Raw genomic sequence first — 115343 nt, forward strand, 5'->3', positions numbered from 1 at the left:
TGCGCTGGCCCTCAGTATTGTGACCACGCTGGTCAGCCTGCTGATTCCATTATTAACGAAGCAGCTTGTCGACGGATTTTCCATGTCAAACCTGTCAGGCACGCAAATCGGGCTGATCGCGCTTGTTTTTTTCGTACAGGCCGGTTTAAGCGCCTATGCCACCTATGCGCTTAACTATAATGGACAAAAAATCATTTCCGGGCTGCGGGATTTATTATGGAAGAAATTAATTAAGCTCCCTGTCCCTTATTTCGATACAAACGCTTCCGGAGAAACCGTCAGCCGCGTGACGAATGATACGATGGTGGTCAAAGAATTGATCACAACCCATATCAGCGGGTTTATTACAGGCATCATTTCAGTCATTGGATCTCTGACAATCTTGTTTATTATGAATTGGAAGCTGACACTGCTTGTATTAGTTGTCGTTCCGCTTGCCGCTCTAATCCTAATCCCGATTGGCCGGAAGATGTTCACCATTTCTCGGGAAACGCAAGATGAAACAGCCCGTTTTACCGGCCTGCTGAATCAAATCCTTCCGGAAATCAGACTCGTCAAGGCTTCAAATGCGGAGGTTGTCGAATATGGCGCGGGAAACTGGGGATTTCTTCATTATTTAAACTGGGAGTTCGTGAAGCCAAGGTTCAGTCGCTTGTCAGTCCGCTTATCTCACTTGTATTAATGGCAGCACTTGTGGCAGTCATCGGATACGGGGGCATGCAGGTCTCATCAGGCGAGCTCACTGCCGGAGCGCTCGTGGCCTTTATTTTATATTTGTTTCAAATTATTATGCCGATGGGCCAGATCACAACGTTTTTTACACAGCTGCAAAAATCAATCGGCGCAACCGAACGGATGATTGAGATTTTGTCAGAAGAAGAGAAGATACTGTCACAGGAAAACAAATCGAAAACGCGCATTTGCCTATCCAGCTTGATCGTGTGTCTTTTGGATATAAGCCTGATCAGCTGATTTTGAAAGAGATCAGCGCCGTCATTGAAGCAGGGAAAGTAACAGCGATTGTCGGTCCGAGTGGCGGAGGAAAAACAACATTGTTTAAGCTGCTTGAACGTTTTTATTCACCGACTGCAGGGATCATTCGGCTGGGGAAGAGCCGGTTGACACTTACTCGCTTGAATCGTGGCGGGAGCATATCGGGTATGTATCACAGGAAAGCCCGTTAATGTCAGGAACGATTAGAGAAAACATTTGCTACGGGTTAGAACGTGATGTAACGGACGCTGAGATCGAAAAGGCCGCGGAGATGGCATACGCGCTCAATTTCATAAAGGAGCTTCCGAATCAGCTTGATACGGAGGTAGGCGAACGCGGCATTATGCTGTCAGGCGGACAAAGGCAAAGAATCGCGATTGCGAGAGCGCTTCTCCGAGATCCGAGCATTCTCATGCTTGATGAAGCGACCTCAAGCCTTGACAGCCAATCTGAAAAATCAGTCCAGCAGGCGCTCGAGGTGCTGATGGAGGGCCGCACAACGATTGTCATCGCTCACCGCCTCTCTACTGTTGTAGACGCGGACCAGCTGCTGTTTGTTGAAAAAGGAGAAATTACCGGACGGGGAACCCATCATGAATTAATGGCTTCGCATGATCTATATAAAGATTTTGCTGAACAGCAGCTCAAAATGAACGCGGATTTAGAAAACAAAGCCGGGTAAATTTTGGTCGAATCAGCCAGCAAAAAAACGGGGGGATTTTCCCAATCCTTCCTTTTGAACTATTGAGGGGCTGACGATTTATGGTATACTACTGACGGTAATATTGTATAAAAACGGAGGGTAGTTGTGGGAAAACACACTTCTGAACATAAAAATCACGCACAAATTGTCCAGCTGCTTCAAGATGGACAATATTTTTTTCATAAAGGCTTGAAAGCGTATAAAGAGCGCAATCTGAAACGGGCAAGCAAACTGATTCAACGCGCGGTTCATTTGGAGCCGGAGGATTCAGAGATGCTTTCGCAGCTTGCGGTCATTTATTCAGAAATGGGCCAATATCAAGAGTCGAACGATCTTCTTGATTATATTATGGCAAATCTGGAGACCGAAATGCCGGAGTGCCATTACTTTAAAGCGAATAATTTTGCCCATCTGGGACTCTTTCAAGAAGCTTATAAAGAAGCGGCCGCTTATTCAGATGCGATCCGGACGGGGAATTCGCTGAAGAAAACGATAGTCTGCTTGAATTGCTAGATTTAGGAGACGGCGGGCCTGAGGATTCTCTGTATGATCAGGATGAATTGCTGGTGAAACAGGATCGGGCAAAGTCCCTCTTGGAAAGCGGCCAGCTTGCTGAAGCTGTGGCGGCGCTTGAGGAAATCACAGCTGAATCCGGAGCTTTGGTCAGCATACAACAATCTGGCGCTCGCCTATTTCTATTCAGGCAACATCGTTAAAGCAAAGGAAACCGCTTATCAAGTGCTCAGTCATAATGAAGGAAATCTTCATGCCTTATGCAATCTTCTCGTTTTCTACTATTATGAAAGAGAAGACGAAAAAGTGGCGGAATTGAGTGACCGGCTTTCTAATGTGTATCCGATGCTATTGGAACAGCGATACAAACTTGGAGCTACTTTGGCGCTGTCGGCCGCTATGAGCTCGGATATAAATGGCTCAAGTCATTATATAAAAGCGGTTTTGAAGGCGATGACACATTCTTTTACTGGCTCTCGTGCTCCGCTTATTTTACAGGGCATACTGAATTCGCCGAGACGATCTGGAGAAAAGTCGAGTCGCAATATCCCGGAGAAGACCGCCCGGCTCCCTGGGTTGAACGGAGGGAAGCACTCCCTTCATCGGTAGAGCAGCGTCTCGCAGCCTATTATATCAGCAGCACAAAGGGAGAAACGGAGCATCTTGAAGCGGTGATACACTCGAAGAGAATCACCGCTCCTTTCGAAAATCATTTTGTAAGGCTGCTCTTGAATGGAGAATCGGCGGCTGCTGATGTATCAGAGGATGCGCTTTTCGCTTATCAAACCGTCAAATTATTGGAGCAAGCTGAAAAAGAAGAAATGAAAACAGAGGTCATGAGCTGCTGGGTGTTCCATGTCATTCAGCAAATCCGGGCTGCCGTTCCATTGAAAAATGAGAAGGGCTGGGCAGCTGCGATTTGTTATATTTGGAAAGAAGCTCACGGAAAACATGATACGAAAAAAGACACAGCGGCCCGATTTGGCATCTCTCCGGCAACGCTGACGAAATATATGAAATATATTGATGATATTCTAGAATAGAATATTTTGAAGAGTCGATTTGTATAATCGACTCTTTTTTTATTTGATAGATTATAGTAATAGAATAATATCGACAGTTTTTTTAGGTGTTTAAGAAAAATGACAAACGATGAATGACTTGACATCTGTTTGAAACACAAATGTAATAAAATTTATCGCTAATTTGTCGAAACTTGATGGTATAATGATTCTCGTACATAAGGAATTAGTGTTTTTTACATATGATGTGAAATAAACGCTATACAGCCAGAATAAGAGATACACAGAAACATTAACCATAAACAACCATCATTCCTCGTAGAGTATGAGGAACGAAACTTGATGTTTAAAATACGATTCCACATGAGAACAGGTTCACAGTAAAGGGGAGATATTAAAAGTGAGAAAGAGTTTATTGACACTTGGTTTGGCTTCCGTCATCGGGACAAGCAGTTTTTTGATCCCATTTACAAGTAAAACTGCATCGGCGGAAACATTAGATGAAAAGAAACAAAATATCGAAAGCAAGCAATCTGAGGTTGCTTCCAGCATAGAAGCGAAGGAAAAAGAATTAACTGCGCTTCAGGAAAATCAATCAAAGATTGAAAAAGAACTAAAAGACATTAACGATAAGGCGCTTAATACAAGCAACGAGATCGAAGATAAAAAAGAAGAAAACGCTAAAACAAAGAAGAAATCAAAAAGCTGAAAAAAGAGATTAAAGAAACAGAAGCCCGTATTGAAAAGCGTAACGAAATCCTGAAAAAACGCGTTCGTTCTTTACAGGAAAGCGGCGGATCTCAAGGATACATAGATGTCCTTTTAGGGTCAACAAGCTTTGGTGACTTTATCTCTCGCGCGACTGCGGTTTCATCAATTGTTGATGCAGACAAAGATTTAATCAAGCAGCAAGAGCAGGATAAAGCGAAACTTGAAGATTCTGAAGCGGATTTGAATAATAAGCTGAAAGAAGTTCAAGCTGCATTGGCTAAATTAGAAACCATGCAAAAAGAGCTTGATAAACAGCTTGATGAAAAAGACAAGCTATTCGAAGAAGCAAAAGCAAGCCAGAAGAAAACGGCTGACGCGATTTCTGAATTAAAATCAGAAGCGTCTGAGCTTGCGAACCAAAAAGCAGATACCGAAGCAGAACAAGCACGCATCAAAAAAGAACAAGAAGCTGCGGCTGCTTTGATCAAAAAGCAGGAAGAAGCGCAAAAAGCATCTGATGAGACACAAACAGCTACAACTGAAACAGCAAGCTCATCTCATGATGATTCTTCAAACAACAATTCTTCTAAGAGTTCATCAAACAGTTCGTCTAACAGCTCATCTTCTAAGAAGAGAAGCAGCTCAAACAGCAATTCAGGCGGCACTGTCATCAGTAACTCAGGCGGAATTGAAGGCGCGATCAGCGTTGGTTCAAGCATTGTCGGAAGATCACCGTACAAATTTGGCGGCGGACGCTCTCAGTCTGATATCAACAACCGTATTTTGACTGCTCATCATTCGTACGCTGGGCATACGCTTCTGCAGGTGTCAACCTTGGACCTGTCGGCGGAACAACAACTGATACGTTAGTTGCTAGAGGACAGCTGTCAGCGCGTCTGAAATGAAGCGCGGAGACTTAGTTTTCTTGACACATACAAAACAAACGGTCACGTTGGAATTTACTTAGGAAACGGTACTTTCCTAAACGATAATTCATCTCACGGTGTATCTATTGACTCAATGAGCAACGTTTACTGGAAAAAGGCATTTAAAGGCGTTGTAAGACGTGTTGTTCAATAATAAATAAGACAAGGGCCTTCTTGAACAGAAGGCTCTTTCTTTATTAATACATATACCCTTTTAAAAAACATTTAATCATGATCAGAAAAAAATGAGCAAAAAAAATAGCGTATCACCCTGAGATTTTATAGGATATGGGTAAGGTATACGTTAGATGGGGACTCTTATCATATAAAGAAGCGCCCCAACTTGAAAAAGACGTGTTAAGGAGTGGATAGTGTGTCAGAAGAAAAAGTATATGACGTGATTATTATCGGCGCGGGTCCTGCTGGGATGACGGCCGCTGTATACACATCAAGAGCAAATTTATCGACATTAATGATTGAAAGAGGAATTCCAGGCGGGCAAATGGCCAATACGGAAGATGTAGAAAACTATCCTGGATTCGAAAGCATTCTCGGACCTGAGCTTTCTAACAAAATGTTCGAACACGCGAAAAAATTCGGCGCTGAATACGCTTATGGCGATATTAAAGAAGTGGTTGACGGAAAAGAGTACAAAGTGGTAAAAGCCGGTTCTAAAGAATATAAAGCGCGTGCAGTGATCATTGCCGCAGGTGCGGAATATAAGAAAATTGGCGTGCCTGGCGAAAAAGAATTGGGCGGCCGCGGCGTGTCTTATTGTGCGGTATGTGACGGCGCTTTCTTTAAAGGCAAAGAGCTTGTCGTTGTCGGCGGCGGAGATTCCGCTGTGGAAGAAGGCGTGTATCTGACACGTTTCGCTTCAAAAGTAACGATTGTTCACAGACGTGACAAACTCCGTGCGCAAAGCATTCTTCAAGCGAGAGCATTTGATAATGAAAAAGTTGACTTCCTTTGGAATAAAACCGTGAAGGAAATTCATGAGGAAAACGGCAAAGTCGGCAGCGTAACGCTTGTTGATACAGTAAACGGTGAAGAAAGTGAATTCAAAACAGACGGCGTATTCATTTACATCGGCATGCTTCCTCTGTCTAAACCGTTTGAAAATCTGGGCATTACGAATGAAGAGGGCTACATCGAAACAAACGACCGCATGGAAACAAAGGTTGAAGGGATTTTCGCTGCCGGAGACATTCGCGAAAAATCACTGCGCCAAATCGTAACGGCTACAGGAGACGGAAGTATTGCGGCACAAAGCGTACAGCATTATGTCGAAGAGCTCCAAGAAACGCTGAAAACTTTAAAATAAAAGGCTGTCATACGAGTTTCACATTACGTTACTGGGTTTTAATTCCGCTGTAACAGTTGTGTAATGCTTTTCGGTTATGATTAATAACGTAATTGACCCCCTTTTTATAATGAATACACTTTTTTGGCACGGATTCTCCAGTTATCCGTGTCCTTTTTTTGTCCAAAAATAAAAGGCGGTTGCCTATTCCATAAAAATCACCTGAATTCATGAATGAATATGCTGTAAAATAAGAAAAGATTGTCAATGTCTCTTCATTGTGGGAGGCATCTTGAAGCGGTATAATAAAGAGACGATGACAGGACGAGAAGGTTAGGTGAACGTACTTGCAAAGAGTGACAAATTGTGTGCTTCAGACGGATGACAAGGTCCTTCTGCTGCAAAAGCCGAGACGCGGCTGGTGGGTCGCGCCGGGAGGCAAGATGGAGAGCGGGGAATCAGTCAGAGATTCCGTCATCAGAGAGTACAGAGAAGAGACAGGTATCTATATCATAAACCCTCAGTTAAAAGGCGTTTTTACCTTTATCATTAAAGAAGGTGACCAGATTGTCTCTGAGTGGATGATGTTTACGTTTGTCGCTGATTCATATACCGGACAAAATGTATCCGAATCAGAGGAAGGCAAATTGCAGTGGCACAATATTGAGGAGATTCAAAACTTGCCTATGGCCCCGGGAGACGGCCATTCTTGATTTTATGATGAAGGGCCAAGGGCTGCTGCACGGCACCTTTACGTATACACCGGACTTCAAGCTGCTCAGTTATCGTTTAGATCCGCAGCATATCAAGTAAAAAGTAGTCAGGGGGAGAAAGATGAGCGTTAGTGAATCACATGATATTCAGCTAGTCATTATAACCGGAATGTCGGGAGCGGGAAAAACGGTCGCCATTCAAAGCTTTGAAGACCTCGGCTATTTCTGCGTCGATAATCTTCCCCTTCATTGCTTCCGAAATTTTTAGAGCTGATGAAGGAATCAAATTCGAAAATGAGCAAGGTTGCGCTCGTGATGGATTTGCGCGGCCGTGAATTTTTTGACCGGCTGATTGAGGCGCTGGATGAGATGGCGGAAAATCCGTGGATTACTCCTCGTATTTTATTTTTAGATGCAAAGGATTCCATCTCGTCACGAGATATAAAGAAACGAGACGTTCGCATCCGCTGGCATCGACTGGCCTGCCGCTTGAGGGCATTGGCTGGAACGGGAGCTGCTTGAGGAATTAAAAGGCCGCTCTCAAATCATTTATGATACGTCAACATGAAGCCGCGTGATTTACGTGAAAAAATCGTACAGCACTTTGCGTCAAACCAAGGAGAAACATTTACCGTGAATGTCATGTCATTTGGTTTTAAATACGGTATCCCGATTGACGCAGACCTCGTCTTTGATGTCAGATTTTTGCCGAATCCTTACTATATTGAAAGCATGCGTCCGCTGACTGGCAAGGATAAAGAGGTTTCTCTTACGTCATGAAGTGGAATGAAACGCAGAAGTTCAATGAAAAATTGATCGATCTGCTGAGCTTTATGCTGCCTTCATATAAAAGAGAAGGAAAAAGCCAGGTTGTCATTGCGATCGGCTGCACAGGGGGCCAGCACCGCTCTGTGACACTTGCCGAACATTTAGCTGATTATTTCAAGAAGGATTACTATTCTCATGTTACTCACCGGGACATTGAAAAGAGAAGCCGGAAATAAGATGGAACAAAAACCGAAAATCGCAATCTTTGGCGGCGGTACGGGTCTTTCTGTATTGCTCCGGGGCTTGAAGCATAAACCAGTTGACATTACGGCCATTGTGACAGTTGCCGATGATGGAGGAAGCTCCGGGCGTCTGCGCAATGAACTGAAAATTCCGCCACCCGGAGACATCAGAAACGTGCTTGCCGCTTATCCGATGTCGAGCCGCTTGTGAAGATCTCTTTCAGCACCGCTTCAATAAGGGGAATGACTTAACAGGCCATTCTCTCGGGAATTTGATTTGGCAGCGATGACGAATATAACCGGTGATTTTTTCACGCTGTCACAGAAATGAGCAAGGTGCTGAATGTAAGAGGAAAGGTTTTGCCAGCTGCTAATGCCAGTGTCGTTCTGCATGCAGAGATGGAAGACGGCCGCGTGGTCTCAGGCGAGTCCACGATCCCGGCGTACGGACAGCGCATTAAGCGTGTGTTTCTTACGCCGGAACATATTGATCCGCTGCCGGAAACGATAGAGGTAATCAGGGAAGCGGATTTGATTATTATCGGCCCGGGTAGCCTCTATACAAGCATTCTTCCCAATTTGCTCGTTCCAAAAATCGGGGAAGAAGTCATAAAGGCGCCGGCGAAAAAAGTATACATTTGCAACGTGATGACTCAGCCCGGCGAAACGCTCCATTACACCGCTGCTGATCATGTAAAAGCGCTCAATCAGCATATGGGCTGCGATTTCATTGATACGATATTAGTGAACAGTGAAGACATTCCTGACGAAATCAAACGTAAGTACGAAATGGAATCGGCGCGCCCTGTTGATTTTGATATCGAAGAGCTAAAAGCGCTAGGGCTGGAAGTCATCAGAGATCAAATCGTAACGCATAAAAATGACGTAATTCGTCACGATACACATAAAGTGGCCTCTCTTCTTGTCGATTTACTAAAAGAATGAAGCCTTGAAATGAGGTGGCTATATGTCATTTGCATCAGAAACAAAAAAGAATTAACGAATTTGGAAGTGAAAGACTGCTGCATTAACGCAGAGCTGTCTGCGCTTATCCGGATGAACGGAGCATTATCCTTTACAAACCGCCATCTCGTACTTGATGTTCAAACTGAAAATGCGGCGATTGCCCGCCGCATCTATACATTGCTGAAAAAACAATATATGTGTCGGTCGAGCTGCTGGTCAGAAAGAAAATGCGGCTGAAGAAGAATAACGTCTATATTGTGCGTTTTTCGGAAAATGCCAAAACAATTTTAGAGGATTTAAAAATACTCGGGGAGAATTTTGTGTTTGAACGAAGTATTTCGGAAGAGCTGGTCAAAAAGAGATGCTGCAAACGTTCTTATATGAGAGGGGCATTTTTGGCGGGAGGTTCGGTCAATAATCCGGAAACCTCCTCGTATCATTTAGAAATCTTCTCTCTTTATAAGGAGCATAACGATTCATTATGCGACCTGTTAAATGAGTTTCAGTTAAACAGCAAAACGCTCGAACGGAAAAAAGGCTATATCACTTATTTAAAAGAGGCTGAAAAGATTACCGAATTTCTGAACGTCATCGGTGCCCACAATTCGCTGCTGCGATTTGAGGATGTCAGAATCGTCAGGGATATGAGAAATTCGGTCAATCGCCTCGTGAATTGTGAAACAGCCAACTTAAACAAAACGATCGGCGCTTCGCTCAGGCAGGTGGAAAATATCAAATACATCGATGAAAGAATCGGCTTGGATGCGCTTCCTGAAAAGCTTCGGGAAATCGCGCAGCTGCGGATTGATTATCAAGAAGTGACGCTGAAAGAACTAGGGGAAATGGTAACAAGCGGGAAAATCAGCAAATCAGGGATCAATCACAGGCTGAGAAAACTTGACGAAATCGCAGAACAGCTGCGGACAGGGCAAACCGTCACTTTAAAATAACCGTAAAGAAAAGGGGAGATCTTATGGTTCAACAGAAAGTGGAAGTTCGATTAAAGACAGGACTGCAGGCGCGTCCTGCTGCTTTGTTTGTACAAGAGGCAAACCGGTTTACGTCAGATGTGTTTCTTGAGAAGGATGGGAAAAAAGTAAATGCAAAAAGCATCATGGGGCTGATGAGCCTTGCGGTAAGCACAGGCACTGAGGTTACCTTGATTGCCCAGGGAGAAGACGAACAAGAGGCGCTGGAAAAGCTGGCTGCTTATGTTCAAGAAGAAGTTTAGGTGATAAAAATGAGTGATTTTTTAAAAGACTGTTTTCAGAAAATCGGCTGGGAGAAAGACCATGTCAGCTTCGGCGATCTCCCCCTTTTTCTCGAAGCAATGGCATACCGTTTTCCATTTGAAAACCGTGCCGTACTCGCAAAAGAGAATTATAAGGTAACAAAAGAAGAGCTGTTGCGCCGTCTGGTCAAAGAACAACGGGGCGGCCTGTGCTACGATTTAAATGGTTTGCTTTATTTTGTCCTGCGTGAGGCCGGGTTTCATGTGAAGCTCATTCGGGAACGGTTTATGCAGGAAAACAAGAAGAGTGGGCATTAGACGGGACGCATGCTGCTGTATGGCTGTCTGCGGAAAAAGGCGAGTACATCGTTGATATCGGCTTCGGCATCAACCTGGCGCTCCAGCCGATACCGCTTTCTGGAGAAACGGTACAATCACCTGTCGGGTCATTTCGAATCAAAGAAGAAGAAACAGAAAAGGGCAGCCATGTTCTATTGATGGACAAGGGAGACGGCTGGCAAATCGGTTACGCTTTTACCCTTGATGAGAGCGATGCCGGTGATTTAGATGACATGAAGGACATGATTCACTCTCATGAAAAATCTCCTTTAACAAATCACCGCTCGCTTCAAAGCTGACACCAAACGGACGGATGGTCATGACAGACCGCCATTTCACGATTCATGAAAACGGCGGTGAAGGCCAAAAACGTGACATCGGCCCTTCAGCGTTTGAAGAGAAATTAAATACTTATTTTTTGTAACGTGAAAAGCTTGCAGCATGTCTGCAAGCTTTTTCTTATGAACATGTATGATTACTACATCAAATGCATCATCTGGAACATATAGTTTTCCCTTTTCATATTGATAAGGAATTTGATGCTCTTTAAAGCACTCTTTTTCGTATTCAGTTAGTGTATCCCCAATTTCTATGTATTTTCCGGTATAGCTGGGCTGACATGCTGAAAGAATTGACGTTATTGTCAGAAGCAGCATAATTTTCTTCATGACGACACCTGCTTAACAGCAAATTTTTCCTTTTCATTCTATCATAACGTATGGAAAAAGACCATTTGCGATTCTGCCACATGCTATAATGAATTTGGAATCTTCTAGAAAAGTCATCGCGACATACATGTAAGGGGGATAAACGTGTATCGGATTTTGCTTGTGGAAGATGATGACCGGATTGCTTCTTTGCTGGGCGGACATCTTCAAAAATACGGATATGAAGTGAAAATAGCTGAACAGCTGAATGATATAAAATATGAATTTATAGAAATGAAACCGGATCTTGTCCTGCTTGATATCAATCTTCCTTTTTTTGACGGGTTTTATTGGTGCAGGCAAATCCGTACCATTTCCAATGCGCCGATTATCTTTATATCGGCACGAACCGATGAGATGAACCAGGTCATGGCGATAGAAAATGGGGGGGATGATTATATCACGAAACCATTCCATCTAGAGGTAGTGTTGGCCAAGATCAAAAGCGTCCTCCGCCGCACGTATGGTGAATACTCGCCTTCTTTGTCACAGGAATCAAGAATAGTGGAGGTTGGCGGGCTCACGATTTATCCTGATCAGAATGAGGCGGAGTGGAACAGCACCCGCATTTTGTTTTCACAAAAAGAATTCCAGCTCTTATCCATTTTCGTGAAAAAACATAAAAAAATCGTCTCCCGTGATGAATTATTGGAGGCGTTATGGGATGATGTTGATTTTGTCGATGATAATACGTTAACGGTCAATGTCAATCGGCTGCGGAGAAAACTGGAAATGCCGGACTGAAAAATTGCATTACAACGATCAGGGGACAAGGCTATCAATTTCAAGTCAATCGGAAGGGTGAACCGGAGTGTTAAAGACTTATCTCATTGACCGCTTAGCCATTATTTTATTTTCATTATTAGGGATAGGGACCGCCATGCTGATTGCGTATTTAAGCATCATAGAGAGCGGCGCAGAGCCTCCCGCAGAAAATATGATGTACATATGGATTTTGCCCGGTGTTCTTTTAGCCGCCGGTTTTGCCGCTGATTATGTTCGGCAGTTTTCCTTTCTCACTTATGTCAAAAAGCTTGCGGAACAAGCGTCTTCTTCGAATGACATCGGCCAGTCTTTGAAAGCCCGAAAGCCAAGAACTCGAGAGCAGGCGCTTTGGACGAACATGATCAACGCACTCGGTCGGCAATACGAAGGCAGGCTCTCACACTATACGAATCAGCAAAAACAGCATTATACCTTCACCAATCAATGGGTTCACCATATGAAAACACCGGTTTCTGTCATTTCCTTAATGATTCAAGAAGGAAAAAACGGGACCGCTTCTTCTTTTCCAACGTTTTTAGAGGAGCTGGAAGATGAAAATGAGAGATTTCGCCATGGGCTTGATATGATGCTGCAGACGGCCCGGCTGGAGGAATTTGCGTTTGATGTAAGGCCGCAAACTTTCGATTTAAATGAGCTTGTCCGTTCACTTATTAACCAGGAAAAACGGCAGTTTATCAAACGGCGCCTTTTCCCAACATTACATGTGCCGCCAAACCCGGTTCAGATTTCGAGCGACCAAAAATGGCTTTCTTTTGTTGTCGGGCAGATCCTTTATAATGCCTTGAAATATTCAAGGCAAGGGGTGGGAGACCATATTACAATCCGGATAGAAACAGTGGGCCATGAAACGCGCCTGTCGGTTGCTGATGAAGGCATTGGCATACCGCCGCAGGATCTGCCGCGGATTTTTGACGCGTTTTTTACCGGGGAAAACGGAAGAAGCATGAAAGAGGCAACGGGAATGGGTCTTTATTTAGCAAAACAAGTGTGCAGCCGGCTTGGCCATCAGCTGTATGCAGAATCAGAACAAGGGACGGGCACTGTGATGACCATCGTGTTTTCAAGTGACACCCTAGTGAATGTGACAGCTTTGTAAGATTGGAGAGCGGAATTGCAAGAAAGTTCGATGGGAGGCTGCCGACTTCCTTTTTATAATAAAGAAAAAGGAGGAGCAGAACATGAATGTGCTACAAACAACGAACCTGTCGAAAACGTACTATTCAAATAAAGGAACAATATCGTATCAAGCGCTCAGCGACTTTGATCTTAGCGTGGCGAAAGGAGAATTTGTCGGAATTATGGGGCCGTCGGGAAGCGGAAAAACCACGCTTCTGAATGTGCTGGCTACCATTGATAAGCCGACCCAGGGTGAGATGATGATTAACGGCATTCAGCCGAAAACGTTAAAGGATCAGGAGCTGGCTCTGTTTCGCAGAAGAGAACTCGGCTTTGTCTTTCAGGACTTTAATCTGCTTGATACGCTGACCGTTCGGGAAAATATCCTGCTGCCGCTCGCACTGGATAAGGTAAAGCTGAGAGAAATGGAAGCCCGTTTGGATGAATTGGCTGATGCATTGCAAATCAAGCATATTCTCGACCATCGGACTTATGAGGTGTCGGGCGGGCAGCAGCAGCGCGCAGCATGTGCCAGAGCCATTATACACAATCCGGCGCTCATTCTAGCCGATGAGCCGACTGGCAACCTTGATTCAAAATCGGCAAAGCAAGTGATGAACACACTGGCTCAGCTGAATGAAGAAAAGGAAGCGACGATTCTACTGGTCACACATGATGCAACAGCGGCGAGCTTCTGTAAACGGATTGTCTTTATTAAGGATGGCCGTTTCTTTTCAGAGATTCACAGAGGAACAAATCAGCAGGTGTTTTATCAAAGTATATTGGATACCTTGAGCGTGTTGGGAGGCGATTTTCATGAATTTGAGAACCATCGCCCGTAAAAACATACTTGGGAACCTGCAGCGATATGTCGCCTATTTTTTAAGCTGTGTGTTTGCCGTTTCGGTGTTTTTTATCTTCACATCTTTCATTTTTCATCCGGATGTCAATGAAGACAATATATATGGCGGAAGCCTTGTCAAAACGTGCTTGAGCGCGGCTCTTGTCGTCATCATTGTGTTTTGTATATTTTTTATCTCCTATTCGAATTCGGCGTTTTTGCAGGCGAGAAAGAAAGAGTTTGGGCTGCTGACACTGTTCGGAACATCAAAACAGCAGCTCCGCAAGATGATTTATTATGAGCAGTCTCTGATCTCTCTTGCGGCGATTGCTGCTGGCATTGGAGCGGGGCTGTTATGTTCAAAGCTGTTTTTCATGATCATGACATGGATGCTCAGCGTGAAGGTTCCGATATCGTTTGTCATTGTGCCGAAAGCGTTTGTGATGACGGCTGCGGGCTTTCTCATCCTGTTTCAGGCATTGCTCATTTTTTCGCTGGCACGGATTCGAAAGCTTGAAATCATTGAGTTGATGAAATCGGCCCAAAAGCCGAAAAGCTTGCCGGCCTATTCGAAATGGCTCACTGTGCTGTCCTTGTTATGTCTCGCTGGCGGTTATTATCTGTCTGCCACTGCTAATGCGATTGATATGGTATTTCGTGTTTTTCCGATTTTGATTCTCGTGTTAATCGGGACGTATTTCTTTTTTACACAAAGCGGTGTTGCATTTTTCCGCATGCTGTACAGAAAAAAACACAGTTTCTATAAAGGCACGAATATCATTGTCCGTTCCAATATGATCTTTCGGCTGAAGGATCACGCCCGCATGTTGTTTTTAACGTCTGTCATAACAGCGGTCATACTTACAGCTACAGGTGTCATCTATATGTTTTATGCAGATTTGCAAAGGCAGGAGGAGCAAAGCATTCCTCAGGCTGTTGCATGGGTGGAAAAAGACGCTTCCCATTTTCAGGTGATGGAGCCTGCAAGAGCGGAGAGCACACTGAGAAAAGCGGGTGCTAAAATCAAGTATAAAGTAAATGCGACAGGGATTCCTGTCACTTTTCAATCAGACCTGCCGTATAAAAACAAGAAAACGGAAGCGAAAGCCTTGCTGATTTCAGAGAAAATCTATAATCAAGTCGCAAAGGAAAAAGGTTTCCCTGTTATTCATTTGCAAGAAAATGAAGCGTTTATCAATGTTCCGTTTCAGATGATGGTGAAAGATACATTTGGAGAAGGGGAAACAGCAGCATTTCAGATGAAGTCAGGAAAAACACTTTCCTATGTCATGAAAAAGCAGCAAAACAAAGGGATATTGATGTCAGTCGGTGGAGTCAGCCGTTTATTGGTCGTCAGCGAAAAGAGCTTTGCCAGCCTGTCACAGGATGTGCCGCTGAAGCAGCAGATGCGAGTAGTCGGTTACGAGCTTGAGCATTGGCAGGAGACGGTGGATGTCTCTAAAAAACTTGAAAACATGGTGCCGAAAGAACATGTATCTGATTTTCAAACACGTGCCCCCAGTTATCAGATTGTAAAGCAGGCCGTGGCATTAACGCTGTTTATAGGAATGTTTGTCAGTGTGCTGTTTTTTGTCGTGCAAGGAAGCATGCTGTATTTGCGGATGTTTACGGAAATAGAGGATACGAGGGTACAGGTGTTGGCATTAAAGAGGATAGGAATTACGGACAAAGAGATTCATGCCATTCTAGGAAAACAAATGGGGTTTTTGTTCTTCATCCCATTTATTGCGGGTACCATTCATGCAGGATTTGCGTATGCGGCGTTAAGCAATATGCTGTCTTCAAACTTATTTCTGGAGGCCGTACTGGTCATCTTCGTTTATTTTGTGTTTCAGGCGGTATATTATCTTGTCACCCGCCACATCTATAAGCGTGCCGTTCTGCAGCATATTCCATTTTAACACCCGGTCTGTATCAGACCGGATGTTTTTTTATTATTGAAATTCTTTTGTGAGATGTTTCGGTGTTTGCCCTTGGAGGGCTGCGATCATGTTTCGGCAGCCTGTTTGCACATGTTGAAGCGCACTTTTGCTGTTGCGGAACCGATATGAGGAAGCAGCGTGACGTTATCTAGCTGTAAGAGCGGATTATCTTGTGTGACAGGCTCTTTGTCGTATACATCTAGGCCGGCTCCCCTAATCCAGCCTTCCTGAAGGGCGCGAATCAATGCTTTTTCATCAACTGTCTTTCCCCGGGAAATATTGACGAAAATTGCTGAGTTCTTCATCATCTTAAATTCGCGTTCTCCTATCATGTGATACGTTTCATCAGTCAGCGGCGTAATGAGCAGAATAAAATCAGACTGTTCGAGCAATGTATCAAGCTCAGCGTACTTGACGCCGATGCTGTCTTCCGTTTCTTGTTTGCGATGGCGGTTATGATAAAGCACTTCCATATCGAAGCCGAATTTGGCGCGTTTTGCGGCTTGTTCACCGATTCTGCCCATCCCGATAATGCCTAATGTCTGATGATGAACATCAATGCCGAAAAGCGCTTCCTCATCAACTGTTCCCCATTTTCCGGATCTGACGAATCGGTCCAGTTCAGCAACACGTCTGGCGGAAGATAGAATCAGAGAAAAGGCCAAGTCCGCAACTGTGTTATCCAGTGTATAAGGTGTATGAGTGCCGGCGACATCTCTTTCTTTCATGGCTTCTATATCGAAGTTATCATAGCCTACGGATTGGTTGCTGACCACTTTAAGCTTTGGCGCATGTTCCAGCAATTCACGATTGATTGACGGTCCGGACGTTCCTGACGTTAAAAGCCCTTCTGCTTCTTTTAATTTCTCAAATAGCACGTCATTTGGAAGTGTATCCTCCCTCCATATTTCATAACGGCAATGTTCACCGATGAATGATTCAATCTCTTCAGGAATCGGTTTAGTGATGAATACAAATGGTTTCAACAAGGCTCCCCCTTTATGGCTGTTGTCTATTTTATTATATCGGAAATAAATATTTGTTAAAATGATAGCTGTGTTCAATTTAATTTCTGGTTCTTTTGAACTTAAAATGAATCTGAAAACTGGGTAAACAGTTAAAATTGCTTTAAAAAGTTTTTTAATTATCTGAATTCACCTATATTTTTTGTCAGACAAACCACGATTATGCGAGCTGAATCCAGACTATAGGATTCAATAAATATAAATTTTATTATCTTTGAAAGATATAAATGTGTATGTTTTGTTTCTACCGTCCATTTATAGTGTCTTTTTTGAAAGCCGTTTCACTTCGTGTTCCTATGCTATAATTCCTTACTGTAAGCTGGGTAAGAAGGCTTGCAATATCATATGGATGGGAGATGAATCAAAATGGTTTCTTTAACATCAATTTTGGAACACAATCAGCGGTTTGTCAGAGAGAGGAAGTATGAACCGTACAAAACGACAAAATTTCCTTCAAAAAAGCTCGTCATTGTCACCTGTATGGATACACGGCTCACCGAACTTCTTCCGCAAGCAATGGGACTGAAAAACGGCGATGCTAAAATTGTAAAAAACGCGGGAGCCATCGTTTCTCACCCATTTGGAAGCGTGATGCGCAGCATACTGGTGGCAATTTATGAACTGCAGGCTCAAGAGGTGTGCATTGTCGGCCACCATGAATGCGGGATGTCTGGACTGAATGCGTCCTCGATTCTCGAGAAAGCAAAGGAACGCGGAGTGGAAGAGAGCTGCCTGAATTTGCTGGCGAGCGCCGGACTTGATTTGAAAACATGGCTGACCGGTTTTCACAGCGTAGAAGAAAGCGTTTCCCACAGTGTGAATTTGATCAAGAACCATCCGCTGCTGCCGAAACAGGTGCCGGTTCACGGTCTTGTCATTCACCCTGAAACAGGAAAACTTGATGTGGTCATTAACGGTTATGAAACTGAGCTCATAAACACTCAATCATAAGGGGGTTATAGCAAAATATGCGATTCTCAGGGAGATTCAAGGACTATAATTTGCAGAAATTTCAGAAAGACTTGATTGCAGGTATCGTAGTAGGTGTCGTGGCAATTCCTTTAGGGATGGCGTTTGCCATTGCCTCGGGAGTTCAGCCTGAATACGGGCTGTACACTGTTGTTGTGGCGGGGATTTGTATTTCTTTGTTTGGGGGATCCAAATATCAAATTGGCGGTCCTACAGGCGCCTTTGTCCCGATTCTATTTGGCATTGTGATGCAGTATGGCTTTGAGAACCTGTTGATCGCAGGGTTTATGGCGGGAGTGATGCTGGTGCTGTTCGGGCTGTTTAAGCTCGGAAAAATAATGAAATTCGTGCCGAAACCTGTTATCGTCGGTTTTACAGCCGGGATTGCCGTGCTGATCTTTACAGAGCAAATCGCTAACTTTCTTGGTTTGAGTCATGTTGAGAAACATGAAAATTTTCATCACAATATGTTTGAAATTGCACAGAACCTTGGCACCTTTAACGTGTATGCCATTTTGACAGCGGTGATTGGGCTCGTCATTTTGCTTGTATCCGCGAAAGTGATGCCGAAAGTGCCCGGCGCTTTATTGGCGCTTCTTATTTCGACATTGGTCGCGGTTGTCTTTTTCCCTGACCGCATGGCAACGATCGGATCAACGTATGGAGAAATTCCCCGTCATTTGCCGGAATTTCAGTTTCCTGAGCTGACATTGGATAAAATGGTGATGCTGTTTCCGGCGGCGCTTGTCATCGCGCTTCTTGGCGGCCTTGAGTCGATTTTGTCCGCGATGGTCGCTGATAACATGAAGGGCTCAAAGCATGACAGCAATAAGGAGCTTGTCGGCCAGGGGATTGCGAATATGGCTGCGCCGCTGTTCGGTGGAATCCCGGCTACGGGAGCGATCGCCAGAACGGCGACCAATATTAAAAACGGAGCGGTTTCGCCTGTTTCCGGCGTCGTTCACGGTGTAGTCGTTCTTCTTGTCCTGCTCGTATTCGCGCCTTATGCATCGCATGTGCCGCTTGCCAGTATGGCGCCGATCCTCATGGTCGTCGCATGGAATATGAGTGAGCGCAAGGAGGTCGCGAATATGCTGAGACTGAAGACCGCTGATTCCTTTATTTTGGCGGCGACCTTTGCGCTAACGGTTCTGTTTGATTTAATCGTCGGTGTGGCAACCGGCTTGCTCCTCGCATTTGTGTTCTTCATCAGAAGAATGAGCGAAGCGACCCGCATCCACAATCAGGAATCGCATCCTGTTTTGGCGAATGCGGCAAAGAGAGAAGACCCGTCTGTCAGCATGTATACTATAGAAGGGCCGCTGTTTTTTGGGTCCATTGATTCGCTTGAATCTTCACTGCTGGAGCATGTGCAGAAAAAGCCGAAGACCCTTATTCTGCACATGAATAAGGTGCACTACATGGATACGTCGGCTGAAGCAGTGCTTGGGAACATTATGAACCGAATTAAACGCCACAACGGAAAGCTGATGATTGTAGGATTGCAGTCGCAGCCGAAGGAGCTGCTGCATAAAACAGGCCTGTTTCACAAAATAGGAAAACAGCATTTCTTTGATCATCATGATGAAATCACAGGTTAAAAAAAGCGGCCATTGCGGCCGCTTTTTCATGCATGCTCAAAACGTTTGGTCAGTTTTTCTTGGTGGGTTTTGATGATCTCTTCTAAGGAGACATCGTACATATCAGCAAGGATGGCAATATTTCCAATGACATCTCCCATTTCCTCAATCAATTCTTGTTTTTGCTCAGCACGTGTCGACTCTTTCTCATCAGGCCGGTCTCTCCCGATTTCATATGCTCTGACAGCACGGGCCAGTTCACCGGCTTCCTCCATTAAAAAGCCGACTCGAATAAACGGTCCGTACTCTGTCCAGCCTCTTTTTTCGTAAAATTCCTTCATCCATTTCTCCGCATCAGCCAGCTGCAACATCATCACTCCGCATTCTTATGTATTTCATATTGATATTATCACATGAAGGTGGGACAATATATAGTGTGTTTTTGAATGTATGGCACGATATATAGATACGGAGATGAAAAAAATGAAAACCATTTGTGTATTTGCGGGGTCAAACCCGGGGGGAAATGAAGCGTATAAACGAAAAGCGGAAGAGCTTGGCGCCTACATGGCTGAGCAGGGAATCGGCCTTGTCTATGGGGGCTCCCGCGTAGGCTTGATGGGCGCGATTGCTGACGCAATAATGGAAAACGGCGGGACTGCGATCGGGGTCATGCCGAGCGGTTTGTTCAGCGGGGAGGTTGTCCATCAAAACCTGACTGAGCTGATTGAAGTAAACGGGATGCATGAACGGAAAGCCAAAATGAGCGAGCTGGCTGACGGTTTTATCGCCATGCCGGGCGGTTTCGGTACATATGAAGAATTGTTTGAAGTGCTTTGCTGGGCACAGATCGGCATCCACAAAAAGCCGATCGGACTGTACAATGTCAACGGATATTTTGAACCGATGATGAAAATGATCAAATACAGCATTCAAGAAGGGTTTTCTAACGACTCGCACCTTAAGCTGATCCACAGCTCTTCACGGCCGGATGAGTTAATTGAGCAAATGCAGAATTACTCGTATCCGATTTTAGAGAAAAAGTGGACGGAAATCTAAAAAGTAATGAAAAAACCTGCAAGAGACATAGCTCTTGCAGGTTACAGTATTACTTTTGCTCTTCTGTGTTGCGAGTCAGAATTTTATCAATCAAGCCGTATTCGAGCGCTTCTTCAGCAGACTTGAAGTTATCGCGGTCTGTGTCGCGTTCGATCACTTCAAGCGGCTGGCCAGTACGCTCAGCAAGAACTTTGTTTAATTTGTCGCGAAGCAAGAGAATGCGTTTCGCGGCAATTTCAATTTCTGTCGCCTGACCTTGCGCACCGCCAAGCGGCTGGTGAATCATGACTTCACTGTTTGGTAGCGCATAGCGTTTGCCTTTTTCTCCGGCAGCAAGCAGGAACGCGCCCATTGATGCAGCCATACCGATACAAATGGTAGATACCTTCGGCTTAATAAACTGCATGGTATCATAGATCGCCATACCGGCTGTAATTGAGCCGCCCGGGCTGTTGATGTAAATAGAAATATCTTTTTCAGGGTCTTCCGCTTCTAAGAATAAAAGCTGTGACACGATGGAGTTCGCAACGTTGTCATCAATCGCAGATCCAAGCATGATGATACGATCCTTCAATAGACGAGAATAAATGTCATACGCTCTTTCCCCGCGGTTCGTTTGTTCAATGACTGTAGGTATTAAATTCATAATGCTCCTCCTTCACCTTTTAGGTAAGTATGTAGTTACATGATACATTTTTGGTCAATAAAGGTCAAACAAAAAGCTGGCTTGACACGCAAAGTCTTCTCTTTTTCCCATTTTCCCCAAAAATACAAGGGTTCAAACCATCGTATGCCAGATTGCCAAATAAGATGATGTGATAGATGAAAAAACGGTCTGCTGAAATAGAGGGTTGTTATTTGGATGAACTTATCGTATAATGGGTTGTGCTGACGTTCTCATTACGCAGTCCATATGCGCTCGTAGCTCAGTTGGATAGAGCGGTGGTTTCCGGTACCACGTCTGTCGGGGGTTCGAATCCCTCCGAGCGCGTCCAATAGAACAGCAGAAAGACAAGGGTTTGGCATTTTGCCGCTCTTGTCTTTTTTGTTTGATGTTAAAATTTTTCTCTTCGATACATATATTTTCCTCCTGCTGGGCACGTTAGAGATGTGCGATATTGACATTTGCAAGGAGGATGAAATATGGGTATTTTAAGCGGAAATCCGCAAGAGGAACCGATGCATTATGGTGAGGTTTTCAGCTTGTGGAGTTATGTGATGGCAGGCAACAAAATGATCGGCAATTACCAGATGTTATTGCATCATGTCGGTGATGACGATTTGAAAAAGCTGCTTCGTGAGTCCATTGAGAAGTGCCAAGATGAAGTGAAACAAGTCAGCAGCATCCTGAAGGAAAACGGGGTGGCGCTCCCGCCGGCTTCTCCTGAACCGCCGGCAGCGGATCTGAACGATATTCCGCCGGGCGCGCGGTTTCTCGATCCGGATGTGGCAGTCTCATCAGCAGCGCAAAATGCCGCAGGGCTAGTGACATGCAGCAAAATCATGGGAGAGTCAATTCGCGAGGATATTGCCATGATGTTTGGGCAGTTCCATATCTCTAAAGCGGCAACCGGCGCAAAATACTTAAGGCTGCTAAAAAACAAAGGCTGGCTCATCCCGCCGCCGCTTCATCTTCACAACCATCAAGACGAGGCTTAATGGCAAGGGCATATACAGTTGTATATGCCTCAGCGTGTCGACAAACCCTCGCATTCGTTGTCAGGCCTGCGCGTCGGTGCTCACGAATGACGAAAGGAACGGCGGCTAAATGCTTAAGCGTCCTGCCTAAACGCCGCCGTCATCATATCCTGTGAAAGTCTGCTCCGATGCTCGTCCTTCCTAGACTTCAAGGGTTTTCAATCACGCTGAAAAGATGACAAAATCCTAAAACGAAAACCGTTTTAGGATTTTGTCAACAATCTGGGGCATATACAGTTGTATATGCCTTTATTTTATGATGAAGACGTAAGACGCAGGCCGATGACACCGGCAAGGATAAGGCCCAGACAAATCAGCTGTGAAAGCTGAAAACGTTCCTTAAACCAGATAAAGCCGACTGCAGATACGCCAATGCTGCCAATGCCGGTCCAGACGGCATAAGCGACTCCAGCAGGCAGGATCTGCATCGCTTGTGAAAGGCAGTAAAAGGATAAGCCAAATCCAACAGTCATTACAATGATCGGCCACTTTTTTCTTGTTCCATCTATATATTTCATGGCGACGGCAGCTATAATTTCTTCTATGCCGGCAACGACTAATAAAAACCATGCCATTACGAGTCACCTCCCGACTGTGTTTTGCTTTCTTTCGTGAAGAGCTTCATTCCTAAAATACCAGCCAGCAATAAAGCTAAAAAGAACATTTGCGCTGCTGAGAAGGATTCGCCCAAAACAACGCCGGTGATATATGTTCCGACAGTTCCGATTCCGACAAATACAGTGTACGCCGCAGCCATGGGGATTTTTCGATAAGAGCGGATCAACAGCATAAAGCTGATCGCGATCAAAATCAAAATCATGATCCAATCCAAAAGCGAATCGGCATGTTTGAGGGAAGAGGCCCAAACCACTTCTAAAAGTCCTGCAATCAAAACAAGCACCCAGTTCAAAATAAACACCTCTCATTTTATGAATGAACGTCAGTCATTTTTATGCCAGTAAAAAATGAGCGGTATTACCAGTCATTTTTTACACTGTAGCTAAGCTCCGTTTTAAGAAAGTAAAGATTTCTTTTTTAGTCACTTCAATATTTTCATCTTGTTCAAATCCGATATAGAATCGTTCAGCTGTGTTCTCGACCAAGTTGATAATCGTTCTGGCCGTCCATTTTGCATTGATTCCTTCCGTTACCTCGCGGCTTTCCATCGCCTTATGGATGACTTTTTCGAGCCAGGAATAATAAGGCTGATAGATCGTCTCCCATTTTTCCATGGAGTGGTCGATCGCAAGCCCGGAGTAACAGAGAACGATAATATCCTTATGGCGTTCGGTAATGAGAAATGTCTCATCAATTAATATATCTAAAACGGTCCAAAAATCCTCGTCTCCATGCAGCCTTCCTTTGATTTGGTCCAGCGTATGGGTGAGAAGATTTTCTGCGATTGCCGGGATGAGGGCATTTTTAGATGAGAAATACAAATAGAACGTTCCTTGGGCAGTGCCGGCCTTTTTGACAATATCTGATATAGAGGCTTTGTCGAGACCTTTTTCAGAAATCACGTCAATGGCAGCCTGCAGAATTTTTTCATATTTGCCCGATGTATGTTTTGGCATAAGGAATCCCTCCATTACTGACTGACTTTCATTCATTTTATAGCCGGTTTATTTGTTTGTAAAGAATAAAGAAGCAAGAAAACCTCTTGCTTCTTTATTGATCATAATCAATGGCGGCTTTCGGGAGCCCGGTATACTTTGCCCAGTAGTAAATCGCAATTGAGCCGATGGCGACCAAAATTAGGTCGACGGGATTGCTGATGATGCCTAAACCGTGTCCGAAAGAACCGATGTAGGAAAAGACCAGCATCATGATATAAAACCCGATCAGCCACCAGGCAGATTTCAGCTGCTGGGCAAGACTGACATCTTCTTGAGGCGCATATTTGCTGAAAAAGAGATAAACCAAAAACATGATGAGCTGTGAACCGAGCAGCCAAGAAACGGTCGTCCATCCTGACCAGTACACGATAAAGGCCGTGAAGATAAAGGAAAGCGGCCCGATAATGCTCATTCCTCTTAAATAAAACGGCCTGTTCAAGTCCTTCGCATTCACCCTGAGCGCTGCTGAGCAAATGGGTGCGATCGCATAGGAAAGGATGAGTGCGACAGAACAGACATTGACGAGCGCGTTCCACGAAGGGAAGGGGAGCGTCCAGAAAATCGACATGGCAAACGATAGCCAGAGTGAAGCGCGTGGTGTTCCGGTTTCTTTATTGACCTTTGAAAATATGCGAAATAATGTGCCGTTCCGCGCCCAGGCGTAAACAAGGCGAGACGTCGTATTCATAAAAATATTCCCGTTTCCACCCGGTGACAAAATAGCGTCTAAAATGACAAGCGTTGCAAGCCAGCCCAAACCGAGCATGACCGCAATATCTTTAAACGGCAATGAAAACTCCCGTCCGATTGCAGGCCAGCCGTTTTTAAGCGTTTCTGTCGGGATTGCGCCAATAAAAGTGACTTGCAAAACAGTATAAATGATGGTGGAAACGATGATGCAAACGATTAAAGCGATCGGGATGTTGCGTTTTGGATTTCGCACTTCGCCTGCAACAGCCACAATCGGGTGCAGGCCCAGGTACGCAAACATCACGCCCCCTGTCGATATCGCAGCCTGAATACCTGTAAAACCAAACGGCGCAAATCCTTCAACAGATAAATTTTGTGCGTTAAAATGAAAGATCAACACGATAATGATCGTAATCGGGACAATATATTTAAAAATCGATATGATGAAATTGGCCTTGGCGAAAGTTTTGACACTCCAATAATTCAGGAGAAAAAACAAGCATAGCAAGGCAAATTGCAAGAGCCAGCCTGCAATGGTCGGTGAATCAGAGCCTTCTTTGGTCAGGCCGGGAAACCAATAGGCCACGTATTGCCGGACTGCCGTGACTTCAATCGAAATCAGGCTTGTATAAGCGACAATTGTGACAAATGAAATTAAATAACCGACAAGGTGACCATGTGAATAAACGGGGTATCGAATGATGCCTCCGGTACGGGGCAGAGCGGCTCCGAGTTCAGCGTACACGAGCCCGATTAACAGAATGATAGCTCCGCCGATGATCCAGGAAAAAGCGCCGGAGGGCCCCGCTTTTGAGGCGACATTGCTGACAGCGAACAGCCACGCTGACCCAAAGATTGCCCCCATCCCAACCAAAATCAGATCAAACAGTGACATTGATTTTTGAAAATTTCCTTGTTTAGACATCCGCTTCCTCCTTTGCAACCAGCCTTATATTCCTTACAATGCCCAATATGCAGGAGAGAATACCGCTCTCATCAAAAAACAGATGCAGCACGGGCTGCATCTGTTTTTTATTTATGAATCGTATCCAAATGTTTCACCGTTATCTCTTTAAATGAAGCTGTGCCGCCTTCAGAATAAAGGGTAATGCCTTTATCTTCAGGTCTCGGGAACACTTGATTTGAAAAAACGGTTTTTCCATCGCCGACAAATACTTCTATCGTTGTTTTATCGACGAGAATTTTTAAATGGGTCTTCTGTTTGCTTACATCGAAAGGTGTCTTGCTTTCGACATAGGTATTGCTTTTGTCAGGCTGATTTGCAGCCGCTCTGTTGACATATGCATAGCCGTCTTCGGCGAAAATGCCGACATCAATATGGCGTTCTTGGTCTTCCGACTCTCTCAGCCTGACGCCTGCGTTCTTTAGCTCTGACCAAGAAAGATCCATATCAAGCTGGTACGTATCAGCAGTGATCGACAGTGTTTTTGATCCGCTCACATCCTGATCCTCTATGTGGTCAGTTGAAACAGTCAGCTGCTCTAAAGCTTCGATCGGCTGTGAGACGAGACTGTATGTGCCGTCCTGCTCATGCAGCCGGAGTTCACGTATAACAGAATCTGTGCCATTAAACCCATTCTTCATTGTCGGTGTGTTGTTGGCGTAATCCCAATTGTTCATCCAGGCAAGCGCATACCGCTTTTCTAATGGATCTGTGCTTTTGCCGTCTTCGAACGTCACGCCGCCGTACCAGTCAAAGCCGTAGTCAAGCCATTGCGGTCCAGTCTGATCCGCTGTAAATTCTTTTCCGTCAAAGCTTCCAGTCCAGTAAGCGTACGTATTTGGTTTGCCCCATGGTTTACCGTTCGCGCTGGCACCGAGAACCCACTTATTGGTGCCGTCACTTGCCCGCATCATGTAGAGGTCAGGACATTCCACAATGCCCGCTTGCTCTGGGAAAAATCCGCTTGTGTAATGCCAGTTTTTTAGGTTATCGGATTCATAAAAGCTGATTTTTGTCCCTTCAGCCATGGCCATGACCCATTTGTTATCCTGGTCATCCCATATGACTTTCGGGTCTCTGAAGTCGTCTGTGCCGGGATTAGGCATAACGGGGTTATCACGATAGGACTTGAATGATTTTCCTTTGTCTGTGCTATACCACAAATATTGCTCCTGTTTTTTGTCTTTGGCAGAAGGCTGTGTCACTATCGCGACAAGCGCATTTTTCCCGAATCCTGCTGTGTTATTTTTATCGATTACAACAGAACCGGACCAAATATCGCCGTCCGGGTTTGTATATTTCGGAATTGCCACGCCTTCATCGGTCCAGTGCAGGAAATCCTCTGAAACGGCATGGCGCCATTCTGTGCCGTTTCCGTTTGGGTAATCCCGATTATAAAGATAGAAATAATGGTATTGTCCATCAAAATAGATTGGTTTTTGAGGATCATTTTTCCACTTGTCCGGCGTTGTAAAATGATATGCCGCCCGGTAGTCCGGTTTCTGTGTTGATTTTGTTTTTTTGACAGGTTCTTCGTTTGGCAATAAGTCGATAAACAGCAATATTCCTGCAAAGATGAGGAAGACGGTTAGCCATTTGCCTGCTTTTTTATAGTTCATATGGGATTCACCTTTATGATGGAAATAAGAAATAAAAGAAAATGCCAATAGGATATTGGCATTTTCTTTCGCGTTTTTATTTGTTAACGGTTAATTGTCCTTGTTCAAGGATGCTGTCTTTTACAACAGATGTTTTCTTGCCTTTGATGTTCAAGAGGAAGCTTGGCGCAAACGTTGCTTGTTTGTCAGCAAAGAAACCTCTGTTTGTCATGTAGCTTGTAATGACGACATTGTTTCCTTTAGCTTGAGGCACAGCGAAGTGTGAGTAAGTAAAGGTCACATCGTTAGGATCAAGATCCATTTTTAACACAAGGCCTGTTTTGTTTAGCGGCTTGTATGGGCCTGTTAAGGAATTAGAAACATAACCAAGCATATAAATGTCATTAGATGTAATGCCGTCGATTGTCATTTTTGATCCGCGAGAGTCAGTGAACAGGTACCATTTGCCATTCATTTTAAAGACATTCGGGCGTTCAATTTCATCTGTAACTGTGTTAGATGCAATCAGCGGTTTCATCACTTTTTTCATTGTGTAGTCATCGTTTAGCTCAATGATGCCGAGTGCGCCGTTTGCTAATTCTGCTGCGCGTTTTTTATCGCTTTGCAGAAGTTTTTGACTTTCTTGACGGAAGAATGATGTGCTTTTGCCGTAGTACGCTTTGTTAAATAAAGATTCTTCGCCTTGGTAACCGTTGTCAGTTCCAGTGTTCGCTTCAAATACTAAGTATTTGCGGCCTTTATCTTCCACGTAGTGCGGATCTCTCAGCGTATGGTTATCACCGGAGCTGTAGTTGCCTTCATCGATGAACTGCTGTACATTTTGATACGTTTTGCCGTCACCGTCAAAGATTGATTTATAATCTTCTACACCGTCGATATTCAGAGAGCTGTCTGACGTTGATACGTTAACCTGTGCAGTTGTCAGTGTTTGTTTGCCGTAATGTTTACCAGAAAAGTCAGTGTAGAACAAACGAATGTGACCGTCAGATGTGAATGTCGCTGAACCAGACCATTCTTGTGTTTGGTCTTTCAGGATTGAATCATTTGCATCGAATTTGTCGCTGTCTTTGAAGACACGGCCAGCGTTTTTCCAGCTGTCAATAGACGTTTCGCCGACTTTTTGATAGAACATGTAAATCGATGTGTCATCCGCATCTTTAGGGTCTCCCGCTAACGCAAAGACAATGTGGTAGCCGTGATAGTTTGCGACTGTGCCGTCAGCGTTTTGCAATGGCCAGCTGTCCCAAACGTCCAGGCCTTTTGCAGAAGAGATATTTTTAATTGTGGATGGATCAAATTCAGGCACTTGATATTTTTCATTTTTTTGCTGTTCAGGGATTTTCAGCATGTCATGGCGTGTAATATGGGTAATGCCGTACGTTTCCTTATACGGTTTTTGGTTCGTTTCTTTCGCAAACGCTTGAGTCGCGCCTCCTGCCAGCAGTGCAGTTGTAAAGGTTAATGCTGTCGCTTGTTTTGCAAACTTTTTGATGTTCATCGTTCATGTCTCCTTTTTGATGTACTGTGTTAGCGGTTTGCTTCTTCCGGCCCTCCTGTTGAAGATGGCAAGTCAGTTACCTCAATAAAAAAAGACCTAAAATATGTAAGGGTGACGCCAAAGAATACACTTTGCCCTTTACACATTTTAGGTCTTGCCTGCTTTATCAGTAACAAACCTGCGTAATTTACTTTTCGACATCATTCTATTAGACTCTCGTTTAGATTACAACGGGTCTATTTTCCTCTTTTGTTTGATAGAAAAATGAGAAAAGACCTTCACGGATATGAGTCGGATAGACTAATAGGTGTTGGGGAAAGCTCTTTTCTTTTCAGGAAGATCGGCTGTTTTAGAGACTGGTTGCATAGGTTGTATTCGGGGGCTTCGGCTTCAGCTTCAGCGATTGTGAAACGGAATCAGGATGCAGGCCACTATCACTCTTTCGGAATTATTTTTCTCATATTTTTCAAATTTTTGAAACATAGAAGGGGAAATATCGTAGACATTATGGGAGGTGTAAAAATGAAGCGAGAAAAAAGGATACATCTTGGCACATTATTCTCTGTGTTGGCGGAAAAACAGCAGTTCAACGGGACGGTTCTGGCCGCGGAGGACGGCGATATTTTATATCATCACTCTTTCGGTTATGCGGAACTGGCGGAAAAACGCCCTTTGCAAACCAGCTCTTTGTTTGAGTTAGCGTCTCTGTCAAAGCCTTTTACAGCTTTGGGGATTATATTGCTTGAGGAGAAAGGAATTGTTGGATATGAAGACAAAGTTGAGCGTTGGCTGCCGGGTTTTCCATATCAGGGCGTCACGATTCGGCATTTATTGAACCATACGTCAGGGCTGCCTGATTATTTTCAATGGTTTCTTGACAATTGGAACAAGCACAAGATTGCGGTGAATCAAGATGTTGTCGATATGCTGATGAATGAGGGGCTGCCTAGTGATTTTGAGCCGAACGAGGGCTGGCTGTACAGCAACACGGGGTATGTGCTGCTGGCGGTAATCATGGAAAAAGCCTCCGGCATGAGCTATTCGGATTTTATGAAAACACATATTTTCTCACCGCTCGGCATGAATGAAACGAGAGTGTATAATAGGAGGTTTCGGTCTGAGCAGACAGATCATTATGCATATGGATACGTGTATGATGTCCATTCCGAAACGTACGTCCTGCCTGATGATCTGGAAGAAACAAACTATGTTGTGTACCTCGATGGCATTCAGGGAGATGGCCCCTCCATACCCAGCCGCTGTTTGATCCGTCTTTATTTTATGCTCATGAAGGTACCTTAAGCATATGCGAGGACCTTTTCAAGCGAGGAATCTGTCTCCCATCAGGATCAAGTCTGACGGAAGAAGAACAAGACAGGGTCATTGATGTTTTACTGCATTTATTCCAAACTGCCGAGGTGAAGAAATGGACAGCAAGCATTCGATGATCAGCCTGAAACAAAAACTGTCCGGGCTGCTCGACGTCATTCCGAAACAATCCGAGATCATCTATGCCGACTATCCTCTATACGGAAATGTAGGGGATTTATTTATTATGAAGGGAACAGAGGCCTTCTTCAAAGAACATGGGATCCGTGTCAGAAAACGCTGGAATCCCGACAATTTTCCACTTGGGCGAAAGCTGGATCCGAATCTTATCATCGTCTGCCAGGGAGGCGGCAACTTTGGGGATTTGTATCCGTATTACCAAGGCTTTAGAGAAAAAATCGTCCAAGCCTATCCGAATCACAAAATCGTGATTCTGCCGCAATCGATTTATTTCCAAAACAAAGACAATCTCAAACGGACGGCGGAGATTTTTTCTAAGCATGCGAATCTCCATATCATCACAAGGGAAAGAGCTTCTTATGCAACGGCGCAGGCTTATTTTGCAAGCAATCAGATTAAGCTTCTGCCTGATATGGCCCATCAGCTGTTTCCTGTCGCTTCCACGCAGCAGCCGTTCAATCAAAAGCTGAGATTCATCAGGACAGATCACGAAGCGAACAAGGAGCTTCAGGAACACGCAAACGCGGAAAGCTACGACTGGCGCACGGTGCTGTCAGCTTCAGACCGCTGGACGATCGCTTTTCTGCAAACGCTGAACGTCCTGAATAAAAAAGCGGGCAACCCTCTGCCCATCGCGTATATATGGGAAAAATACTCTGATTATATCGTCAAAAAAGCGATTCGGTTTTTCAGCCGCTACGAATCGGTGGAAACGTCAAGGCTGCACGGCCACATCCTGTCCTCTCTGCTTCAAAAAGAAAACACGGTCATTGATAATTCCTACGGGAAAAACGCCAATTACTATCACACCTGGATGGAAGACGTGCAGAACACCCGACTCATCCAGAACGCCTCAAAAAAGGAAAACCTTCCTGCTCACATGTGAGCGGAAGGTTTATTTTGATTCTCCCCGTTTGACTTTGTTGTACGCCTCATCTAAATGCTGAATCCGTTTCAGAACAACTGCGTTTTTCGTCAGCTGATCCTGCACAAGCGTTGAGACGACGGAACGGTAGTAGCTATTCATCGCATGGATTTTATCCTCAGACTGATTCATTTCAATATGCTGTTTGAAATTCTCAATAAAATAAGGGACGGAAAAAAGTTCAGACATTTCTTTGGCAGCTCCTTTTTCATAAATATATACGGTGTGACCTCAATCATGTACAATGAAGAAAGGGGAGTGAGCAAGATGGATATGAAACTTCAGCAAGTACAAGTATTAAAGCCTCAACTGACACAGGAGCTCAGGCAGGCCATCACGCTGCTTGGCTATCATTCGGCAGAACTGGCCGAATACATTGATGAGCTCTCACTGGAAAACCCTCTTATTGAACGAAAGGAAACAGACACACCGCCACTATCTTACCATAAAACAAATAAAAACAGGATGAATGCGCAGGAAGCAGGCCTCCAATTAAGTGATCCGCAAAAAACATTGCAGGATGTGTTAAAACAGCAGGCACTCGATATGAATCTGACAAACACTGAAAAAAAGATTTTTCATTATCTGATTCATTCACTTGATTCAAACGGGTACTTGGAAGAAGATATGGAGGAGGCAGCACGGCGGCTATCTGTTTCAGCCAAGGAAGCGGAAGCGGTTTTGGCAAAGCTTCAGTCGTTAGAGCCGGCTGGAATTGGCGCAAGATCTCTACGGGAATGCATTCTTCTTCAATTACAGCGGCTGCCGAACAGAAATGAACAAGCGGAAATGCTTGTTTCTGCTCATTTTGAAGCTTTTGCGCAAAAGAACTGGAAAGCGCTTTCAAAAATGACTGGAATTCCGCTTCATACGATTCAAGATATCTCTGATGACATCGCAGCTCTTCATCCAAGACCAGGCCTTCTGTTTGCACGGCCAGAGCAAGATATGTATATCGAGCCTGACATTTTTATCATTGTGAAAAACGGGCACATCGCAGCGGAACTGAATACCCGCTCGTTTCCGGAAATAGAACTGCAATCGCAGTACAGACCGCTTTTATCGTCGGGTTCCTGTCAAGATACCGCTTCTTATTTATCTGCGAAATATCAGGAATGGCGCTGGCTGGACCGCGCGCTGCGACAGCGAAAACAGACGATCACGAGAATTGTCAGTGAGCTGATCACACGGCAAAGAGAGTTCTTTCTGAAGGGGAGAAGCGCAATGAAGCCGCTGACTCTCAGAGAAGTAGCTGACTGTCTAAGCCTTCATGAATCAACTGTAAGCCGGGCAATCAAAGGAAAAACGCTACAAACGCCGTACGGACTGTTTGAGATGAAACTCTTTTTCTCAGCAAAAGCCGAGGCCTCAGGAGATGGAGATGCGTCTAACTATGCAGTCAAAACCCATCTTGAAGACCTGATCAACCAAGAGGATAAAACAAAACCGCTCTCAGACCAAAAGCTTGCCGATTTGCTAAATGAACAGCACGGCATTCAAATCTCCAGACGCACTGTGGCAAAATACCGCGATCAATTGAACATTCCGTCATCGGCGGCCAGAAAACGGTATAAATGAAATCCTCCCGGAAAGGGAGGATTTTATTGTGTAATTAGGATGGAGAAGCCTTCATAAAATGTAAAGCAAGCTTTACGTCAAAATGGATTTATTGTATAATTTTAGGAAAAAGAGGTCATTCCTTTGAAAAATAGGTTAATAGAATACAGAAAGAAATATGGATATTCTCAAGATCAATTAGCTGAGCTGCTAAATGTCAGCAGACAAACGATCATATCAATTGAGAAAGAAAAATATAATCCTTCTTTGCCGTTAGCATTAGCAATCGCGAAAACATTTCATACCATTGTCGAGAACATGTTTTATGAAGAAGAGAATGAGAGATGAAAATCATGAAGTTACAAAAGGTTTACTTCATAATTGGCGTTTTATTCACAATGATTTTACTTACAAAAACCTTTTTTCAAATCGCGACACATTCTGTTTCCTTTACTGAATTATTAATGTGGGGAGCTCTGTCTTATTTAAGTTTTGCTGCGGGCTATATTTATCCACATTTCAAAGAAAAAGATGAAAGAGCCAACTTGATTAAGCAAAAAGGAATGCAGTACGCGCTTTACTTTGTATTGATATACTGCGTAATGATCATGTTCAGTATGCAGTTCAGTACAGTGGCGTTATCGGCGGTTGAAATCATGAGGATTTTAGTATCCTTAACCATCATTACGACCTTCTCTTCGTGGGTGATCTTATCAAAAAAATACTAGTAAATAAGAACTGGCGGATTGAAATCCTGCCAGTTCTTATTTTTCTTTCTCGATTAACTTGACTGATCAGACAGCATCATCCTCCTGGAATCATCCAGCTGAACACGTGATGCTGCAAAAAGGTGATGATGCAAACGAGCAGTAGCAAAAACAAGCTGTGTTTAATCGTAAAGCGGAAAAGATCCGACTCCTTCCCGGCGAGCCCTACCGCGGCGCACGCCACCGCGATCGACTGCGGCGAAATCATTTTTCCGGTGACCCCGCCTGAAGAGTTTGCGGCCACAGACAGAACAGGGTCCATGCCGACTGATAACGCGGTGACTTTCTGCAGGTTGCCGAACAGCAAGTTGGCAGATGTATCAGAGCCGGTAATAAAGACGCCGAGCCAGCCGAGAACAGGCGAAAAGAAGGTAAACATCGAGCCTGTCAGCGCGAGTGTCATCCCGAGTGTCGTACTCATTCCAGAGGAGTTGGTGACATAGGCAAAACCAACGACAGAAGCGATGGTCAAAATCGGAAACTTCAACTCTTGGATCGTTTCTTTTAAAACAGCTCCCCAGTCTCTCCACGAAATCGCCGTGATAAATTTTGACAGCACAGCGGCAATCAATATCGCAGTGCCGGCCGACCCAAGTACCTCAAGCTTGTAAAGTGCTTCAATAGGCGTACCGTCAGCATTGATAATTTGATTGTTCAACAGAGGCACACCAGGGGCAAAAGTCAGTTTTTCGCCAACTGTATTCAGCCACTTCAAGAAAACAGCGGCGCCTTCATAATGCCCGGTCAGCGCGGATTTGACAGATGGAATGCCCCATACAGAAATCATGACTGTCAGCAGCAGAAATGGCGACCAGGCTTTAAATATCTGCCCGCCGCTATACGCAGTCGCTGCCGGATTCGTTTTCGCTGTTTCAATCGCGGCGGCAGATTCCTGTTCACCGGCAAAACGGAATGTTGTTTTCGGCTTCCACCATTTCAAAAACACAGCAAGCGCGGCCATCGAAACAAGCGCCGACAAAACATCCGGCAGCTCAGGCCCCAAAAAATTGGAGCTAAGATATTGAACGACAGCAAAGGAAACACCGGAAACGAGAATTGCAGGCCAGACCTCAAAGGCTTTCCTGAACCCGCTCATGATGATCAGTAAATAAAGAGGAATAAAAACGGATAAAAACGGCAGCTGCCGCCCAACCATTTGCGAAATGTCCATCGCCGGAATCCCTGTCGGACCTTCTACGGCTGTAATCGGAATCCCAATCGCGCCAAAGGCAACCGGCGCCGTATTGGCAATCAAACAGATTCCCGCCGCATAAAGAGGATTAAAGCCGAGGCCCACCAGCAGCGCGGCAGAAATGGCGACCGGCGCGCCGAAGCCGGCCGCTCCTTCTAGAAAAGCCCCGAATGAGAAAGCGATCAGGAGCGCCTGAAGCCGGCGGTCATCCGTAATCGAGAGAACAGAACTGCGAATGATATCAAACTGTCCCGTTTTCACAGTAATTTTATACAAAAAAACAGACGTTACAATGATCCAGCCGATCGGCAATAGTCCGTATACGGCTCCTTGTGTGGCGGACATCAGCGCTTTTTCCGCCGGCATCCGATAAACCAATACAGCAATCACAAGTGCGATCCCCAAGGTGGACAAGCCCGCTGTATACCCCTTCATCCGTTTAATCGCGAGCGCCCAAAAAAAGAAAATAATCGGTACAAGTGCGGCAAGCGCTGATAAAAGCAAATTTCCCCCTATAGGCGTATATGCCTGTGTCCATTGCATCCCAAACCCCTCCTTGAAACATAAACTGGCGTATGTGTAAGCGGTTTCTAAAGATGATAGTATGATCATCTGATGACTGGGTAATAAGACCAGTTACCTAGCATTATATTTTGAAAAAAAACAAAGTACAAGACTTTTTGACAAAATTGTCAAAATCTTTTGGCGCCCCCAAAAACAGAGTATAATAGATCGTAAACAGCCAGACCTACAAGTTACGGGGTGAATTGCATTGAAATACAAACAGATTAAAACAAAGAAAATATATGAAGAAGTGGCGGACGCACTATTAGATATGATCAAAAATGGCGAATTGAAGCCAGGAGATAAATTAGACTCCGTTCAGGCGCTTTCCGAAAGCTTTCAAGTCAGCCGCTCAGCGGTTCGTGAAGCCCTTTCCGCGCTAAAAGCGATGGGGCTTGTCGAAATGAAACAGGGGGAAGGCACATACCTGAAGGAATTTGAGCTCAATCAAATTTCTCAGCCGCTCTCAGCTGCCCTTCTCATGAAAAAAGAGGACGTCAAGCAGCTGCTCGAGGTCAGAAAACTGCTTGAAATCGGGGTGGCAACATTAGCTGCTGAAAAACGAACAGATGACGATCTCGAAAGAATCCATGCTGCGTTAAAGGAAATGGGCAGCATTGAAGCCGACGGGGAGCTTGGAGAGAAAGCCGACTTCGCATTTCATCTTGCGCTGGCTGACGCTTCCCAGAACGACCTTCTTAAACATCTGATGAACCACGTTTCATCATTGCTGCTGGAAACGATGAGAGAAACACGGAAAATCTGGCTGTTTTCCAAGAAGACCTCAGTTCAGCGACTTTATGAGGAGCATGAACGAATTTACAATGCCGTGGCTGCGCAGGATGGAGCGCAGGCGGAGGCTGCCATGCTGGCGCATTTAACGAATGTGGAAGATGTGCTTTCGGGATATTTCGAGGAAAATGTACAATAACCAACTCATTTCCCGGGCAATTCTGCCGTTGCCAAATGAACAACCGAGACTGAGCCGCCAATGGTTCAGTCTTTTCACTTGCAGCAGCACCTAACATTTGTGAAAAATAAAGTAAAATATTTTACTAAAATGAATGTGAGCTGAATAATGGAGGCAGATGCAATGACGACAATGAAAGACATCGCACAGGAAGCGGGATTTTCGATTCAACTCCTGATCCCGATCATTTTGACTCGGTCAGGCCCGATTTTGCTCAAATGACAAGGAAGACAGTACATATCCTGAGCGGGAAGGGCATAAGAGTATCGGTAACATCAGCTTCGCAAAGTATGTCTCGTCCCCTCTGATGACGCTTCATATTCATATACATGAAGTATGCAAAAATACTGTTGAAATGCTGCTTGAACAAATGCCGGACAAGAGAAGACCGGTAAAAACATGATATGTAGGTGCGCATTCATCGTCAGTAAGAGTATGAATTAAGAATGGCTTAGGAGACTAAGCCATTTTTTAGGTAAAAAATTTATTGATAGAGGTAAATAGTTGGTTTGCTCATTTTTCCAGTCGTGCTATATTAATTTTAAAGCGCTTTCGCAACTAGCTGCAAAAGCATTTTGTGTCCGGATTAACCGCGGGGGGAACAAAAGGTTAAGAGATGAAGGAGGAGAATATGATGTCAAAGCTTGAAAAAAAGCATGTAACAGATGCAACATTTATGCTCCACGGAGGAGACTACAATCCTGATCAGTGGCTGGATCGGCCTGATATTCTAGCCGATGATATTAAGCTGATGAAGCTTTCTCATACGAATACCTTTTCTGTCGGCATTTTTGCATGGAGCGCGCTTGAGCCGGAGGAGGGCGTGTATCAATTTGAATGGCTTGATGATATTTTTGAACGGATTCACAGCATCGGCGGCCGGGTCATATTAGCAACCCCAAGCGGAGCGCGTCCTGCTTGGCTGTCGCAAGCCTATCCTGAAGTTTTGCGCGTCAATGCTTCCCGCGTCAAGCAGCTGCACGGCGGAAGGCACAACCACTGCCTCACATCTAAAGTCTACCGTGAAAAAACACGTCACATCAACCGGCTATTAGCAGAACGATACGGCAATCATCCGGCGTTGTTAATGTGGCATATTTCAAACGAATACGGTGGAGAGTGCCACTGCGATCTATGCCAGCATGCTTTCAGGGAATGGCTGAAAGCAAAATATGACAACAGCCTCAAGACATTGAACCATGCGTGGTGGACTCCTTTTTGGAGCCATACATTCAATGACTGGTTACAAATTGAAAGTCCATCGCCGATCGGTGAAAATGGCTTGCACGGCCTGAACTTAGACTGGCGCCGGTTCGTCACTGAGCAAACGATTTCGTTTTATGAAAATGAAATCATCCCGCTGAGAGAACTGACACCTGATATTCCGATCACAACGAACTTTATGGCTGACACACCGGATTTGATTCCGTATCAGGGCCTCGACTACAGCAAGTTTGCAAAGCATGTCGATGTCATCAGCTGGGACGCTTACCCGGTCTGGCACAATGACTGGGAAAGCACAGCTGATTTGGCGATGAAGGTCGGCTTTATCAATGACCTATACCGAAGCCTGAAGCAGCAGCCTTTCTTATTAATGGAGTGTACGCCAAGCGCGGTCAATTGGCATAACGTCAACAAGGCGAAGCGCCCGGGCATGAATGTGCTGTCGTCTATGCAGATGATTGCCCACGGCTCGGACAGCGTTCTCTATTTCCAATACCGCAAATCGCGCGGATCATCAGAAAAATTGCACGGAGCAATAGTAGATCATGACAATAGCCCGAAGAACCGGGTCTTTCAGGAAGTGGCCAAAACCGGTGAAATATTAGAACGGCTGTCCGAGGTTGTCGGAACGAAGAGACCGGCTGAAACCGCTATTTTATATGACTGGGAAAACCATTGGGCACTCGAGGACGCTCAGGGGTATGCGAAGGCGACAAAACGTTACGTGCAAACCCTTCAGCAGCATTACCGCACGTTCTGGGAACACGATATCCCTGTCGATGTCATCACGAAAGAACAAGATTTTTCACCATATAAACTGCTGATCGTCCCCATGCTTTATTTAATCAGTGAAAACACCATTTCCCATTTGAAAGCGTTTGCGTCTCGTGGCGGCACCTTAGTCATGACATATATCAGCGGGATTGTAAATGAGCATGATTTAACGTACACAGGCGGATGGCATCCAGACCTGCAAGCGATTTTCGGAATTGAGCCTCTGGAAACCGATACGCTGTACCCAAAGGATCGAAATGCTGTGAGCTATCGCAGCCAATCATATGAAATGAAGGATTATGCAACGGTGATCGATGTAAAGACCGCATCTGTAGAAGCCGTGTATCAAGAAGATTTTTATGCGCGTACGCCAGCGGTCACAAGCCATCAGTATCAGCGGGGCAAGGCGTATTTTATCGGCGCCCGTTTGGAGGATCAATTTCATCGGGATTTCTATGAAGGACTGATCACAGATCTGTCTCTTTCTCCTGTTTTTTCGGTTCGGCACGGAAAAGGCATCTCCGTACAAGCGAGGCAGGATCAGGACAATGATTATATTTTTGTCATGAATTTCACGGAAGAAAAACAGCTTGTCACGTTTGATCAGAGTGTGAAAGATATGATGACAGGAGAAATATTATCCGGCGACCTGACGATGGAGAAATATGAAGTGAGAATCGTCGTAAACAAACATTAGGCTGATGCCTCCGCTCGATATGGGCGGATTTTTTTTTATTTACTTTTGAAAGCGTTCACTAAGGGGTGGGGAGTGTCATGAAAAGCAGAGTGAACTTGTTCTTTGGCTGCCATCGTATGGAGTGCATTTAGTTCAACGGGATATGCCGCTGCCTTCCTTGCAGGTGTTTCAATATGCGGAGTCAGGCCATACCCCTAAGAAACGCTGAAACAGAAAACATCCATGAGATGTACCCATCTCATGGATGTTTTTATTTTACATCAACTACTATAAAACATTCGTCATCACTTTTATGATGGGCTTCCTTATGGTGATGCAGTGATGTAAGGATGTTCTCTTTCAGACCAGCAATAGGCAAATCGGGGTGATCCTTTAATAAATCAAATAAATAACATGAAGCTGTGGGGTCCATCACACCATCAGTATACAGCAGGAGCCTTCCGCCGCCTTCAGTATATGAAAGGCTTTTTGACTGAAACACCGCGTCTTCAAACATCCCGATCGGAGGCGCGGTAGCGGGCAGCGGATGTTGGGTTCCGCCGGCGCCCTGCCATAATGCCGGCGGATGTCCTGCGTTGACATAATCAATTCTTTGCCGGGCTGTATCAACCTCAAGATAAATAGCCGTGCAATAATGTCTCGCTTCCTCATCATTTTGAAACAAGCTGTGCAGGTGCCGGTCTAATTCCTTCATGACTTTGTCGGGGCTGAGACCTTGCGTGATCTGGCGCTGGAACAAAGGATGAAGAGACATCGTAATCAATGCAGATGAAATCCCGTGTCCCATCACATCAAGGATAATAATGCCGTAACGATGTTCATCAATTTGATAAAATCCGTATAGATCACCGGATAACTCACTGGATGCTTTGTAATAAGCGTCAATTTGAATCTGATCGTTTACAATCGGTTCAGTCAATGAGTATTCTTGAATCTTCCTGGCGAGCTCGAGCTCTCTTTTGGTGTTTAATTTAAATTGCTGATTTTGTTTGTTGGTCTTAAGAAGTTCTTCTTGTTTTGCCTTCAGTGTTTCCAAGGCAATTTCTAACTCAGCATTGGCTTTCTGCTTGGCAAGCAAAGCTTCCTGAGCGTCGTTTCTGGCCATTAGAAGTTCATTTTCATATTCGTTTCGTTTCCGCATCGGAATGAGAACACACTCAGTGACGGATGCTCCTTTATCTTCTCTTACAACAGCATTGACCAGGGTGGGGATTTCTTCTCCATCACTTGTCTTCAAAGAAATGTACATTTCTTCGATGTGCTTCTCTAGTTTTAAAAGAGGCACAAAATAGAGCTGGTAGAAAAGCTGTGCGGAAACGGTCAAAATTGTATCCATATGCTGGCCGATCACCTGTTCCGAACGATAATCCAGAATCTTGAGCAGGGTACGGTTGACAGCTATGATCGAACCCTCTTCTGACAAAGTGAGAAAACCGCATGGTGCATCATTCAATTGTTTGTCCATTAAGAGGGTCACCTCTATCCCTTTCGTTCCTATATCACGTGCGCTTGCAAATAATCGCTGATCAGCTGGATCGTCTCTTCAGGATGGCTCATGTGGGGACAATGCCCGCGAGCCTCCATTTGTCTAAGTGTACTATATGGAAGATGCTTATGCATATATTCGCCTACTGAAGCCGGTGCGATGATATCATCAGCACTTTGGAGAATCAGTGAGGGAGCTGTTACCTTCGAAAGATCCTCTCGGTGATCAGAAAAAAACGCGGCTTTTGCGAATTGGCGGGCAATCACAGGATCAGTAGAACAAAAACGGCTTTCAAGCTCTTCCTTGATGTCAGGCCGATCTGGCTGATTCAGAACCGTTCCTGCAAATACAGTTGCCCAGCCTATGTAATTTTTCTCCATCATCTCCAGCAAACCACGGAGCTGCTCCTCCTCAAATCCTCCGTAATACTCAGGGGGATCATCTAAATAACATGGAGAAGGTCCCACCATCACCAAATGGGAAAAAAGCGCAGGGCGGCGGATGGAAGCTAGCATCCCAATCACAGCCCCGACAGAGTGCCCCACAAACACGGTCTCTTCCAGATTTAAAGCCTCGCAAACATCAAGAACATCTTGGGCATAGCCTTCAAGTGTCCGGTAACGATTCAGGTCATATGCGCGTATATCCGAATTCCCAGAACCGACGTAATCAAATAAAATAACTTGATACTCTTCCTCGAAGGCCGGCGCCACGGCATTCCACACGCTTTGATCACATCCAAAACCGGGGGCGAAAATGATAGATGTTTTGCCGTTTCCCTTCACCTTTACATCATTTCGAGACAAAATCGCTTCGTTCATGATTGGCTCCTTTCAGCCGATAGTTAAAGTTCAATATGTATATCATAACACTCACGGTTTGAAGAGTGTGTCTTTCTATGAAAGTAAATAGCAGTTTCATAGAATGGGGACATACGGCTCAAGCGGGCTGGATGAATTGGAAAATCTAGAGGATGGATGGCCTAGAAACCAGCCGTGAGAATGAATATGACATTTGTCACCCGTTATCATGACACCCTATACTTCCATCAGTTTCTGCGTCATTTTACAATCAATGTAAGAGACCAGGAGGTGCTCATGTGATGAATGAGGCAGTAACAGTAAGCAATGTGTCAAAACATTTTCAGAAAAAAACAGCTGTAAACAACATCAGCTTCAGCATTAAAAAAGGAGAAATTGCAGCTATCCTCGGGCCCAATGGGGCAGGGAAGACGACCGTGATCTCCATGATATTAGGATTGCTAACACCAAGCGAGGGAGAAATCAAACGATTTAACCGGGTTCCTGATGACAAACAGGTGCGGGAAAAAATAGGCGTGATGCTGCAGGAAGTGAGTGTCATGCCGGGACTGAAGGTGAATGAAATCCTCGAGCTCTTCCGAAGCTATTATCCCAATCCATTGTCCATGAAAAAACTTATTTCGTTAACAGCACTCACAAAAGAAGATTTGAAAACGAGGGCAGAAAAGTTATCCGGCGGACAAAAACGCCGTTTGAACTTTGCTTTGGCTCTTGCCGGGAATCCGGAGCTGCTGATCTTTGATGAGCCGACAGTGGGAATGGACACATCATCAAGACATCGATTCTGGCAGACCATTCATGGACTGGCCGATCAAGGAAAAACAATTATTTTTTCAACGCATTATTTGCAGGAAGCGGATGATGCCGCACAGCGAATCTTATTTTTTGCAGACGGGCGGCTTGTGGCAGACGGATCGCCTATGCAACTCCGCTCAAGGATGCAAAAACAGGCTGTTTCTTTTGAGATGCATTCAGATGAATCATTGGAACGGCTGTCCCGTCACCCGGAAGTAGAGCGGGTGATTCAGAAGCACCAAAGGATCATCATTCAAACATCAAATACAGACAAAGTGTTAGCACTCATTTTTCAAGAAAACATACGCGCGTGCGATATCCGGATTGAGCAAGGAACGCTTGATGAGGCATTTCGCCAGCTGGCTGACGGAAACAGGGAGGCGATGTGAGTGAACATGCTGCAGAAGCAAAGCATAGCTGAAATGAAAAGGGTGCTTCGGAATAAGTACTTTGTGCTTTGGTCGCTGCTGATGCCGATTGCCTTTTATTATCTCTTTACCAATGTAGTGAATACGGGCGTACCTGATCAACGTGCATGGGACGCCCACTACTTAATGTCGATGACAGTCTTCAGTGTGATGGGGTCCTCTATTATGACGCTTGGAATCCGTATGGTTCAAGAACGGTCACAAGGCTGGACCGCCTTTATCCGCATCACGCCTCTTCCGGATCATATCTATTTATCAGCTCAGATGATCGGCCAAAGTGTGATTCACGTTTTATCCATTACCGTCATCTTTCTGTTCGGCGCGCTCATGAATGACATTGCCCTGTCGCCGTTTGAATGGATCATGAGCGGACTGTGGATTTTGTTTGGCGCATTGCCGTTTTTAGCGTTAGGCACACTCATCGGCCGCATGAGAAAAGTAGAAACCGCAGCCGGAATCAGTAATGTGCTTTACATGCTGCTCGCTTTAGGCGGAGGCATGTGGATGCCGTTTGAGGTCATGCCTGAGGTGATGCAGAACATTGGCCGGTGGCTTCCGTCTTATCATTTCGGTAACGGAGCGTGGGAACTTGTTCGAGGCGGGGGCCCATCATGGGAAAATATTTTGATACTAATCACTTATTTGATGCTCTTCATGCTACTATCTAAGTATATAAGCAGAAAACAAGAAGCGGTGTGATCTATGAAATTTTTACCATCCATATTCCCTAAGCAATTCGGTTTTTTCCCTTATATCTTTCTGGTGTACACCATCATGCCGTTTCTTTCTTTATTGAGAGAAACAGGCGTCAAACAGGTGCTCGGATATGGCATGCTGCTCTTTTTTGTCATAGCCTATCGCCAGTTGTTTTGCAATGTGGGCAGAGCTTCGTTTACGTATTGGCTTATCGTGCAAATGGCGGTTATTTTCATCTATAGTGTGTTTTACAATATCACCTATATCTATTTAGGGTTTTTTCCGGCAAACTTTGTTGGTTATTACAAAGAGAAAACAAAGTTTAACCGTGCGTTCTGCGGTTTACTCCTTATGCTGCTTTTTCCGTGTTTTTATCAATTTCTAGTGAATTCGGTTTCACTCCAGGAGCTTTTTCCTGTTCTTCCGTTTCTCGTCATCATGCTCATTTCTCCATTCGGCATCCGTTCTATGTTTCGGAGAATTGAACTCGAGACCAAACTTGCCCAAGCCAATGAACAGATAAAAGAACTCTCCAAAAGGGAGGAGCGTGTTCGAATCGCCCGTGATCTCCACGATACGCTCGGTCATACCCTTTCGCTTCTTACGTTGAAAAGCCAGCTGATTCAGCGGCTGGCAACATCTGATCCGGAACGGACCCGGCTTGAAGCAAAAGAAATGGAAACCAGTTCAAGAGCCGCACTCAAGCAAGTTCGGGAGCTGGTTTCTGATATGAGAACGGTCACGATGACAGAGGAGCTCGCCAACATTCAGCACATCTTAAGATCGGGAAACATTACGTTTCAATACGAAGGGGACGAAGACTTTTCAGCGATCTCTCCCGTCACACAAAATATGATCAGTATGTGTATGCGGGAAGCTGTGACCAATATCATCAAGCACAGCAAAGCCACCCACTGCGCCATTGCCATTTCTCAGTTTGCTGACAAAATGAAAGTTGTGATACGGGATGACGGAAAGGGTGCGGCGAAGGAGAACACATTTGGGAATGGCCTGCGGGGAATGGAAGAGCGGCTGATGCTCATTGAGGGCGGATTAACGCTTTCAGCTCATAACGGAACGGTGTTGACACTGACGATTCCGCTTATTAAAAAAGCAGATTGATAGGAGGACGAAAAGAATGATTCGTCTGTTGATTGCTGAGGACCAGCGAATGCTTTTAGGCGCTTTGGGATCTCTGCTTGATTTAGAAGAGGATATGGAAGTCATCGGACAAGCACGAAACGGGGAAGAAGCGTTCAAAGCCATTTTGGAGCTGGAGCCGGATGTATGCATCATGGACATTGAAATGCCGGCCCGGAGCGGGTTGGATGTGGCAGAGGAATTGATGCAAAAAGGCAGCGGCAGCAAGATTATTATTTTAACAACCTTTGCCCGTCCCGGCTATTTTGAACGCGCCGTTAAAGCCGGCGTACATGGCTATCTCCTGAAAGACGGCGAAATTGACGATTTGGCCGACGCCATCCGAAAGAGTGTAAAGGGTAAACGAGTCTTCAGCCCGGAGCTGACGTTTAATATGATGCGAGACGAAAATCCACTCACCGTAAGAGAACAAGAAATTCTGCGGCTGGCGGCTTTAGGCAAGACAACAAAAGATATTACGCTTGAACTCTATTTATCTCAAGGCACAGTCCGAAACTATATTTCAGAAATCATCCAAAAGCTCGATGCGAAAAACCGGACAGAAGCCGCCAGCATTGCTGAGGAAAAAGGCTGGATCTAACCATATGTTTTCAGCATCACGGCACTCCTGAGGGATCAGGGGTGTTTTTTTATAAGCCCGTAAATGAAATTATACCCAGAAAACCCTTTCCTTCCATTGTCAGAATAGTGTACGATATTCATATAGTTATTTTAACTCAGGTCATCAGATGACCAGATCATATATGGGGATGAGAGAGGGGTTCATCATGAAAGTCTCACTTTTTGTCACTTGTCTTGTTGATATGTTTCAAACAAATGTCGGAAAAGCGACGGTTGAGCTGTTGGAGCGGCTTGGATGTGAGGTTGATTTTCCGGAGGGGCAGATCTGCTGCGGGCAGCCGGCTTATAACAGCGGCTATGTGAGTGACGCCAAAAAAGCAATGAAACGGATGATCGAAACGTTCCAGGATTCCGAATATGTCGTCAGTCCTTCCGGTTCCTGCACAACGATGTTCCGAGAATATCCGCACCTGTTTCAGGATGACCCGCAATGGGCCGATAAAGCGAAAAAGCTGGCGGATAAAACGTATGAACTGACCGATTTTATCGTGAACGTCCTTGGCGTTGAGGATGTCGGAGCGAGCCTTCATACAAAAGCGACCTTACATACGTCGTGCCATATGTCGCGGCTGCTCGGAGTTCGGGAGGAGCCGATGAAGCTCTTGAGCCATGTGAAGGGCCTAGAGTTCACAGCGCTTCCGGGCAAACATAACTGCTGCGGATTCGGAGGAACATTCTCCGTCAAAATGGCGCAGATTTCTGAACAGATGGTCGACGAAAAAGTCGCATGCGTGGAGGATACGGGTGCGGAGGTACTGATCGGAGCTGACTGCGGCTGTTTGATGAATATCGGGGGCCGGCTTGACCGAAAAGACAAAAATGTCAAAGTGATGCACATCGCCGAAGTGCTCAACAGCAGATAAAACTGGATTCAGAGGGGGAAGGATCATGGCGATGAAAATCGGTACTGACGCTTTTAAAGAGCGGGTATCACAGGGGATTGATAATGAATTTATGAGAGGTGCTGTTTCTGGTGCGCAGGAACGTCTGCGGACACGGCGCCTTGAAGCGGCCGAAGAGCTGGGAAACTGGGAAGAATGGCGCTCCTTATCAGAGGAAATCAGGCAGCATGTCCTTGAAAATCTCGATTTCTATCTCGGCCAGCTTGCCGAAAATGTGGCGAAACGAGGCGGGCATGTTTATTTCGCGGAAACATCGGAAGAGGCGTCTTCTTATATTCGCGACGTTATTCAAAAGAAGAATGGAAAGAAGATCGTAAAATCAAAATCAATGGTCACGGAGGAAATCAATCTGAATGAGGTGCTGGAGAAGGAAGGCTGTGAGGTCGTTGAAACCGATCTTGGCGAGTATATTTTGCAGATTGACGATCACGATCCGCCGTCACATATCGTAGCGCCCGCCCTTCATAAAAATAAAGAACAGATACGCGATGTGTTTAAAGAAAGGCTGGACTATCAACATACAGAAAAACCGGAAGAGCTTGTGATGCATGCGCGCGCCATCCTCCGGGAAAAGTTTCTCGAAGCGGATATCGGCATTACAGGCTGTAACTTCGCCATCGCTGATACGGGTTCTGTCAGCCTTGTGACCAATGAAGGCAATGGACGGCTTGTGAGCACATTGCCAAAAACGCAAATCACCGTCATGGGAATGGAGCGGATTGTCCCGACATTTTCTGAATTCGAAGTGCTTGTCAGCATGCTGACAAGAAGCGCTGTCGGACAGCGGCTGACAAGTTATATTACGGCTCTGACAGGCCCGAAGCTGGAAGGGGAAGTAGACGGGCCGGAGGAATTCCATCTAGTCATTGTTGATAATGGCCGGTCCAACATTCTCGGAACGGAATTCCAGTCTGTCCTGCAATGTATCCGCTGTGCCGCCTGTATCAACGTCTGCCCTGTGTACCGCCATGTAGGCGGGCACTCTTACGGCTCAATTTATTCGGGGCCGATCGGGGCGGTTTTATCACCGCTGCTCGGCGGTTATGACGATTATAAGGAGCTGCCGTACGCATCTACGCTGTGCGCGGCTTGTTCAGAAGCCTGCCCGGTCAAAATTCCGCTACATGAGCTGCTTCTCAAGCATCGCCAGAACATCGTTGAAAAAGAAGGCAGGGCGCCGATCAGCGAAAAGCTCGCGATGAAAGCTTTCGGGCTTGGCGCGTCCTCTTTGCCGCTTTATAAAATGGGATCAAAATGGGCGCCGGCCGCGATGACGCCTTTTACAGAGGGAGAAAAAATGTCGAAAGGGCCCGGCCCGCTCAAAAGCTGGACACAGATCCGCGATTTCCCGGCACCGCATAAATCGAGATTCAGAGACTGGTTTACAGATAGAGAAACGAGTGAACGCGCGAAGGAGGAGGAGTCATGACGAAGGGGACCGTTCAGAATCAAGAGAGCTTTTTAAACCGGGTCGCATCACGCCTGGGACGTGACAGAAGAACAGGGGGCGTGGCAGTCCCTGAGTGGGCGCATCAGCCGCAATATCGCACACTTGAAGGATATTCAGCGGATGACTTGGTCACAGTGCTCAAAAACCATTGTGTCAAAATCCATACAGAGCTGATTGAAACGGATTCAACCGGCTTATATGATGCCCTGCGCGAGCAAGTCAGCCGCTTTTCCGGAGGCCCTGTCATCATTCCGAAGGATCCGCGCTTTGAAGCATACGGGCTAAAAAGCCTGCTCACCAAAGACTGGCCGAGCGATGGAACGCCGGTCTGGGAGTGGGATGCTGACAAAGGCGAAGAAAATATCAAAAAAGCGGAGCAAGCCAATGTTGGAATTACATTCAGTGAAATCACACTGGCCGAGTCGGGGACGGTTGTCCTCTTCTCCTCAAAAGATATCGGCCGGTCTGTCAGCCTTCTGCCGACGACCTACATTGCGATTGTGCCAAAATCAAGCATTGTGCCGAGAATGACGCAAGCCAGTGATATCATTCGCCAAAACATTGCGGACGGCACCACTGTCCCCTCCTGCGTCAACTACATTACCGGACCGAGCAACTCGGCCGATATCGAAATGGACTTGGTTGTCGGCGTGCACGGACCTGTAAAAGCCGCATATCTTCTCGTCTCTGACCGCTAACGCTAAAGCCCGGCAGCTTGTTGCCGGGCTTTCTGCTTGAAAAACTTCAACTTCCAATTGTTTGGCCGATGAGAAGAGTATGACTTGCAAAAGGAGGAAATATAATGAAAAAATGGCTGATCGCAGCTGTTTCACTGGCGATTGCGATCATTCTGTTTATGTATTCAAACGCAGAAGCGAAAGCGGCTGGCATGACATTAGGCTACACGACTGGGGATACGGCCTCATACAATTCTCTTGTGAAATATCATACATACATGAATTCGATCGCCACAGATACGTTTGCGTTTGAAAAAAACGGACAAATCATTGGCGATGCCCCAAGCAAGCAGCTGACATATGCGAAAAAGAAAAACATCAAGACATGGGCGGTCATTTCAAACTATAATGACACGATTTACGATTTTGACGGAGACTTAGCGAGTCGAGTCATGAGGAATCACACAGCAAAAAAACGATTCACAGATCAGTTAATCGCACTGGCTAAAAAGCACTCATACTATGGTATCAATATCGACTTTGAAGCAGTGAACCCAGCTGACCGATCCACATACTCACGCTTCATTCAAGATGTCTCACAGGCTCTGAAAAAGAAACAGATCAAAACAATGGTTTCCGTTCCGGCCAAAAGCGCCGATGATCAAAGCGACGACTGGAGCTGGCCGTATGATTATGCGAAAATCGGTCAATATGCCGATTATGTGCAAATCATGACTTATGACGAACACGGCATTTGGGGCGAACCAGGATCGGTGGCGAGCACAGGCTGGATCAAAAGCTCTCTACAATTTTCAGCCGAAAAAATCAAAGCCAATAAAGTCATCATGGGAATTCCGGCGTACGGCTATGACTGGGATATAGAAGATGAAAGCGGCAGCGCAATGAGAGAATGGAATGAACTCAAGACCCTCATCAACAAGCAGAAAGCCAAACCGATATTCAACAAAACATCAGGTTCAATGACGTTTTCTTACGTTGACGAAAAGAAGCATAAACATGTCGTGTGGTATGAAAATGAAAAAACTGTCCAAACGAAAAGCCATCTGGCAAAGCGGTACAAAATAGCAGGTGTCTCAGTTTATGCATTAGGAAACGAGTCAGAATCCTTTTGGAAAGCCATTCGAAAAGGGACAAAATAACAATTTCTTTTTTCTATGGGGTTATTGACAGTGTAAAAAGAAGCACGTATATTATGTTAGTATATTCAGAACATAACATTTCAGTTTTTCAGAAAACGAAAACACATAGATTGGGAGCAGTAAAAGAAAGCGGTCAGAAAAGAGAGCTGCGGGGTGGTGTGACGCAGCCTGATACTTCTTTGAACTCGCCCGGGAGTGGTAAGGCGAAACGGAATAGATAGAATATTCCCCATGTTTTAACGGCTAACCTTCGTTACAGGTCGAAAGCTGGATTCTTCATGAAGAATCAACAAGAGTGGTACCGCGGTCAGCCTAAGGCTCGTCGTCTCTTTGTCTATTAGATTAGATAGGAGACGGCGGGCTTTTTTGTTTTTGAAAACGAGAAGGAGAGGTAGTAGAGGATGAAAAAGGACAATCAGACGTTAAAACGCACGATGACGTCCCGCCATATTATGATGATGGCGCTGGGCGGAGCAATCGGTGCAGGTTTATTTAAAGGAAGCAGCTCGGCGATCGATGTGGCGGGGCCTTCTGTCATTATCGCTTACCTGCTCGGCGGCATTATTTTGCTGTTTGTTATGCAAGGGCTCGCGGAAATGGCTGTGCGCAACCGAAATGCAAGAACCTTCCGGGATCTTGTCCAGCAGGTGTTAGGAAATTACGCTGCTTATTTTTTGGACTGGATATATTGGAAAATGTGGGTGCTCAACATTGCGGCTGAAGCTGTCGTCGCTGCGATTTTTATTCAATATTGGCTGCCGGGCTGCCCGATCTGGGTTCTGGCATTAGGGATATCTCTAGTCGTCACGGTTGTGAACTTGCTTTCTGTTAAAATCTTCGCCGAAACCGAATATTGGCTGGCAATGATCAAAATTACCGTTATTATTCTCTTTATTATATTAGGATTGTTGCTGTTATTTGTATCATTCGGTGATCATACAGCTGCTGGGTTCTCAAACCTGACAGAGCACGGCGGATTTTTCCCGCACGGCGGCACAGGGCTCATTACGGCGATGCTTGTCGTGATCTACTCTTACGGCGGTACAGAAATTATCGGTGTCACGCTTGCCGAAACAAAGAATCCGGAAAAAGTTGTCCCGAAAGCTGTCCGCAGCACACTGACACGGATTGTCGCGTTCTACCTGCTGCCGTTTTTCATCATCGTCAGCCTGATTCCATGGAACAAAGTCAATTCCGTTCCGGAAAGTCCCTTCGTCATGGTCTTTCACATGGTAGGCATTCCCGGCGCGGATCATATCATGAACGCAGTCATCCTGCTGGCGATCATTTCTTCCATGAATTCAGGTTTATATGGATCATCACGCATTTTGTATACTCAGGCAAGTGACGGAAGGCTTCCGAAGGTCTTTTCGAAGCTTTCATCGAAAAACGTGCCAATGTTTGCGATTCTGATGTGCACTTCCTCCCTTTATATTGGCGTCTTGATTTCTCTATTCGCAGGAAGCCAAACGTTTGATTACTTAATGGGATCACTGGGGTATACCGTATTATTCATTTGGCTGATCATCGGATTCGCCCATTTGAAATCAAGAAAACACCAAACAGAAACACCGGCCTATTATGTAAAGTGGTTTCCGTACACCACATGGTTTGCGATTCTGGCGTTACTCGCCATTCTGAGCGGGGTCATCCTGACAACGTCAATTGTCATTACCAGCATTACGGCGGTGATCTACCTTTTGATTACAGTTGTATATGTGGTCAAAGGACGCAAGCATCAGTAAATAAGGAACCCTCTTGTCTCATCTGACAAGAGGGTTTTGATGATTGTACAGCCAACTCATTTACGCCGCCGCTTTCTGTGTGCTTTTGATTTTGAATTCCCGAGGCTGATGCTCGTCACATCCGAAGTTCAGCCAAAAGGCTTAAGATGAGCGGTTCATGCAGGAAAATAGAGCTGGCCAAGACCGACATAAGGGAATCAAGGAAGCGACTTGGCTGCTTCTCCTGAAACAAGCCAGCCTAGCGCAATAACGAGGAATGATTGGGATGGCACAGGAATGTTTGGGGCTGAATAATAGTGCAAATCGTTTCTTTTATATTGTTCGAATTTCATCGAATCAAATTCTTTTATTCCTGAATGCAGTTGTGTTATGGTGTGAGAGAAGTCCTTTCATTCATGACTTGACAGCTTGAGGCTGTTTACTGATAACACATTTGCAAAGGAGAACAATATGTCTAACAACCAACGCAAAGATACCTTGCTTTCTGTTTTGAATTTATCTCCGGTTGTTCAGGGAGGAACGGTTGCGGATTCATTCCGAAACAGCATGGACTTGGCGCGCCGTGCGGAGGAATGGGGCTACCACCGCTATTGGCTTGCTGAGCATCATAATATAGAAGGTGTCGCAAGCTCTGCCACCGCGGTCCTGATCGGCCATATTGCCGGAGGCACAAAGAAAATCCGCGTCGGTTCCGGCGGCATTATGCTTCCGAACCATTCTTCATTAGTGATTGCTGAGCAATTCGGAACACTTGAAACGCTTTATCCCGGACGGATTGATCTGGGGCTCGGACGTGCGCCGGGAACAGACCAATTGACAGCAAGAGCGCTCCGCAGAAACATCAACAGCGGTGAAGATTTTCCAGAACAATTAGAGGAACTGCGCAATTACTTTAAACCATCGGGGAATGTGCGTAATCAAGTCCGCGCCATTCCGGGAGAAGGCGTTGATGTTCCGATTTGGCTGCTGGGTTCAAGCGGCTTCAGCGCCCGTTTGGCAGGTGAACTGGGCCTTCCGTTTGCATTCGCTGCCCATTTCTCGCCGGCAAATACTGTTCCCGCTCTGGAGCTGTACCGCAATTCCTTTACGCCGTCGGAAGTGCTCGATGAACCGTATGCAATGGTTGGCGTTACCATTATCGCGGCAGATACAAACGAGAAAGCGCAGCACCTTGCGACATCGCATTACCAAAGATTTCTTGACCTTGTCCGCGGCACGCCGAACCAGCTGAAGCCGCCTGTTGAGGATATGGATCGCATTTGGAGCCCGTATGAAAAAGCGATGGTCAATGAGCAGCTGAGCTCGACGATTGTCGGCGGTCCGGAAGAAGTGAAGGCGAAGCTCGAAGACTTTGTCAACACAACGCAAGCTGACGAAATTATGGTCAACTCAGAAACCTTCGAACACGCAGACAGAATGCGTTCGTTTGAAATCATCGCAGACGTGTGGAAAAATAGATAACCAGCTATAAAAAAAGCAATGTAGCGGGAAGACCCATACATTGCTTTTTTTATTTATCCAGTTTTCTGGTCGATTGCCGAATGATCAACTCAGGCTCAAATACGACATCCTCTTGCTTCGGTTTTTTATGCTCTAAGCAGTCAATGACATATTTCGCGGCCGCTTTTCCAAGCGCGGATTTCGGGTGCTTGACAGAGGTTAATTTCACCTCGGAGATTTGGGCAAAATGCGAATCATCATACCCAACGATAGACATATCTTCAGGCACTTTAATATCCATCTCCCGCAGCATGTCAATGACCTTCAGCGCGATTTCATCGTTATAGCAAAGAATAGCAGTCGGCATGTTTTTGCTGTTTTTCTGCAGCGTCTTTTTCACTTTCTCCAACAGCTTCGATTCCTTTTCCTCTGTCGTAAAGGTCACGATCATATCCGGAGAAGGAAATAACTCCCGCTCCCGATGCGCCTGTATAAATCCGTTCATCCGCTTGACACCTTGCGTATCATCAGCTTTGAAAATGCCCATCATGTGCGTGTGGCCGAGAGTAAGCAAGTAATCCGCCGCCATCATCCCGCCTTTCACATCATCTAACGTAAAACTCGGCGCGGCAAGCTCGGCGTATGACGCGTTCATCATCGCAAAAGGGATGCCGTTTTTCTCCAAATTCAGATAGTAGCCTATATTCGGGGTTTGCAGGGCGCTTTTTGTCGGTTCCACAATAAGTCCGTCAATATGCTGTGACAGGAGGTTTTCTAATCCTCTTCGTTCATTGTCCGGATTGTTGTTTGTGCTTGTCAAAAGCATAGAATAGCCCTGCTCGCTTAAATAAGACTCGATTCCCCGAATGATGCTCGGAAAAATATAGTCTGATATGTAGGTTGTCAGAACACCAATCGTTTTATTGGAATGCAGCGCTGACTTAGCGGAGCGTGAAGCGACAAAGGTGCCTCCCCCTTGCACGCTGTACAGCAGACCTTGTGATACGAGGTCTCCGATCGCTTTGCGGATGGTATGCCGGCTGACGCCGAATTGCTGCATTAATTCGTTTTCGGTAGGGATCTTTTGATCGGGCAGTATTTTGCCTTGATTAATCCATGAACTGATTTCTTCTTTTACTTGCGCGTATTTTGGTAACATTTTTCCATTCCTCCAAAATGTATACGGACAAATTTTAGTATATCACAGCGTTCTTTGTAAGAAAACATTGACAGAAAATGCAAACAGGATTATCCTATATTTGTACGTACTAATTAAATGAAATTTTCCTTAAATTTTTATATAAGTACGTACAATTAAAGAAGTAAATGTAAACGCTTTACTTAACACTCGGGAGGGCAGGGAAATGAAGAATACTCCAACTCAATTAGAACCAAATGCTCCTGTAACAAGAGGCCATTCAATGGGGTTTGTTATTTTAATCTCATGCGCGGCTGGACTTGGCGGCTTACTGTACGGCTATGACACGGCAGTGATTTCAGGCGCCATCGGTTTTCTGAAAGATTTATACAGCCTAACTCCATTTATGGAAGGGCTTGTGATTTCCAGCATTATGATCGGAGGAGTGGCGGGCGTCGGGATATCCGGATTTTTAAGCGACAGGTTCGGCCGGAGAAAAATTTTAATGACAGCCGCTTTGTTGTTTGCGATATCGGCCATCGTTTCAGCGCTTTCTCAAGATGTATCTACCTTAATCATTGCAAGGATTATCGGAGGCCTCGGGATTGGGATGGGATCATCTCTATCTGTGACGTACATTACAGAAGCGGCGCCGCCCGCCATACGCGGAAGCCTTTCCTCCTTATATCAGCTCTTTACGATATTGGGTATTTCCGCTACGTACTTTATTAATCTCGCTGTGCAGCGCTCCGGAACATACGAATGGGGCGTGCACACCGGATGGAGATGGATGCTCGCTTATGGAATGGTGCCGTCCGTGATCTTTTTCCTCGTATTGCTCGTCGTGCCGGAAAGCCCGAGGTGGCTGGCGAAAGCGGGCAAAACAACAGAAGCGTTAAAGATACTGACACGTATTAATGGAGAAACTGTCGCAAAAGAAGAATTAAAGAACATTGAGAAATCTTTAAAAATAGAACAAATGGGATCGTTGTCCCAGCTGTTTAAGCCGGGTCTCAGAAAGGCGCTTATCATTGGAATCCTGCTGGCGTTGTTTAACCAAGTCATCGGCATGAACGCGATCACTTACTATGGGCCGGAAATCTTTAAAATGATGGGATACGGGCAAAACGCCGGATTTGTGGCAACCTGTATCGTCGGTGTTGTAGAAGTTATTTTTACCGTTATTGCGGTGCTGTTGATTGATAAAGTAGGACGGAAAAAATTGATGTCCATCGGATCTGCTTTTATGGCCATCTTTATGATCTTAATCGGAACGTCGTTCTACTTTCAGTTAACAAACGGACTTATGCTGATCTTCTTTATTTTAGGTTTTGTGGCGGCATTTTGTGTGTCTGTAGGACCGATCACATGGATTATGATTTCTGAAATCTTCCCGAACCACCTGCGTGCGCGGGCCGCGGGGATTGCGACCATCTTTTTATGGGGAGCAAACTGGGCGATCGGACAGTTTGTGCCGATGATGATCGACTCATTCGGGCTCGCCTATACATTCTGGATCTTTGCGGTGATTAACATCCTTTGCTTCCTGTTTGTCGTAACGATCTGCCCGGAAACGAAGAACAAATCGCTCGAAGAAATCGAAAAGCTCTGGATAAAATGAAAACGCTTTATAGAATCAAGCCCTTTCGCTGGAAAGGGCTTTTTATGTTGGGATGCACCTTTTTTCGTTTTCTGTATAAGATAAGATAGATAGGGAAAAATATAGCTGGATAAACACTGCTGCATGAAAACTCTGCGAATATTGTCGATGATTTGGCTCTTAACAGTTGAATAAACAATTCCACCCTGTTAAAATAATTAAAGAAAGCAGAGGTAATTTTTTTTGGCTATGATGGGACGTTTTTTGTCATAGCGGGACATATAATGTCCAGCAAAAAAAGGAAGGAACGTTTGAGTCATGAACCAGTTACTACAAGCTCAAAAAAAATTATTGCCTGATCTTCTGCTCGTTATGCAAAAGAGGTTTGAAATCTTGCAGTATATCAGGCTGACAGAACCCATCGGGCGAAGAAGCCTGTCTGCCAGTCTTGAAATCAGCGAACGTGTGCTGAGGGGCGAGGTTCAGTTTTTAAAAGAACAGAATCTGGTCGATATCAAAACAAACGGCATGACTTTGACAGAAGAGGGCTATGAACTGCTTTCGGTTCTTGAAGATACGATGAAAGATGTTTTAGGTTTGACTCTTTTGGAAAAGACATTAAAAGAACGTTTAAATCTAAAGGATGCCATTATCGTGTCCGGAGACAGCGATCAATCCCCTTGGGTCAAAAAAGAAATGGGAAGAGCAGCTGTCACATGTATGAAAAAAAGATTTTCAGGCAAAAATATCGTCGCTGTAACTGGCGGTACGACAATTGAAGCTGTCGCCGACATGATGACGCCGGATTCTAAAAACCGCGAGCTTTTGTTTGTGCCTGCGAGAGGCGGTTTAGGCGAAGACGTGAAAAACCAGGCGAACACCATATGCGCGCATATGGCGGAGAAGGCTTCAGGCACTTACCGGCTTTTGTTTGTTCCGGGACAGCTGTCACAAGGCGCCTATTCATCTATTATTGAAGAGCCTTCTGTCAAAGAGGTGCTGAACACGATTAAATCGGCGAGTATGCTGGTTCACGGAATCGGTGAAGCTAAAACGATGGCTCAGCGGAGAAACACACCTTTAGAAGACTTAAAAAAAATAGATGATAACGACGCGGTGACAGAAGCGTTTGGCTACTATTTTAATGCGGACGGCGAAGTGGTCCATAAAGTGCATTCTGTCGGAATGCAGCTGGATGACATAGACGCCATCCCCGATATTATTGCGGTAGCAGGGGGTTCATCAAAAGCCGAGGCGATCGAGGCTTACTTTAAAAAGCCCCGCAACACGGTTCTCGTCACAGACGAAGGAGCCGCAAAGAAGTTATTAAGGGATGAATAATCCCTCAATATAAATATCTCTCACTTATTTAAAGGAGGAAACAATCATGGCAGTAAAAGTCGGTATTAACGGTTTTGGTCGTATTGGACGTAACGTATTCCGCGCAGCATTAAACAATCCTGAAGTTGAGGTAGTAGCGGTTAACGATTTAACAGATGCTAATATGCTGGCTCACCTTTTACAATATGATTCTGTACACGGAAAATTAGACGCTGAAGTTTCAGTTGACGGTAACAACCTTGTTGTTAACGGCAAAACAATTGAAGTTTCTGCAGAACGCGATCCTGCTAAACTTAGCTGGGGCAAACAAGGCGTTGAAATCGTAGTTGAATCTACTGGTTTCTTCACAAAACGCGCAGACGCTGCGAAGCACTTAGAAGCTGGCGCGAAAAAAGTAATCATCTCTGCTCCTGCTAACGAAGAAGATATCACAATCGTTATGGGTGTTAACGAAGATAAATACGATGCGGCTAACCACGATGTTATCTCTAACGCATCTTGCACAACAAACTGCCTTGCGCCGTTTGCAAAAGTACTTAACGACAAATTCGGCATCAAACGCGGTATGATGACAACTGTTCACTCTTACACGAACGATCAGCAAATCCTTGATCTTCCGCACAAAGACTACCGTCGTGCGCGTGCAGCAGCTGAAAACATCATCCCAACATCAACTGGTGCTGCGAAAGCAGTTTCTCTAGTTCTTCCTGAACTAAAAGGCAAACTGAACGGCGGAGCAATGCGTGTTCCTACTCCAAACGTATCTCTAGTTGACTTGGTTGCTGAACTGAACCAAGAAGTAACAGCTGAAGATGTAAACGCAGCTCTTAAAGAAGCGGCTGAAGGAGATCTTAAAGGAATCCTTGGTTACAGCGAAGAGCCATTAGTTTCTGGCGACTACAACGGAAACAAAAACTCTTCTACAATCGATGCGCTTTCTACAATGGTTATGGAAGGCAGCATGGTAAAAGTAATCTCTTGGTACGATAACGAAAGCGGCTACTCTAACCGCGTTGTTGACCTTGCAGCTTACATCGCAAAACAAGGTCTTTAATTTATAGCTGAAAAAAGGACCTGACTTGGTTCTTTTGAATAGAAGCGCTATAATGAAAGCGGACAAGGGAAGGGGACGGACTCCCTTTCCCTTTTTCCATGAAGACCGGCTTTCAGAAAACGTTCTGTGATAGAGAAACGGCCGCGTTTTTTATCAGTTTTTGCCGGCGCTTTCGCCGAAGGCCGCTGCCCTGGCTTTTGGACGAACTGCCCTGTGCCGAAAAAGACTGTGATCTGCCCTGGCGGAGTTATCGCTTGACCAGACGGTTTCACGTTTTTCGTGCTGTATGCAAACCACTTTGAAGGAGGATCTCCTAGGCATGAATAAGAAAACTCTCAAAGACATCGACGTAAAAGGCAAAGTTGTATTCTGCCGCGTTGACTTTAACGTTCCAATGAAAGACGGGGAAGTAACAGACGATACACGTATCCGTGCTGCGCTTCCAACAATCAAACACCTTGCAGAACAAGGCGCGAAAGTCCTGCTGGCGAGCCACTTAGGCCGTCCGAAAGGCGAAGTGGCTGAGGAGCTTCGTTTAACTCCTGTCGCTGCACGTCTCGGCGAACTGCTTGGCAAAGAAGTGAAAAAAGCGGATGAAGCTTACGGCGATGCTGTAAAAGCACAAATTTCCGAAATGAAGGACGGAGACGTTCTTGTATTGGAAAACGTGCGCTTCTACCCTGGTGAAGAGAAAAATGATCCTGAGCTTGCAAAAGCGTTTGCTGAGCTTGCAGATGTATATGTAAATGACGCATTTGGTGCTGCCCACCGTGCTCACGCATCTACAGCTGGAATTGCCGAGCATCTGCCAGCAGTTGCAGGTTTCTTAATGGAAAAAGAGCTTGACGTACTCGGAAAAGCGGTTTCTAACCCTGACCGCCCGTTCACAGCGATCATCGGCGGAGCGAAAGTAAAAGACAAAATCGGCGTGATCGAAAGTCTTCTTGATAAAGTAGACAACCTGATCATCGGCGGAGGTCTTGCTTATACATTCGTTAAAGCGCTTGGCCATGAAGTCGGCAAATCTCTTCTTGAAGAGGATAAAATCGACCTTGCGAAGTCATTTATGGACCGCGCGAAAGAAAAAGGCGTTAATTTCTACATGCCTGAAGATGTACTCGTTGCAGATGATTTCTCTAACGATGCAAACGTGAAAATGGTGCCGATCTCTGAAATCCCTAGTGATTTAGAAGCAATCGACATCGGTACAAAAACACGCGAAACGTATGCTGACGTCATCAAAAACAGCAAACTTGTCGTGTGGAACGGACCGATGGGCGTATTCGAAATCGACTTGTTCGCTCAAGGAACAAAAGCGGTTGCTGAAGCATTGGCAGAGGCGAAAGATACATACTCTGTCATCGGCGGAGGAGACTCTGCGGCAGCGGTTGAAAAATTCGGCCTTGCTGACAAAATGAGCCACATCTCAACAGGCGGCGGCGCATCCCTTGAGTTTATGGAAGGCAAAGAGCTTCCAGGGGTAGCTGCACTTAACGATAAATAATCTCAAAACTGCTATAAGGAAGTGGAACAGATGAGAAAACCAATTATCGCCGGTAACTGGAAAATGAACAAAACACTCGGCGAAGCTGTCAGCTTCGTTGAAGAAGTGAAATCTTCCATTCCAGCAGCAGACAAAGCGGAAGCTGTTGTTTGCGCGCCAGCACTTTTCTTAGAAAAGCTTACTTCTGCTGTGAAAGGCACTGACCTTAAAGTCGGCGCACAAAACATGCACTTCGAAGAAAGCGGCGCGTTCACAGGCGAAATCAGTCCGGTTGCTCTTAACGACCTTGGCGTTGACTACTGCGTCATCGGCCACTCTGAGCGCCGTGAAATGTTCGCCGAAACGGATGAAACAGTCAATAAAAAAGCACATGCTGCTTTCAAACACGGCATTGTGCCGATCATCTGTGTAGGTGAAACGCTTGAAGAGCGCGAAGCCGGTAAAACAAATGATCTTGTTGCTGATCAAGTAAAAAAAGGCCTTGCTGGTCTTTCTGAAGAACAAGTTGCTGCTTCTGTTATTGCGTATGAGCCAATCTGGGCAATCGGAACAGGCAAATCTTCTACAGCAAAAGATGCGAACGACGTGTGTGCGCATATCCGTAAAACCGTCGCTGAAAGCTTCAGTCAAGAAGTTGCAGACAAGCTTCGCATTCAATATGGCGGAAGCGTAAAGCCTGCAAACATTAAAGAATATATGGCAGAGTCCGATATTGACGGTGCTTTGGTCGGCGGCGCGAGCCTTGAGCCACAGTCATTCGTTCAATTATTGGAGGAAGGTCAATATGAGTAAAAAACCAGCTGCACTCATCATTCTTGATGGGTTCGGATTACGTAACGAAACAGTAGGAAACGCAGTCGCTTTAGCGAAAAAACCGAATTTTGACCGCTACTGGAACCAGTATCCTCATCAAACATTGACTGCTTCAGGCGAGGCTGTAGGTCTTCCTGACGGACAGATGGGGAACTCCGAAGTGGGTCACTTAAATATCGGTGCGGGACGTATTGTGTACCAAAGCTTAACACGCGTAAATGTTGCCATTCGCGAAGGGGAGTTCGAACGCAATCAAACATTCCTTGACGCGATTAACAGCGCGAAAGAAAACGATAAAGCCCTGCACCTGTTCGGCCTTTTATCAGACGGCGGTGTGCACAGCCACATCAATCATTTGTTCGCATTGTTAAAGCTTGCGAAAAATGAAGGGCTGACAAAGGTTTACATCCATGGTTTCCTTGACGGCCGTGATGTAGGGCCGCAAACAGCGAAGACGTACATTAAGCAGCTGAACGAACAAATCGAGGAAATCGGTGTCGGAGAAATCGCAAGTGTTTCCGGGCGCTACTACTCAATGGACCGCGACAAACGCTGGGACCGTGTAGAAAAAGCGTACCGCGCAATGGCGTACGGCGAAGGCCCGACATACCGCAGCGCAATGGATGTTGTTGATGATTCATATGCGAACGGAATCTATGATGAGTTCGTGATTCCATCCGTCATCACAAAAGAAAACGGTGAGCCTGTTGCGACAATCCAAGACGGCGATTCTGTGATTTTCTATAATTTCAGACCGGACCGCGCCATCCAGATTTCCAACACGTTCACAAATAAAGACTTCCGTGACTTCGATCGCGGCGAGAATTATCCGAAGAACCTGCATTTCGTCTGCCTGACTCACTTCAGTGAAACCGTTGACGGATATGTAGCGTTTAAACCGATAAATCTTGATAACACAGTCGGAGAAGTATTATCTCAAAATGGATTAAAACAGCTTCGAATTGCAGAGACTGAAAAGTATCCGCATGTCACGTTCTTTATGAGCGGCGGCCGTGAAGCTGAATTCCCGGGTGAAGAGCGTATTCTCATCAACTCGCCTAAAGTTGCAACGTATGACTTGAAGCCTGAAATGAGTGCGTATGAAGTGAAGGACGCGCTTGTCAAAGAGATTGAAGCTGACAAGCATGACGCGATCATTTTGAACTTCGCAAACCCTGATATGGTCGGCCACTCCGGAATGGTTGAACCAACAATTAAAGCAATTGAAGCAGTGGACGAATGCTTAGGCGAAGTCGTTGACGCGATTCTCGCTAAAGGCGGACACGCGATCATTACCGCTGATCACGGTAATGCTGACATTCTGATTACAGAATCAGGTGATCCGCACACTGCGCATACGACAAACCCAGTCCCTGTCATTGTGACGAAAGAAGGCGTCACGCTGCGTGAAGGCGGAATCCTAGGCGACCTTGCACCAACGTTGTTAGACCTTCTCGATGTTGAAAAACCGCAAGAAATGACAGGAACATCGTTAATTCAAAAATAATTTGAAATCAAAAGGAGAGACAAAACTCATGCCATACATTGTTGATGTTTATGCACGCGAAGTATTAGACTCCCGCGGCAACCCAACAGTTGAAGTTGAAGTATATACAGAAACAGGAGCTTTCGGCCGCGCATTAGTGCCAAGCGGAGCTTCTACAGGTGAATACGAAGCAGTTGAGCTTCGTGACGGCGACAAAGACCGTTACCTTGGAAAAGGCGTGTTAACGGCTGTTAACAACGTAAACGAAATCATTTCTCCAGAGCTTCTTGGCTTTGATGTAACTGAACAAAACGCAATCGATCAGCTTTTAATCGAGCTTGACGGTACTGAAAACAAAGGCAAACTTGGTGCGAACGCAATCCTTGGCGTATCTATGGCTTGTGCGCGCGCAGCTGCTGATTTCTTACAGATTCCTCTTTACCAATACCTTGGAGGATTCAACTCAAAAACACTCCCTGTACCGATGATGAACATCGTAAACGGCGGAGAGCATGCTGACAACAACGTTGATATTCAAGAATTCATGATCATGCCTGTAGGTGCTCCTAACTTCCGTGAAGCACTTCGCATGGGCGCTCAAATCTTCCACAGCCTGAAATCAGTTCTTTCTGCTAAAGGAATGAACACAGCTGTAGGTGATGAAGGCGGATTTGCTCCAAACCTTGGTTCTAACGAAGAAGCGCTTCAAACAATCGTTGAAGCAATCGAAAAAGCCGGCTTCAAACCTGGCGAAGAAGTGAAGCTTGCAATGGATGCTGCATCTTCTGAGTTCTACAACAAAGAAGACGGCAAATACCATCTGTCTGGCGAAGGCGTTGTGAAAACATCTGCTGAAATGGTTGACTGGTACGAAGAAATGGTTTCTAAATACCCAATCATCTCTATCGAAGACGGACTTGACGAAAACGACTGGGAAGGCCACAAGCTTCTTACTGAGCGTCTTGGCAAAAAAGTTCAGCTTGTTGGTGATGACCTCTTCGTTACAAACACGAAAAAACTTGCTGAAGGTATCAAAAACGGCGTAGGCAACTCAATCCTGATCAAAGTAAACCAAATCGGTACATTGACTGAAACATTCGATGCGATCGAAATGGCGAAACGCGCAGGCTACACAGCTGTTATCTCTCACCGTTCTGGTGAAACAGAAGACAGCACAATCGCTGACATCGCTGTGGCAACAAATGCAGGACAAATCAAAACAGGTGCTCCGTCTCGTACGGACCGTGTTGCGAAATACAACCAGCTTCTTCGCATCGAAGATCAGTTGGCTGAAACTGCTCAATACCACGGCATTAACACGTTCTACAACTTGAACAAGTAATAAAATGACCGCCGAGGTATCTCTCGGCGGTTTTTTTATGCTTTAGAGATCCAAATAAAGCCTTACCATATCGCGGCATTGAATGCCGTTTTCAAAGATCTCCTCCTCGTAGTGTCTGATAAAAAAATCACGGTCGATCCCCTGCAGGCGGAATCCGCATTTTTGATAAAGCGACAGCTGATGCATGCTTGAATTCCCAGTGCCAATCTCAATCACCCTTGCTCCCATGTGTTTCGCTTTTTCAATGGCGTCGCGGATCAGCAGCTTGCCAATGCCCTGTTTTTGCATTGTTGGTTTTACTGCAATGTTAACGATTTCTGCGGTTTGCGGTCTGGTTGTGATTATCACGTATACACCAGCTAACTCACCCGCTATATTAGCGGTATAGCATTCTCCTCTGGCTAGATATTCATCAACAATTTCTTTCGACGGATCGGCGAGCAGCAGAAGCTTGTACAGCGATTCATCATAGTTTTTCGCTTTTTGAATGGTGAGCTGTTGCATCATCATTCCACCTTTTCATATGTTTATAGAGATATTTTCATGATTTCCTCCAATTCGATACCATTCTATTATAAAATATGTAACATAGGAAATATGTACAAAATAGTGGAGCGAAAATAGGAGGAACGTCACATGTTTTGTAAGGAATGCGGTCAGAGAAATAAAGAAGGGGCCAAGTTTTGTAAAGAATGCGGCACCCCGATCGGAGGGAGCAGCAGACAGGCACATAAAGAAACAGCAGGCGCTGCTGAAATGAGGCAGGCGCCGCGCAAGCCAATCCCTAAGAAAACCATCATCTTATGGAGCAGCATTGCCGCTGCGTGCGTTATATTATTCGCCGCCTATAAAACCGGAGCGTATTTTACTTCAAAGGATAGGTTAGTCGATAAATTTGAACAGGCTGTAAAGGATGAGGATCAAGAGCAAATCGCGTCCCTCCTTACGCCGGTAAATGACAAGCTTAAGTTGACTAAAAAGAATGTAAAGCCGTTTCTTGCCTATTTAAAGGATCATCCTGATAAAAAAGATGAGCTTTTTGCATCGCTGCGTGCGGACACAGCTCAAAAGGATATCGTATACGCGGAGCAAGACGGGAAAAGCTTGCTCGTATTTGACCATTATGATTTAAAGATAGCACCTGTTTATTTTGAAGTGACCAGCAATTATAAAAATACCGATCTATATGTGAATAAAGAGGATGCCGGACAGGTAAAGAAAGCCGATCAAGCACAAACCCTCGGGCCATACATTCCCGGCGAATATACCGTCTCAGCCAAACTGAAAAACGATGTCGTTGATCTCGTGAAAAAGGAAGACATTCAGGCTGTTGGCGATAACAGCTTTCGTGTTGATCTCTCATTGGAAGCAGACGATGTGACATTCAGCTTAGCGGATGACATCAAGAGCGGGAAGGGTGATTTGCTGATTAACGGCAAGTCGATTCATAAGGACCCGTTCAAATCCGTCACATATGGCCCTCTTCTGACAGACGGATCCATGACGGCTGCGGTCGAAGCGGAGTTTCCGTGGGGAAAAACAAAAACAGCGGGCGTGCCAATCGACCATAAAGAAATGGAGTTAACGTTAATTCCTGATCAAGACACACAGGAAACTATTATGAAAACGATTGTCAAAACAACGAAACAGTATTCCAAAGCGCTATCAGATGGGGATACAGCCCAGATGACAGAGGCGAGCGCCAAATGGAAGGCACAGGCGAAGGATACCGTCGATTCTTTGAAATATACGAATTCTTATTTAAAAGATAAATATTTAGAAACTGATTTTGATCTGGATACATTCGCTCTCTCTCAGAAAAACGACGGGACGTGGCAGGTATCAGTAAAAGGAAAAGAACTGCACCAGTCTTCTTCGTATAACGACTATACAAATTCCGAAATGACTGATGACAGTCCGAGTTACAAATATCTCCTTTCCTATGATAAAAAACAGAAAAAGTGGATTTTTGAAGAAGCAGAATCAACATTCGATTCGGCTGGAACAAATATAAAGAAAATCAAAAATGATAAGCCGGAGACGTACACGTCCGCCTGGGAAGGCTCGAAAAACAAAGACAGTGAAAGCTCTGCAAGCGGTAATGTTACAGATGAACAAGTGACATTATTTATGGGCAGTTATTTGCAAAGTCAGGCAGATGCCGTGAATCAAAATCATTTCTCACTGATGGAAGACAGCCTTGAAAAAGGCAGTTCTCTTTATTCTGACCAACAGCATCTTGTAACGAAATTAAATAAAGAGGGGACAACGGAAGACTTTAATAACTATGAAGTGAAAAGCTGGAGTCAAAATGGATCGGCTATTACAATTAAGACGTATGAAGAATTCTATATCACAAAATCAGGCGGCAGTCCAAAACTGAAAACCTATAACTGGACCTATACCGGCGTAGTGAAGAACGGAAGAATTTACTTAACGTCGATTCAATAAAAACAACCCCATCACCAGCAGGTGATGGGGTTGTTTTTTAAAAGAATATGTAGCGGAAAATCTCTTTCATATAGTGTTCGATCATAAGCTGGAATGTAACGCAGGTGATCAAATAAATGACAATCGTTGAGTAAATGACATCAACCTTTCCTTTATATGAATGCTGGTAACTGATCAGCATCGCAGGAGGAATGGCAAAGAATGCACCGATTAAACCGACGGCTAAAATAGTGAAGCAAATGTCTGTATGCAATAAAAACAATAAAAGGGCAAGAACCAATATAGCCGTAAACGGAATAAGAAACGCGCCAAATCTGGAAAATGAATCTTTGAATGATACGTGGTTTCCCGCGATTTTCAAGGCGAAAAAGATCAATGCATGCAAAAAGAAAAGAAACAGGGCAAAATAAATGGTTGGCTCTAAAAAGATGGCTGTAAAGCTTACGCTGCCGGGACCGTCTGAAAAAAGGATATAAAACATCAAAGGGGTCAGCAAACTGAAAAGAACCAACGTGATGATCGCGCTGATCAGCTGTTCGCCGCCCGTTGTTTTACATTCCTGATAAGGGCGTTTCAGGACGGCCAAAACAAATGAACCGAACTGTTTTGCCGCTTGCTTTGCAGCGGCTCCGGTTTGCGCGGCCTGCTGCTGGCCTGACTGACCAGGGAGCGGTGATCCGCACTTCTCACAAAACTTTCCGCCATCTGTTTGATGGCCGCATTGAGGACAATACATAAAATAACTCCTTTACCTGTAATATAGGGAAAATAGACTACTATTTTTATTATAAAAGAAAAATGTAGTAAAGTAACCAGTATTCCTACAAAAATGTCACATGAAAAAGACACGAGTCTCATAAAAGCCGTGTCTGTTTTATGCTAGTTATTAATGTATTTCTCAAATACATCTCCAAAATCCTTAATATGATATTGAGAGCGAACGGATGTCAGCCAAGTGAATCCGAATTCGGTCAGCTCTTTATATTGCGTTTCAAGATTGACGTGCTCGGGGCGAGTATGATGAAGAATCGTTACGGCTTTATCCAAGCTTTGTTCCGCCTGATTGATTAAAATATCATTTTCATAGGTTGTTTCGGCAATGCGAAGCAGTGCTTTATATAGATCTTTTAACTTTTCAATTTGGTCTTTGTGCACATCGATGTCAAAGTGTTCAGTGCCCAGCTTGAATTTGATTTCCACATCGAGATCGACTTTTCCCGCGGTTTCCAGAAAAACATCAGACATTTTGAATTGAGAGTAAGGATAGCGTTTTAACGTTCGTTTTGAGGAAGTGGCGCGTTCGCCGTCCACATGGATCAGAGCCAGATTCGTAAAGCAGTATTCGTCTGCTTTCGTTTTAATCAAGAAGTATATTTTTTCATTGTCTTCATGCATGACATAGTCATCAGCATCTGTTTTGTCATAATCCTGAGGTTCGATAATTTTTCCGATATCAGATAAGCCAAGGGCATCTGCTGCAATTTTTTTGAACATCTGTATACGTCCTTCCTATTAACATGATCACCTTATTGTAGCATGGAGGGTTTCTTGCTGGCTATAAGCCTATAAAAAGATTGGGAACCTAGTCCTTTTTGGCAATTTTGGTTCACACGTTTAGAAAGGAAACCGGAATGAACGGCACCGATGGGCATGCTTCAAAAACCCGCTCTATTACTTCAGGGAGCGGCTTTCTTTTGTTTTGGCACGTATTGAAAAACTTCCTCACTCTCAAAGAATTCGATCAGTCTGCTCAGCCAGTCGTAGTAATGGAGCCATTCTCGTAATTCATTCAGCAGCTGGTTGACTTTCTCTTCCGCTTCAGGGGTAAGCCCGTCCCTTTGCAAAAGATCAGTCAGCTCCCGGTTTAATTTTTTATACAGCACTTTGTTTTTGCTCACGGCCTTTGTCCAGTTTGCCGCAAATAAAGAAATGAAGGTTTGATAATAATCCTGCTCAACGTCGTAAAGGTCTTTTCTTACCCCTTTTTCAAACACCTTCTCGGCAATATTGGCATCGATCATTTCACGGACAACCTGGCTCATCCGTGTTTTGCTCATGCCTGTTGCCTCTGACAGCTCGTTTAATGTCATCGGTTTTCGATTCATATAAATAATCCCAAGCACACGTCCGACAGTGGAAGGCATACCAAACGTCTGCATATTTTCGGCAATCTTCTCAATGAGATGCTCTTCAGCATGTTCAATGATGTCGAGAGCAGTTTTTTCCACAGCTGATCATCCCTTCAAATGGAAATTGGTGGTGTCAATATATCATATTTCTGCCAGCTGTTGAAAATAGCTGAATGCAGAGGAAGAGGGAGGTATCCGGCGTAATTGTAAGAACATCCTTTCCATCTTGGTCATAACAATAAATAATCTGTAAATAACATATAATTTCGACACATTGTAAACTTTTTATTTTATAAAGTTCAAACTATAATAAAGATTATACTTTTCAGAAAATTTATAGGAAACCTGCGGAGGTGCACGGATTGCTGAAATTGGAACAAGTATCAAAAGTATATAAAGGCGGTAAAAAAGCTGTGAACAGCATTAATTTAGAGATAGCCAAGGGAGAATTCATCTGTTTTATCGGCCCGAGCGGCTGCGGAAAAACGACGACGATGAAAATGATTAATAGATTGATTGAACCATCGTCAGGAAAGATCTTGATCGACGGAGAAAATATGATCGAACAGGACCCGGTTGAGCTGAGGAGAAAAATCGGCTATGTCATTCAACAAATTGGTTTGTTCCCCCACATGACCATCCAGCAGAACATCTCGCTCGTACCGAAACTGCTGAAATGGCCTGAAGAAAAACGGAAAGAACGGGCGAGAGAGCTATTAAAGCTTGTGGATATGGGCCCGGAATATTTAGACCGTTATCCCCATGAGCTCAGTGGCGGACAGCAGCAAAGAATCGGCGTGCTGCGCGCACTGGCTGCGGAACCCCCTCTCATTTTAATGGATGAACCGTTCGGAGCCCTTGATCCGATTACGCGCGATTCCCTTCAGGAAGAATTCAAAAAACTGCAGAGAACCTTAAACAAAACGATTGTGTTTGTCACCCACGATATGGACGAAGCGATTAAGCTTGCTGACCGGATCGTGATTTTAAAAGCGGGCGAAATCGTTCAAATCGGCACACCTGATGAGATTCTCAGGAACCCGGCCAATGAATTTGTTGAAGAGTTTATCGGGAAAGAACGCCTGATCCAGTCAAGGCCGGATATCGAGCGGGTGGAGCAAATGATGAACAGAACGCCTGTGACGATATCTGCGGACAAAACGCTCTCCCAGGCGATTCAGCTGATGAGAGAAAAGCGTGTCGACTCGCTGCTCGTTGTGGACCGGCAGAATGTGTTGAAGGGCTACGTTGATGTGGAAATGATTGATCAAAACCGCAAAAAAGCGAGCGTCGTTGGCGATGTATACCGCTCAGATATATATACCGTGCAAAAAGGGGCGCTACTTCGCGATACGGTCCGGAAAATCTTAAAGCAGGGCTTCAAGTATGTCCCGGTGGTGGATGAACAGAACCATTTAGCGGGGATTGTGACAAGAGCGAGCCTTGTTGATATCGTATACGATTCGATATGGGGCGAGGCAGACCAGCTTATGACGATCTGACCAGGAAAGGAGCTCTTTTAAGATGAATCAAATGATGGCTTTTCTGCAAACGAACGGCGGAGAGCTGCTGTATAAAACAGGAGAACATGTATACATTTCACTCATAGCCGTTGTATTAGGCATTATCGTTGCAGTGCCGCTCGGTGTCGCTCTCACTAGAATGAAAAAGGGCGCAGGCGCGATAATAGGCGTCGCCAACATTGTGCAAACCTTGCCGAGCCTGGCGATTTTAGCCTTTTTTATTCCGCTTCTCGGCGTAGGGAAAGTGCCTGCGATTGCCGCTTTATTTTTCTATTCTGTGCTGCCGATCTTGCGCAATACGTATACCGGTATCAAAGGTGTCAACAAAAATCTGCTGGAATCGGGCAAAGGGATTGGCATGACCGGCTGGGAGCAGATTCGGCTTGTCGAAATCCCGCTGGCGATCCCAATCATCATGGCGGGAATCCGCACGTCAACGATCTACTTAATTGGCTGGGCGACACTTGCGTCCTTTATCGGGGGAGGCGGTCTCGGTGATTACATTTTTACCGGCCTGAACCTGTATCAGCCTGAATATATCATTGGCGGGGCCGTCCCGGTCACGATCCTGGCGGTTATGATTGATTATGTGCTGGCTGTCGCAGAACGAAGGGTGACGCCGAAAGGACTGCAAGGAATGAAGGAAGTTTCATAAGGAGTTGGCTCTGTTGAAAACGAAAAAAATCAAATGGCTAGTCGCGCCCGCTCTCGCCTTTGTCCTGCTGCTTGGCGGCTGTTCTCTGCCGGGGCTCGGCGGCGCTTCAAACGACACGATCAAAATCGGCGCACAAAGCATGACAGAATCAGAAATTGTAGCGAATATGATCGCGCAGCTTATTGAACATGATACAGATTTGAATACCGCTTTAGTGAAAAATCTCGGGTCAAACTATGTTCAGCACCAAGCGATGCTGGGCGGTGACATTGATATTTCTGCCACGCGCTATTCCGGAACAGATTTAACAAGCACCCTCGGCAAGGAAGCGGAGAAAGATCCGAAAAAAGCGCTGAACATTGTGCAGAACGAGTTTCAAAAGCGCTTTTCTTATAAATGGTTTGATTCCTACGGCTTTGATAACACATATGCCTTCACCGTAACAAAAACGTTTGCGGAAAAGGAGCATATTCACACCGTGTCTGACCTGAAGAAAAATGCCTCCCAGTATAAATTAGGCGTCGACAATGCTTGGCTGAAACGAAAAGGCGATGGGTATAAAGGCTTTGTCAGCACATATGGCTTTGAGTTCGGCACAACTTATCCCATGCAGATCGGGCTAGTCTATGACGCAGTCAAAAACGGGAAAATGGACGCCGTTCTGGCTTATTCAACGGATGGACGGATTAAAGCCTATGACTTGAAAATCTTAAAAGATGATAAGCGTTTCTTCCCGCCGTATGACTGTTCACCGGTGATTCCGGAAAAGGTGCTCAAGGAGCATCCGGAGCTTGAAGGTGTGATTAACAAGCTGATTGGGCAAATCGATACGGAAACGATGCAGGGGCTTAACTATGAGGTGGATGGCAAGCTGAAGGAGCCGTCTGTCGTAGCAAAGGAATTTTTAGAGAAACATCATTATTTTGACTAAGAAAAGAGGCGGATCATATGGAAGTACTACAGCAGCTTGGCAACTACTATTCGCAAAACGGCGGTTACGTGCTGCAGGAGTTTTACCGCCATTTTCTGATGTCGGTGTATGGCGTTTTATTTGCTGCCATTGTTGGTGTTCCGCTCGGCATCCTGATAGCCAGATACAGAAGATTAAGCGGATGGGTTTTTGCGGTGACGAACGTCATTCAGACCATCCCGGCTCTCGCTATGCTCGCCGTGCTGATGCTTGTCATGGGGCTGGGCGCTAATACGGTGATATTGTCATTATTTCTTTATTCTCTTCTGCCGATTATCAGAAACACGTATACAGGCATTATCAGCATTGATCATGCCTATCTTGAATCCGGAAAAGCGATGGGAATGACAAAATGTCAAGTGCTGCGGATGGTCGAACTACCGCTTGCGCTTTCTGTCATAATGGCCGGCCTGCGCACCGCGCTTGTCATTGCCATCGGCATTACCGCCATCGGGACATTTGTCGGCGCGGGCGGTCTCGGTGATATCATTGTCAGGGGATCAAACGCAACAAACGGAACCGCGATCATATTAGCGGGCGCCATCCCCACGGCTCTGATGGCGGTGATTGCCGATTTGGTCATGGGCTGGCTTGAACGCGCGTTAAGCCCGATGAAAAAGAAAAAGAAGAAAAACCTGGCCGGCGCCGCATAAGAAAAAACGCCTTGTGGGAAACAGGGCGTTTTTAGGGCTTCGGTACATGTTTGAATATTTCTTCAGACTCAAAAAACTCAATCAAACGGCCGAGCCAATTGTAATAATCGAGCCATTCTTTTAGTTCTTTCAGCAGCTCATTCACTTTCTCTTCCGCTTCAGGAGTAAGCTCTTCATCCAACATGCTAAGCAGCTCCCGATTGAGTTTTTTATGCATCATTTTGTTCTTGCTGACGATTTTGCTCCAAGTGGCTGTAAACAGCGTGATAAATGTTTGATAGTAATCCTGCTCAACCTCATATAAATCTTTTCGCACGCCCTTTTCAAACACTTTCTCGGCAATGTTGGCATCTAGCATTTCCCGGACAACTTGGCTCATACGTGTTTTGCTCATGCCGGTCGCTTCAGACAATTCGGTCAGCGTCATCGGTTTTCGATTCATATAAATAATGCCCAGCACACGCCCGACGGTAGAGGGCATTCCAAATGCATGCATGTTTTCCGCGATTCTTTCTATTAAATGGTCCTCGGCTTGTTCAATGATCGTTAACGGATCTTTCTCCAACGGTTTCAATCCTTTCAGCTAACAATTCCGATGTCAATATACCACATTTTTGATATGGCGGAAAAGCTGTAACAAGAGAATTCGGCAGGAAATTGGAGCAATAAGGAGATCATCATAGGTCAATGCGGGTAAATCAGCGCTTACACATACTTTATAAACAATATGAACAAATTGTAAACTTTTTATTTTATAAACTTTATTCTATAATGGGAAGCATTCAATTGTCTGAAAAATTAAATATGAACTGAACGAATTGAATAAACTTAATTTTGGAGGTGCGATGTTTGCTGACATTAGAAAATGTCTCGAAAACATACAAGGGCGGCAAAAAAGCCGTTAACAACGTGAATCTAAAGATTGAAAAAGGCGAATTTATCTGTTTTATCGGCCCGAGCGGCTGCGGGAAAACAACAACAATGAAAATGATAAACCGATTAATTGAGCCTTCCGCCGGCAAGATTTTTATTGATGGCGAAAACATCATAGAACAGGACCCCGTAGAGTTAAGGCGTAAGATCGGCTATGTCATTCAGCAGATTGGCTTGTTTCCACATATGACCATTCAGCAAAACATTTCACTTGTCCCTAAACTGCTGAAATGGCCGGAGCACAAGCGGAAAGAGCGTGCGCGTGAGCTTTTGAAATTGGTCGATATGGGGCCAGAATATTTGGACCGTTACCCTCATGAATTAAGCGGAGGACAGCAGCAGCGAATTGGTGTATTACGGGCACTTGCCGCGGAGCCGCCGCTTATCTTAATGGATGAACCGTTTGGGGCGCTTGACCCGATTACGAGGGATTCCCTTCAGGAAGAATTTAAAAAACTGCAAAAAACCTTACATAAAACCATCGTATTTGTTACCCACGATATGGATGAAGCGATTAAGCTGGCAGACCGGATTGTGATTTTAAAAGCGGGAGAAATCGTTCAAGTTGGAACGCCCGATGGCATTTTGAGAAATCCAGCAGACGTATTTGTTGAGGAATTTATCGGCAAGGAGCGGCTGATTCAGTCAGCCAGCCCGGATGTGGAACGGGTCGACCAGATTATGAACACACAGCCTGTAACGATCACCGCGGATAAAACGCTTTCTGAAGCGATTCAGCTGATGAGGCAGGAGCGTGTCGATTCACTGCTTGTTGTCGATGACGAGCACGTTCTGCAAGGCTATGTGGATGTTGAGATCATTGATCAATGCCGGAAAAAAGCCAATCTCGTAGGAGAGGTTTTACATGAAGACCTTTACACCGTATTGGGCGGGACATTGCTGCGTGACACGGTCCGCAAAATTTTAAAACGGGGTGTCAAATATGTCCCTGTTGTGGATGAAAACCGGCGCTTAATCGGAATAGTGACTAGAGCGAGTCTGGTCGACATTGTATATGACTCCCTCTGGGGAGAAGAAAAGCAGCTCGCGGTATTGTCATAAGGAGGCAACAAGTCATGCATCATATTATTCAATTTTTGCAAACCAACGGGGGCGAACTCCTTTATAAAACATATGAACATATCACAATATCGCTCATTGCTGTCATCTTAGGCGTAATCGTTGCCGTACCCCTCGGGGTTGTGCTGACTAGAATGAAGAAGGGAGCCGGCGCGATTATCGGTATCGTCAATATCTTTCAGACACTGCCGAGTCTGGCGATTCTCGCTTTCTTTATTCCGCTCTTGGGTGTGGGGAAGGTTCCAGCCATTGTGGCATTGTTTTTCTATTCCGTACTGCCGATTCTGCGCAACACGTATACCGGCATACGCGGCGTCAACAAAAATCTGCTCGAGTCTGGCAAAGGCATCGGAATGACGCCGGCTGAACAAGTCCGCTTGGTGGAACTGCCGCTTGCCGCGCCTGTCATCATGGCGGGAATCAGAACCTCGGCGATTTACTTAATCGGCTGGGCAACGCTTGCTTCCTTTATCGGAGGCGGCGGATTGGGTGATTATATTTTTATCGGATTGAATTTATATCAGCCGGAATATATCATCGGGGGCGCTGTGCCTGTCACGATATTGGCGATTGTGATTGATTACGTGCTGGCGGTGGCTGAACGAAAACTGACACCTGCCGGCATGCAGAGATTGAAGGAAGTTTCATAAGGAGGCGGCTCATGAATAGAAAATCTCTCAAATGGATGATCGGTTTAACGCTCGCAACAATGCTGACGTTGAGTGGCTGTTCGCTTCCAGGGCTAAGCGCCGCTTCAGACCAGACGGTTAAAATCGGCGCGCAAAGCATGAGCGAATCAGAAATCATCGCCAGCATGCTCGGGCAGCTGATCGAACACCATACCGACCTGAAAACAACAACCATTAAAAATCTCGGGTCCAACGCGGTGCAGCAGCAGGCCTTAATGAACGGGGAAATTGATATCGCGGCCACAAGATATACAGGCGACGCGCTGACAGGCACGCTGAGAATGGAACCTGAAAAAGATCCGGGTAAAGCGCTGGCGCTGATACAGCGGGAGTTTAAAAAAAGGTATGATTTAAAATGGTATGGCTCATACGGGTTTGATAATACATATGCCTTTACGGTCAGCGAGGAGCTGGCGAATCAATATCATTTAGAAAACGTATCAGACGTGAAAAAATGGGCGCCGCAATTAAAGCTGGGCGTTGATAACTATTGGATGAAGCTCAAGGGAAACGGCTATAAAGATTTTACAAAAACTTACGGCATGGCATTCGGCGGCACGTATCCAATGCAGATTGGCCTTGTGTATGACGCGGTGAAAAACGGAAAAATGGATATTGTGCTCGCGTATTCCACAGACGGAAGAATCAAGTCCTATGGCCTCAAAATGCTAAAGGATGATAAACAATTTTTCCCGCCGTACGACTGCTCTCCGGTTGTTCCGGAACATGTTCTAAAAGAACATCCTGAGCTGGAAGGCGTGATCCAGAAAATGATCGGGAAAATCGACACAGCCACAATGCAAAAGCTCAACTACGAAGTCGATGGCAATCTAAAAGAACCGTCTGTCGTTGCCAAGGAATATTTAGAAACGCATCACTACTTCGAATCGTGAAAGGGGGACGAAGGCAATGAACGTGCTTGAACAGTTAATGACGTATTACACGCAAAACGGAAGCTACGTCATGGAAGAATTCAGCCGCCATTTTCTCATGTCGGCTTACGGCGTCGTGTTTGCCGCTGTCGCCGGGGTTCCGGTCGGAATCCTTATTGCGCATTATCGCCGCTTGTCAGCCTGGGTGTTTGCCGTCACAAACGTTATTCAGACCATCCCGGCGCTTGCCATGCTGGCCGTCTTGATGCTTGTCATGGGGCTCGGCGCAAACACTGTGATTGTATCATTATTTCTCTATTCCCTTCTGCCGATTATTCGAAATACCTACACAGGCATTATCAGCATTGAATACGCCTACTTAGAATCGGGAAAAGCAATGGGCATGACGAAATTCCAGGTGCTCCGGATGGTTGAGCTTCCGCTCGCGCTTTCCGTTATTATGGCAGGCTTGCGCACGGCTCTCGTCATTGCCATTGGGATTACGGCAATCGGCACATTTGTCGGCGCCGGCGGCCTTGGGGACATGATCGTCCGCGGCTCAAACGCCACAAACGGAACTGCGATTATTCTCGCCGGCGCGATACCGACTGCGGTGATGGCTATAGGAGCAGATTTAATTATGGCTTGGATTGAAAGGGTGTTGAATCCAGTGAAACAAAAAAACAGAAGCAAGGTAATAAATGTGTAGACCTAAGCAAAAAGGATTCTTTTCTGAGATAGGGAAAAGAGTCCTTTTTTTATGGTATTTATTGGGTGAATCTTGATATTTTTTTGATTTTTAGAATGTAAAGTATAAGTAGAGTATTGTAATAATTTTGGTTTAAATAGAATAAAATGGAGGACTCTGCAGAGGGATGTAGAATTGTTGTTATTATATAAAGTGGATAAATATGGGGGGCTATAGACTAATATGAAATCCTTATATACACCTATAGATCATTATATGATTCGGATTCCTTTAGTACATCAAGATTTAAAAAATGAGAATTCTCACGATATCGATCAGTTATTATATGACCTTTGCAACGATTCATTGTTTCGTGAACAAATACTGGTATCCAGCAGGACGCTTTACGAAACAATACATACTTTCCTGCAATCGCCGAATAAATTAAAAGGGAAAAAAAAGCGCAACTTTCAGCAGGCTATTTTGAAGTATGCAACAAGAAGAGCAACGAGAACCACACCTTTTGGCCTTTTTTCTTCGGTGGGAATAGGGTCTTTCGCCAATAAAAATCAATTGTCTTTTGACCAACACTCATTTTACAAAAAGGCTCGGGTTGATTTTAAGTGGCTCTATCAACTCATTAGAAAATTGGAAAATGAATACACCGATCGGCTTTCTTTCACATTAAATTCCGCTTGCTATATGAAAGGTGACCGGGCTTACTTGTTGTACAGTACAGATGGAAAATCTGAAGAAGTTAGTGTTCGGGCGACTTCGGTTTTCCATTTGGTAAAAGAACTTTGTGGTGAATCTGCTGCTTATCAAGATATGATCCGTTGTTTGGTAGATAACTATCCAAATACCCCAATCAATAAAATTAATCAGTATGTAACAGACCTTATTGACAAAGAGTTCTTGATATCAAATTTACGTCCGCCAATGACTGTTTCAGATCAATTTCAGTATGTAATTGTTCAAGCGGAAAACAGCCATATTCCGAATGATCTCATTCAGGCTTGTAAGAACATTCAATATCAGATAGATACATATAATCGAATCGCGATCGGAGAGGGGGAGCATCAGTATGTAAATCTGATTGAAACAATGGATAAACTCATAAAGACATCATCTCCTCTGCAAGTAGACGCTGGATTAGCAGACTCCTCTATTCAACTAGATCATGAAACATCTCTTGCCATAAGTGAATTGGCCAGCATGTTTACTTATATGGCTTCTCCCTCCGCGAAGAATGTAGACCACTTAGAAAAGTACAAACATGTTTTTTTGGAGCGCTATGGATATGAAAGAGAAGTTCCGCTTTTAGAAATGCTTTGTTCAAACACTGGCATCGGTGCGCCTGCTACCTATACGAATCCTGCTAATGAATTCTTTGAAGAAACATCATTTCCGGATCAATTTTCACCTGAAATGAAACAATTTTTCCTGAGAAAGTATTTTGAATCAGTTAGAAAGAAAGCTCCTATTCAATTAAATGACGAAACATTCCATAGCATATGCAACGCTACCATTTCTGATGAAGAGATCCCTTTATCACTTGAGCTCAATTTCTTTGTTAAATTACGAAATGGGAAAGTCATGCTTTATTTAGGCCCTAACGTGGGGTCAACCCGCGCAGGGAAAACATTTGGCAGGTTTTCCTATATGTCTGATTCAATCAGTGGAGTCATAGAGGCCTTACATAACAAGGAGAAAGAGTTAACAGAGAAACATTCGAAAGTTTGTGAGTTGAGTATTGTACCTAATCAGGTCAGGTCTGGAAATGTAACTAGAAATGTAAGCTACCGAGAAAAAGAAATGTCTCTTTTTACGAATAGCGCTCTGCATCTTAATGATTCCGTCAAAGCAGAAGATATTCTAATTGGAATCAATAAGAACGATATCTTTTATGCTAGACATAAAACAACTGGCGAAATTCTGTCTTTTGAATCAAATCATATGTTTAATCCGTTGTTAATGACAAACGCTATACGATTCTTATTAGAAATTTCAAGGGACGGAAAAAGAAAATGGAGTGACTTCCCTTGGGTTGGCATCTATAGTGATTTCAAGTATATCCCTGAAATCAAATATAAAGAGATAACCTTATCATGCGAACAATGGCTGATATACAAAAGTGATGTAAGCATGCACTCGAATTCATCACTAGAAGAGATGAAATCTGCTTTTTTTGAATTTCATCGTACTTATGAACTGCCGCAAACATTTTATATCGTTAACGCAGACAATCGATTATTGATTGATATAGAGGATGAACGTACTTTGGAGGTTTTTTTCTGGGAACTGAAAAAAACGGACCATAACCAGCCATTACAACTTATGGCTGCTGAGCATGATGAAGATGCATTGATGGATAGAGACCAACATGTCTATTCTGGAGAAATCGTCGTTCCGCTGCTCAGAAAACAGCCAGAAAAACCATTGAATTTACCGATTCTTAACGCAATAGAGGAAAGTGGTTCCGACAGAGTAAAAATGCCATTTGAAGATTGGCTGTTTATTAAGCTTTATTGTAAACAAACAAGGGAAGAAGAGTTAATTGCTTTTGAAATAGCGGATTTTTATAACCAGATTTCTGATCAATATCCAGTCAGACATTTCTTTATGAGGTATCGGGATCCAAAGCCCCATGTAAGATTTAGATTGAATGGAAAAGCCGAAGTGCTGTACAGCTTGTTTCCTCAACTATTGAATTGGCTGAAAAGCTTAAGAGAAAAAGGGCTGGCTTCAGAGTTTGTTATCACTCAATACGAGCGGGAGATAGAACGATATGGCGGATTATATCTAATGGACGCTGCAGAACAACTTTTCTGTGAAGACAGCAAAGTTGTTGAAACGATAATTAGAATGCACCGGATGAAAGATATAGCGATAAGCAAGGAAATTGCAGGCATGGTTTCGGTTATACAGTTTTTAGAACAGTTCGAGCTAACGTTTGAAGAACAGTTAACTTTTTTAGAGAGAAATTCCTTGCAGAATGAGTATCGTACTGAATTTAAAAAGGATCGAGAACTGTATATTGAGATGTGCAATTCTGATCGAGATTGGGATCATCTCAAGAAAACAAGTGATGGCAGAATACTATATGAAACGTTGAAAGCAAGAAAAATGGCCGCAGCTCATTATGCAAGTTTAATCAAACAGGCATTTGATAACAAAGATGAGATTTATTCACGCATAGGAAGTGTCATCCATCTGCATTGCAATCGTTTATTTGGAACTGACAGAGAACTAGAAAATAAAATTCTTACCTTATGCAGACATTCTTTATATGCGCAACGATATCACAAGATGAATGGTAGTTTAGTATGGAAGTAAAGGAACAACTGAAGCTAAAAGAGCTGCTGTTTATCATGAAACAAATGCCTAAGACGTTCAAGTTGATTTTCACCTTAGAAAAATCACTGTTTTTAAAGTTGATAGTATTCAGCATTATTACCGGTATTCTGCCAATTGTTTCACTATATATTTCACAAGAACTGATTAATTCCCTTGTGACGATCCGGAAAGATGTTTCAATTGTTATTACCATTTTCTTGACATATCTAGGGGTATCTTTTTTTTCGGAGCTCATTTCGCAGGTTTCCGAATTTTATAATGGCAAATTTCAATTAAATATTGGTTATAAGCTTAACTATAAAGTTATGAAAAAGAGCAGTAATTTAGCTCTCAAGGACTTTGAAAACCCGGAAATATATGACAAATTAGAGAGGGTAACGAAAGAGATCAGTTATAAACCCTATCAGATTATTCAAGCCATCATTACAATGATCACATCCTTTGTGACGCTGCTCTCATCAATTGCGTTTTTGATGTCATGGAATCCTAAAGTCTCACTCCTGTTGTTGGTTATTCCGGTCATTTCTCTTTTCTATTTCTTGAAAATTGGGCAGGAAGAATTTTTTATACACTGGAAAAGGGCAGGAAAGGAAAGAAAGTCTTGGTATATCAGCTATATACTCACACATGACTTTTCTTTTAAAGAATTAAAATTGTATAACCTTAAGGATTATTTATTAAACAAGTACTGGGATATCAAAAAATCATTTATAGAACAAGATACAAAGATATTAAGAAAGAAAACGTATTTGAACCTCATATATGAGATTGCAGTGCAATTAGTTGGAGCTGTCATTATTTTTATTGCCATCATGTCTGCTTTTGCGGGAAAAATAATGGTCGGTAATGTAATGAGCTATATCAGATCGGTTTCGCTGGTGCAAAATCACTCACAATCTATCATGACAAGCATTTATTCGATCTATAACAGCAATCTCTATATGAATCAATTGTATGAATTTCTGGAATTAAAAGAAGAGAAAAGTCAAGGTCACAAGAAGCCAATTGTTGAGCCTATTCATTCTGTTGTTTTTCAAAATGTCAGCTTTATCTATCCCAACCAAGGAGAACAGACACTGAAACATATTAACGTTTCCTTGCATAAAGGAGAACGTGTAGCCATTGTCGGGCCAAACGGATCAGGGAAAAGTACATTCATTAAGCTCCTTACCGGCCTATATGAAGTTCAGCAGGGCGACATTTTGATTAATGGAACAAATATTAAAGAACTGGATATGGAAAGTTATATGAACCAAATTGCAGCGCTATTTCAAGACTTTATGAAATACGAAATGACATTAAAAGAAAATATAGGATTCGGACAAATTGATAAACTACATCAAACAAACAAAATGCATGAAGTTCTCGATGTTGTAAAGGCCGATTTCTTAAAAAGCCATTCTTCCTATCAATTCGATACACAGCTCGGACTATGGTTTGATGAAGGAAGACAGTTATCCGGCGGACAATGGCAAAAGATTGCTTTGGCAAGAGCTTATTTTAGGGAGGCTTCCTTGTATATTTTGGATGAGCCCAGTTCTGCGCTGGATCCAATTGCAGAAAAAGAAACCTTCGATACTTTTTTCAGCTTGTCAAAAGATAAAATAGGAATCTTTATTTCCCATCGATTAGTTGCTGCCAAACTTGCAGATCGAATCATTGTAATGGATGAAGGAGAAATTGTAGGAATAGGATCACATGAAGAGCTATTAAAAACATGTCCGTTATATAAAAAAATGGATGAATCCGAGAACTATATGAATCCATTAGAGGAGGAAGGCACCAAATGGAAAGAGGCACTGTATCAGGGATAGAAGTTGAAATTGTGAAAGAAATGGCTCGTCAAATTTCTAATTACGATAAAGTGCTTGAAATAGTGAATCAAAAAGATAATTTTCGCAGCATCGGTGAAGTTCCGCTGATCCCTTGGAAGTCAACTGCTTTGAGTCACGGGATACCTGGCATTTGCATGCTATATGCCGAATTGCACGCCCATTTTCCTGAGGAAGGATGGGACGACCTAGGACATCAATATTTGTCGATTTTAGTAAATGAAATAAAAGAAAACGGGCTGCATACTCCTTCAATGTTTTCTGGAGCAGCTGGCATTGGGCTGGCAGCAGTCTGTTTATCGCAACATTTCACCTATTATAATGGTTTGATTTCTAGTATTAACGACTATTTGGCTGAAACCGTACCTCAATTGCTTGCTGATTTTGAGCAGCGGCAAGTGTATATGAGTGACTACGATGTGATAGAAGGAGTTAGCGGCATTGCAAGCTATCTGCTGCTATTTCAAGAAGATAAGGCTATGGGAGACTTGTTAATTGATATGTTAACCTATCTGGTTAGGTTAACCGAAGACATTACCGTAGATGGAGAAACAGTTCCTGGGTGGCATATTCCTTCTCAACATCAGTTTACTGATATTGAAAAAAAAGCTTATCCTAACGGCAATTTTAATATGGGATTAGCACATGGAATACCTGGTCCTATTTGTGTTCTGTCTTCAGCACTCATGCAAGGAATTGAAGTAAAGGGGCAAGAACGCGCGATTGAAAAAATGGTGGACTTCCTACTGCGATTTTCCGAAAAAGAAGAGCAAGACCGCTTGTTTTGGAAGGGAATTATTAGCTTTGAGGAGTATCAAAACGGATCTCCGCCTAACGCAGTCAATTTTAGCAGAGATGCTTGGTGTTATGGGAGACCTGGTGTATGTCTGGCGATTGTTAAAGCTGGAAAAGCACTTCAAAATCCTGAACTTTTAAATATCGGAGTACAAAATTTAAGATACACAATATCTGATATAAAGGGAATTTATTCACCTACCGTATGCCATGGTTATAGCGGTATCGGTCAGATTATGCTGGCCGTCAATCAACTCACCGGACAAGAGTATTTTAAGGAAGAGCTTCAAGAGATCAAACAAAAGATTATGAGCTTCTATGACAAGGATTATATCTTTGGATTCCATAACTATGAATCAATGGAAGGGGACGAAGTGGTGCCTTTGCAGTACGTTGGTCTGTTGGATGGCGCTGTAGGTGTAGGGTTAGGGATGTTAAATATGGAATTAGGATCAAAAACAGATTGGACAAAAGCATTATTAATTTAATAAAAAAAGGAAAAAATGATAAAATCTTGATATTTTTCCGTTACTATATAGGTATTGAAAGGAGGTGACCAATATGTCAAAGTTCGATGATTTCGATTTGGATGTTGTAAAAGTCTCTAAACAAGACTCTAAAATCACTCCTCAATGGAAAAGTGAATCACTTTGCACACCAGGATGTGTAACGGGTGCATTGCAAACTTGCTTCCTACAAACACTTACTTGTAACTGCAAAATCTCTAAATAAGTAAAACCACTAATCACTTTGCCTCGACTCCTTGCACTTCTGAGCGTCATACATACTTATCTTTTTAGAGTTGAGACATGTGAAAAGCAACGGGTGTGAAAGAGTTATATCTCACACCCGTTTTTTATATTCAGCTTCATGGGGGATAAAGGGACCATTGACAAGAGATGAATGAATCAAGGGTTCTTAACAGGGATTTTAGTTAAGAATATTTGAAGACAATCATTTTAATTTGGAGATGAATAGTTTTGTCTAGAGTGAGGAAGTGTGATCTGATCACACTTTTTTTATTTGGCATGTGATCGTGGAGCTGGCCCCCAAATGCCTAAAGTTTCCACTTGGAAATGTTTTTTGATTAAATTTTGATAAAAGTATTCTAGAATGGTCTGCATCCGGTAAAAAAGCATCTTCATATGGCTAAATAAAGTCGGTAATTAACAGCGATTGGGAAATTTCATAAGATTGAGGTGGTGTATGTTGTTTTTGAAAAGATGTGTAAACCTGTTAGGCTGTTTCATTGTTTTATGTACGTTATCGGCTTGTCAATCATTCACAAAGTTTAAAGATAAGGTTGTTGAAGAAACGAAAAAAACAATGCATTTTACTGATGACAACGAAAACGAGACATCTGAAACAATGGAGAGCTTGATTGATAAGGGAAAACTCGATCAAGTGGTCTATGACGATAAACTTTATCAGCTGAAAGATAAAGTTGATGAAGACAAAAAAGGAAAAGTAATAGGGGCTATAGGCCAAACTTTCTTTGTAGATGGTGATGGAAAGAGATGGTCGGAAGAAGAACTAAAAGAACCGTATATCTCTAATGACCCGGATGAAATCAGAGAGAAAAAACCTTTACGCTATGGGAAGGTTTACAGTATAAACGAGGAAACCGATGTCAACGAGGAAATCATTGTTGAGTTTAATCGTGAGTATTATCGAGCGGTCTTGATAAAGAATGAAACGGAATAAGGGAGAGAGTGACATGAGTACAGTCTTATTAGAAACCAAAAGTCTTACAAAAAGGTTTGGCAAAGAAACAGCTGTTTCAGATGTTTCACTAACTGTTCAAAAAAACAGCATTTACGGCCTGCTGGGACCAAATGGAGCTGGAAAATCGACAACCCTAAAAATTTTAACGGGAATTTTACGGAAAACGTCAGGTGAGGTTTTCTTTGACGGACATAAATGGAAACGATCTGATCTGCAAAATATCGGATCGTTAATAGAATCTCCGCCTCTTTACGATAATTTAACAGCATTTGAAAATGTGAAAGTACATGCCACGCTGCTCGGCCTTCCCGAAGATCGCATACACAGTGTGCTAAAGACTGTGGATATGCTGCATGCTGGGAAGAAAAGAGCAGGGCAGTTTTCGATGGGAATGAGGCAGCGGCTTGGAATTGCAATCGCCCTATTAAATCACCCTACATTATTAATTCTTGATGAACCTACGAACGGGTTAGATCCAATAGGAATACAGGAACTTAGAGACCTTATTCGCTCATTTCCTCAGGAGGGAATCACGGTCATTTTATCTAGTCACATTCTTTCAGAAGTAGAGCAAATTGCAGACCATATCGGCATTATCGTCGGCGGTCATCTCGGGTACGAGGGGAAAATAAACGAGGCGGATGATTTGGAGCACTTATTTATGGAAGTGGTAAAGGCAAGCCGTGAAAAAGAAGGTGTCAAAAGATGATAAATTATATAAAAGCCGAAAACCTAAAGTTTAAGAGGACGTTTTCTAGAAAAATGATTATCTTTGTACCTCTTCTTAATATAGGTTTTTCTTTTTTAATGAACGTTCAGTTTTTTGTATCAGGCACTTATAACTGGTGGTCTATTTTGTTTATGCCGGTAATGATTGCTTTATTTTGTTCTTTATCTCATCAAAAAGAAAAAAAGGCCTCCGATTATAATGGGACGTATTCATTGCCTATAAATCTGGGGAAAGTATGGTATGCTAAAATTATCATTATTGTCATTTATTCACTATTATCTCAGATTGTATTTTTGATTTTTATGTTACTCATGGGATTCGTTATAGCTGATTTTGCCATTATTACGCTTTCTACAATCGCTGCAAGCTTGTTGCTATGGTTAACAAGTCTTTGGCAGATACCACTCTGTTTATTTGTGGCCAAAAAGTGGGGGTTGACAATAGCGGTCATGTTAAATCTGATAGGAACCTTCGTTCTGGGCATTATGCCGGCCTCTCGTTCCTTTTGGTGGTTCATTCCGTGGAGCTGGCCAATTCGAATGATGGCTCCAACTATTGGTATTCACCCTAATGGCCTGCTGCTTGAGAATAATGATCCTTTATTGAGTTGGCTGGTCATCCCTCCTGCTATAGTGATTTCTATTCTATTATTTTTGATACTGGCATTTTTCACTAGCCGTTCATTTGCTCCTTCCATCGATTACAGAACAAAAAAGCAGGGGGCGATGTAAGGTGAGAGTGCTTTTGAGGTGTTTACAAGCCGATTTCCAGAAAACCAAGCACACCTCCTTTATGTGGCTGCATTTTATTATTCCAATCGTTTGTTCATGCGTATTGATCCTCTATTTTTATGGGAGAGATCAAAGCCAATTTCACTTGTATAAGTCTTTTATGGAAGCTATTGGAGTAGCATTGCCGCTGCTCATCGGGGTGCTGTGCGGAATGACTGCAACCTTAGAAGAACAGGCGGGGAAATTTCATGTGTTACTAGGGAGCACTGCTCCGAAAGTGATAGCTTATGTCAGTAAATTGTTCATGCTGCTTATCATGGAGGTTTTCTCTATTGGTTTAGCGCTATTGATCTATTTCATAGGGCTAAAGTTTATTTTAAACGTGCCGGATTTGTCTTACGATATGTTTATAATGGGTGGTGCCTGGCTAGTTGCGGGCAGTGTAGTCCTATATTGTATTTACTTTTTTATTAGCTGTATGTTTGGAATGGGAGCTTCTGTCCTGATAGGAGGAGCCGGCCTGCTCATGACAGCTCTAATGAACACTGGACTAGGCGATGCGGTATGGAAATATAACCCGTGGGCTTGGGGGATTAGATTGTCAGATTTACATGGATTACTTCACTTTAAAGAAGTAAATCAAGGGAATCACCCTTTGTTAATGCATGAAATACATTCAGGTGTATTGATCATGGTTTTTGGTATAATATGTACAATTATTGCCAGTCTTATTTGGTTTAGTAAATGGGAAGGCAGAAAAACATTTGAATAGTATGAGGGGGCCGGGAAATGGCAAAAATCCTTGCTGTCGATGATGAAAAAGATATTCTTGTCCTGATACAAAATATTCTGCGCCGTGACCAGCATCAAGTTGACATTTTAGAGCACGTTCATGGACAGCCGCCCGATGTATTTCAAGGATATGATTTAATTTTGCTAGATGTAATGATGCCGGATATTGACGGATTTGAGTTATGTGAACAAATACGGCCTTTGGTTGATTGTCCCATTTTATTCCTCACAGCTAAAACGGAAGAGGAAGCGATAGTAAAAGGGCTTATTACCGGTGGAGATGATTATATTACAAAGCCGTTCGGCGTTAAAGAGCTTAGTGCCCGAGTGAATGCTCACTTAAGAAGGGAACAGAGAGATAAACACCAATCGAAGAGAGTGATCTCCGGTTTTTTATTTGATTTTGATAGTAAAGAGGTATTTATCAATAACAACAAACTCAACCTAACAAAAAATGAATATAAAATCTGTGAATTTTTAGCTCAACATAAAGGGAGAACATTTTCGAGAGAACAAATTTACGAGGAGATATATGGATTAGAGGGGAATGCCTTGTATTCAACCATTACTGAATTTATCAGAACGATTCGAAAAAAATGTAAAGAGCATCATGCAGATCCCATCAAAACAGTATGGGGCGTTGGGTACAAATGGGAATAGGTGTGAAGAGCCGGAAAACGCTTCTTAGAGAACTGGTAAAGTATATGGTGACCCTATGTGTGAGCTTGGTCGTACTTGCACTGCTATATATTTTTGTGAATACGATCGCGATGAATACAGGTTTCTCACACCCAGCGAATTATAATGAACGGGAAGCGGAAAAACTTGCGCCGAAGCTGGAAACCATCGACGAAGTAACTGCCGATATGATTCCTGATACAATGTCATATGCCATCCTTGACAAAGAAACAAAACAAAAAACGGCTGGAACTATTCAAGAAAAAGATCTGCAGCTGGTCAAAAAAAAGATTGAAAAAAAACCGTATGTCAATTATAAGCAAAAAGGATATATGGTGATTGATAGAGGTAATGAATATTGTGTTTTGCAGTATTCATTACGAGCCGATTTCGGTTCGCCTTTACTAAGAAAATACCTTCCTAATTATGAATTAACGAGTATTTGTATTTTGATTATCTTGCTCATTATAGTGATTTCTATTATAACAACTTACTTTGCGAATCGGTTAAGAAAGCATTTTGAGACATTGAACGTCATCACCCGATATATAAAAGAGCAAAATTTGCAATTCACTCCCGAATTTACACATATTAAGGAATTCGATGATGTGATTGATTCTTTGATTGAAATGAGAGATGCACTTCAGTCCTCACTTGAGGCACAGTGGCGTTTGGAAAAAAACAAAAAAGAACAAATAGGCGCTTTGGCGCATGACATCAAGATTCCGATTACGATTATTAAGGGAAATGCTGAATTACTCAGCTTGTCAAAACAAAACGAAGAGCAAGCTGAGTATACAAAATATATTCTTGGAGCAGGAAATCAAATTGAACAATATATTTATCAGCTCATTCACCTATCGAAAACAGAGGATTCCTTAACGGTTCATTTTGAGAAAGCATCTGTAGAGAAGCTGACAGAAACGTTACAGAAAGATATATCCGCCTATAAAGGAAATAAAAAGATAAACATTGTGTTCAAAAAAGAACATCTATTGAAAGAAGCGCAAATAGACCGGCAATTGTTACATAGGGCATTATTGAACATCTTAACAAATGCAGTTGACTATACACCGGAAGGCGGAACCGTCTCAGTATATGCAAAATGCGATTCTGAGTCTTTTTATTTTTTTGTGAGAGATACAGGAAGCGGATTTTCTGAAATAGCATTAAAAAAAGCAACAGAACTCTTTTACATGGATGATAAGAGCCGCCATGCTAAAGGACATTATGGAATGGGATTGACGTTTGCTAAAAATGCAGTGAACCTTCACAACGGAGAACTTGCTCTTGGAAATACGAAAGCGGGTGGAGGAGAGGTTCGAGTCAAAATTCCCTTAAATAAGGAATAAACCCACGCCCTAACGGGACGTGGGTTATTTTTAAATGGTGAACTGATCCATCTTCTCATTGAGCTCCTTCGCCAGCTGCTCAAGCTCTTCGGCATTCTGGAGCACTTGATCCATAGAGTGGGCGGATTGCTCGGTAATTGAAAATGTTTCTTCAATGCCGGCGGCCGACTCTTCAGATACAGAAGCGATATTTTCGATCGATTGATTGATGGTAATCGATTGGTTTGTTAATTGCTTCAGGCCATTCGTTACTTCCTTAATGCTTTCTGCGACATTGGTGACGGAATGCTTGATTTGCTGCATAGCCTGTCCGGTGTCTGTCAGATTTTCTGTTCCTTTTTCGACTTCTGTAAAGCTGCTTTCTAAATACTTGATGACAGCGTGGATTTCCTGCTGTGTGCCGCCTACAATCCGGGTAATATCCTGCACGGAATCAGAAACGCCGTCAGCCAGCTTTCTGACCTCCTCTGCCACAACGGCAAAGCCTTTGCCGCTTTCTCCCGCGCGGGCAGCTTCAATCGCGGCGTTTAGTGACAGCAAATTCGTTTGCTCGGCAATGCCATTGATGACCTGAACGAGCTTGTTGATATCCTGGGAATGCTGCTCCAGCGATTTCACTTTATGAACGGCTTCCTGAACGATATGATGGATCGTTTTCATTTGCTGCAATGACGTAGCCATATTTTCATTTCCGCTTACCGCGAGTCCGAGAACATTTTGAGACGTATCGCTGATGGTCATGCCGTGATTATAGGCTTTGTCAATGCTTTCGGTGAACTCGTTCATCGATTCGGCAATCGTCACGGCGTCTTGGGCCTGCTGTTCAGAGCCCTCTGCCATTTCGTTCATCGTTTCGGTAATATGTTTGCTGCCGGATCTCGTTTCATTTGTTGCTGTTGTCAGTACCTGTGAAGAGGAAAGAACCCGGCTTGAGATTTCCTTTGAGTACCCGACGATATCTCTCAGATTGCCTACCATTTTTTGCAGCGCTTCGTTCAGATCGCCCAGCTCGTCTTTTGAGTTGAGCGGCTCTATGTCATTCGACAGATTCCCTACAGCAATTTCGTTCGCGGATTTCTTCATGCGAATGATCGGTTTCACAATGCTGCGATTGATATATAACCAAATCATAACACTGATAACAATGGAAGCTGTTAGAAGGACAGCCGAATAAATGAGTCCTTTATGATAAGCATCCTTGGCTTGTTTCACAGCTGTGTTGCTGCCTTCTTTATTCAGTTCAACAAGCTGGGTGATTGTTGTTTTTAAGTCCTCAAATTTAGCTTCAGTCTGCGTCAGCAGCCCTCTTGCTTTATCCATATCATTGGTCCGGCCGCTCTCTAAAATCTGCCCATGAATCGCAGCATATGCGTCCACTTCAGCTGAGAGTTCTTCGAAAAGCTTTCGTTCTTTGCTGCTATTACTGAAAATTGTTTTTTCATAGTTATCGAGCGTTTGATTGAGCTCGTTGAGGATTTGGCTCATCTCTTTTTCAAGCGTATCCATTTTTTCTTTCTCTGTATAAATGAGAAAGTCTTTTTCTTTCGAAGAGAGGTGTTCCGTCAAATAATTAATTGATGTAATTTGCTTAATTCCATCGATCCATCGTGTGTTGATTTCATCTGTCTTTTGAATGATATGCTGCATATTAAAAGCGCCTATTCCGCCTATCAGTAAATTGATCAGGATCAGTGTCAAAAATACCAGGCTAAATTTGCGGGAAATCGTCAATCGCATATACGTGTTCTCCTTTATAAGTACTGTGATGTACTATATATCGGCAGAGAAATTGATTTTTCATCTGGAAATAAATAAAAATAAAAAAACGGATATCTCATATCGAGATGATCCGTTTTTACTATTCATCAGTGAAAGGAAGGGTCAATCCAATCCGTCGCCCATTTCGAAATCTCACCCAAAATGGGGGCTAGCGCTTTTCCTTTATCGGTCAATGAATATTCGATGCGAACCGGAGTTTCGGGGATGACATCCCGCTTCACCACTCCTTCAAGCTCAAGTTCTTTCAGCCGTTCTGACAGAACTCTGCCGCTTAGATTTGGAAGTGCTGCTTCAATTTCGCTAAATCGCTGCGATCCGTTCAAGAGCTGAAATACGATCAAAGCGACCCAGCGTTTACTCAAGATGTCGACTGCTTTTTCAAATCTAGGACACATTTCTGATTGGTTCATACTTTTCACCTCGTCTGTCACTATTATAACGCAAATGACGAGCGAAGGTATCCAAGCGTGATTGATAAAATGCACGAAGAGAGATACAGGGGATTATGAAGAAGAGGTTCGATTTTTTGCTTCCGAGGCTAAAAAATCGAAGTATTTGCTGAGATGTTCAATATCCTGTTTGGAGAGATATCCCCATTTTTGGCTATTGAAAATCGGGAGGTGCTCCACTCCGCGAGTGACAGCCGTCTGATAAATGCCATAAACAGATTGATAGCTTTCCGAAGCTTCGCGGATTTCTTCTGGAAAGGCCCGAATATGTCCTGCTGCCGTCATCAGGTTTTCGTAGGGCACTTTCAATACGGCCGCCAGTTTTTTGATAGTGGCAGGTTTTGGCGTGCCCCGCTTGCCGTTTTCAATTTTTGATATGGTTGCCGAGCTGATGCCTGAGTATACCGCGAGCTGATTCACTGTCAGTTTGCGGGCGCGGCGCAGCTCCCGCAATTGCTGTCCGAACGGTGACATGGTGATCGCCTCATTTCTATCAAGGATTAGTCAGCAGAACGTTTTTTGGCTTCGTCTGAAATAAACGAAAAATAATGATCAAGCATGAGCAAATCTTCTTTATTGAGATATTGCCACTTTTCTTTTTCAAGAAGAGCTAGATTTTTCAAGCCATAGGCCTCCGCTTTTTCAAGCAGCTTGCACTTCGTTTCATAAGGAGCCCTGGCTTCATGTACTTCTTCGATGTAACCTGCCTTATACATAAGCCCTTCATAAGGAATTTTTAAGGCTTCCGCCAGTTTTTTGATGGTGGCGGGTTTGGGTACGCCCCGTTTGCCATTTTCGATTCTGGAGATGCCGGCCGCGCTTACGCCTGAATAAGTCGCCAGCTGGTTGACTGTTAATTTTCTCTCTTCGCGCAATGACCGCAATTGTTCGCCAAAGCTTTCCATGTATCTCACCCCGTCCCTCACTGTTACTCATATTTTAGTATGTTTATTGACTAAAGGGAATAGTTGGGTTGGAAATGTATTGACAAAAGTTAACATAAGCCGTAATGTAAAAGTATAGAAAAAAGTTTCCCAGGAATGGAAGGTGAGGAAAATGCCAGTAGAAAAGATACAGATTAGACGTGATTATGTCTTGCAGTATATGGTCAATAACGATTACTCCCTTAATCAGCTTGCGCTGGAAATCGGGGTCTCACCCGCCACACTGAGCCGCGTGCTGAATGGAGAAAGACGGCCGGGGCAGCTTGTGATCGGTAAAATGCTTCATTATTTTAACTTGAAATTTGAGGATCTTTTTTACTATGATTTTATTGACAAAAGTCAATGAAAGAACCCAAAAAACGCAAGGAGACCAAGCGTTTTCTATCCTTAAGAATGATGGGTCAGCACAAACCCTGTCACCAGTTCATTGCATGTTTTCCATTGTTTTGTCGGCAGTTGATGCCCCTGATATTCCAACCTAAAAAATTCGGCATGGCTGCAAGCTTTGCGGTAATAGCTTGAGGCAGGGAAGGTCCAGTCCCGCAGGCCGCCGTACATAAACAGCATTGGCATGTGTAAAGTAGGCAGCTGTTCAATGCAGTTGTAGCGGAGCGAATCCTGATAATATTGATGCCAATGGACAAGGTCCGCTTTTTTCATATGGCCTGCTAATAGATGTCGAATTTCTTTGTTTTTTGTGTGGCTGACAGCAAGGATATTGATGAGCAAACCGGCGTTCTTCTCGAGCAGATACATCCCCGTCTTGTGAATCTTCTCTCCGATTACGTGATGAACAGCGGGGTAAGCGCCGGACAGAACAAGATGAGATATTTTGTCCGGGCGGGTAAAGCCGATATGCTGGGCGATTAACCCGCCGGCGGAATACCCGAATAATACAGCCTTATCCATGTGAAGAGCGTCCATGAATTGCACGATCTCGTTTGCATAATAAGAGATGGAGGCTGGCTGATCCGCGTGATCACTGTCGCCGTGGCCGCTTAAATCGGGAAAAATCACCCTGAAATGCTCGGAGAGAAGGCGCTGATAATAAAAAACCTTACGTCCCATGCCCGGCGGGTGGATAAAAATAATAGGAATTCCTTGTCCATATTCCTCATAATAAAGATGTTTTCTGCTGGCTATGCTGATAAGGGGCATTGTTTTTCTCCTTTGACCTTTTCATATGCATAGGGTAACCAAGATTATACGTCTTATCCCGCCTTTTGGCGTTTGATACAGCGTGACATGCCAACCCTTTTCATGTAAAATAGAAGTAATGTAGGCCAGTGAGTCTGGAGGTGTATGGGATGCACGCGGTTTTGATTACCTTATTGGTTATCGTCAGCATTGCACTTATTATTGTCGTTTTGCTTCAATCCAGTAAAAGTGCCGGATTATCTGGTGCGATTTCAGGCGGAGCGGAGCAGCTCTTCGGGAAACAAAAAGCAAGAGGTCTTGATTTGATTTTGCACCGCATCACGGTTGTGCTGGCAGTCTTGTTTTTCGTGTTAACGATTGCGCTTGCTTATATCCTATAGGGCAATGTTTGTATAAGGTCTGATGTGAAGTCAGGCCTTTTTCACGTTTCTGGTGATATTCAGAGCGTTTTTTTCTGGGCAAACTGTGGAAAACTAAAATGATCGTGCAGATAGAAAGGAAGACTGAGCATGAAAGTTGTGACACCAAAACCATTTACATTTAAAGGCGGAGACAAAGCGGTGCTGTTGCTGCACGGCTTTACAGGAAATACGGCGGATGTCAGAATGCTGGGGCGTTACTTAAATGAACGGGGCTATACGTGCCATGCGCCTCAATATGAAGGACACGGCGTCCCTCCTGAAGAATTAGTACATACGGGGCCTGAAGACTGGTGGAAAAACGTCATGGACGGCTATGAATACTTAAAATCTGAAGGTTATGAGAGCATTGCTGCCTGCGGACTGTCGCTTGGCGGGGTTTTTTCGCTGAAATTGGGTTACACTGTACCCATAAAGGGAATTGTCCCAATGTGCGCGCCAATGCATATTAAGAGTGAAGAGGTCATGTACGAGGGCGTCCTTTCATACGCTCGCAATTACAAAAAATTCGAGGGGAAAAGCCCAGAGCAAATTGAAGAGGAAATGAAGGAATTCGAAAAAACGCCGATGAATACGCTCAAGGCACTGCAAAACTTAATTGCTGATGTGCGGAACAATGTCGATATGATTTATTCACCGACATTTGTGGTGCAGGCCCGACATGATCACATGATTAATACCGAAAGCGCCAATATCATTTACAACGAAGTGGAAACTGATAATAAACACCTGAAATGGTACGAGGAGTCAGGCCATGTCATTACGCTAGACAAAGAACGAGACCTCGTCCATCAGGATGTGTATGAATTTTTAGAGAAGCTCGATTGGTAATCAACAGGAGGTTGAATAATGGAAAAAGAAGCATTTATGGATAAGCTTCTCTCGTTTATGAAGGAAGAGGCGTACAAGCCTCTGACTGTTCAGGAACTAGAGGAGATGTTAAATATTACGGAAGCCGAGGAGTTTAAAGAACTCGTCAAAGCGTTAGTCGCCTTGGAAGACAAAGGGCTTATCGTACGAACGAGAAGCGACCGCTACGGGATTCCGGAAAAGATGAATTTAATAAAAGGAAAGATCTCAGCACATGCAAAGGGATTCGCCTTTTTGCTGCCAGAGGATACGTCGTTAAGCGATGTGTTTATCCCGCCTAATGAGCTGAATACGGCAATGAACGGTGATATCGTCATGGTTCGCTTGAATTCACAGTCAAGCGGCTCCAGACAGGAAGGGACCGTCATCCGCATTTTAGAAAGAGCGATTCAGCGGGTTGTCGGTACGTATACCGAAACAAGAAACTTCGGCTTTGTTGTTCCGGATGATAAAAAAATCACGAGTGACATCTTTATCCCGAAAAATGGGAAAAACGGTGCGGCGGAAGGGCATAAGGTTGTTGTCAAGCTGACAAGCTATCCTGAAGGCCGCATGAACGCAGAGGGCGAGATTGAAACCATTCTCGGCCACAAAAATGACCCGGGCATCGATATTTTATCGGTGATTCATAAGCACGGCCTGCCGGGAGAATTTCCTGCAGATGCCATGGAACAGGCGACAAGCACGCCTGATACGATTGATGAAAAAGACTTGAAAGACCGCCGCGATCTTCGTGACCAGGTGATTGTCACCATTGACGGTGCGGACGCGAAGGATTTGGATGATGCAGTTACAGTGACAAAGCTTGATGACGGAAGCTATAAGCTTGGCGTGCACATTGCCGATGTCAGCCATTACGTAACCGAAAACTCGCCGATTGACAAAGAAGCGCTAGAAAGAGGGACGAGTGTGTATTTGGTTGACCGTGTCATCCCAATGATACCGCACAGACTGTCAAACGGCATTTGTTCCTTAAATCCAAAGGTTGACCGCCTGACCCTTTCTTGTGAAATGACCATTAACAGCCAAGGGCAGGTCACGGAGCACGAGATCTTCCAAAGTGTCATCAAAACAACAGAAAGAATGACGTATTCAGATGTGAATCAAATTCTTGTTGACGATGATGAAGAGCTGAAACAAAAATACGAGCCTCTTGTTCCCATGTTCAAAGACATGGAGCGCCTGGCTCAAATCCTGCGTGATAAGCGGATGAACCGCGGCGCCGTTGATTTTGATTTCAAAGAAGCAAAGGTGCTTGTCGATGAAGAAGGAGCGGTGAAAGATGTTGTCATCAGAGAACGCTCAGTCGCCGAGAAGCTGATTGAAGAATTTATGCTTGTGGCGAATGAAACAGTAGCGGAGCATTTCCATTGGATGAACGTACCGTTTATTTACCGGATTCACGAAGAGCCGAATGCTGAAAAGCTGCAAAAGTTTTTAGAGTTCGTCACGACATTTGGCTATGTAGTGAAAGGAACCGCGGGAGATATTCATCCGCGCGCGCTGCAAAGCGTTCTGGACGCTGTGCGTGACAGGCCTGAGGAAACAGTGATATCCACTGTCATGCTCCGTTCGATGAAACAGGCGAAATATGATCCGCAAAGCTTAGGGCACTTCGGTCTGTCAACGGAATTCTATACGCACTTCACATCGCCGATCCGCCGTTACCCAGACTTAATCGTTCACCGTCTGATCCGAACGTATTTAATCAACGGAAAAGTCGATGAAGCGACACAGGAAAAGTGGGCTGAACGCCTGCCGGATATCGCCGAACATACATCATCAATGGAGCGCCGGGCAGTTGACGCCGAGCGTGAAACGGATGATCTGAAAAAAGCGGAATACATGCTTGATAAAATCGGTGAAGAGTTTGACGGCATGATCAGTTCCGTGACAAACTTCGGAATGTTCGTCGAGCTGCCGAATACAATCGAAGGGCTCGTCCACGTCAGCTTTATGACCGATGACTACTACCGCTTTGACGAGCAGCATTTTGCAATGATCGGCGAGCGGACAGGAAACGTCTTCCGCATTGGAGATGAAATCACGGTCAAGGTGGTCGATGTCAATAAAGACGAGCGCAACATTGATTTTGAAATCGTCGGCATGAAAGGCTCTCCGCGTCGTCCTAAGGAACTGGACAGCAGCCGGAGCAGAAAACGCGGAAAGCCTGCCAGAAAACGCGTCCAAAGCACCAATTCGCCTGTTTCTCCAGCTCCATCTGAGGAAAAAGGGGAATGGTTCACGAAGCCGAAGCCAAAAAAGAAAAAACGCGGTTTTCAAAACGCGCCGAAACAGAAACGGAAAAAGAAGAAATAACAGCTCAACCAGCAAATAGGGCCGCGCCGCTCTATTTGCTTTCTTTCGGAAACAGCTTTTCATTGTAGAGGTACGTGACATTTGGTAAAATAGAGCGTATCGCAAAAGGTGGACAGTTTTTCCTTAGAGAGAGGAGGTTCTGGCATGCCAAAAGGGTCAGGAAAAGTATTATCTCAAAATAAGAAAGCCAATCACGATTATTTTATAGAAGAAACCTATGAAACAGGCATCGTTCTGCAAGGAACCGAAATCAAATCGATTCGCGCCGGCCGCGTAAACCTTAAGGATTCCTTCGCCAAAATCGAACGGGGAGAAGTGTTTCTCCACAATATGCACGTCAGCCCGTACGAGCAGGGAAACCGCTACAACCACGATCCGCTCCGGACGAGAAAGCTGTTAATGCATCGCAAAGAGATTAATAAGCTGATCGGTTTAACAAAGGAAAAAGGCTATTCTCTCGTTCCGCTAAAGCTGTATTTGAAAAACGGCTTTGCCAAAGTGCTTCTCGGCCTTGGAAAAGGGAAGAAGAACTATGACAAACGGGAAGACCTGAAGCGCAAGGACGCGAAGCGGGAAATCGAAAGAGCGTTCAGAGACAGTCAAAAAGGCTTCTGAAGGCATAGTGCTTGATTCAAAAATCAGGCCTGTGCTATACTGTGTTCACGATCAGATCACAAAGCTGCTTTTTTCAAGGATTTGACAATTGAAAAGCGCCGTGATCATGTTATAATAAGACTATAGCCAGTTTGAGTGAGAGCTTGATATTTTCTCCCGTATTTCCCTTATCACAAGGGGACGTTACGGATTCGACAGGGATGGATCGAGCTTGAGCTGCGAGCCGAGAGGCGATCTCGTAAACACGCATCTAAATATAACTGGCAAAACTAACAGTTTTAACCAAAACGTAGCATTAGCTGCCTAATAAGCGCAGCGAGCTCTTCCTGACATTGCCTATGTGTCTGTGAAGAGCACATCCAAGTAGGCTACGCTTGCGTTCCCGTCTGAGAACGTAAGAAGAGATGAACAGACTAGCTCTCGGAAGGCCCGCCCGCAGGCAAGAAGATGAGTGAAACCATAAATGTGCAGGCTACGCTCGTAGACGCTTAAGTAATCGATGTTTCTGGACGTGGGTTCGACTCCCACCGTCTCCATACATACTTTGAAACCGCAGTGCTATCAAGGCTTTTAAAGCTTTCGAAGGCACTGCGGTTTTTTCGTTGAGTCAGTCAATTGTACTGGTCGCTATGCTAAAAAGAACCAAAACCCTATAATCTGATGCCGGCGCTGTCTTTTTAGCGCTTTTTTTGTCTTTTCATTGCTCTAGCGCCTGTTTCGGCACTACAGTCTGGCGTTGAAGTCTGTTACAGCAAGTCAGGAGGCGCTAAATATGAGGCGGCAGAAAAGCTGGCTATTAAGTTTGTAGCGCAGTTGCTTAAAGAGCGCGGCTGGGGTATTGATCGTGTACGAAAGCATCAAGACTGGAAAGGCAAGTATTGCCCGCACCGTATTTTGTCAGAAGGCAGATGGGAACAAGTGAAGACGGCCATTGCATTGCTGCAGAATTAGAATGCCTTGGTGGTGAAAAAGCATCTTCTCCTACGAAAACAAAAACAAAGGCTAACGGGGCGACGTACACCGTGAAGAAAGGTGATGCTCTTTCTGTCATTGCACAGAAAACAGGCGTAAGTATGGCAACCCTTCAAAGCTTGAACGGTATCAAGAACACGAACTTGATCAAGGGTTGCCAAGTATTAAAGCTCACAGGCTCAAGCGCTAAACCAAGCAGCAAAAAAACGGCATATGCGCTGCCTTCTGGCATCTTTAAAGTTACAAAGCCGATGAGAAAAGGAGACGACGTTACTAAGATTCAAAGAGCGCTTGCAGCTCTTTATTTCTATCCGGATAAAGGGGCGAAGAATAACGGTATTGACGGTGTGTATGGTCCGAAAACAGCAAATGCAGTCAAACGGTTCCAGTCAGTGAATGGCCTGACTGCTGACGGCATCTACAGTCCGAAAACTAAGGCGAAAATTGAAGCGAAATTGAAGTAATATAAAAAGGCCCTCTTAAAATGGGGGCCTTTCAGTGTTTCTTTTAAATAGCTCCTTTTAGTTTTTCTAATACACTTTTGAACCATTCTATAGGTGGTAATCCAATTGTCGGGAAATATATTTCTGCATTACACTTTATAATGTCTTCCTTTTCTTCTTTAGTTAGATCGCTATTTAGAAACTCTTCGCAAAATTTAACTGTAAATAGCAAACCTTCTTTACTCATTTCCTCAATAAATTCGTCTAATGCGTGTTCAGGGGATCTGATATCTTGATGAAATGTTGCACCTAAAAAATTTTCTAATTCGTCTAATAAATCATAACTGTCATCCATGATACTTCCTCTTTTTCTATTTGGTTGGATATCCTGTAAGAATAAAGTTACCGTTATATTTTATCGATAGCTATTACGAACTGAAAATCGCCGACGCCGTTAGACGGTTCTAGCTGATGAATGGATTAAAAGCTGAGGCATTTATGGACCAAAAACTGTAGCGGAATTGAATTAATAAAAGAAGCCCTTCTTAAAAGAGGGCTCAGGCTGTCGAGAAAATCTCGACAGCCTTTATTTTTCCTTAAAATATCCATTCTTCTGTAATAAAATAAAAGAAAGACTAAAAAGGACGGTGTCTTTCTCATGTTCTACACAAGAAATTCTTCTCAAAACGCAGCCGAATTTGTTCTGCTTGACCAACTCGTCGAAGAGGATCATTTGCTTCGAAAAATTGATAAACACATAGACTTCTCTTTTATCATTGAAAAGGTTAAGCCTTACTACAGCGAAAACAAAGGCCGCCCCTCACTCGACCCGCTGATTTTATTCAAAATGATGTTTATCGGCTACCTCTACGGTATCCGTTCAGAAAGACAGCTTGAAAAAGAAATTTACTACAATATGGCGTACAGATGGTTTTTGGGCCTGAATATCAATGACCCAGTTCCGCACCACTCCACCATCAGCTGGAACAGACGCACACGCTTTAAAGATACAACGATTTTCCAAGACATTTTTGATGAGATCGTTCTTCAGGCCATCAATCATGACATGGTGGGTGGACGTGTCCTATTCACCGATTCAACTCATCTGAAAGCCAATGCCAACAAGCACAAATACACAAGAAAAACGATTGAACAGGATACACAAAACTATATCAAAGATTTAAATGAAGCCATTCAAGAAGATCGGGAGGAGCACGGAAAAAAGCCATTACCGGCCAAAGAGGAGGTGAAAGCTGAAAAAGAGATCCGCCACAGTACCACTGATCCGGAAAGTGGATATATGTATCGTGAAAACAAACCGGAGGGTTTCTTTTACTTAGATCACCGAACAACGGATATGAAACATAACATTATCACCGACGCCTATGTTACGCCTGGAAATGTCCATGATTCTGTGCCTTATCTTGACCGATTAGATCACCAAATTGCACGATTTCATTTTGAAGTAGAAGCCGTCGCTCTTGATTCTGGTTATTTAACGACTCCGATCTGTAAAGGGTTAGCCGACCGCCATATTTTTGGCGTTATTGCCCATAGACGATATCACCCTACTAGAGGCTTGTTTCCAAAATGGAAGTTTCATTATGACAGTGAACAAGACAGTTACATTTGCCCGAACCAGCAGGTACTTACATACTCAACAACTGACCGAAAAGGCTACAGGTCATATAAATCAAATCCTGAAACCTGTTCCGCATGCCCATTGCTTGCGCAATGCACAAGATCAAAGAACCGCCAGAAGATCATCACCCGGCATGTATGGGAGGACCATAAAGAAAAGGTCAGACAAAATCGTTTATCTGTTTCAGGAAAAACCCTCTATAAAAAAAGAAAAGAAAAAATAGAGCGAAGCTTTGCAGATTCAAAACAGCTGCATGGGCTTCGCTATTGCAGGTTGAGGGGAAAACGGAATGTGAGTGAACAAGTTCTCCTCACAGCCGCATGCCAGAACATGAAGAAGATTGCCACATACCTAGCCAAGCAGGGCTAGGTATGTGGGAGCTCTTTTTGAGTTTTTGAAATCCGCTGAATAACTAAGGAAACAGCAAAAAACAAAAAAGCTTGTAGAAAAAACGTCGTTTTCTCTACAAGCTGAGCCCTTCTTAAAAGAGGGCTTTTTTTCAACTATGCTGTTTTAAGGTGTTTTCTAATTTGTTCAGTGACTTGCTTAAGCCATTCTAATGGTGTTAAATCATCTTCAGGAAAGTATATACCATCCGCTGCTTCTTCTATAAATTGCTTCAGAATATTTACTATTTACAAACTCAGTTAGTGCTATTAAATCTCTTTCTTTTAGCTTTTGTGATGCTTCATTTAGATATTCATTAAGAGCATCTTCAGGAGATTCTATATCTTGGTGGAAATGTCCGCCGAGAAATCTAAATACAGGATCAGAAACTTTAATTTCAATCACTGCTTATATAGCCTCTTTTATTTCTGTAATTACTTTTTTCAACCATTGTAAAGGAGTTAAATCAATTGCCGGAAAATAAATCTCCGTATATGATTTTATAAAACTTTCTTTCTCTTGATCAGATATGTTTTCATTTAAAAACTCTTCACAAAATTTTATTGTGAAAACTAAGCATTCTTTACTTGATTCAGCTATAAATTCTTTCAGAGCTTGTTCTGGTGAACCCATGTCCTGGTGAAATGTTCCTTCTAAAAAATCACTTAATTCTTCCAGAGTATCATAATTATCGTACATTGTTATTCAGAACTCCTTTTATTTTGTAGGATAGCCAGTTAAAATAAATTCCCCATTTTTACTCTTTTTCAATACTATTGTAGCGTTGGTAGCATCCTTAGCAACATTTGAACCTTTTTCTACTCTTCTGCCGAGAACTTCTCCATCACCTTTGTATCTTAAAGGAAGAGTACGTCTACTGTTAGGATTAGAGAGCCATTTTTTTATTTTAGTAATGTTTTTTGGATCACTTAGAACTGAACTGGCGACTTTTTCTGCAGTAGCTCTATCTTTAAATGAAGAAGACCCAGAGATTTTTGTATCTTTTATTAGACGTTGAAATAATTCGCCATCAGTCTTCCCAACATGTCTTTCTATAAGATGCCCGCCTTTTGCTTCATGAGCAGCTAATCCTCCACCAGGTGCGAGAGGGGTACTATCGCCTTGTTTGACATTACCTATACCCATGTTGTTAGAACGTTCAGATCTTCTGAGAACACTCTCTTTTTTATCTTCAATCATACTTTTTAGTAGAGGAGTATTTTTTGCGTTAAACGTATGATCGATGTCTTGAGCAATCCCAACAAGTGCAAGATCATTCTTATTTTTAACGAAAGAATTGAGATAAGATTTGCCTTTGTTTATTCCTTTATTGACATGAGCAGCGGCTGTTCCACCTTCAACCACTTTACCTACTTTAGAAAGTTTGGTCGTGGTTTGCACTGCGGAACCCGCGCCTTTTGTACCAACGATATTTCCTGCCACATAACTGATATAATGCCCTTTTTCGTATGCATTGCCATTTATCATTTTATCATTCCATGAGTCGGCAAGGTTTGTCCAGATGATTTTAGAATAAGAAGGTACGCTTAAAACTGTTGTAATTGTTTTTGCGAGTTTTAGTTCGGTAGGGAGCTGCGAATAGTCCCATGCGCCCACAACGAAGTCTTTGACACCATATATCGTATCGTCAATCGCATCGTTAATTCCATCATTAACCCCGTCGACGAAATCAATTACTGTCTTACCGGCATTGATTACACTTTCACCGACGTCCTTCAGCTGTTTTGCTTGTTCCAGCTGCACTGCGTACTGGAGCTGTTCTGGTGTCAGGTTCTCATAGCCGACCTTCTTGGCGATGTCTAAGTATTCATCCGGATCCGTCACTCCGTCAGCTAGCTTCTTTTTCAGCTCTTTGATTTCTCGTTCTTTCGCTTCATCCTTCTTAATCGTCAAATAAGCTTCTGTCTGTTTCTCGATATCGCCTTTTTTCTTATGTATATCACTTTCTCTATACGCTTTGGCATTGTAGTGGATAGGTGTAGCACTCTTGCCTTTGCCTGTGGATTCCTCAAGCTTTTGGAAGTCCTTCTTGATGAATTGCTCGTTAGGCTCTGATTGGGCATATTCAGAAACAAGCGCTTCGTCCACGCTGCCTAATTTATCGACGATTTTTTTGCGTTTATTCTCAGCATCGGCGAGTTCGTCTTTAAAGTCTTCAGTTGAAAACAGATCAAGCGGAAGGATATCGTCGATATCATGTAAGATGTCTTTCATGGCTTTCTTTTGTTCAGACATAATCGATTTTGATTTTGTGTAGGCGTTAGCCAGCTCGTGTTCTAAGAAGGATTCTTCTATATATGCATCAGATAAGCTGGCGTCCTCTAGAGTGCCTGAAATGCTTGTCAAGAAAGCAATTTTCATATCAAGTAAGTCAATCCAATTATCAGCTACACCTGCGTGGTCTTGATAAAATGCTTTAATGTTGTTAGCGCCTTTGCCGGAAAACTCGCCGTCATCTAAATTAGCTACAGCTTTAAAAGCTTTTTTTAGATTGACCATTTGACTTCTTAATTCTTTGTATTCCTTTGCGCGTTTATCTGCTTCTGAAAGCAGTGATTTGGCTTCAAATACTTTCATGTTCATATCCTTTCGTTTCAATAACCCCAACAAGATATTACCATGGGAAAATGAAGAAATAGACAGCGATGTGATTCAAAAGTGTGAAATGAATCATTTGATCTGTGTCAATTTTCCTATTTGGCTTATTTTTTGGGAACTGATGACGCAGTGAAACACTTCTAACTAATGAATGGATTAAAGGCTGACGGTATTTACGGGCCAGCTGCAAAAGCAAAACTTGAAGCGAAATTAAAATAAAATAAACCCATTCTGTTGGAATACGATGGTGAATTCGCTGTATCCTGGTGAAAACCTGACTGTTCAAGAAGCTGAGGCGCGTTTTATGAAAGAACATCGGCCGACATCCATCATGCAAAGACTGATCCGTCCGGAGGAAATTGCCCACTTCGTTACACTTTTAAGCAGCCCGCTTTCCTTCGCGATCAATGGCGCGGCGCTTCGTGCGGACGGCGGTTTGGTCCGCAGTGTCTTTTAAACCTCTTCCTGAGGAGAGGTTTTTTTGTGAAAACCTTTGTATTCAGAAAAGCGAAACGATATAATATGTAATATATTGCATATTACCTATCAGGAGGGTGCGCATTGGCGACTCAAAAACAACGGATATACGGTTTTTTTATGGTTATAGTCGGAGCTGCATTTTGGGGGTTATCTGGGACGGCTGCCCAGCATTTGTTTGAAACAAGTGATGTGTCGGTGGAGTGGCTTGTCACCGTGCGTTTGCTTTTATCAGGTGTACTTCTGTTGATGCTGATATGTGCCGGCAAAAACAGACGTGCTGTGTGGGGGATATGGAAGGATAAGAAATCGGCTATCCAGCTGATTGTTTTCGGGATTGCTGGCATGCTGGGCGTTCAGTATACATTTTTAGCTTCGATCGGAACCGGAAATGCTGCTGTGGCTACGCTGTTACAGTATTTGGCGCCCGTTTTGATTATGCTGTTTTTGCTTGTGACCCGGAAGAATTCCTTTCAGTTAGCGGATATGTTCGCGCTTGTGCTGGCTTTGGGAGGCACTTTTTTACTGCTGACCAACGGCAATGTCAATCAATTAACCGTCTCGTCTTTATCTGTGATATGGGGACTGCTTTCTGCCGCGGCTTTGGCCTTTTATACGCTGTACTCCAGCTCTCTTTTGAAAAAGTGGGGTTCTGCTCTCGTGGTTGGCTGGGGAATGCTGATCGGAGGCATTGGCATGAGCTTTATCCATCCCCCATGGGACGTTGATATGCAGGGATGGACAGTGTCTGCGAGCTTATTAGTCGGTTTTATTGTGATCTTCGGAACGCTATTGGGTTTTTATATGTATTTGACAAGCTTGAAATACTTATTCCCGCAAGAAGCGAGCATGCTTGGGTGCACTGAGCCGGTTGCGGCAGTGGCATCCTCCATTCTGTGGCTCGGCGTGTCCTTCGGATTATATCAAGCGCTAGGGGCGGCGTGTATTTTGGTGATGATTTTTGTTTTATCGCAAAAGAAGAGCACGGGCAAAACAGCGGCGCTAAAAAAACAAACCAATATTCAGAGGTGATTTTATGCCAATCCCATCAAATATCTCGAAACCTGTCAGACAAACTGCTAAAACGATTGCATTGGAACAAATTCAAAAATGGATCGTGGAAGGCATTCTTGCTCCCGGCGAAAAAATCAATGACGACGAGTTAGCGAAAGCGCTGGGCATCAGCAGAACGCCGGTTAGAGAAGCTCTGCAATTATTGGCGGTACAAGGCTTTGTTGAAATGTCACCGGGAAGAGAAACAAGAATCTCACAAATTGAAAAAAACGATGTGTTTAAGGTGTATCCGCCAATGGCGGCTCTCCAGTCCACCGCTGTCGAACTGGCAATGGAAAACATCCAGCCATCCCATTTGGAAGAGATGGCTGCGATCAATCAGCAAATGAAGGTGGCGATTGACCGAAATGAAATCTATGAAGTGCTTGGGATTGATAAAGCGTTTCATGATGTCATGATTGATACGGCCGATAATGAATATATCCGCAATTTCACATCCGTTCTTCATATGCATATTCTTCGGCTCGAATATCTTTTTTTTGAATCGCCGCAAAATTCGATTGAAGAACATGAACAAATTATTCAGGCATGTAAAGAGAAGGATCGGAAAAAAGCATCAGAGCTGACATACAGCAACTGGATCAAGCCGATTCAGGATATTTCGGATAAATTGAGGTAAAGCAGGCAGAGACGGTACGGTCTCTGCTTTTTTTGCGTTTTTGGGACATACTAAAGCTGATAAACGGGAAGAGTTCTGTACATTCATCGAAAAGGATTTTGTCAAATGAACAAAACTGCTGGGAACAATCAAAGAACCATGCCAAGCATCGTGAAGGATGCGTTTCGCATTCGCGCGACCCCTTTTCCTTGGAAAAAGGCGATTGGGTCAGGCGTCGCTTCAGGAATTCCTGTGCTGGTCGGCGCACTGGCGGGCCGCACGGATTATGGATTAATTGCAAGCATCGGGGGCTTTGTTTATTTATACGCGGGTGGAGAATCGTACAAAAAACGCGCTTTGAAGCTGCTTTTGGTTTCTCTTGGAATCGCCTTCTCATTTGGATTGGGGACGCTTTTGTCCGGGACGGTTTGGGGGATGGCAGCTGTCCTGGGGCTGATCGGCGCAACGGCGATGTTTATTTTTAGCGCACTCGGTATACAAGGCCCTGCGCCGATGTTTTTTGTCCTTGCTTTTTTGGTCAGCTCCGGAATGCCAGCCGATCCTTCACAAACGCTGTTCAGAGCGGGATTGACGTTTCTTGGCGGCATTTTCGCCACGGGCATCTCCTTAAGCGGCTGGCTATGGAACAAACATGGACCGGAGAGGGCGGTGCTGCAAAAAACATATCACCAGCTGGCATCATGTCTTTCTGCGGTTGGCACGAAGGACTTTCATAACACGCAGCATCAAACGGTGCTTATGCTCAGAACAGCTCGTCAAACCGTTCTCAGGAAAGGGAACTGGAGAAAAAAATCGCAGCATGATGAACGCTTTTTCCGCCTGCTCGAAAAAGCTGATGACATGTTCCTTGCCATTATTCATTTTTCAGCTGAAACGCCAGATGGAGAGACGGCACAAATTGAAAAAGCGCTCCGACAAGCCGGAGATACGCTGGGGCATGCCCGTGATTGCAGTGCGTTTGAAATCAAGGAACATGAATCTGAGCCAAGACGGAAGCTGTTTGAAGAAATCAATGAGGCTTTGCGGATAGCATCAGGACGGTTTGATGAGCAGCTGGGCGGGGAACCGGGCCGCCTGCCAGGACCTTTTTTCTTTTTGAGAAATGCTTTTGGCTGGCAGTCTCCGGTTTTGATACGTGCGTTACAGTACGGGATCGTCCTGATTACCGCCGATCTGTTTGCTCTGGCATTCGGCTTTGCGCGTTCCTATTGGATTCCGCTTTCGGCAGCAGCGGTCATGCTTGGCGCAACTGTGGTTTTGACGCTTCACAGGGCCATTCAGCGCTCAATTGGAACCGTGATCGGTGTTGGGCTGGCAGGCGCCATTCTGTTTGTTGAGCCAGGCGGTATTTATATTGCGTTTTGTATTGCAGTGCTGCAATTTCTGCTTGAGATGATGATTGTCCGCAATTATGCGCTGGCGGTTCCTTTTTTGACCGCAAATGCGCTTGTCATTACAGAAAGCATGCATGGCGGCGCGGATGTGGGTTATTTTATGATAGCGAGGCTGACCGATGTAGCAGTCGGCAGCATTATTGGGCTATTGGGAACGATCCTTTTATGGAGACGGTTTTCAACGAAACGGCTGCCTGAACTGATGCGGGATGTGATCCGGCTGGAAGGGCAGTTTATGGAGAAACTGTTAACCGGTCAGAAAGCAGACGAACACAAGTTGCGGGTGAGCCTGGTCAGGCTTCGGGACGCGTATGACAAGGCGCTTGGGGATTTTCCTCAGACAAATGTGGATAAGCTCTGGCCTGCCATTTCCGGTGTTCAGCACTTAGGTTATTATTTACTCTCGGCCCAAGCCCATCATCGGCCGCCTGCTCCGTTTTCTGAAGAAAAGATCAACCTGCTGCGGTCTTTTTTTGAACAGGCTGAGAGATCCGCTTTGTTGAAAAGGATGCCGGCGGACATACAAGTGCCGCATGTTTCTTATTACCCGCGGATCAGCAATGAGCTTTCCGTACTTTATTTAGGCTTGAAGACAGCTTTTGAAAAATGAGTTGTGTAAGAGTGAAAGAATCTTTAATTCGAGATATATCACTTGAAAGTAATTTTTGTTGTCCTTATAATAAAGTATAAGAGAGACAGAATAATGATAAAGCATCTGTATGATAATAATGAATGTGTGATTTTTTAAAAACGAAAGGGCTGGTAAACATGGCAAAAGTATTGTATATTACTGCTCATCCTCATGATGAAGCAACATCTTACAGTATGGCAACAGGCAAAGCATTTATTGAATCTTACAAAGAAGCGAATCCAAATGATGAAGTTGTACATATTGATTTGTACAAAGAAAATATTCCGCACATTGACGCGGACGTTTTCAGCGGCTGGGGCAAGCTGCAATCAGGCACAGGCTTTGAAGAGCTTTCTGAAGGCGAAAAAGCAAAAGTCGGACGTCTGGGAGAGCTTAGCGATCAATTTGCGTCTGCTGACAAGTATGTATTCGTTACTCCTTTATGGAACTTCTCATTCCCGCCTGTGATGAAAGCGTACCTTGATTCTGTTGCTGTTGCAGGAAAATCATTCAAATACACTGAACAAGGTCCTGTCGGCTTGTTAACTGATAAAAAAGCAATCCATATTCAAGCACGCGGCGGCTACTATTCAGAGGGCCCTGCGGCTGAAATGGAAATGGGCCACCGCTACATCGGCATCATGATGAACTTCTTCGGCGTACCATCCTTCGATGGCATTTTCGTAGAGGGACATAATGCGGAGCCTGATAAAGCACAACAAATCAAAGAAGACGCGATTGCGCGCGCGAAAGAAGCAGGAAAAACGTTTTAATGAAAAGGTCTCCCCTGATCAAAAGGGGAGGCCTTTTGTTTATTGCTCAAGTATAATGGTTCGTTTTTCTTCACTGCTTTTCATCGCGGCTTCAATGATGCGGATGACATCAATTCCTTCCTCAGCGGTGACAGGCAGTGCGGCGCCTTCCCGAATGCTTTCCGCTATTTTGCGGTAATAGGTAAGGTAGGAGCCGTTTACCGAAGGGATGGTTTCTGTTTTTTTATTCTGGCCATGAATGGTTGTCAGCTGTCCGTAAAACGCCGGATCATCCGCACCCCAGCTGTCATCCTCCGGTTTACTTCCCGCTCTGAGTGCGGCTTCCTGTCCATCAATGCCGTATTTGATAAAGCTGGAATGCTGTCCATGGATTTGATAACGAGGTCCGTTTGCCGGAACGATTGATCCTCCATAAAGAATCGCTTGGAGTTTGCCGTAATCCATCATTACATGAAAATAATCAACAGCTTCGGCGTTTTCACGCTGGACCATCACGTTCGCCGTAACAGCTTTTGGCATCCCGAACAAATGCAAGGTTTGGTCTATGATGTGGGAGCCGAGATCATACAGCGTGCCGGTTGCGGCTCCTTCTTTTTCACGCCACCGCTCTTGAACCTCGGGTTTGTAGCAGTCATAGGAGACTAGATATGTATTGATTTCTTCAAGTGATTTGTCCTCAATCAGCTTTTTAATGGTTAAGAAATCATTATCCCAGCGTCTATTATGGTATACACTTAACAATACACCTTTGCCATCGGCAGCTTGTTTTAATTTTTCCCCTTCTTCAGCTGTCGCTGTCATCGGCTTTTCCATCACAACATGTTTTCCGGCCTGAATGCAAGCCATAGCGTGCTCGAAATGAAGGCCGCTCGGGGTGGTGACAATGACTAGCTCAATGGCCGGGTCATTTGTTATTTCCTCCAGTTCATGCACAACGTCAGCATCCGGGAAATCCCGTTTCACTTCTTCAGTCCGCGATGTCATGACTTTGCTGATATGATACTCATCCAGAACAGCAAGCAGCGGCGCGTGAAAAACGGAACCGGACAGTCCGTACCCTAATATCCCAACCTTTATCGTATCCACTTTTCTTCTCTCCTTTAAAAGCGTTTTCACAAGAGGTATATACCCTTCCGATCAAATGGTAAAACCCAACTGATTCATTTTTTTGCCGCGGCAAACTTAGACAACAGTTTAGACAATCAGTATAATGGGAATTAATATAAGAAACAGAGGTGTACGCATGGAGAAGCATAACGAACATAAAGCATTAAACCATAAAAGCTCGAAGGAAAAGGATCAAATCACAAACCGGCTGAAGCGGATAGAGGGACAGGTCAGAGGCATTCAAAATATGGTGGAAAATGATAGATATTGTGTAGACATTCTGGTGCAGATTTCTGCAGTTCAGGCGGCAATGAAAAATGTGGCGCTCCACTTGCTCGAGGACCACGCCCATCATTGTGTAGCGGATGCCATCAAAAGCGGAGACGGGGAACATGCTATTTCTGAGCTTTTGGACGTATTTAAAAAGTTCACAAAGTCATAAAGGTTTTTTTATTGTAATACCCTACGGGGGTATGGTAGGATGAAAGCAGAAAGAATAAACCAGGAGGAATTCTTATGGAACAAAAAACATTGCATGTAGAAGGAATGTCTTGCCAGCACTGTGTCAAAGCAGTGAAAACGAGCGTAGGAGAACTGGACGGCGTCAGTGCTGTTGATGTCAATCTGGAAGCGGGAAAAGTCGATGTTTCGTTTGATGCCGGCAAAGTATCAGTCAAAGACATTGCGGATGCAATTGAAGACCAAGGCTATGATGTAGCCGATTAATTGAAGGTATCGCGCCTATATGGAGGCGCGGTATTTCTTTCATTTTTATATACCCCCCGGGTGTATATAAAGGAGTGAGTGTGTTGAGTGAACAAAAGGAAATCGCGATGCAGGTAGCTGGGATGACCTGTGCGGCATGCGCATCGAGAATTGAAAAAGGCCTCAAGCGGATGCCGGGTGTCACGGATGCCAACGTCAATTTGGCAACGGAAACATCAAATATCACCTTCGATCCCGCTGAAACAGGGCCTGCAGCGATTCAGGATAAAATAGAAAAACTGGGCTATCACGTCATAACAGAAAAAGCTGAATTCGGTATTGAAGGCATGACCTGTGCGGCCTGCGCCAATCGGATTGAAAAGCGGCTTAACAAAATAGAAGGCGTCACAAATGCTCCTGTAAACTTTGCTTTAGAAACGGTTACAGTCGAGTACAATTCAAAAGAAGCGTCTGTCGGCGATTTGAAAGAAGCCGTAGATAAGCTGGGATATAAGCTTAAGCCGAAGGGCGATGAGGAACGGGATTCCGCAGCCTCTAAAAAGAAAGAGGAACGGAAGCAAACGACGAGACTGATCTTTTCAGCGATTCTGTCGTTTCCGCTTCTTTGGGCGATGGTGAGCCATTTTACGTTTACCTCGTTCATTTGGGTGCCGGATCTATTCCTCAATCCGTGGATGCAGTTTGCGCTGGCGACACCAGTTCAGTTTCTGATCGGCTGGCCGTTTTATATGGGTGCGTATAAGGCGCTCAAAAATAAAAGCGCCAATATGGATGTTTTAGTCGCGCTCGGGACAACGGCTGCTTACGCTTACAGCCTTTATATTACGATCCAAAGCATCGGCTCACATGGCCATACAGCCGGCCTTTACTATGAAACAAGCGCGATATTGCTGACGCTGATTTTATTAGGGAAGCTGTTTGAAACAAAAGCAAAAGGCCGTTCTTCGGATGCCATTAAAAAGCTGATGAAGCTCCAAGCGAAAACAGCAACTGTCGTAAGAGACGGACAGGAGCGAATCATTCCGATAGATGAAGTGCTGGCAAACGACATTGTTTATGTCAAACCGGGCGAACGGATTCCTGTCGACGGAGAAGTAGTGGAAGGCCGGTCGGCTGTAGATGAATCGATGATTACAGGAGAAAGCCTTCCTGTTGATAAACATCCGGGTGACAGCGTGACAGGCGCAACCGTTAACTCAAACGGATTCCTGAAAATCAAAGCTGTCAACGTCGGAAAGGATACTGCCCTTTCTCATATCATCAAAATTGTCGAGGAAGCACAAGGGTCAAAAGCGCCGATCCAGCGTCTCGCTGATCAGATCTCCGGCATTTTTGTGCCCATTGTATTGGGGATTGCCGTACTCACTTTCCTGATTTGGTATCTTTGGGCGGCTCCCGGTGATTTTGGTGACGCGATCAGCAAGTTCATTGCGGTTCTCGTCATTGCCTGTCCTTGCGCTCTCGGCCTCGCCACTCCGACGAGCATTATGGCTGGATCTGGCCGCGCGGCTGAATTCGGGATTCTCTTTAAAGGCGGAGAGCATTTAGAAAAAACCCATCGTTTAGATACGATTGTTCTTGATAAAACCGGAACTGTCACAAACGGGAAGCCGCAGCTGACAGATGCCATTCCATTCGGCCGTTTTGCAGAAACAGACCTGCTTCGATTTGCGGCGGCAGCCGAAACGGGCTCGGAGCATCCGCTCGGCGAAGCAATTGTTGCCGGCGTGAAAGAAAAAGGGCTTGAGATACCGAAGCTGACCAGCTTTGAAGCAAAAATCGGCGCAGGCATTTTAGCTGAAGCCGGAGGCAAGACCATTCTCGTTGGCACAAGAAAGTTAATGGAGAGCGAAAAAATCGAGCATGGAGCTTTCCTTTCCCAAATGGAAGAGCTAGAGGCAGAAGGGAAAACGGTTATGCTTGTCTCTATTGATGGTGAACCAGCGGGGCTTGTGGCTGTTGCCGATACGATAAAAGACACGTCACGAGAGGCAGTGGCCCGTCTGAAAGCGTTGGGTCTGGATGTCATTATGATGACAGGAGATAATCGCAGAACCGCAGAAGCCATCGCGAAGGAAGCGGGAATTACGAGTGTCATTGCGGAAGTTCTTCCTGAACAAAAGGCGGCGGAAATCGCCCGCCTGCAAAAAGAAGGCCACCAGACGGCCATGGTAGGTGACGGAATTAACGATGCGCCGGCGCTTGCCACAGCTGACATCGGCATGGCGATTGGAACCGGCACGGATATCGCCATGGAAACAGCGGACATTACGCTGATTCGCGGCGATCTGAACAGCATTGCCGACGCAATCCGCATGAGCAGATTGACAATGAAAAACATTAAACAAAACTTATTCTGGGCGCTTGGCTATAACAGCCTCGGCATCCCAATCGCAGCACTTGGATTTTTAGCACCATGGATCGCGGGAGCAGCAATGGCATTCAGCTCCGTTTCCGTAGTTCTGAACGCTCTTCGTCTGCAGAAAGTAAAATGAAAAACCGGCGATATGCCGGTTTTTGTTTTTCATTGACACTTTTTTGGGAAACATCATATAATAGATACAACTAATATATGAGCATATGAGCATATAAGATCGATAAAAGCACTCATTGATACGCTTTGAAGAGGGAACCCTAATTCGGAAGGTAAGGTGAGACTAGTGAAACAGGAATACGTTCTGGACGGTTTAGATTGCAGCAATTGTGCCCAAAAAATCGAAAACGGAATTAAAGGCATAAAGGGCATAGACGGATGCGCGGTAAATTTTGCGGCTAGCACCTTGACTGTCTCAGCCGGTGGGAAAGAAGAGCAATGGGTCACCCATAAGGTGGAGAAAAAAGTAAAATCAATCGATCCGCATGTAACGGTTCGCCAAAAGCATAAAAAGAAATCGGCTGAAGACGGCTTTCGCAATCGCATGAACAATATGCTGATTAGAGTGGCGGCGGCTGTCATGTTAGGAGCAGCGGCCTATGCCGTTCAATCCGGAACCATCGAATTTTTCCTTTTCCTTGCTGCCTATTTGATTATCGGCGGTGATATCGTCATCCGGGCAATGAAAAACATCAGCCGCGGCCAGGTGTTTGATGAGCATTTTTTAATGGCCCTTGCCACAATCGGCGCTTTTCTGATCCAGCAATATCCTGAGGGTGTTGCCGTTATGCTGTTTTACCAAATCGGTGAGCTTTTTCAAGGAGCCGCGGTCAGCAGGTCCAGAAAATCAATCAGCGCGTTAATGGATATACGGCCTGATTACGCCAATGTCAAAACAGAGAACGGCATCGAACTGGTTTCTCCGGAAGACGTGAAGCTAGGAGACATCATTGTGGTCAATCCGGGCGAAAGCATACCCCTTGACGGTAAAGTTGTGCAAGGATCAGCGATGGTTGATACGTCTGCATTGACAGGTGAGTCCGTTCCGAGAAAAGCTGCGGAAGGACAAGATGTGATGTCAGGCTTTATCAATCAAAACGGCGTTCTGCATATTGAAGTCACAAAGGGCTATCAGGAGTCTGCGGTATCAAAAATATTAGATTTGGTTCAGAATGCGAGCAGCCATAAAGCCCGGACAGAAAACTTTATTACGAAGTTTGCCAAGTATTACACACCCGCTGTCGTGATCATCGCGGCATTGCTGGCCTTTGTCCCGCCGCTGGTGATTCCCGGCGCCCTACTTTCCGATTGGGTGTACCGCGCGCTGATTTTCTTAGTGATTTCTTGTCCATGCGCGCTTGTTGTCTCCATACCGCTCGGGTTCTTCGGCGGAGTCGGCGCAGCCTCAAAGGCCGGAGTGCTAGTGAAGGGAAGCAATTACTTAGAAGCCTTGAATCAAGTCAAATACGCGGTGTTTGATAAAACGGGAACATTAACAAAAGGCAGCTTTGAAGTGACAGAAATCAAACCTGCTGAAGGATTCACAAAGGACAAATTACTTGAAACGGCGGCATATGCTGAGCTTCATTCCCAGCATCCGATCGCTGAATCTGTGCGTAAAGCTTACGGAAAGACGCTTTCTTCTGACGCGATAGAGTCATACGAGGAAATATCCGGCCATGGCATTTTTGCAAAAGTAAACGGAACAGAAATCCTTGCCGGGAACCAGAAGCTCATGGAAAGAGAACAGGTGAAAGGCGTCCCGGATGAACATGCGGGAACAATCGTACACGTAGCTGTCGACCAACACTATGCCGGAGCAATCATCATAGCGGATGAAGCAAAAGAAGACGCAGCACAGGCGATTGCTGATTTGAAGTCGCTTGGAATCAAACAGACGGTGATGCTGACAGGTGATTCAAAACAAACGGGAGATATGGTCGGAAAACAGCTGGGCATCGACGAGGTATATGCGGAGCTCTTGCCGCAGGATAAAGTCGCGCAGGTCGAAGCATTAGAAGCCAAGCTATCGCCAAATGAAAAACTCATTTTTGTCGGTGACGGCATCAATGATACGCCGGTGCTTGCGCGCGCGGATATTGGAGCGGCCATGGGCGGCCTTGGCTCAGACGCCGCTGTAGAAGCAGCAGACGTCGTGCTCATGACAGATCAGCCTTCAAAAATAGCCGAAGCGATTCGGATTGCCAAACGGACACGGCGGATCGTATGGCAAAACATCAGCTTTGCTTTAGGCGTGAAAGCGATCTTTCTCATTCTCGGAGCATTCGGAATTGCAACCATGTGGGAAGCGGTTTTCTCAGATGTCGGCGTTACGCTGCTCGCTGTGGCAAACGCCATGCGCGTCATGCGTCTCAAAAACAGTTAAATTGTCGGAGAGAATTCATTTTTTCGGGGTTTTCTTATCAGCGCTTGTCTTGTTAAAATAAAGAAGTGGGTCAATTGCGATCCGCTTCTTTTTTATAATTTTAAAACGATGAGGTGTCGGAGTGAAAAAGAAACAGCAGTCTTCTGCGAAATTCGCGGTCATCCTTACGGTTGTGGTTGTTGTCTTGCTAGCAGCCATTGTCATGATTAATAACAAAACGGAACAAGGCAATGAAGCGGTTTCCGGACAGCCGTCTATCAAAGGCCAGCCTGTGCTCGGCAAGGATGATGCACCGGTAACTGTAGTTGAATTCGGAGATTACAAATGTCCGTCCTGTAAAATGTTTAACAGTGACATCTTCCCAAAAATACAAAAAGACTTTATTGATAAGGGCGATGTGAAATTTTCATTCGTGAACGTCATGTTTCATGGAAAAGGTTCAAGATTAGCGGCTCTCGCGTCAGAAGAAGTATGGAAAGAAGATCCTGACTCTTTCTGGGCATTCCATGAAAAGCTGTTCGATAAACAGCCGGATACAGGACAGGAGTGGGTGACCCCGGGCGTTCTCGGTGATCTTGCCAAAAGCACCACAAAGGTCAATCCTGAGACGCTCAAGGATAATCTTGATAAGGAAACATTCGCTTCTCAGGTGGAAAGAGATTCCGAACTTAATCAAAAAATGAACATAAAAGCAACCCCGACGATTTACGTTAATGATAAAGTGATCAAAAAATTTGCGGATTATGATGAAATCAAAGAGACAATAGAAAAAGAGCTGAAAGGGAAGTAATCATATGAAAAATAGAATCGTATGTTTATATGCTTCCTGGGTTGTCGCTCTTATTGCCATGCTCGGCAGCCTGTATTTCAGTGAAATCAAAAAGTTCATTCCATGTGAACTGTGCTGGTACCAGCGTATCCTGATGTATCCGCTTGTCCTGATTTTAGGCATCGCCACCTTTCAAGGGGACACTCGCGTAAAAAAATATGTGCTTCCGATGGCGATTATCGGGGCGTTTATTTCCATCATGCATTACTTAGAGCAGAAAGTGCCGGGCTTTTCCGGCATTAAGCCGTGTGTAAGCGGTGTGCCGTGCTCAGGCCAATACATTAACTGGTTTGGTTTTATGACCATTCCGTTTCTGGCCCTGATTGCTTTTATTCTGATTATTGTTTTTATGTGTCTGCTGAAAGGCGAAAAATCTGAATAACCAATAAAGCGTCCGCGTATGCCGGGCGCTTTTTCTCTGTAAATGGCAGCTCTACAGCGTTTGGCGAATTCTCTCTATATTTATCTTTTTTTATTGTGAAAATGTTATTGATTTTACGCTTGAGCGATTATAAAATCTAGAGGTCGTCAGAAAATTTAACAAACATAAAGGGAGTCATCAGAATGGCTTGGGAGCTGCTCAGTGTGATTGGCATCATTGCGTTTGCAGTCAGCGGCGCAATCGTTGCGATGGAAGAAGAATATGATATTTTAGGAGTTTATATATTAGGAATTGTCACAGCCTTTGGAGGAGGAGCGATCCGTAATTTGCTAATCGGTGTTCCGGTGTCGGCATTATGGGAGCAGGGCGCATACTTTCAAATCGCCCTCCTGTCCATTACGATTGTGTTTCTGTTTCCGAAGCTGCTGCTGAGGCATTGGAACAAGTGGGGCAATTTATCAGATGCAATCGGTCTCGCGGCTTTCGCCATCCAAGGCGCGCTGTATGCCGTCAAAATGGGCCACCCGCTTAGTGCCGTCATCGTGGCTGCGGTCCTGACGGGAAGCGGCGGCGGAATCATCCGCGATCTTCTTGCCGGACGCAAACCGCTTGTGCTGAAAGCAGAAATTTATGCGGTCTGGGCGGCTCTCGGCGGTTTAATCGTCGGCTTGGGCTGGCTTGGAAACTCGTTTGGCTTGTACGTTCTGTTTTTCGTGCTCGTCGTTTGCCGTGTTTGTTCCTACATGTTTAAGTGGAAGCTGCCAAACCGTTCTTTTCGTTTAGATAACTAACAGGAAAAACCGATTTCAATTGAAATCGGTTTTTTTGCATATAAATAACCCAAACCTTGATTGAGATTGGGTACATGTGCTAAGATAAATTGTATTTGTTTGTTTTTGTCATAAATATAATTTATATCCAATTTTATTTTACAGTATTT

General features: G+C 44.4%; 95 protein-coding genes, 1 tRNA gene, 1 other RNA gene, 19 pseudogenes and 1 other annotated feature. Of the genes and pseudogenes, 85 read left to right on the top strand and 31 right to left on the bottom strand.

Going from position 1 to position 115343, the window contains the following annotated elements; genetic code table 11:
• Nucleotide 1 precedes the first annotated feature (1 nt).
• From bmrA to BV11031_RS00055, 10 genes and pseudogenes are all read left to right on the top strand, one after another.
• Nucleotides 2-1675 (top strand): annotated as a pseudogene (gene bmrA / locus BV11031_RS00005) (multidrug resistance ABC transporter ATP-binding protein/permease BmrA); the annotation flags it as partial.
• A gap of 126 nt (nt 1676-1801) precedes the next feature.
• Nucleotides 1802-3252, top strand: a pseudogene (locus BV11031_RS00010) (tetratricopeptide repeat protein).
• Between the two features lie 379 nt (nt 3253-3631).
• A pseudogene (gene cwlO, locus BV11031_RS23145) lies at nt 3632-5022 on the top strand (peptidoglycan DL-endopeptidase CwlO).
• A gap of 219 nt (nt 5023-5241) precedes the next feature.
• The gene (trxB, locus tag BV11031_RS00020) at nt 5242-6192 is read left to right on the top strand and encodes a thioredoxin-disulfide reductase (RefSeq protein WP_010328708.1); all 951 of its coding nucleotides are present in this window, start codon (nt 5242-5244) and stop codon (nt 6190-6192) included.
• A gap of 326 nt (nt 6193-6518) precedes the next feature.
• A pseudogene (locus BV11031_RS00030) lies at nt 6519-6984 on the top strand (NUDIX domain-containing protein).
• Between the two features lie 21 nt (nt 6985-7005).
• Nucleotides 7006-7888 (top strand): annotated as a pseudogene (gene rapZ, locus BV11031_RS00035) (RNase adapter RapZ).
• 1 nt (nt 7889) lies between these two features.
• Nucleotides 7890-8839, top strand: a pseudogene (gene mgfK / locus BV11031_RS00040) (gluconeogenesis morphogenetic factor).
• A gap of 22 nt (nt 8840-8861) precedes the next feature.
• Nucleotides 8862-9810: pseudogene (gene whiA, locus BV11031_RS00045) on the top strand (DNA-binding protein WhiA).
• A gap of 23 nt (nt 9811-9833) precedes the next feature.
• Nucleotides 9834-10091, top strand: a complete 258-nt coding sequence (locus tag BV11031_RS00050) for an HPr family phosphocarrier protein (RefSeq protein WP_003219835.1) — start codon at nt 9834-9836, stop codon at nt 10089-10091.
• Nucleotides 10092-10854 (top strand): annotated as a pseudogene (locus BV11031_RS00055) (arylamine N-acetyltransferase family protein). It abuts the gene before it with no gap.
• A gap of 49 nt (nt 10855-10903) precedes the next feature.
• Here BV11031_RS00055 and BV11031_RS00060 read toward each other — a convergent pair.
• A pseudogene (locus tag BV11031_RS00060) lies at nt 10904-11098 on the bottom strand (hypothetical protein); the annotation flags it as partial.
• A 144-nt stretch (nt 11099-11242) separates the two neighbouring features.
• Between BV11031_RS00060 and BV11031_RS00065 the strand changes: the two are divergent.
• From BV11031_RS00065 to BV11031_RS00080, 4 genes and pseudogenes are all read left to right on the top strand, one after another.
• Nucleotides 11243-11955 (top strand): annotated as a pseudogene (locus BV11031_RS00065) (winged helix-turn-helix domain-containing protein).
• Nucleotides 11949-13019: a HAMP domain-containing histidine kinase gene (locus BV11031_RS00070; RefSeq protein WP_010328700.1), complete on the top strand. Its 1071-nt coding sequence runs from the start codon at nt 11949-11951 to the stop codon at nt 13017-13019. The pseudogene BV11031_RS00065 and the gene BV11031_RS00070 overlap by 7 nt, the downstream one beginning before the upstream one ends.
• An 82-nt stretch (nt 13020-13101) precedes the next feature.
• Nucleotides 13102-13881 carry a lantibiotic ABC transporter ATP-binding protein PsdA gene (gene psdA / locus BV11031_RS00075; RefSeq protein WP_010328699.1) on the top strand — a complete coding sequence of 260 codons (780 nt, stop codon included), beginning with the start codon at nt 13102-13104 and terminating at the stop codon, nt 13879-13881.
• Complete coding sequence (locus BV11031_RS00080) at nt 13856-15802, top strand: ABC transporter permease (protein ID WP_010328698.1); 1947 nt, start codon at nt 13856-13858, stop codon at nt 15800-15802. The genes psdA and BV11031_RS00080 overlap by 26 nt, the downstream gene beginning before the upstream one ends.
• Nucleotides 15803-15835: 33 nt before the next feature.
• Here BV11031_RS00080 and BV11031_RS00085 read toward each other — a convergent pair.
• Nucleotides 15836-16812 (bottom strand): annotated as a pseudogene (locus BV11031_RS00085) (2-hydroxyacid dehydrogenase).
• 402 nt (nt 16813-17214) lie between these two features.
• On the opposite strand from BV11031_RS00085, the gene BV11031_RS00090 reads away from it, so the two are divergent.
• Together BV11031_RS00090 and BV11031_RS00095 are read left to right on the top strand one after the other, a co-directional pair.
• Nucleotides 17215-17799 carry a beta-class carbonic anhydrase gene (locus BV11031_RS00090; protein WP_010328696.1) on the top strand — a complete coding sequence of 195 codons (585 nt, stop codon included), beginning with the start codon at nt 17215-17217 and terminating at the stop codon, nt 17797-17799.
• Nucleotides 17800-17816: 17 nt separating this feature from the next.
• Complete coding sequence (locus BV11031_RS00095) at nt 17817-19418, top strand: SulP family inorganic anion transporter (protein WP_010328695.1); 1602 nt, start codon at nt 17817-17819, stop codon at nt 19416-19418.
• A gap of 26 nt (nt 19419-19444) precedes the next feature.
• Here the strand turns inward: BV11031_RS00095 and BV11031_RS00100 are convergent, their stop codons facing one another.
• Nucleotides 19445-19765 (bottom strand): MazG nucleotide pyrophosphohydrolase domain-containing protein, encoded by a 321-nt coding sequence (locus BV11031_RS00100; protein ID WP_010328694.1) that lies wholly within the window; start codon nt 19763-19765, stop codon nt 19445-19447.
• Between the two features lie 115 nt (nt 19766-19880).
• On the opposite strand from BV11031_RS00100, the gene BV11031_RS00105 reads away from it, so the two are divergent.
• Entirely contained in the window at nt 19881-20456 is a 576-nt protein-coding gene (locus tag BV11031_RS00105) for an LOG family protein (RefSeq protein WP_010328693.1), read from the top strand.
• Between the two features lie 49 nt (nt 20457-20505).
• On the opposite strand, the gene clpP is transcribed toward BV11031_RS00105, so the two are convergent.
• A complete protein-coding gene (gene clpP, locus BV11031_RS00110; protein ID WP_003219849.1) occupies nt 20506-21102 on the bottom strand; it encodes an ATP-dependent Clp endopeptidase proteolytic subunit ClpP in 597 nt (198 codons plus the stop codon).
• A gap of 269 nt (nt 21103-21371) precedes the next feature.
• On the opposite strand from clpP, the gene BV11031_RS00115 reads away from it, so the two are divergent.
• Both BV11031_RS00115 and BV11031_RS00120 read left to right on the top strand, forming a co-directional pair.
• Nucleotides 21372-21447: transfer RNA gene (locus BV11031_RS00115), tRNA-Arg, on the top strand.
• A gap of 152 nt (nt 21448-21599) precedes the next feature.
• Nucleotides 21600-22115 carry a DUF3231 family protein gene (locus BV11031_RS00120; protein ID WP_010328692.1) on the top strand — a complete coding sequence of 172 codons (516 nt, stop codon included), beginning with the start codon at nt 21600-21602 and terminating at the stop codon, nt 22113-22115.
• A 293-nt stretch (nt 22116-22408) separates the two neighbouring features.
• On the opposite strand, the gene BV11031_RS00125 is transcribed toward BV11031_RS00120, so the two are convergent.
• The 6 genes from BV11031_RS00125 to sacB form a co-directional block, all read right to left on the bottom strand.
• Nucleotides 22409-22729, bottom strand: coding sequence for a DMT family transporter (locus BV11031_RS00125; protein WP_010328691.1), 321 nt, complete (start codon nt 22727-22729; stop codon nt 22409-22411).
• Nucleotides 22729-23064 (bottom strand): DMT family transporter, encoded by a 336-nt coding sequence (locus tag BV11031_RS00130; protein ID WP_010328690.1) that lies wholly within the window; start codon nt 23062-23064, stop codon nt 22729-22731. Before BV11031_RS00130 ends, BV11031_RS00125 begins: the two co-directional genes overlap by 1 nt.
• A 79-nt stretch (nt 23065-23143) precedes the next feature.
• On the bottom strand, nt 23144-23728 hold the full coding sequence (locus BV11031_RS00135) for a TetR/AcrR family transcriptional regulator (protein ID WP_010328689.1): 585 nt from the start codon (nt 23726-23728) through the stop codon (nt 23144-23146).
• Between the two features lie 94 nt (nt 23729-23822).
• A complete protein-coding gene (aspP, locus tag BV11031_RS00140) occupies nt 23823-25385 on the bottom strand; it encodes an aspartate/proton symporter AspP (protein WP_010328688.1) in 1563 nt (520 codons plus the stop codon).
• Between the two features lie 107 nt (nt 25386-25492).
• Nucleotides 25493-27043, bottom strand: a complete 1551-nt coding sequence (locus BV11031_RS00145; protein ID WP_010328687.1) for a glycoside hydrolase family 32 protein — start codon at nt 27041-27043, stop codon at nt 25493-25495.
• 76 nt (nt 27044-27119) lie between these two features.
• A complete protein-coding gene (gene sacB, locus BV11031_RS00150; RefSeq protein WP_010328686.1) occupies nt 27120-28541 on the bottom strand; it encodes a levansucrase in 1422 nt (473 codons plus the stop codon).
• Nucleotides 28542-29063: 522 nt separating this feature from the next.
• Between sacB and BV11031_RS00155 the strand changes: the two are divergent.
• The 3 genes and pseudogenes from BV11031_RS00155 to BV11031_RS00165 form a co-directional block, all read left to right on the top strand.
• Nucleotides 29064-29783, top strand: a pseudogene (locus BV11031_RS00155) (serine hydrolase domain-containing protein); the annotation flags it as partial.
• Nucleotides 29783-29989, top strand: a pseudogene (locus tag BV11031_RS00160) (DegT/DnrJ/EryC1/StrS family aminotransferase); the annotation flags it as partial. The pseudogenes BV11031_RS00155 and BV11031_RS00160, both read left to right, overlap by 1 nt.
• The gene (locus BV11031_RS00165) at nt 29968-30936 is read left to right on the top strand and encodes a polysaccharide pyruvyl transferase family protein (RefSeq protein WP_010328667.1); all 969 of its coding nucleotides are present in this window, start codon (nt 29968-29970) and stop codon (nt 30934-30936) included. The pseudogene BV11031_RS00160 and the gene BV11031_RS00165, both read left to right, overlap by 22 nt.
• Before the next feature lie 9 nt (nt 30937-30945).
• On the opposite strand, the gene yvfG is transcribed toward BV11031_RS00165, so the two are convergent.
• Nucleotides 30946-31164 carry a protein YvfG gene (gene yvfG, locus BV11031_RS00170; protein WP_003235267.1) on the bottom strand — a complete coding sequence of 73 codons (219 nt, stop codon included), beginning with the start codon at nt 31162-31164 and terminating at the stop codon, nt 30946-30948.
• 78 nt (nt 31165-31242) lie between these two features.
• Between yvfG and rpoN the strand changes: the two genes are divergently transcribed.
• The 3 genes from rpoN to BV11031_RS00185 all read left to right on the top strand — a co-directional run bounded on the left by rpoN (nt 31243) and on the right by BV11031_RS00185 (nt 33260).
• Nucleotides 31243-32553, top strand: a complete 1311-nt coding sequence (rpoN, locus tag BV11031_RS00175; RefSeq protein WP_010328666.1) for an RNA polymerase factor sigma-54 — start codon at nt 31243-31245, stop codon at nt 32551-32553.
• 123 nt (nt 32554-32676) lie between these two features.
• Entirely contained in the window at nt 32677-32880 is a 204-nt protein-coding gene (locus BV11031_RS00180) for a helix-turn-helix transcriptional regulator (protein WP_010328665.1), read from the top strand.
• A gap of 5 nt (nt 32881-32885) precedes the next feature.
• Nucleotides 32886-33260 carry a hypothetical protein gene (locus BV11031_RS00185; protein WP_241210306.1) on the top strand — a complete coding sequence of 125 codons (375 nt, stop codon included), beginning with the start codon at nt 32886-32888 and terminating at the stop codon, nt 33258-33260.
• 76 nt (nt 33261-33336) lie between these two features.
• On the opposite strand, the gene lutP is transcribed toward BV11031_RS00185, so the two are convergent.
• A complete protein-coding gene (lutP, locus tag BV11031_RS00190) occupies nt 33337-35034 on the bottom strand; it encodes an L-lactate permease LutP (RefSeq protein ID WP_010328663.1) in 1698 nt (565 codons plus the stop codon).
• Between the two features lie 229 nt (nt 35035-35263).
• On the opposite strand from lutP, the gene lutR reads away from it, so the two are divergent.
• The 4 genes and pseudogenes from lutR to BV11031_RS23315 form a co-directional block, all read left to right on the top strand.
• Nucleotides 35264-35986, top strand: a complete 723-nt coding sequence (gene lutR, locus BV11031_RS00195; RefSeq protein WP_010328662.1) for an L-lactate utilization/bacilysin biosynthesis transcriptional regulator LutR — start codon at nt 35264-35266, stop codon at nt 35984-35986.
• A gap of 176 nt (nt 35987-36162) precedes the next feature.
• Nucleotides 36163-36428, top strand: a pseudogene (locus tag BV11031_RS00200) (hypothetical protein); the annotation flags it as partial.
• Between the two features lie 228 nt (nt 36429-36656).
• Nucleotides 36657-38720 (top strand): beta-galactosidase GanA, encoded by a 2064-nt coding sequence (gene ganA / locus BV11031_RS00205; protein ID WP_082246304.1) that lies wholly within the window; start codon nt 36657-36659, stop codon nt 38718-38720.
• Nucleotides 38721-38797: 77 nt separating this feature from the next.
• Nucleotides 38798-38873, top strand: a pseudogene (locus tag BV11031_RS23315) (hydrolase); the annotation flags it as partial.
• Between the two features lie 97 nt (nt 38874-38970).
• On the opposite strand, the gene rsbP reads toward BV11031_RS23315, so the two are convergent.
• Both rsbP and BV11031_RS00215 read right to left on the bottom strand, forming a co-directional pair.
• Nucleotides 38971-40185: a phosphoserine phosphatase RsbP gene (gene rsbP, locus BV11031_RS00210; protein WP_010328660.1), complete on the bottom strand. Its 1215-nt coding sequence runs from the start codon at nt 40183-40185 to the stop codon at nt 38971-38973.
• A gap of 29 nt (nt 40186-40214) precedes the next feature.
• On the bottom strand, nt 40215-41027 hold the full coding sequence (locus BV11031_RS00215; protein ID WP_010328659.1) for an alpha/beta fold hydrolase: 813 nt from the start codon (nt 41025-41027) through the stop codon (nt 40215-40217).
• A gap of 278 nt (nt 41028-41305) precedes the next feature.
• Here BV11031_RS00215 and BV11031_RS00220 point away from each other — a divergent pair, with 278 nt between their 5' ends.
• From BV11031_RS00220 to BV11031_RS00260, 9 genes are all read left to right on the top strand, one after another.
• On the top strand, nt 41306-42211 hold the full coding sequence (locus tag BV11031_RS00220) for an ABC transporter ATP-binding protein (protein WP_082246303.1): 906 nt from the start codon (nt 41306-41308) through the stop codon (nt 42209-42211).
• Complete coding sequence (locus tag BV11031_RS00225; protein ID WP_010328657.1) at nt 42212-42949, top strand: ABC transporter permease; 738 nt, start codon at nt 42212-42214, stop codon at nt 42947-42949.
• A gap of 3 nt (nt 42950-42952) precedes the next feature.
• The gene (locus tag BV11031_RS00230; protein WP_010328656.1) at nt 42953-44068 is read left to right on the top strand and encodes a sensor histidine kinase; all 1116 of its coding nucleotides are present in this window, start codon (nt 42953-42955) and stop codon (nt 44066-44068) included.
• Nucleotides 44069-44084: 16 nt separating this feature from the next.
• Nucleotides 44085-44687 (top strand): response regulator transcription factor, encoded by a 603-nt coding sequence (locus BV11031_RS00235; protein WP_010328655.1) that lies wholly within the window; start codon nt 44085-44087, stop codon nt 44685-44687.
• A gap of 187 nt (nt 44688-44874) precedes the next feature.
• Nucleotides 44875-45591, top strand: a complete 717-nt coding sequence (lutA, locus tag BV11031_RS00240) for a lactate utilization iron-sulfur protein LutA (protein ID WP_010328654.1) — start codon at nt 44875-44877, stop codon at nt 45589-45591.
• 25 nt (nt 45592-45616) lie between these two features.
• Nucleotides 45617-47059: a lactate utilization iron-sulfur protein LutB gene (lutB, locus tag BV11031_RS00245; RefSeq protein ID WP_010328653.1), complete on the top strand. Its 1443-nt coding sequence runs from the start codon at nt 45617-45619 to the stop codon at nt 47057-47059.
• Nucleotides 47056-47778, top strand: a complete 723-nt coding sequence (gene lutC / locus BV11031_RS00250; protein WP_010328652.1) for a lactate utilization protein LutC — start codon at nt 47056-47058, stop codon at nt 47776-47778. Before lutB ends, lutC begins: the two co-directional genes overlap by 4 nt.
• A gap of 104 nt (nt 47779-47882) precedes the next feature.
• Nucleotides 47883-48917, top strand: a complete 1035-nt coding sequence (locus tag BV11031_RS00255; protein WP_129550666.1) for a glycosyl hydrolase family 18 protein — start codon at nt 47883-47885, stop codon at nt 48915-48917.
• A 97-nt stretch (nt 48918-49014) separates the two neighbouring features.
• Nucleotides 49015-49250 (top strand) — a binding site (T-box leader).
• Between the two features lie 68 nt (nt 49251-49318).
• Nucleotides 49319-50662: an amino acid permease gene (locus BV11031_RS00260; protein ID WP_010328651.1), complete on the top strand. Its 1344-nt coding sequence runs from the start codon at nt 49319-49321 to the stop codon at nt 50660-50662.
• 56 nt (nt 50663-50718) lie between these two features.
• Here the strand turns inward: BV11031_RS00260 and BV11031_RS23235 are convergent.
• Nucleotides 50719-50922: pseudogene (locus tag BV11031_RS23235) on the bottom strand (DMT family transporter); the annotation flags it as partial.
• A gap of 190 nt (nt 50923-51112) precedes the next feature.
• On the opposite strand from BV11031_RS23235, the gene BV11031_RS00270 reads away from it, so the two are divergent.
• On the top strand, nt 51113-52123 hold the full coding sequence (locus tag BV11031_RS00270) for an LLM class flavin-dependent oxidoreductase (protein WP_010328650.1): 1011 nt from the start codon (nt 51113-51115) through the stop codon (nt 52121-52123).
• Nucleotides 52124-52172: 49 nt separating this feature from the next.
• On the opposite strand, the gene araR is transcribed toward BV11031_RS00270, so the two are convergent.
• Nucleotides 52173-53261 (bottom strand): arabinose utilization transcriptional regulator AraR, encoded by a 1089-nt coding sequence (gene araR, locus BV11031_RS00275; protein WP_010328649.1) that lies wholly within the window; start codon nt 53259-53261, stop codon nt 52173-52175.
• Between the two features lie 205 nt (nt 53262-53466).
• On the opposite strand from araR, the gene araE reads away from it, so the two are divergent.
• From araE to eno, 7 genes are all read left to right on the top strand, one after another.
• Nucleotides 53467-54861: an arabinose-proton symporter AraE gene (gene araE, locus BV11031_RS00280; RefSeq protein ID WP_010328648.1), complete on the top strand. Its 1395-nt coding sequence runs from the start codon at nt 53467-53469 to the stop codon at nt 54859-54861.
• A gap of 297 nt (nt 54862-55158) precedes the next feature.
• Complete coding sequence (cggR, locus tag BV11031_RS00285; protein WP_010328647.1) at nt 55159-56181, top strand: gapA transcriptional regulator CggR; 1023 nt, start codon at nt 55159-55161, stop codon at nt 56179-56181.
• Nucleotides 56182-56227: 46 nt separating this feature from the next.
• Complete coding sequence (gene gap, locus BV11031_RS00290; protein ID WP_010328646.1) at nt 56228-57235, top strand: type I glyceraldehyde-3-phosphate dehydrogenase; 1008 nt, start codon at nt 56228-56230, stop codon at nt 57233-57235.
• Between the two features lie 319 nt (nt 57236-57554).
• A complete protein-coding gene (locus BV11031_RS00295; RefSeq protein WP_010328644.1) occupies nt 57555-58739 on the top strand; it encodes a phosphoglycerate kinase in 1185 nt (394 codons plus the stop codon).
• A gap of 30 nt (nt 58740-58769) precedes the next feature.
• Entirely contained in the window at nt 58770-59531 is a 762-nt protein-coding gene (gene tpiA, locus BV11031_RS00300; RefSeq protein WP_010328643.1) for a triose-phosphate isomerase, read from the top strand.
• Nucleotides 59524-61059 carry a 2,3-bisphosphoglycerate-independent phosphoglycerate mutase gene (gpmI, locus tag BV11031_RS00305; protein ID WP_010328642.1) on the top strand — a complete coding sequence of 512 codons (1536 nt, stop codon included), beginning with the start codon at nt 59524-59526 and terminating at the stop codon, nt 61057-61059. Before tpiA ends, gpmI begins: the two co-directional genes overlap by 8 nt.
• Nucleotides 61060-61087: 28 nt before the next feature.
• Entirely contained in the window at nt 61088-62380 is a 1293-nt protein-coding gene (eno, locus tag BV11031_RS00310; RefSeq protein ID WP_010328641.1) for a phosphopyruvate hydratase, read from the top strand.
• Nucleotides 62381-62422: 42 nt separating this feature from the next.
• Here eno and BV11031_RS00315 read toward each other — a convergent pair whose 3' ends face one another.
• On the bottom strand, nt 62423-62884 hold the full coding sequence (locus BV11031_RS00315) for a GNAT family N-acetyltransferase (protein WP_010328640.1): 462 nt from the start codon (nt 62882-62884) through the stop codon (nt 62423-62425).
• Nucleotides 62885-63016: 132 nt separating this feature from the next.
• Between BV11031_RS00315 and BV11031_RS00320 the strand changes: the two genes are divergently transcribed.
• Entirely contained in the window at nt 63017-64831 is a 1815-nt protein-coding gene (locus tag BV11031_RS00320) for a zinc ribbon domain-containing protein (protein WP_129550667.1), read from the top strand.
• 37 nt (nt 64832-64868) lie between these two features.
• Here the strand turns inward: BV11031_RS00320 and BV11031_RS00325 are convergent, their stop codons facing one another.
• The 3 genes from BV11031_RS00325 to BV11031_RS00335 all read right to left on the bottom strand — a co-directional run bounded on the left by BV11031_RS00325 (nt 64869) and on the right by BV11031_RS00335 (nt 67059).
• On the bottom strand, nt 64869-65567 hold the full coding sequence (locus tag BV11031_RS00325) for a zinc ribbon domain-containing protein (RefSeq protein WP_010328639.1): 699 nt from the start codon (nt 65565-65567) through the stop codon (nt 64869-64871).
• Nucleotides 65568-65710: 143 nt separating this feature from the next.
• Nucleotides 65711-66325 (bottom strand): PH domain-containing protein, encoded by a 615-nt coding sequence (locus BV11031_RS00330; RefSeq protein ID WP_010328638.1) that lies wholly within the window; start codon nt 66323-66325, stop codon nt 65711-65713.
• A gap of 182 nt (nt 66326-66507) precedes the next feature.
• The gene (locus BV11031_RS00335) at nt 66508-67059 is read right to left on the bottom strand and encodes a GbsR/MarR family transcriptional regulator (protein WP_010328637.1); all 552 of its coding nucleotides are present in this window, start codon (nt 67057-67059) and stop codon (nt 66508-66510) included.
• Between the two features lie 263 nt (nt 67060-67322).
• On the opposite strand from BV11031_RS00335, the gene opuCA reads away from it, so the two are divergent.
• From opuCA to opuCD, 4 genes are read left to right on the top strand one after another with little or no spacing between them, the layout of a single operon-like run.
• Entirely contained in the window at nt 67323-68462 is a 1140-nt protein-coding gene (gene opuCA / locus BV11031_RS00340; protein ID WP_010328636.1) for an osmoprotectant ABC transporter ATP-binding protein OpuCA, read from the top strand.
• A gap of 22 nt (nt 68463-68484) precedes the next feature.
• Entirely contained in the window at nt 68485-69138 is a 654-nt protein-coding gene (opuCB, locus tag BV11031_RS00345) for a glycine betaine/carnitine/choline/choline sulfate ABC transporter permease OpuCB (RefSeq protein WP_010328635.1), read from the top strand.
• Between the two features lie 13 nt (nt 69139-69151).
• Nucleotides 69152-70069: an osmoprotectant ABC transporter substrate-binding lipoprotein OpuCC gene (gene opuCC / locus BV11031_RS00350; protein ID WP_010328634.1), complete on the top strand. Its 918-nt coding sequence runs from the start codon at nt 69152-69154 to the stop codon at nt 70067-70069.
• A gap of 17 nt (nt 70070-70086) precedes the next feature.
• Nucleotides 70087-70761 carry a glycine betaine/carnitine/choline/choline sulfate ABC transporter permease OpuCD gene (opuCD, locus tag BV11031_RS00355; protein ID WP_010328633.1) on the top strand — a complete coding sequence of 225 codons (675 nt, stop codon included), beginning with the start codon at nt 70087-70089 and terminating at the stop codon, nt 70759-70761.
• Nucleotides 70762-70792: 31 nt separating this feature from the next.
• On the opposite strand, the gene BV11031_RS00360 is transcribed toward opuCD, so the two are convergent.
• Nucleotides 70793-71326 (bottom strand): GbsR/MarR family transcriptional regulator, encoded by a 534-nt coding sequence (locus BV11031_RS00360; protein WP_010328632.1) that lies wholly within the window; start codon nt 71324-71326, stop codon nt 70793-70795.
• Nucleotides 71327-71610: 284 nt separating this feature from the next.
• Between BV11031_RS00360 and opuBA the strand changes: the two genes are divergently transcribed.
• The 14 genes from opuBA to BV11031_RS00430 all read left to right on the top strand — a co-directional run bounded on the left by opuBA (nt 71611) and on the right by BV11031_RS00430 (nt 87015).
• The gene (gene opuBA, locus BV11031_RS00365) at nt 71611-72756 is read left to right on the top strand and encodes a choline ABC transporter ATP-binding protein OpuBA (protein WP_010328630.1); all 1146 of its coding nucleotides are present in this window, start codon (nt 71611-71613) and stop codon (nt 72754-72756) included.
• Between the two features lie 14 nt (nt 72757-72770).
• Nucleotides 72771-73424, top strand: coding sequence for a choline ABC transporter permease OpuBB (gene opuBB, locus BV11031_RS00370; protein ID WP_010328629.1), 654 nt, complete (start codon nt 72771-72773; stop codon nt 73422-73424).
• Between the two features lie 11 nt (nt 73425-73435).
• The gene (opuBC, locus tag BV11031_RS00375; RefSeq protein WP_129550668.1) at nt 73436-74356 is read left to right on the top strand and encodes a choline ABC transporter substrate-binding lipoprotein OpuBC; all 921 of its coding nucleotides are present in this window, start codon (nt 73436-73438) and stop codon (nt 74354-74356) included.
• A 16-nt stretch (nt 74357-74372) separates the two neighbouring features.
• Nucleotides 74373-75044: an ABC transporter permease gene (locus tag BV11031_RS00380; protein ID WP_010328628.1), complete on the top strand. Its 672-nt coding sequence runs from the start codon at nt 74373-74375 to the stop codon at nt 75042-75044.
• Nucleotides 75045-75266: 222 nt separating this feature from the next.
• On the top strand, nt 75267-78359 hold the full coding sequence (locus BV11031_RS00385; protein ID WP_010328627.1) for a lantibiotic dehydratase: 3093 nt from the start codon (nt 75267-75269) through the stop codon (nt 78357-78359).
• Nucleotides 78350-80194 (top strand): ABC transporter ATP-binding protein, encoded by a 1845-nt coding sequence (locus tag BV11031_RS00390; protein WP_129550669.1) that lies wholly within the window; start codon nt 78350-78352, stop codon nt 80192-80194. Before BV11031_RS00385 ends, BV11031_RS00390 begins: the two co-directional genes overlap by 10 nt.
• Nucleotides 80167-81495, top strand: a complete 1329-nt coding sequence (locus tag BV11031_RS00395) for a lanthionine synthetase C family protein (protein WP_010328626.1) — start codon at nt 80167-80169, stop codon at nt 81493-81495. The genes BV11031_RS00390 and BV11031_RS00395 overlap by 28 nt, the downstream gene beginning before the upstream one ends.
• A gap of 73 nt (nt 81496-81568) precedes the next feature.
• The gene (locus BV11031_RS00400; RefSeq protein WP_003220055.1) at nt 81569-81739 is read left to right on the top strand and encodes a gallidermin/nisin family lantibiotic; all 171 of its coding nucleotides are present in this window, start codon (nt 81569-81571) and stop codon (nt 81737-81739) included.
• A 474-nt stretch (nt 81740-82213) separates the two neighbouring features.
• Entirely contained in the window at nt 82214-82711 is a 498-nt protein-coding gene (locus tag BV11031_RS00405; RefSeq protein ID WP_010328625.1) for a NisI/SpaI family lantibiotic immunity lipoprotein, read from the top strand.
• Between the two features lie 13 nt (nt 82712-82724).
• Nucleotides 82725-83441, top strand: a complete 717-nt coding sequence (locus BV11031_RS00410) for a lantibiotic protection ABC transporter ATP-binding protein (RefSeq protein WP_010328624.1) — start codon at nt 82725-82727, stop codon at nt 83439-83441.
• Nucleotides 83438-84193, top strand: a complete 756-nt coding sequence (locus BV11031_RS00415) for a lantibiotic immunity ABC transporter MutE/EpiE family permease subunit (RefSeq protein WP_010328623.1) — start codon at nt 83438-83440, stop codon at nt 84191-84193. The genes BV11031_RS00410 and BV11031_RS00415 overlap by 4 nt, the downstream gene beginning before the upstream one ends.
• 1 nt (nt 84194) lies before the next feature.
• Nucleotides 84195-84965 carry a lantibiotic immunity ABC transporter MutG family permease subunit gene (locus BV11031_RS00420; RefSeq protein ID WP_010328622.1) on the top strand — a complete coding sequence of 257 codons (771 nt, stop codon included), beginning with the start codon at nt 84195-84197 and terminating at the stop codon, nt 84963-84965.
• Nucleotides 84966-84982: 17 nt separating this feature from the next.
• Nucleotides 84983-85645 (top strand): response regulator transcription factor, encoded by a 663-nt coding sequence (locus tag BV11031_RS00425; protein WP_010328621.1) that lies wholly within the window; start codon nt 84983-84985, stop codon nt 85643-85645.
• A complete protein-coding gene (locus BV11031_RS00430; protein ID WP_010328620.1) occupies nt 85636-87015 on the top strand; it encodes a HAMP domain-containing histidine kinase in 1380 nt (459 codons plus the stop codon). The genes BV11031_RS00425 and BV11031_RS00430 overlap by 10 nt, the downstream gene beginning before the upstream one ends.
• Nucleotides 87016-87045: 30 nt before the next feature.
• Here the strand turns inward: BV11031_RS00430 and BV11031_RS00435 are convergent, their stop codons facing one another.
• From BV11031_RS00435 to rghR, 4 genes are all read right to left on the bottom strand, one after another.
• A complete protein-coding gene (locus BV11031_RS00435; protein WP_010328619.1) occupies nt 87046-88752 on the bottom strand; it encodes a methyl-accepting chemotaxis protein in 1707 nt (568 codons plus the stop codon).
• Nucleotides 88753-88880: 128 nt separating this feature from the next.
• A complete protein-coding gene (gene catR / locus BV11031_RS00440; protein WP_010328618.1) occupies nt 88881-89204 on the bottom strand; it encodes a catDE operon transcriptional regulator CatR in 324 nt (107 codons plus the stop codon).
• A gap of 93 nt (nt 89205-89297) precedes the next feature.
• Entirely contained in the window at nt 89298-89717 is a 420-nt protein-coding gene (locus BV11031_RS00445) for a helix-turn-helix domain-containing protein (RefSeq protein WP_010328617.1), read from the bottom strand.
• 26 nt (nt 89718-89743) lie between these two features.
• Complete coding sequence (gene rghR, locus BV11031_RS00450) at nt 89744-90148, bottom strand: transcriptional repressor RghR (protein ID WP_010328616.1); 405 nt, start codon at nt 90146-90148, stop codon at nt 89744-89746.
• 151 nt (nt 90149-90299) lie between these two features.
• Here rghR and BV11031_RS00455 point away from each other — a divergent pair, with 151 nt between their 5' ends.
• A complete protein-coding gene (locus BV11031_RS00455) occupies nt 90300-90533 on the top strand; it encodes a helix-turn-helix domain-containing protein (protein ID WP_003220031.1) in 234 nt (77 codons plus the stop codon).
• Between the two features lie 41 nt (nt 90534-90574).
• Here BV11031_RS00455 and BV11031_RS00460 read toward each other — a convergent pair whose 3' ends face one another.
• On the bottom strand, nt 90575-91345 hold the full coding sequence (locus BV11031_RS00460; RefSeq protein ID WP_010328615.1) for an alpha/beta fold hydrolase: 771 nt from the start codon (nt 91343-91345) through the stop codon (nt 90575-90577).
• A 149-nt stretch (nt 91346-91494) separates the two neighbouring features.
• Between BV11031_RS00460 and secG the strand changes: the two genes are divergently transcribed.
• From secG to BV11031_RS22825, 6 genes and pseudogenes are all read left to right on the top strand, one after another.
• Complete coding sequence (secG, locus tag BV11031_RS00465) at nt 91495-91725, top strand: preprotein translocase subunit SecG (RefSeq protein WP_003220028.1); 231 nt, start codon at nt 91495-91497, stop codon at nt 91723-91725.
• Nucleotides 91726-91854: 129 nt separating this feature from the next.
• Entirely contained in the window at nt 91855-92595 is a 741-nt protein-coding gene (locus BV11031_RS00470) for an alpha/beta hydrolase (protein ID WP_010328614.1), read from the top strand.
• Between the two features lie 18 nt (nt 92596-92613).
• Nucleotides 92614-94953 (top strand): ribonuclease R, encoded by a 2340-nt coding sequence (gene rnr, locus BV11031_RS00475; RefSeq protein WP_010328613.1) that lies wholly within the window; start codon nt 92614-92616, stop codon nt 94951-94953.
• A 144-nt stretch (nt 94954-95097) separates the two neighbouring features.
• Nucleotides 95098-95568, top strand: a complete 471-nt coding sequence (gene smpB / locus BV11031_RS00480; RefSeq protein ID WP_003220025.1) for an SsrA-binding protein — start codon at nt 95098-95100, stop codon at nt 95566-95568.
• 176 nt (nt 95569-95744) lie between these two features.
• Nucleotides 95745-96107, top strand: a transfer-messenger RNA (tmRNA) gene (gene ssrA, locus BV11031_RS00485).
• A gap of 193 nt (nt 96108-96300) precedes the next feature.
• Nucleotides 96301-97004, top strand: a pseudogene (locus BV11031_RS22825) (peptidoglycan-binding protein); the annotation flags it as partial.
• A 43-nt stretch (nt 97005-97047) separates the two neighbouring features.
• Here the strand turns inward: BV11031_RS22825 and BV11031_RS00495 are convergent.
• Nucleotides 97048-97338, bottom strand: a complete 291-nt coding sequence (locus BV11031_RS00495) for a contact-dependent growth inhibition system immunity protein (protein WP_010328611.1) — start codon at nt 97336-97338, stop codon at nt 97048-97050.
• Between the two features lie 303 nt (nt 97339-97641).
• Between BV11031_RS00495 and BV11031_RS00500 the strand changes: the two genes are divergently transcribed.
• Nucleotides 97642-98994 (top strand): IS1182 family transposase, encoded by a 1353-nt coding sequence (locus BV11031_RS00500; RefSeq protein WP_010328610.1) that lies wholly within the window; start codon nt 97642-97644, stop codon nt 98992-98994.
• Nucleotides 98995-99128: 134 nt separating this feature from the next.
• Here BV11031_RS00500 and BV11031_RS00505 read toward each other — a convergent pair.
• From BV11031_RS00505 to BV11031_RS00515, 3 genes and pseudogenes are all read right to left on the bottom strand, one after another.
• A pseudogene (locus BV11031_RS00505) lies at nt 99129-99417 on the bottom strand (contact-dependent growth inhibition system immunity protein).
• A 3-nt stretch (nt 99418-99420) separates the two neighbouring features.
• Nucleotides 99421-99711 carry a contact-dependent growth inhibition system immunity protein gene (locus BV11031_RS00510; RefSeq protein ID WP_010328608.1) on the bottom strand — a complete coding sequence of 97 codons (291 nt, stop codon included), beginning with the start codon at nt 99709-99711 and terminating at the stop codon, nt 99421-99423.
• 18 nt (nt 99712-99729) lie between these two features.
• On the bottom strand, nt 99730-101610 hold the full coding sequence (locus BV11031_RS00515) for a ribonuclease YeeF family protein (RefSeq protein ID WP_129550670.1): 1881 nt from the start codon (nt 101608-101610) through the stop codon (nt 99730-99732).
• A gap of 262 nt (nt 101611-101872) precedes the next feature.
• On the opposite strand from BV11031_RS00515, the pseudogene BV11031_RS00525 reads away from it, so the two are divergent.
• The 5 genes and pseudogenes from BV11031_RS00525 to azoRB all read left to right on the top strand — a co-directional run.
• A pseudogene (locus BV11031_RS00525) lies at nt 101873-102088 on the top strand (SDR family oxidoreductase); the annotation flags it as partial.
• A 104-nt stretch (nt 102089-102192) separates the two neighbouring features.
• A complete protein-coding gene (locus tag BV11031_RS00530; protein WP_010330094.1) occupies nt 102193-103140 on the top strand; it encodes an EamA family transporter in 948 nt (315 codons plus the stop codon).
• 4 nt (nt 103141-103144) lie between these two features.
• Nucleotides 103145-103801, top strand: coding sequence for a GntR family transcriptional regulator (locus tag BV11031_RS00535; protein WP_010330093.1), 657 nt, complete (start codon nt 103145-103147; stop codon nt 103799-103801).
• 105 nt (nt 103802-103906) lie between these two features.
• The gene (locus BV11031_RS00540) at nt 103907-105805 is read left to right on the top strand and encodes an FUSC family protein (protein WP_010330092.1); all 1899 of its coding nucleotides are present in this window, start codon (nt 103907-103909) and stop codon (nt 105803-105805) included.
• Nucleotides 105806-105963: 158 nt separating this feature from the next.
• The gene (gene azoRB / locus BV11031_RS00545) at nt 105964-106599 is read left to right on the top strand and encodes an FMN-dependent NADH-azoreductase AzoRB (protein ID WP_010330091.1); all 636 of its coding nucleotides are present in this window, start codon (nt 105964-105966) and stop codon (nt 106597-106599) included.
• A 39-nt stretch (nt 106600-106638) separates the two neighbouring features.
• Here azoRB and BV11031_RS00550 read toward each other — a convergent pair whose 3' ends face one another.
• Nucleotides 106639-107715: an oxidoreductase gene (locus tag BV11031_RS00550; RefSeq protein ID WP_026014511.1), complete on the bottom strand. Its 1077-nt coding sequence runs from the start codon at nt 107713-107715 to the stop codon at nt 106639-106641.
• A gap of 127 nt (nt 107716-107842) precedes the next feature.
• Between BV11031_RS00550 and csoR the strand changes: the two genes are divergently transcribed.
• From csoR to BV11031_RS00585, 7 genes are all read left to right on the top strand, one after another.
• Nucleotides 107843-108148 carry a copper-sensing transcriptional repressor CsoR gene (csoR, locus tag BV11031_RS00555; RefSeq protein WP_010330089.1) on the top strand — a complete coding sequence of 102 codons (306 nt, stop codon included), beginning with the start codon at nt 107843-107845 and terminating at the stop codon, nt 108146-108148.
• 74 nt (nt 108149-108222) lie between these two features.
• On the top strand, nt 108223-108432 hold the full coding sequence (gene copZ / locus BV11031_RS00560; RefSeq protein WP_010330088.1) for a copper chaperone CopZ: 210 nt from the start codon (nt 108223-108225) through the stop codon (nt 108430-108432).
• An 83-nt stretch (nt 108433-108515) separates the two neighbouring features.
• The gene (gene copA / locus BV11031_RS00565) at nt 108516-110927 is read left to right on the top strand and encodes a copper-exporting P-type ATPase CopA (protein WP_010330087.1); all 2412 of its coding nucleotides are present in this window, start codon (nt 108516-108518) and stop codon (nt 110925-110927) included.
• A 156-nt stretch (nt 110928-111083) separates the two neighbouring features.
• Complete coding sequence (locus BV11031_RS00570; RefSeq protein ID WP_128568235.1) at nt 111084-113192, top strand: heavy metal translocating P-type ATPase; 2109 nt, start codon at nt 111084-111086, stop codon at nt 113190-113192.
• A gap of 121 nt (nt 113193-113313) precedes the next feature.
• Complete coding sequence (locus BV11031_RS00575) at nt 113314-113982, top strand: disulfide bond formation protein BdbD (RefSeq protein WP_010330085.1); 669 nt, start codon at nt 113314-113316, stop codon at nt 113980-113982.
• Nucleotides 113983-113986: 4 nt separating this feature from the next.
• Nucleotides 113987-114403: a disulfide oxidoreductase gene (locus tag BV11031_RS00580; RefSeq protein WP_010330084.1), complete on the top strand. Its 417-nt coding sequence runs from the start codon at nt 113987-113989 to the stop codon at nt 114401-114403.
• Nucleotides 114404-114585: 182 nt separating this feature from the next.
• Complete coding sequence (locus BV11031_RS00585; protein WP_010330083.1) at nt 114586-115194, top strand: trimeric intracellular cation channel family protein; 609 nt, start codon at nt 114586-114588, stop codon at nt 115192-115194.
• Nucleotides 115195-115343 lie beyond the last annotated feature (149 nt).

The organism is Bacillus vallismortis, from assembly GCF_004116955.1.
Classification (GTDB): Bacteria; Bacillota; Bacilli; order Bacillales; family Bacillaceae; genus Bacillus; species Bacillus vallismortis.

What these genes read in the sequence shown, in the direction of transcription:
- BV11031_RS00050 (WP_003219835.1), top strand. Translation starts at nt 9,834, where the DNA reads ATGGTTCAACAGAAAGTGGAAGTTCGATTAAAGACAGGACTGCAGGCG.
- psdA (WP_010328699.1), top strand. Translation starts at nt 13,102, where the DNA reads ATGAATGTGCTACAAACAACGAACCTGTCGAAAACGTACTATTCAAAT.
- BV11031_RS00080 (WP_010328698.1), top strand. Translation starts at nt 13,856, where the DNA reads ATGAATTTGAGAACCATCGCCCGTAAAAACATACTTGGGAACCTGCAG.
- BV11031_RS00090 (WP_010328696.1), top strand. Translation starts at nt 17,215, where the DNA reads ATGGTTTCTTTAACATCAATTTTGGAACACAATCAGCGGTTTGTCAGA.
- BV11031_RS00095 (WP_010328695.1), top strand. Translation starts at nt 17,817, where the DNA reads ATGCGATTCTCAGGGAGATTCAAGGACTATAATTTGCAGAAATTTCAG.
- BV11031_RS00105 (WP_010328693.1), top strand. Translation starts at nt 19,881, where the DNA reads ATGAAAACCATTTGTGTATTTGCGGGGTCAAACCCGGGGGGAAATGAA.
- clpP (WP_003219849.1), bottom strand. Translation starts at nt 21,102, where the DNA reads ATGAATTTAATACCTACAGTCATTGAACAAACGAACCGCGGGGAAAGA.
- BV11031_RS00120 (WP_010328692.1), top strand. Translation starts at nt 21,600, where the DNA reads ATGGGTATTTTAAGCGGAAATCCGCAAGAGGAACCGATGCATTATGGT.
- BV11031_RS00125 (WP_010328691.1), bottom strand. Translation starts at nt 22,729, where the DNA reads ATGGCATGGTTTTTATTAGTCGTTGCCGGCATAGAAGAAATTATAGCT.
- BV11031_RS00135 (WP_010328689.1), bottom strand. Translation starts at nt 23,728, where the DNA reads ATGCCAAAACATACATCGGGCAAATATGAAAAAATTCTGCAGGCTGCC.
- aspP (WP_010328688.1), bottom strand. Translation starts at nt 25,385, where the DNA reads ATGTCTAAACAAGGAAATTTTCAAAAATCAATGTCACTGTTTGATCTG.
- BV11031_RS00145 (WP_010328687.1), bottom strand. Translation starts at nt 27,043, where the DNA reads ATGAACTATAAAAAAGCAGGCAAATGGCTAACCGTCTTCCTCATCTTT.
- sacB (WP_010328686.1), bottom strand. Translation starts at nt 28,541, where the DNA reads ATGAACATCAAAAAGTTTGCAAAACAAGCGACAGCATTAACCTTTACA.
- BV11031_RS00165 (WP_010328667.1), top strand. Translation starts at nt 29,968, where the DNA reads ATGGACAGCAAGCATTCGATGATCAGCCTGAAACAAAAACTGTCCGGG.
- yvfG (WP_003235267.1), bottom strand. Translation starts at nt 31,164, where the DNA reads ATGTCTGAACTTTTTTCCGTCCCTTATTTTATTGAGAATTTCAAACAG.
- rpoN (WP_010328666.1), top strand. Translation starts at nt 31,243, where the DNA reads ATGGATATGAAACTTCAGCAAGTACAAGTATTAAAGCCTCAACTGACA.
- BV11031_RS00185 (WP_241210306.1), top strand. Translation starts at nt 32,886, where the DNA reads ATGAAGTTACAAAAGGTTTACTTCATAATTGGCGTTTTATTCACAATG.
- lutP (WP_010328663.1), bottom strand. Translation starts at nt 35,034, where the DNA reads ATGCAATGGACACAGGCATATACGCCTATAGGGGGAAATTTGCTTTTA.
- ganA (WP_082246304.1), top strand. Translation starts at nt 36,657, where the DNA reads ATGATGTCAAAGCTTGAAAAAAAGCATGTAACAGATGCAACATTTATG.
- rsbP (WP_010328660.1), bottom strand. Translation starts at nt 40,185, where the DNA reads ATGGACAAACAATTGAATGATGCACCATGCGGTTTTCTCACTTTGTCA.
- BV11031_RS00215 (WP_010328659.1), bottom strand. Translation starts at nt 41,027, where the DNA reads ATGAACGAAGCGATTTTGTCTCGAAATGATGTAAAGGTGAAGGGAAAC.
- BV11031_RS00230 (WP_010328656.1), top strand. Translation starts at nt 42,953, where the DNA reads ATGAAATTTTTACCATCCATATTCCCTAAGCAATTCGGTTTTTTCCCT.
- BV11031_RS00235 (WP_010328655.1), top strand. Translation starts at nt 44,085, where the DNA reads ATGATTCGTCTGTTGATTGCTGAGGACCAGCGAATGCTTTTAGGCGCT.
- lutA (WP_010328654.1), top strand. Translation starts at nt 44,875, where the DNA reads ATGAAAGTCTCACTTTTTGTCACTTGTCTTGTTGATATGTTTCAAACA.
- lutB (WP_010328653.1), top strand. Translation starts at nt 45,617, where the DNA reads ATGGCGATGAAAATCGGTACTGACGCTTTTAAAGAGCGGGTATCACAG.
- lutC (WP_010328652.1), top strand. Translation starts at nt 47,056, where the DNA reads ATGACGAAGGGGACCGTTCAGAATCAAGAGAGCTTTTTAAACCGGGTC.
- BV11031_RS00255 (WP_129550666.1), top strand. Translation starts at nt 47,883, where the DNA reads ATGAAAAAATGGCTGATCGCAGCTGTTTCACTGGCGATTGCGATCATT.
- BV11031_RS00260 (WP_010328651.1), top strand. Translation starts at nt 49,319, where the DNA reads ATGAAAAAGGACAATCAGACGTTAAAACGCACGATGACGTCCCGCCAT.
- BV11031_RS00270 (WP_010328650.1), top strand. Translation starts at nt 51,113, where the DNA reads ATGTCTAACAACCAACGCAAAGATACCTTGCTTTCTGTTTTGAATTTA.
- araR (WP_010328649.1), bottom strand. Translation starts at nt 53,261, where the DNA reads ATGTTACCAAAATACGCGCAAGTAAAAGAAGAAATCAGTTCATGGATT.
- araE (WP_010328648.1), top strand. Translation starts at nt 53,467, where the DNA reads ATGAAGAATACTCCAACTCAATTAGAACCAAATGCTCCTGTAACAAGA.
- cggR (WP_010328647.1), top strand. Translation starts at nt 55,159, where the DNA reads ATGAACCAGTTACTACAAGCTCAAAAAAAATTATTGCCTGATCTTCTG.
- gap (WP_010328646.1), top strand. Translation starts at nt 56,228, where the DNA reads ATGGCAGTAAAAGTCGGTATTAACGGTTTTGGTCGTATTGGACGTAAC.
- BV11031_RS00295 (WP_010328644.1), top strand. Translation starts at nt 57,555, where the DNA reads ATGAATAAGAAAACTCTCAAAGACATCGACGTAAAAGGCAAAGTTGTA.
- tpiA (WP_010328643.1), top strand. Translation starts at nt 58,770, where the DNA reads ATGAGAAAACCAATTATCGCCGGTAACTGGAAAATGAACAAAACACTC.
- gpmI (WP_010328642.1), top strand. Translation starts at nt 59,524, where the DNA reads ATGAGTAAAAAACCAGCTGCACTCATCATTCTTGATGGGTTCGGATTA.
- eno (WP_010328641.1), top strand. Translation starts at nt 61,088, where the DNA reads ATGCCATACATTGTTGATGTTTATGCACGCGAAGTATTAGACTCCCGC.
- BV11031_RS00315 (WP_010328640.1), bottom strand. Translation starts at nt 62,884, where the DNA reads ATGCAACAGCTCACCATTCAAAAAGCGAAAAACTATGATGAATCGCTG.
- BV11031_RS00320 (WP_129550667.1), top strand. Translation starts at nt 63,017, where the DNA reads ATGTTTTGTAAGGAATGCGGTCAGAGAAATAAAGAAGGGGCCAAGTTT.
- BV11031_RS00325 (WP_010328639.1), bottom strand. Translation starts at nt 65,567, where the DNA reads ATGTATTGTCCTCAATGCGGCCATCAAACAGATGGCGGAAAGTTTTGT.
- BV11031_RS00330 (WP_010328638.1), bottom strand. Translation starts at nt 66,325, where the DNA reads ATGTTCAAAAAAATTGCAGCAGATGCCCTTGGCTTATCTGATATCGGA.
- opuCB (WP_010328635.1), top strand. Translation starts at nt 68,485, where the DNA reads ATGAATCAAATGATGGCTTTTCTGCAAACGAACGGCGGAGAGCTGCTG.
- opuCD (WP_010328633.1), top strand. Translation starts at nt 70,087, where the DNA reads ATGGAAGTACTACAGCAGCTTGGCAACTACTATTCGCAAAACGGCGGT.
- opuBB (WP_010328629.1), top strand. Translation starts at nt 72,771, where the DNA reads ATGCATCATATTATTCAATTTTTGCAAACCAACGGGGGCGAACTCCTT.
- opuBC (WP_129550668.1), top strand. Translation starts at nt 73,436, where the DNA reads ATGAATAGAAAATCTCTCAAATGGATGATCGGTTTAACGCTCGCAACA.
- BV11031_RS00380 (WP_010328628.1), top strand. Translation starts at nt 74,373, where the DNA reads ATGAACGTGCTTGAACAGTTAATGACGTATTACACGCAAAACGGAAGC.
- BV11031_RS00385 (WP_010328627.1), top strand. Translation starts at nt 75,267, where the DNA reads ATGAAATCCTTATATACACCTATAGATCATTATATGATTCGGATTCCT.
- BV11031_RS00390 (WP_129550669.1), top strand. Translation starts at nt 78,350, where the DNA reads ATGGAAGTAAAGGAACAACTGAAGCTAAAAGAGCTGCTGTTTATCATG.
- BV11031_RS00395 (WP_010328626.1), top strand. Translation starts at nt 80,167, where the DNA reads ATGGAAAGAGGCACTGTATCAGGGATAGAAGTTGAAATTGTGAAAGAA.
- BV11031_RS00400 (WP_003220055.1), top strand. Translation starts at nt 81,569, where the DNA reads ATGTCAAAGTTCGATGATTTCGATTTGGATGTTGTAAAAGTCTCTAAA.
- BV11031_RS00405 (WP_010328625.1), top strand. Translation starts at nt 82,214, where the DNA reads ATGTTGTTTTTGAAAAGATGTGTAAACCTGTTAGGCTGTTTCATTGTT.
- BV11031_RS00410 (WP_010328624.1), top strand. Translation starts at nt 82,725, where the DNA reads ATGAGTACAGTCTTATTAGAAACCAAAAGTCTTACAAAAAGGTTTGGC.
- BV11031_RS00415 (WP_010328623.1), top strand. Translation starts at nt 83,438, where the DNA reads ATGATAAATTATATAAAAGCCGAAAACCTAAAGTTTAAGAGGACGTTT.
- BV11031_RS00425 (WP_010328621.1), top strand. Translation starts at nt 84,983, where the DNA reads ATGGCAAAAATCCTTGCTGTCGATGATGAAAAAGATATTCTTGTCCTG.
- BV11031_RS00430 (WP_010328620.1), top strand. Translation starts at nt 85,636, where the DNA reads ATGGGAATAGGTGTGAAGAGCCGGAAAACGCTTCTTAGAGAACTGGTA.
- BV11031_RS00435 (WP_010328619.1), bottom strand. Translation starts at nt 88,752, where the DNA reads ATGCGATTGACGATTTCCCGCAAATTTAGCCTGGTATTTTTGACACTG.
- catR (WP_010328618.1), bottom strand. Translation starts at nt 89,204, where the DNA reads ATGAACCAATCAGAAATGTGTCCTAGATTTGAAAAAGCAGTCGACATC.
- BV11031_RS00445 (WP_010328617.1), bottom strand. Translation starts at nt 89,717, where the DNA reads ATGTCACCGTTCGGACAGCAATTGCGGGAGCTGCGCCGCGCCCGCAAA.
- rghR (WP_010328616.1), bottom strand. Translation starts at nt 90,148, where the DNA reads ATGGAAAGCTTTGGCGAACAATTGCGGTCATTGCGCGAAGAGAGAAAA.
- BV11031_RS00455 (WP_003220031.1), top strand. Translation starts at nt 90,300, where the DNA reads ATGCCAGTAGAAAAGATACAGATTAGACGTGATTATGTCTTGCAGTAT.
- BV11031_RS00460 (WP_010328615.1), bottom strand. Translation starts at nt 91,345, where the DNA reads ATGCCCCTTATCAGCATAGCCAGCAGAAAACATCTTTATTATGAGGAA.
- secG (WP_003220028.1), top strand. Translation starts at nt 91,495, where the DNA reads ATGCACGCGGTTTTGATTACCTTATTGGTTATCGTCAGCATTGCACTT.
- BV11031_RS00470 (WP_010328614.1), top strand. Translation starts at nt 91,855, where the DNA reads ATGAAAGTTGTGACACCAAAACCATTTACATTTAAAGGCGGAGACAAA.
- rnr (WP_010328613.1), top strand. Translation starts at nt 92,614, where the DNA reads ATGGAAAAAGAAGCATTTATGGATAAGCTTCTCTCGTTTATGAAGGAA.
- smpB (WP_003220025.1), top strand. Translation starts at nt 95,098, where the DNA reads ATGCCAAAAGGGTCAGGAAAAGTATTATCTCAAAATAAGAAAGCCAAT.
- BV11031_RS00495 (WP_010328611.1), bottom strand. Translation starts at nt 97,338, where the DNA reads ATGGATGACAGTTATGATTTATTAGACGAATTAGAAAATTTTTTAGGT.
- BV11031_RS00500 (WP_010328610.1), top strand. Translation starts at nt 97,642, where the DNA reads ATGTTCTACACAAGAAATTCTTCTCAAAACGCAGCCGAATTTGTTCTG.
- BV11031_RS00510 (WP_010328608.1), bottom strand. Translation starts at nt 99,711, where the DNA reads ATGTACGATAATTATGATACTCTGGAAGAATTAAGTGATTTTTTAGAA.
- BV11031_RS00515 (WP_129550670.1), bottom strand. Translation starts at nt 101,610, where the DNA reads ATGAAAGTATTTGAAGCCAAATCACTGCTTTCAGAAGCAGATAAACGC.
- BV11031_RS00535 (WP_010330093.1), top strand. Translation starts at nt 103,145, where the DNA reads ATGCCAATCCCATCAAATATCTCGAAACCTGTCAGACAAACTGCTAAA.
- BV11031_RS00540 (WP_010330092.1), top strand. Translation starts at nt 103,907, where the DNA reads ATGAACAAAACTGCTGGGAACAATCAAAGAACCATGCCAAGCATCGTG.
- azoRB (WP_010330091.1), top strand. Translation starts at nt 105,964, where the DNA reads ATGGCAAAAGTATTGTATATTACTGCTCATCCTCATGATGAAGCAACA.
- csoR (WP_010330089.1), top strand. Translation starts at nt 107,843, where the DNA reads ATGGAGAAGCATAACGAACATAAAGCATTAAACCATAAAAGCTCGAAG.
- copZ (WP_010330088.1), top strand. Translation starts at nt 108,223, where the DNA reads ATGGAACAAAAAACATTGCATGTAGAAGGAATGTCTTGCCAGCACTGT.
- BV11031_RS00580 (WP_010330084.1), top strand. Translation starts at nt 113,987, where the DNA reads ATGAAAAATAGAATCGTATGTTTATATGCTTCCTGGGTTGTCGCTCTT.
- BV11031_RS00585 (WP_010330083.1), top strand. Translation starts at nt 114,586, where the DNA reads ATGGCTTGGGAGCTGCTCAGTGTGATTGGCATCATTGCGTTTGCAGTC.